Raw genomic sequence first — 115343 nt, 5'->3', positions numbered from 1 at the left:
GTGCAGGAAGTCCAGCTGGAGACCGTACTGGACAAAAAAGTCGCTGATCTGTACGTCGATTGGCGATTTGATCAGGATCACAGCCTTATTGTTTATGTTTTTGAATAATGATAATAAGAGATTGGAATAGTGCGATATCAAATTGAATAGATACGGTAATATACCAGACATTTGATGCGCTGAGATAGGCCGAAGAGAACGGGAGCAATAAGGTTCCTTCTCTTCGGCCTTTTATTTTATTAGATGGAATAGAGAGAGGATGAACTAATTGAATTCAGCTCTGAAAGAAATTTTATATATTGAAGATGATCAGCTGAGTACACTAACCATGCGCCATATTTTCAAGAAAAAATTTCCGGGCTTAAAATTAGTAGAGGCTTCTACAGCACAACAGGGGATTGAACTGGCGATCAGACGAAGACCGTTTCTGATTCTGGTGGATATTTTGCTGCCGGATATGAGTGGATATGAGAGTCTGAATTACCTGCAAACCCATGAAAAGACCCGCCTTACTCCGGTCTGGGCAGTAACTGCCTGCGCCATGGACAGCGATATTCGCAGAGGGATGGAGGCGGGCTTTGAAGGCTATATTACCAAACCGATTGATATGAAGCGATTCATCCAATTAATGAATATCCATGTCATTAATGTAGAAGTCTGAATCAAAGAGTCGTACGCCATGACAGCAGTTGCAGCTGCTGCATAGGCTTATAGTATAACTCTTCCCTTGTTATTCGTATACTATCTAGAGCTGGATCACCTATTTTGTTAATATATAGCAGGAAGTCTGATCAGAGAGCAGACTTCCTGCTATTATTTTAGATAAATACATATCGTCACAAAAACATTTCGTGATACAATACATAAAGTCTATTAACGAACATGTGATACAGGAAGGACATTCATACCCATGATACAACCCCCGTTTATCGCCGTGGAAGGCCCGATCGGCGCTGGCAAGACTACCCTTTCTTCCATGCTGGCAGAAGAGTTGAATCTCCCCATTATCAAGGAAATCGTTGAGGAAAATCCATTTCTCGGCAAGTTTTATGACAATATCGATGAGTGGAGTTTCCAGCTGGAAATGTTCTTTCTCTGCAATCGGTACAAGCAGCTCGAAGACACCGGTGTGCAGTACATTTCTCGCAATCAGCCGGTTATCTCGGATTATCATATTTACAAGAACATGATCTTTGCCGAGCGTACGCTCAAAGGGGTCAAGCGGGACAAATACCGCCAGATCTACCATGTGCTGACCGATGATCTGCCCAAGCCCGATATTATCATCTATATTCGTGCAAGCCTGGATACCCTGCTGGCCCGGATTGAGAAGCGTGGCCGCGTTTTCGAGGAAGCGATGGATACGGCATATCTGGAGCAGCTGATGGCGGATTATGATGAAGCGATGGCTTCGATCGCCGTGCGCGAGCCGGACACGAAGATTATTACCATTGACGGAGACAGCATTGATTTCGTGGAAAACCGGGAGCAATTTGATCATATTGCCTCTCAATTAAAGGAGCTTATACATGAACGAATACAACATACCTGATAATGCACTGATTACCATTGCCGGAACGGTAGGTGTCGGCAAATCCACGCTGACCGCAGTGCTGGCTGAACGCCTGAACTTCAAGACTTCCCTCGAGAAGGTCGATCATAACCCTTATCTGGAGAAGTTCTATCATGACTTCGAACGCTGGAGCTTCCATCTGCAGATCTATTTCCTGGCTGAACGCTTCAAGGAGCAAAAGCATATTTTCGAAGCCGGCGGCGGTTATGTACAGGATCGCTCGATCTATGAGGATACCGGCATTTTCGCCAAAATGCATGCCGACAAAGGTACCATGTCCGCAACCGATTATGAGACGTACACCAGCCTGTTCGAGGCGATGGTGATGACTCCGTATTTCCCGCATCCGGATGTGCTGATCTATCTGGAAGGCAGCCTGCCGTCCATTCTGGCCCGTATCCAGCTGCGCGGACGTCAGATGGAGATCGAGACGGATGTATCCTATTGGGAGCAGATGCATGAACGGTATGTATCCTGGATCAGCGAGTTCAATGCTTGTCCGGTGCTGCGCTTGAATATTGACGAGTACGATGTGAATGATCCGGCGTCCATGGACAGCATTCTGTCCCAGGTCAGCCGCATTATTGCCGAATCCCGTCAGAGCAAGCTGAACGGTACACTGGCATAACGCAGCATGGCAGCCTACGCTGTCCAGATACAGATACAGATACAGATACAGATATAGATATAGATAAGTCTGCGCTGCCAGTCCAAGCTAAAATCATACCCATACAGTAAGCTGATCATATTGAAGATGATATTCACGGCCTGTTCCTACAAGGAGCAGGCTTTTTTGTTATCCAATAATGTCTTCGGCTGAATAACAGGGTTACTTGCTAACTTTTGCGACTATAGACCTAAATAATATGGTCATAAACGCCGAATAATTAAATAGCTAAGTTTTTTGAACATGAGTCTCAGTCGACATATTCAACCAAAGGAGTCCATTATGCGTAAAGCTTTCAAGGAGGAGCAAGGATTCACACTGATCGAAGTGATGGCTGCAATCGTAATTCTGTCGATTGTCTCCCTGGGCCTGATGGCTTACTTCAGTAATTCGCTCTCTTTTTCCAAAAGTAATGAGAACAAGACCGTCATGGTGAACCTGGCCCGCAGTGCGCTGGTCTATGCGGAGAAGCAGGATTTTGACAAATGGAAAGCCTATCTGGAAGACAATAAAGCGATACAGGCAGAAGGGTGCAAAACGGCGGACAGCTGCAGTAAATACGCCCTGCTGACAGACGACACCGCTGCGCTTTCTTTTATATTGAATCCGGTGATCAATGGCATAACCTATAAAGTGTCCATCAACTCCCAGCTTCAAAGCCAAAATACCGGCTCATCGAAAGAGGCTTCTCCCTATCTCATGCCGATCCAGGTAAAAGTAAAGGGGCCCGATATCGAGAGCCGTCAGGAAGATACAGTAGTGGAGGGATATATTACGGATGAGAAGATTCGTTAAGCGGCTGCGCAGCCAGCAAGGATTCACACTGATCGAGATGCTGCCGACTTTGCTGCTGTTGACAATGATCATGACAGCTGTATATGCAGTCGCTACTTTTGGGATGCGCAGTTACAGTCAGATCAATACAGAGAACCGGCTGCGGGAGGAAGGGGATATCATGATGTCCTCGATTATTACGCAGCTGTATACTTTTACCCCGGATCGTGTCAGACAGCTGACTGATAACAGCGGTCAGCCTGCAGGTATCCGGCTGGAGAAGAATGGTGACAAGCCGGAGAGCAAAGACATCTACATTTGCGGTGGGAAACTCTATCTGGGGGCAAAAGTTGAAGGCATTCCGCTGCAGCTCAACATACCTTCGTGTACAGACAGCGAGGCAGCGGCTCCGGTATCGGGCGGCAATACGGCACAGCTGTCACAGCCAGCCAGCACACCGGAGTCATCGGCCGTAGTGAATACGGCGCAATCGCCGGGTATAGATGCCAATCAGCCCCAATGGGTGGAAGCACAATCCCGCCTGGAGGAAGGCTCCATCATCGAGATTGATAACAGAGAGGGAAAAAGCGTATACGAGAGCGGCATTATCAAAATCAATCTAAATCTATCCCATTCGATCATGGGTGGAGATACGGCACAGACATCGCTGGAAAGCAAATTCGGATTCTAGAAAGAAGGAAGCATAATGTTCCGTAACGAACACGATCAACCGCTGGATAAAAGGCCTTTCTGGCGGCAGGAGCAGGGATCGGCACTCGTCATGGTGATGTTCATCGTGCTGCTGCTCACCGTACTGGGAGTCGCTGTGCTCAGTGCGACAATCGGCGGGGCCCAGCGTACCGAGTTGCGCGAGAATGATGTGCAGAGCCTGCATCTGGCCCAAAAGTCGCTGGATGAAGCGATAGCCTATATTAGCCAGGAGCTGGATCGCCATCAGGATATCGACCCTGTGAAATTAAATGGTGTGCTAAAGGGAATTCGGGATGACCTGCAGGCACAGATCAATCAGAAGAAGAGTACCGTGCATACGGAGCTGAATCAGACAGGTTCAGCGTCAGCCCGCCTAACGAATATTCAATATGTGGATAAGGATCTGATGGGATCGACAGAATCTCCAACCCTGTACCATATTACATTAACTGCTCAAGCACAGGTGAACGGTGTCACCCGTACACTGCAGCAGCAGGTAACGATAGATACTTTCCCTGAATTTCTGAATTATGCACTCGGTTCGGAGAGTAATCTGACCCTGAATGGTGCTCCAGCGATTACCGGCAATATCTATTCCGGCAAACTGCTGAAGCTGAGCCGCAATGCGGAATATCGGTATAACGGCAGCGGAGAGCTCAAGCAGGCGACCATTTATCCGTATCTGTTCCCGGATGGAGAAGCGTATGTACAGTCGATCGATTCCATTCTCAAAGAAGGCATACCCGTCAACGCCGATACCCGCAGCACCGCGAACACGCTGAATGAAGCGCTGGGTATCCCGCTGGAAAATGTCATGATCAAAAACAATAAAAAGTTCGTTCAGATCAATCTGGAAGAGACTACGCTGGATAAGGTGACGGAAGCGCTGAATGGCACTTCCAGAACAGATGTACAGCAGTGGTACGAAGAGGAAAATCATAGCTTTGCCGGTCTGGTCGGTACCATCGCAGAAAAGGCGAAACAGCAATCGGCAGCTGATCCGACGGGGCAACCCGGCATGATCCGGGTGGCTGTCAGACCTGTGCCACCTGCCAATCCTGCCAAGGATGCCACAGAAGCGGAATTGCAGGATTTTGAGACCCGCAGCCGGTTATATGAGAAGCAGATGACCGAACTGGATGATACATTCAAAAATATGCAGGATTCCATGCTGTTTGACGGTAACCTGGAGCTGGATGGAGTGACCTTCGAGCAGATTAACTACCCGGATAAAAATCCGAAGGACTCTGCGGAGAATTCCGTAAATAAAGAATTCAAAAAGTGGCTCATCGTACATGGCGATCTTATCATTAACAATACGCTGGATACGCCTGTACAGATTAGAGCCAATATTATCGTCACCGGCAAAATGATTGTTAAGGGCAAAGCCGATATGGATGCGACCATCTATGTGATGAGTCCTGCTGCCACTGCTGCAGCTTCAGGCGATTCGACAGGTACCGGCAATCAGCCGTCTTCATCAGCGGTCTATACCACCATCCTGCAGGATGCAACAATTCGTGATCTGGACGACAAGGAACTGGTACTGATGTCCAAAGGCGGCATTTTATTAAACCGGTTTGATGCTTTTAATAACACGATGATTGGCAATGATTCCAGTATGAAAAAGATTAGAGGTTTCTTTTATACCGAATCTTCAGCCTGGTTGTATGGAGTAGGCTCGATCTTTTCACTGGAGGGTGGATTTTTTGCCCGCGGTAATCTGACGGTCAATGCAGTAGCCGGAACAGCATCGGCAGGCGGATCGTCGATTCAGTTTAACCTGTCCAGCAATCATCAGGACAGCCGCTTCCAAGTAAAATATGACGATAAAATCTTCACCAAACAGCAGCCTTCGGGACTGCCAAGGGTCAAGCAGGTCAATATTCGAGTAGGCAAGCTGGAATTGATCAAGAACGAATCCGATTCGAACAAGAAAGAGGACAGCAGTTCATAACAAGAGTGGACCCTTGGATCAGGATAGCATAATTTATTTGATACAGAATACAGAATACAGAATACAGAACGTCAAAAAGAGCAGGAGTACTCATCCGGTGATACGGATTAGCGCTTCTGCTCTTTTTGGTATTTATGCTTTTGACGTGGTTTGTAATGATCAGGACTGCTGTAACTGCAGCAGTCCATGATGATCGCTGAAGCCGATCAGTATCGGTCTCCATTGATATTCGGATCATTATTATCTGTAGGGTTGTCCGGATTCGTCGTGCCGGACAGCACGATAATGCCAATCGTAACAGGCTTTACATCCGGTTTGCCGGTGTAGGAGAGGGTGACGGTTGTATAACCCGGACGGATCGCCTGGATTACGCTGCCGCCCCTGATGATCGGTTCCTGCCCGGTAGAGCCGGAGTGTTCGAATCGAATACTTGTCTGATCGGCAGGCATGCTCCAGGCCAGATGATCCAGCAGGGTAGAGATATCCACACTTCGCGGACGATAATCAAATCCGGAGATGCTGTTATCCATCAGATCAACGGTATTTCCGACATTCATCCGTATCGGTCCCTGCAGAATAAGTTCACGCAGTACCGGGTGGATGATAACCTCGATAGCCGCCTGCATCCCTCCGGAAGATACAATAACGTTGACTTTGCCCGGTTCCTTGCCGGTCAGTGTAACGCTGGAGCCGGTACTCGAACTCAGCTCAGCACTGCCTGGATGGGCTGCGCTGTCCGCACCGCCGGAACTTCCTGGACTGCCCGCATTATTCGAACTGTCGGTACTCGCCGGGCCGAGAGACCAGGTGAATGCCGGAGCCGGGGTAACGCCGGCAGGATCGGTGACAGCGGTTAGTGTAATCTTTTCGCCGTCATTCATGGCGGATGGACCATCGATGCGGATATTAAAAATCCATAATGTGTGCTCTGCCGTATACGTGCGTCCGTTGGCAGTCGTTACGGTGGCAACCACCGTATATTTGCCCGGCTGCTGGCCGGTGATGGATGCCTGCCATGGATTGGCCGTGTTGACGGTAAGGACAGGTTTGGCAGATGTACCACTGCTGCTGTCTTTGACAGACCAGGTGACACGGGCTTTTTCATCGGATGGATTCAGGATAGCCTGAAGCGTACCGACCTGTGCAACGCCGATAGCGGCAGGCCCCTGAATGGACAACCCCGGCTGTATAACGGTCACAGCAGCTCTGTACGTAATATTGCTGCCGTCGGTTGAACGGATTTCGATGAATGTCTTGCCCGGTGCAAGTGCCTGAATGGTTCCATTTTCTCCGCTCGGAGTGACTGTGACCATCTTGGGATTGGCAGAGGACCAGTTTAACACTTTGTTATTGGCGTCTACAGGGGAGACGGTCGGAATAAGCGTTTTCTGATCGCCGACCAGCATCGATATATCTTCCAGATACAGTGTTTTTACTTTGACAACCGAGTTGAAAATAATATCCGGGAAAACAATAGTCACTCTGTCTTTCTCATCTGGTGCCGGTGCAAGGCCTTCCACATCAACATCGTAGAACGGAATGGACGACGATCCATAGCCGGTCCCTGTCATGGAGGCTCCGATCAGGGAGCCTTTGATACTTCCTCCAAAGTTCAATGCCGCATTGGGTGCCAGCACGGAACCGAGTACTCCGATATTGTTCAGCTGCAGGCTGGAGGCCTGATTAAAGTTATACAGGATATGCTGGTAGGTCGGGCCGTTAACGGTTAACCCGCCGCTTATTTTGACATGTGAGCCGCTGACATTGACCAGTACATGGGAACTGGCTGGCGCATCAATGACTATCGAATTGGTGCCATCTCCCAGCTGGGAATCGGCGACCTGGAATATATTGAGTTCGGGGTCTGTACCGGTTAGCGTCAGCGTAGAGTAAGATTTGGTCACCGAGCCTTTGGCGGGAAGGGCTGCGAGATCGTTGGACATGCTGCGCAGCTTGGTACCCATGGCGTCAAAGTCAATCGGTGTTCCCTGTACGGCCGTATAGTCCGTATACTCCGGCTTGCTGATCGTATCTCCATAGACGGCTTTGCCTTTGTAGACAGAACCGCTGCTGACGGTCAGGTTCTTGCCAGCGATAAGGACCGGTGTGCCTTTGGCATTATCGCCCAGCTCTGTACCGATACTGAAGCCGCCGGGCAGATTGACATTGCCTGCACCGGCTACTCTTCCTGCTGTCGAGAAGCCCGAACGATCCATTGTGATATCGCCAAGGATCAGCACGCTGTAATCTTTTAGATTGCCGAGCGCTGCAATATTACGGGTAGCGCTGTGGATATCCGCATAATTCAGCTGGGCATTCACGAGATTGTAGGCTCCTTTGCCGACAGGTGTCAGGGTAAGTCGGAACTTCACCGCAGGCTGGTCTTCCGGCATTACGGGAACATAGGACTGTACGCCGCTTTGGCCGGATAGTCTGTATTGAATATCAGGCAGCGGCATGGTGAGCACATATCCTGTGGCTGCCGTGCCTTCTTTGGTCATGCCTTCCGGGAGAGTGCCTGTAATCTCCAGCTGAGGAGGCAGCTGCTCCTTGTATTGAATATTGGAGATGACCAGTTTGCTGGATGCCTGTTCCTCCGGATTCACAGACTGGTAGCTGACCGGCTTCGGTGTAACCGAGTATTCGATGGTCAGCGGTGTATTCTGTTCGGCTTCTCCGTTTTGTACACCGGAGATAATCTCACGATTGGTCAGCAGATTGGCTTCGGCTCGCTCGATCGTAAAGTTGACCGTTTTGGTCGCCAGCGCGCCCTGCTTGTCTTTGACCGTAATCTCAATCTGCAGTGTACCGCCTTCCGGCAGCGGATTCTCGAATGTTTCGTTGATAGCCTGACCGGACAAGACGGTCTTTTCCGGAATGGACAGGTCGGTCAGCACTTTGCCGTTATGCTTGAATTTCACGCTGGCTGTCAGATTACGGTCTTTGAGATCCCAGTCATTGGCAGTATAGCTGAGTACAAAGTTCTTCAGGTACGAAGGCTTGGTGCTGCCGTCCGCAGGTGCGGTGACGGTAATCTCCGGTGCATGATTGGAGCCGATAAAGGCGCGGTACATCGTATTGACGAATAGTTTTTGCTCCCATTCCGGGAATCCGGTATTGGTATGACCGGTACCGGAATACGTAACATTGCCTTTGGAGTACGTATAGTAGTGATTCCAGCTGTCCTGTACATCCCGATTGCTGCCGGTAATGTTATACCAGGACACCACTTCAGGATCTTCCAGATCCAGGGTGAAATATTGGTCATGCGTCTGATTGATCTGTCCTATATAGCCATTGCTGTTGGACGGAGGCTGACTGAGATCAAACGGATACTCTGTCAGCAGGCCTTTATTCACTACAGCCGTGGTTCTGGATTTGTTGGGTGCATTGAGACCGATATTTGTCTTTGGCGCAATCTGGCCGGAGTCGGTCTGGAAATACTTGAGCCATATTTGCGAAGCGGCGTTATTTTTGTCAAACACCGTATCATGGGTAAACATCACTCCCTGTCCGGAAGCGATAAACTTGCGTATAGCTGCCGCCGATGCGTCATTGAGCGGAGCAAATTGATTATATTGGTCGCGGAACCCCAGCACGATCATGTCATAGGTTCCGTTCAGATTCCGATACACAGTTGAATTGAACTCTTCAAACGTCTTGACGGTAATATCCAGCTGGTAATCTGTTCCTGCCAGATAGGATGGCTTCATATTGGCACTGTTCAGCAGACTGCTGTTACCGCTGGACTTGCCGTCCGATGGCAGCACCTGAAGTACGCGGACAACGGTCTTCTCATCCTGATACCGGATTACACCCGTCGTATAATTTTTGAGCGCGGTGCCTGATTGACGGTTGACGATCTCCAGTTTCCAGTAGAGTAATCCCGAATAGGCCTTGGGCAGTTTGTAGCTCAGTGTTCCCTGGGTGCTATTGAGCTGCTCGGTTGCTACCAGCTGGTCGCTGCCCATTTTCAGAACCTTATCAATTCCGAGGTACAGATTGGCCTCCACATTACCCTCCGCCAACCCCGATACATTGCCGACATTAAAATCAAACCTTAGTTCCTGGCCTTGCCTGTAGACAACGGATTGGCCTGCAGCAGTCTCATAGTCTGCCGGCTTATTACTGACACTGAGCTGCGGGCGCTGGGTCATTATTTTATAAAGACTGGAATTGGTATCTTCCATCTGGACGGCCAGCGGCGCCAATTCCTCATCAGCGATGAAGAATACATTAAAAGGACGCGCCGTCGTATCCTGATAGGGAGAGAAATAATCATATAACAGATGGGCATTCTTGCTGGTAGCCGGCTGATTGAGCAGTGCCTTATTCAGGATGACCGGCAGTCCTTTCTCGATGTAGTTATCGATAATATCCCTGGCTTTGAGCTCGGTAATATCGTTCATGATGCCGGTCGTATTATGATCCTGACCCTGTACACCAGTCGTATTGTACGTACCGCCGCCGATATAGATAGCATCATATTTGCCATCCAGCTCTTCACGCATCGCTACAAACTGCTTCATGCGCATGGTGGTGACGGTGAAGTTGGAGCTGTTCTGAAGCTTCTCCTGCAGCGGGAACTTGCCATTATCATTAATCTCCAGAATGTGAATCTGATAACGGGTAGATGCCCCGGCGATCATTTGTACAAGCGGGATCGCAAGCAAGCTCAACAGGATGATGGAAAGGAATATTATTGCACTTTTGGACCTCAAAGACAAAAACCTCCAATTTTTTTAAATTTCAGCTAAATTATTGAGTCTAAAGTCCGATAAAAGTAAATAGGTAATTTACTTAATATATCGGTTGCTAAATATTATTTATAATATTAGAATAAATAGGACTTAAATAATAGGACTATTTTATCAATATTATAAAAAAGTGGTTCTTTAGATGTTGAGTGAACAAATTCGATATCCGGAGCTGAAAATACAAAAGCTTATCTGGGAGAAGTGCGGACACAATGGTAAGCGGCTGAAGGTCCCAAGTGAATACTGTGCAACATGCAGCCTCTGACTATGCCTGATGGAGTTGAGACAACAGATGAAGATAATGAAGAAAAAGCTGGGCGATCTTCTTTTTGAAAATGGACTTATTACCGAAGAGCAGCTCAATCAGGCGCTGGAGGAACAGCGCAAATCCAAACGCAAGCTCGGTGATGTACTGCTGGCACAGGGATATATTACAGAGCAGCAGCTGATCGAAGTGCTGGAGTTCCAGCTGGGGATTCCACATGTCAATTTGTTCAAATACCAGATTGATGCGGCTGTCACCCAGATTATCCCGGAGAGTATGGCCAAGCGTTATCAGGTGCTCCCATTTATGAAGGATGGCAGCAAGCTTATGGTAGCGATGGCAGATCCGCTGGATTATTTTGCGATTGAAGATCTGCGTATGAGTACGGGCTTCCGTATTGAGCCGGCCATCTCCAGCCGGGATGAATTGCAGCGGGCTATTGCTCATTACTACGGCCTGCGTGATTCGATGAGCCAGATGATGGGAGAGCTGCCGACGACCGAAGAGATTGAGGAAACCGAGATTACGGATGAATCCTCCCCGGTTGTGCGGCTGGTCAACCAGATGATCCAGCAGGCGGTTCATCTGAGAGCCTCGGACATTCATATTGATCCGAGTGAAAATGATGTCGCGATCCGCTACCGGATCGATGGTCTGCTGCAGACCGAACGTCATGTACCGAAGCAGATGCAGGGCTTTATCACGGCTCGTCTGAAAATTATGTCCCGGCTGAATATTGCCGAACGGCGTCTTCCCCAGGATGGCAGAATCAAGATGCAATTCGATCTGAAAATGGTCGATATTCGTGTATCGACGCTGCCTACCATGCACGGCGAGAAGATTGTAATGCGTCTGCTGGATATCAGCACCGGCGTCAAGCCGCTCGAACAGCTGGGCTTTAACGAATATAACTCCAGGCTTTTCAAGGAAATGATCGATAATCCCTATGGCATTCTGCTCATTACCGGCCCGACGGGAAGCGGCAAGACGACTACGCTCTACTCGGCACTGAATGTACTGAATGTGGAGAGCACCAATACGATTACGGTGGAAGATCCGGTGGAATATCAGCTGGAAGGGATCAATCAGGTACAGGTGAATCCGGCGATCGGGCTGACCTTTGCCTCGGGACTGCGCTCGATTCTGCGTCAGGACCCCAACATTATCATGGTCGGAGAGATCCGGGATAATGAGACTGCCGAGATCGCCGTGCGTGCTTCCCTGACCGGTCACCTGGTACTGTCAACGCTGCATACGAATGATGCGGTAAGTACGGTAATGCGTCTGCGTGACATGGGAGTGGAGCCATATCTGATCGCTTCGTCCCTGATCGGTGTGGTCGCCCAGCGGCTGGTACGCCGCATCTGCCCGGACTGCAGAATTGCCTATACGCCGTCAGAGCAGGAACGAATTCTGCTGCACAGTCACGGTATACAGACCGAGCAGCTGTACAAAGGCCGCGGCTGTGGCAACTGCAATCATACCGGTTACCGCGGACGGGTAGCGATTCATGAAGTACTCAAGGTGGATAAGCGGATACGCCAGAGTATTACGGACAATGCCTCTGTGGAAGAAATACGGGAAGCAGCGCAGGAACAGCAGATGATTACGCTTGTAGAAGATGGCCTGCACAAAGTAGAAGAAGGCATTACAACGATTCAGGAAGTCATGCGTGAGACCGTCTCTTATTAACAGGCTTAGATTCAGCGTAAAGGAGGGAAGATGCACGAATGGCCTCAACCACTCATAATATCCACGAATTACTCGACAGCATGCAGCAGCTGGGGGCATCGGATCTCCATCTTTCGGTTGGCTCTGTGCCCATCATGCGGATACATGGCCAATTGACCGCACAGTCCGAAGAACTGCTGACCGCGGAAGATACCCTGGCAGCAGCCGAGATGCTGCTTACTGAAGAACAGCAAAATCATTTCCGGGCAAAAGGAGAATTCGATTTCTCATATTCTCTGGGCAATACGGCCCGTTACCGGATCAATATATACCGGCAAAAAGGGTCTGTCAGTATTGCGATCCGCCTCATCACGAGTCAGATTCCGACGGTGGAGCAGCTGGGGCTGCCGCCTCTGCTCAAGACGCTGACCGAGAAGCCGCAGGGGCTGGTCCTCGTAACGGGTCCAACCGGAAGTGGCAAGTCATCCACACTGGCAGCGATGATTGGACATATCAATCGCCACCAGTCCCGGCATATCGTAACGCTGGAAGATCCGATTGAGTATGTGCATACCCATGGCAAGTCGCTGATTAACCAGCGCGAAGTCGGCAGTGATACGGCCAGCTTTGCCAGCGGGATTCGGGCAGCGCTTCGGCAGGACCCGGATGTACTGCTCGTCGGGGAGATGCGCGATCTGGAGACGATCTCCGCTGCAGTGACTGCGGCAGAGACCGGCCATCTGGTGTTCGCGACTCTCCATACGACAGATGCTCCGCAGACGATCGACCGTATTATTGACGTTTTCCCTGCGCATCAGCAGGGACAGATCCGGATTCAGCTGGCGGCTGTACTCAGTGCAGTCATTTCCCAACGGCTGCTGCCAACTCTATCCGGACGCAGCCGGGTATGTGCAACCGAGATTCTGATCAATACGACAGCTATCGCCAATCTGATCCGTACGGAGAAGACGCATCAGATTCGCAGTATGATGCAGACCGGACGTTCATCCGGGATGCATACGCTCGAAATGAGTATTCGTGAACTGATGCAGCAGGGGCAGATTAACCCTGCTATCGGTAAATTGTATCTGCCCGAGGTGAGTGTCTGATGCCGCAATTTGAATATCAGGTACGCACCATTAACGGCAAACAGCTCAAAGGCACATTGACCGCAGCGGATAAAACAACCGCCATGGACGAACTGCGCCGGCGTGGCCTTACCGTGTTCTCGCTGAATGAACAGCGCAAGACACTCATGACGACCGAGATCTACATCGGCAATCCGGTCAAGACGATCGACTTCATCGTGTACTGCCGGCAGTTCGCCACGTTAATCCGTGCAGGAGTGACGATTCTGGATGCGACACGCATCCTGGCCGAACAGACCGAGAGCAAAGTGCTTCGCAAAACGCTTCACGAGGTTCATTCCAAGCTGATGCGAGGGGTCGCCCTGTCGCAGGCGGTGCAGGAATCACCCAAAATCTTCCCGAGATTGTTCATCAGCATGATTCGTGCGGGTGAGGAGTCCGGTGATCTGGAGGGTACGCTGGAGCGGCTCGCCGTTTACTTTGAGAAGCGGCATGTTACCCGCGAGAAGATCAAGTCTGCGCTGACCTATCCGATTACCGTCGGTATTCTGGCTATTGCCGTCACCGTCTATCTGCTGGTGGCGATCATTCCACAGTTTGTCGATATGTTCGAATCGATGGATGCCAAGCTGCCGACGATCACCGTCGTCATTCTGGCACTGAGCAAAAGTATCCAGCAGCAGTGGTATTTCTGGGTACTCGGGCTGGTCATTATCATTGCAGCTTTTGTTATACTCAAGCGCTCTGAGCGCGGTGCCTACTGGATCGACTATGCCAAGCTGAAGATTCCGGTGTTCGGAAGACTCAATCAAAAAGGCTCCATTGCCCAGTTTGCACGTACACTGTCATCGCTGTATGCCAGTTCGGTCCCGGTGCTGCAGGCACTGTCGATCGTAACGGAAGTTGCTGGCAACAAGGTAATTGAGCGGTATCTCAATCAGGCGAGCGAATCGCTGCGCCGGGGGAATGCATTATCCGATCCGCTCAAGAAATCCTGGGTCTTCCCGCCGATGGTCACCCAGATGATCGCTATCGGCGAAGAGACCGGATCGCTTGACCAGATGCTCGGCAAAGTGGCGGATTTCTACGAAATGGATGTAGAAAACACCGTCGACCGACTCAAGTCGCTGCTCGAACCGCTGCTGATCGCTTTCCTAGCAGCTGTCGTCGGCATTATTGTGGCAGCCATCATGCTGCCAATGTTCACACTGTATGATTCAGTAGGTTAAACGCGGTGAAGTACGTATCCGCGAATGGACCTGCTTTGATATCAATAATTAAGCAAAAGGGGAAAAGAACAATGTTAAGCAAAGTAATGAAAAAGATGGGCAAAGAAGAAAAAGGATTCACCCTGATCGAGCTGTTGGCTGTTATCGTTATCCTGGCAATTATCGCGGTTATTGCTGTTCCTTTGATCGGTAATATCCTTAGTAAGTCTAGAGATAATGCAGATCTGAATACAGCTTCTCAAATTTATAACGCAGCACGTATGTACGTTATAGGCGAGAAGAATGGAGATTTTAAAACCGCTAGTACAATAACGCTGAAAGATCTTAAACCTAGTACTGGAAAAAATGGATATATTGACAGTGATCTTTATCTGCCGAGTACTAAATTAGCACTCAACGAGACATCTACTAAGGTAGAATTCAATACTGATGGTAGTTTGAAAGAAGTTGTTCTCAAGGGCGGCGATGCTGCTGAAATTACATTTACAGCAACCGAGGTTCTTAGCGCAGTGAAGAAAAAGTAACATTTACAACAACCAAGTTTTTGAACTTATACAAATAATATAGTTGTCCAGTAATGGTTGAGAATTTCGGGATGATTAAGATAATAAGTGCACGAAGCGGAGAAAAGAGAATTCTGCCAATGACCGACATTTAAGAAGGAAGATACACTGCTGCAAACGGTCATTCCGTATCTTCCTTCTTAACCGGAGGGAATGGCAGAATCTCTTTTCGCAGCGGACAAGCTGCAGCGGACAAGCTATAAACGCAGCGAACAAGCTATAACGAGCAAGTAAACCAGGGAACCGGACAACGACTCCGGTTCCTCTTTAAATAGAACACAAAATCCATCAGAAAGTGAACACACCCACCATGACTGCAATCATTGCAATTTACCTGTTGCTCCTCGGACTGGCACTAGGCTCTTTTTATAATGTAGTCGCCCTGCGCGTACCGGCAGGCGAATCCGTCGTACATCCGCCATCCCGCTGTTCGCGCTGCGGAACCCGGCTGGGCGCTAGGGATATGATCCCGGTCCTGAGCTACCTGTTCAGCCGCGGACGCTGTCGCCACTGCGGTGTATCGGTATCATCGCTGTATCCGCTCGGCGAAGCGGCAACCGGGCTGCTATTTGTCTGGGTCTATCTGCAGACCGGCATTAGTGGTCAGCTGCCGATCGGATTGGTACTGGTCAGTCTGTCGGTTATCATCACGGTAGCCGATATACATTATATGAAGATTCCCAACAAAGTACTGCTGTTCTTTCTGCCGATTCTGACCGTATTGGTCATCCTGACGCCTGCTGGTTCACTGTGGAGCCATCTGGGCGGAGCGTTTGCCGGCGGAGGCATTCTGCTGCTGATCGTTATTCTCAGCAGAGGCGGTATGGGAATGGGGGATGTCAAATTATTCGCATTGTTTGGCTGGGTGATCGGGTTTCCGAATGTGCTGCTGGCACTGTTCGCTGCCTGTCTGCTGGGTCTGCTGTATGGCATGATTTTGCGGATAGCCGGACGCAATGGACGTGGGCAGCCGATTCCATTTGGTCCTTTTCTGGCAGCAGGTACACTGATTGCCTATGGATACGGTTCATATATTATAAGCGGGTATCTCTCGCTCATGGGGTAGGAGGATACAATTGAAGAAGCTTCAACGTCATTCATCACATGCAGGTCTCTCGATTGAGCAAACCGGGGTCCGCTATGTCTCATTAAAAAAGAAAAGATCATGGGAAATGGATCAAAAGCGCTACCTGGCGCTGCCATCCGGCGTTATCGTGGAGAATCAGATTGAGGATGAAGGAGCCCTTCAGCAGCTTCTCCAGGAATGGGCGATCCGTGAGAATCTGAAAGGCAAATCGGTAACATTGTCCATCCCACCTTCACGGATTCTGATTCGTACGATGAGCGTTCCGAATGCAAGTGTCAAACAGATTGCCCAGCTGGTCGAACTGGAAGTGGAGACTGGCATGCATTTGCCATTTGAGAATCCGGTCTACGATTATATGATCACATCGGCGGATGAGGAGCAGACACAGCTGCTCGTATTCGCAGCACCGAGCCAGCTGGTCAAGGACTATATCGCGCCATTGCAGGAAGCCGGTATCCGAATCGCCGCCGTTGAATTCTCGGCGACCTCGTTATCGAGAGCGGTTGTGCAGGTACAGGATGCACAGTTCGGCAATGCGATGCTGCTGCAGCTCAACGCCGGACTGCTGGACATTTATATGTTCCGCAATGGGTATCCGGTATTCATGAGAACGATTAATTTTGCTATGCCGGATGAATCTTCCGGCAGTGCTGGCAGCAGTATTCATCTGTCCGCACAGGAAGTCGCAGATATTACTCCCGAAATTTCGAGAATGCTGAACTTTTACCAGTATAGTCTGCATGATGGATCAGTGAGAATCGAAGAGATTGTCGTTACCGGCTCCTATGAGGAAAGAGCCCTGCTGGTGCATGAATTGCAGCAGTCCATGGGAGAACTGGAGATCCGGGAAGTGGATTTCCGGCAAAAGGAAAATGCTGCCGAACAGGACGCGGAAATGAATGATTACCGGATGGCTGTCGGAGCAGCGTTGGCCGGTGAAGATCGCCAATCGATTAATCTGCTTCCACGCCGCGAGTCCCAGCAGACGCAGAAGTTCTCTTATCTGGTCATCGGTGCTGCGGCAGTATGGGTACTGCTGATGGCGCTGGCCCTCTTTAGCTGGATCAGTTATAAAGGAACGATCGCCGAGCAGGAAGTACAGATTCAGCAGCTTCGCGACAATAATACACTGGCGCAGCTGGAACTGAACAAGCTCAGTGGCGGAGGAGGGGGAGCCGGGCCGCAGGCAGTCCTGGATGCGGTAATGAATTATCGGCTGGATGCAGTGAATATACTGGATCAGCTGTCTTTGGCCAAGCCTCGTCCTTCTGCCATAGAGAAGATCAGTTATACCCGAAGTGACACCATTCAGCTGACTCTGGTCACCCCTACGATGGCTGCTGCATCCGCTTATCTGGTGAAGCTGCAGGAGATGCCATTTACCGATCAGGTCACTGTGGATAAAGTCGTCCGCAATACAGCTGTCACTGCTGGAGTGAAATCTGGCGGCAGTCTTCAGTCGTATTCGGCATCCTACACGATTACTCTCAAAGGCAGTGCAGCAGCCAGTGCCGCTGCAGAGCAGAAGGAGGAGACCAATGGAACAACTGAATAAATATCGTTCCTCCATCATGCTGGGACTGGCGCTGCTGTTCATCATATTGCTGGCTGTCTATATGCTGGCTGTCCGTCCACTTGGTGAACAGACGGAGACGTACGAGCAGAATATTACGGAGCTGCAGCAGGAAGGGCAGCTGCTGCAGACACGGATTGCAGAACTGCAGAGCCATCAGGGAGATAATGCTGCCGTTATGGCAGCTGTGCCGGCTGAGGCTGCCAGCGAGCAGCTGCTGACCGCTCTGGAACAGGTAGGAGAGAAAAGCCGGGCACGACTGACGAATATCGAATTTCAGTCCATTGTGCCGGGAGCAAACAGCAGCGGTGAAGGCGTTCCGATTGGAACCCAGGCAGGACAGATTCAGATGAATGCGGAGATTCAGGGCGGTTATGCACAGATCCATGAATGGATGAACCAGCTGCAGCAGATGCCCCGGTTGGTGACCATTGATTCCTTCAGCTTTGAGCAGCCCTATCAGCCGATTCTGACCGCCAAAGTAACTTTTACCGCTTATTATACGATTCAATAACAAGAAAAGGCCGTTACGACAACGCTCCTATCCAGGAACAGCGTTACTGTAACGGCCTTTTGTTATGTCGTCATAAAAGAGGATATGCTACTGGCTGTGCAGAACCGTTATAGATTCCGGTAATGATGCCGTCTATTTCTTGGCTGCAGCAGAGTACATTTCTCATCGACCCGTCATCCTAACAAATTGGAGGTATTCCATGATATCCTATGACCCGTTATCCCATCCGTACCCTTCTCAGCGGCATTCTGTCTATGCACGCAATGGAATGGTCGCGACTTCCCAGCCGCTGGCTGCCCAGGCTGGCCTCGATATTCTCCGCAAAGGCGGCAATGCCATTGATGCCGCGATTGCTACCGCCGCCTGCCTTACCGTCGTAGAGCCTACTTCCAACGGAATCGGTGGAGATGCGTTTGCGATCGTCTGGACCAAGGATCGGCTGCATGGATTGAATGCCAATGGTCCGGCACCAGCGTCTATTTCCATGGAAGCGGTACAGGCTGCCAGGTATGAGAAGATGCCGACTTACGGCTGGACACCGGTCACCGTTCCGGGTGTACCGGCTGCCTGGAAGTCGCTGTCAGAACGATTTGGCAAGCTGGCGCTGACCGAAGTGCTGCAGCCGGCGATCGATTATGCGGAGCAGGGATTTCCGATCTCCCCGACGCTTGGCTATTATTGGCAGCTGGCGTACAAGCGGTTCTCGGAGATGCTGACCGGAGAGGAATACCGCGGCTGGTTTGACACCTTTGCCCCGAATGGCCGTGCACCCCGGATCGGCGAAATGTGGCGGTCACCCGGACATGCGGCGACTTTGCGCAGTATCGCCGAGACCGGCGCGGAATCCTTTTACCGTGGAGAATTGGCGGAGCAGATCGATGCGCATTCCCGTGCATACGGCGGCTTCCTGCGCAAGGAAGATCTGGCAGCCTTTGCCCCGGAGTGGGTGGACCCGATTTCGGTCAACTACCGCGGCTATGACGTATGGGAGATCCCGCCAGCCGGTCAGGGACTGGTTGCGCTGATGGCACTGAATATTCTCAAAGGCTACACATTCACCGGCCGTGATACCGTCGAGACGCATCATCGGCAGTTCGAAGCGATGAAGCTTGCCTTTAGCGATGGACTCAAATACATTACACAGGAAGACAAAATGACTACCCGCGCCGAACATCTGCTGTCCGAAGCCTATGCTGCCGAGCGGCGTGCACTGATCGGTGCAGAAGCGCTGCAGCCCTTACCAGGACAGCCGCAGGCAGGCGGTACGGTCTATCTGGCAACAGCGGACAGCGAAGGTAATATGGTGTCGTATATTCAGAGCAACTATATGGGTTTTGGCTCGGGCATCGTCATTCCGGGGACAGGCATCGCCATGCAGAACCGCGGTCATTCCTTTTCCCTTGATCCATCCCATGACAACCGGCTGGAACCGGGGAAGAAGACCTATCATACGATTATCCCCGGCTTCCTGACCAGAGACGGCCGACCAATCGGACCGTTTGGCGTGATGGGCGGATTCATGCAGCCGCAGGGACATGTGCAGGTCGTGATGAATATGATCGACTTTGGTCTGAATCCGCAGGCTGCACTTGATGCACCGAGATGGCAGTGGATTGAGGACAAGATCATCGAGGTCGAGCCGAACTTCCCGGACCACCTCGCCCAGAGCCTGATGCGCATGGGCCACCACATCCGCCGTGCCAACAGCGCCGGTGCCTTTGGCCGCGGCCAGATCATCCTCCGCGATGAGCAGACTGGCGTCCTGACAGGCGGTACCGAAATGCGCACAGACGGAGCCATTGCTTCGTGGTAGGTCGCTATTTCCCATTTTCCATTGTGCCTATTACCAGCAGTGCTGCATAAATAAAAACAAGGATAGACGACGGCCATCCACTGCCATCATCTATCCTTGTTTGCTGTACCCATCCCTTGCCGCAGCGGCTGCTGCCATCCCGTCATAACGATTGCCTCCATCCAGTAACCCCGCTTAATTGTTAATCACAATCGACAGCTTGTAATTCACATGCCGATTCAGATCCACGAGAAACTGATCCAGCACCGCATTGGACGGAAACTGGCACTCCAGCAGATAACAGCTGTCCCCGCTGATTTTATAATTATGGATCACATACGCTTCCTGCGTTGTCAGAAAAGACAGATACGGCTGATGATACGTACTCTGGGTGAAAATGCTGATAAACGCATGTACCGCATAACCGATCTTTTCCTGATTGACCTTGACCGTGTATCCTTCAATAACGCCTTGATCCTCCAGCCGCGCTACTCTTGACGAAGCGGCCTGCCCGGTGAGATGGACTTTTTCGCCCAGCTGCTTCATGGTGATCCGGCTGTTGCGGGACAGCTCTTCGATGATCTGTTTGTCTACGTGATCCATGATGGTCCCAATCCTTTCAGAAATCAAGTCAAACAGCTTAAAGACTTGATTTTATCCATGTAACACATAATTGTTCTCAGTATAAAATAAAGACAAAGCAAAACACAAACCCATTTCTGAATATAAAGGAGCATCACTCATGAATATACAACTAATCCGCAATGCCACTCTGGTCATCGAATATGCAGGCCGAAAATTACTGGTCGATCCATTTCTCGCGGAGCAGGGCGTTTACCCGCCATTTCCCAACTCGCTGCGTCAGGACCAGATGAATCCGCTGGTCGGTCTGCCGGTTGCTGCCGAGGATATTATCGATGTGGATGCCGTGATCGTCACCCATCTGCATCTGGATCACTACGACGAGGCCGCCAAGCAGCTGCTGCCCAAAGATATCAAGATGTTCGTACAGAATGAAGAAGATGCCGCTGTGGTCGGGCAGGACGGATTCACCAATGTGGAAGTGCTGCAGGAAGATACAGTGTTCGAAGATATTCAATTGATCAAGACCAAAGGCGAACACGGGCGCGGCGAGATTCTGAAAATGGCGGGTAATGTGTGCGGCGTCGTATTCAAGCATCCGTCCGAGAAAACGTTGTATGTAGCCGGTGATACGGTCTGGTATGCAGCCGTTCAGGAAGTGATCGACACCCATCAGCCGGAAGTGATCGTCGTCAACGGCGGCGATAACCAGTTCTTGCAGGGCGGATCGCTCGTTATGAGTAAGGAAGACATCTACGAAGTATATCAGGCAGCACCGCAAGCGCAGATCATCTCTGTCCATATGGAAGCGGTGAACCACTGGACATTATCACGTGCAGAGCTGAAGCGCTATGCGGGGGAAAAAGGAATGTCCGATCATCTGCATATACCACAAGACGGCGAATCCTATACATTCTGAGGAATCGATGATCCTGTTGATTCCCGAACGATCTCACAGATCGAGGGACAACATACAAGAACCACGGTATAAGATGCAAAAAGAGACCTTTGTAAGGTCTCTTTTTCATCGTTACAGCGCCTATTTGCTGTTCTGATATGCGGTACCGATATACAGTCCTGATTGAATATTCTGATTAACAGTCTTGATGTACCACTTTTATTGTGGTTGCTGATACAGCTGTTCCCAATAAACGTTCCATTTACAGCCCCGATTTACACCCTGTTGGTTCCTGCTCCAATTCCAATTCCAATTCCAGTTCCAGATTGCCAACTGTTGACGGCTTGTCATCGCCTCGTCCGAACCAGCTTTCCATTTTGCGGGCGATCAGGAAGCCGAGCGCAATGAACAGTACAACCGGTACGAGCTGCCATGGATTCTCCATATAGCTGGACAGATCGGAACCGATATAGGATACGGTAAATATCATGATGGCCCGGCCCAGCGCAGTCGCCACCAGGAAAGTGCGGAAGCGGATACCGCTCAACCCGGCAGCCATATGCATCATGGTGAAGGGGCCAAATGGCAGCAGACTGAACATAAACAGGTAAATAAATCCGTTCTTCTCAATCCATTCGAGACTTTTACTGATACTTTTGCGATTGGCAAAACGCTGTACATATTCATAATGGGACAGCTGGCGGACCAGACCGAACACGGTCAGAATACCGGCCATTACCCCGATCCACGAAAATACGAAACCGGCCCACAATCCGTTGGAAGCTCCGTTCAGTCCGATAACGACCATCGTGGGCAGGGGCGGCACAAATGAAATCAGAAAAGCCAGCAAAATGCTGACCAGCGGTCCGAACGACTGGTACTGCTCCATAACTTCCGTGACTCCCTGCTCGTTCAGGGCGGACAGCAGCTGTGTTGTCATTTCCATAAAGTCAAATCCTCTCTCCATCGTTCGCTGGGTGACATGGTTATACAGTTATTACCCATCTGCATCCCCGGCGACATGGATAGAAAATAATCTTTTTTACATATTGTGCTGATCCTTGCGGCTGAAATAGGCTTCGATTCGGCGGCTGATCACCAGGCAGACGACGATGAAGATCACCACCCATACCAGATACCACGGCTGCTCCCAGTACAGGGCAAAGTCCGCCCCGATAAAGGACACTGCAAATACCATGACTCCCCGGCCAAACAGGATCGCGATCAGAAAGGAACGGAAGCGGATACCGCTCAGCCCGGCAGCCAGATTCAGCAGCGTAAATGGTCCGACCGGGAACAGGCTCAGCAGAAACACATAATTAAACCCGTTATCCCGTACCCAGCGCCGTGTGCGCTCTACCCGCGGCCGCTGTACGATCCGGGCCAGATAGCGATGCTGTGACAGCTTGCGAATCAGCGCAAAGGCGGTGAGCGATCCGCCGATAATGCCGATATACGAATACACAAATCCCATCCACAATCCGTATACAGCTGCATTGACACCCAGTACGACAATCGTGGGCATCGGCGGGATAAATGATTTGAGAAAAGGAATCAGAATACTGATCAGCGGACCGAGCGACCGGTAGTCGTTCATCCAGCGTCTCAGATTCTCCTCGTTGATGGCAGACAGAAGTTCCGATATATCCATGGCACGTATATCCTTTCAGGTCATAAGATCATTTCTATTCATTATAGCAATATGTGTAGCCGCAGAATGGCCTGCTGTGATATTTTTGTAAAAGTATCTGCTGACGCTGCCGGATGATTCTATAGCCGGGGAATGAATCGTTTGCCGAAATTCAACGTATAATTGTTAGCTGCTGACAACAAAGGGGTTATCAGCAAGAAAAATGAAGACGTTTGCATGAAAGGAGAGAAAAGACCATGCATATCATTATCAGGGTATCCCGCAAGCTGCTGCGAATGCGCAAATCGGTTTTGACAGTGACGACGATTCTATTCGTGCTGTTCAGCTCCATGATTGCCTATTTGCTGGAGCCGGATACCTTTACCCACTGGTTCAATGCGCTGTACTGGGTACTGACCACGATGGCGACGGTAGGGTACGGAGATTATTTTATGGAATCGATCCCCGGCAAGATTTTCACTATCTTCCTGTACATCTTTGGCATCGGGCTGCTCAGTCTGATCATCGGCAAAATTATTGACTCCCTTGGAGAATACAATCGCAGAAAGGATGCGGGCAAATTGGCGTATACCGGCAAAAATCATGTCATTATTATCAACTGGAGCAAAAAGGCGCAGTATGCGATCGACGAACTGTTCTCCAGCAACCCGGAGCTGGATATTATCATTATCGACGAGCTGGAAAAGCATCCGTACGACCATCCGCAGGTGCATTATGTCAATGGAGATCCGACCCGGGATGAGACGCTCAATCAGGCAAATGTTCAGCAGGCGCAGTCAGCCATCATTTTTGCCGATTCACGGATTGACGATGCCTCACTCGTGGATGGCAAATCGCTGCTCGTCGCTTCCAGTATTGAACGCCTGTCTGACCATGTACATACGACTGTAGAGATTATGCTGGAGAACCATATCAAGAATTTCCATCATATTCATATCAATGAATTCGTATTGTCCCATGATGCGATCTCCCGTCTGGCGGTACGTTCTGCCCTGAATGAAGGCAATAACGATATTATCAACCAGCTGCTCAACCGCCGGTATGGAGAGGATCTGTTCCCCATTTCTTTGCGTCCCGAATGGAAAACGTACGGTGATGCTTTCCAGGCGCTATTGACCATGGGTGCGACGCTCATCAGCGACCGCAACGATATGACCATTAACCGCAAACTGTCCGAGCCGATTCCGGCAGATGCCAGACTATTCGTGCTCTGCGATGATGAGACATACCGCCACATTAAGGACTGAGCCTCCATACCGGTATGCAGCAGGAAGGCAAACAATGTATAGGACTTTTGGGAAAACAATAGTTTACGAAATGGTTCTAAGGTTGTATACTGGACAAAACGAATCGAACGTGAGGAAGCACCTCGCAATAAGGAATTTTTCCTTTTTGCGGGGTGCTTTTTTTGTGTTCTTACGGGAATCGGCTTCTGTCTGGCGGAACAGCGGATGCCGATCCGAAACGTTCCAAAGGAGGATCAGGATTGAAGCTTAAACTGAGAAAAATAGGCGCTGTCGCTGTAAGTACATCGCTTCTGGTCGGCATGCTGCCTTATCAGCATGTACTTGCCGCATCCGCGCCGGAATTCACTTCGGCCGTGCAGGTAGGTGATCATGCCAGACTGGAATGGTCAGTCAGTATGGCTGATTCGGATGTAATAACCCAGTCGGGCTTTGAGTCGACAAGCGAATTCAATACTTATGCAGGTGGTGACAATTCTGCTGGGGGGCAGAGCCAGACTGCGGAGGATAAATATACCGGCAGCTATTCCCTCAAAGTTATGGACACGGCCGGCAAAGGTAATGCCTACTGGTATCCGAATACATCATCCGACAGCTCCAGACTGTCTCTCGGACGCAAATACGGTATTCCCCGAGGCACCCCGTTATCGATTACGTTCAAGGCCAGAGCGATCGGGCAAAATGGCTGGATTCAGCCTTATATGGCAGGTGGACCAGGCAAAAGCACATATCCGCTGAATCATTTCCCGCAATATTACCCGGCGATCAAGTCACCGGTGCATTTTACTTCCAGTGTTCGGGCCGGAGACACTTCATTTACTGTGGATAATATCGATGAATTCTATGCTGAATTCTCGCGCCGCAAAGCACAAAACAGTCTGATGCATATCGCAGCCAATGCTTCCAGCAATTATGGAATCGGTATTGTATACATTCAGAGTGTGGATGTGGCGAACAAGCGGGTGTATCTCTATCCGGATTCCGCTTTTCAGGGCAGCTTCGCGGCGGGAAGTGATGTACAGTCGGCTTACTGGGAGGACAATGCTTTTACCGGTCGAACGATCAATGCCGATACAGGCTGGAAAACGTACAGCACAAATGTCATCGTCGCTACCAATACGGATATGGAATATGACAAACAGGGGATGGATGCGATCTTTGACACGATAGCACCCGGTATCGTTTATCTGGATGATTTCAAATTTGGCTATGCGACCGAGGCAGAGCTGTATCGTGATGGTCAGCCGATCTACAGAGGTTATCTGTCCGATTACGAGGATACACAGGCGATCGACCGGACAGCACCGGATCAGCCGCAGAATGTTCATACGGCTGCCAACCGGCAGACCCGGCAGCTGGATATTTCGTGGAATGCTCCGGTTGACCGCGGGACCACTTATACGTACAAGCTGAAAGGCTATCCGCGCAAAGAAGCAGCAACTGGCTACTCAACGGATCAGCTGGTGACGGTAACTTCCGGCATCAAAGGATACTCCATACTGATCGACAATCAGCCGGACACGCAGCCTTCCGGTGCAATTACAACTACTTCCAGCAGCTGGTCGGCAGCGATGCCTACCCGAGCTTCGTATGTGCATGTCGCGGCAGTGGATCAGAAAGGCAATGTGTCACCAGCTGTACATATACGTGTAGATGATCAGGACCAGCCGGTGCTGCAGCTTCATCCATCCGTCACCGACTGGACCTCTGCTCCCGTACGAATTGAGGCGACTGCCAGTGATACAGGAACATGGATTCATCATATAACTACGCCGCAGCAGACTGTGAATGGGGCATCTGCTGTCTATGAAGCGGTACGCAACGGAACGTATCCTTTTACGGCTGTAGATCATTTTGGCAATATGACCACAGGCTCTTATACGGTAAGCAATATCGATACTGCCGGACCGGATATATCTTTTACCCCTTCCCGTCAGGATTGGCAAGAGGATGATCTGGCGGTGCATGTAAATGTGACCGATGAGCAATCCGGTGTTGAAGCTGCTGGCATATCCTATGCATTGACGCATAACTCTACGCCCCCAGCCGCAGATCAGGGAGCATGGATTCACCCGGATCATCCGGCATTTGATGTGCCGGTAAATGGAGAAGGGGAATGGTATCTGCACGTTCAGGCGACCGATCGTACAGGCAATACTACCCGTTCCAGTACAGACTACTTGCGCATCCAGCGGCTGCCGGATATACCTGTGCTTCATGCCGAGGCAATAGACGCCGGCGAAATCGCATTGACCTGGGATTACCCCGGTCAGGGGATGAAGGATGGACTGACCTACACGCTGATCAATGAGACCAATAACAGGGAGTATCAGCTGAGCGACCCGACCACACGTTATGTAGAGACCGGGCTGCCTGCGGGAACCGCGCAGATCTATCGGATCAGGGCTGTCAATCATTCGGGAAGCAGCAGCTATTCCGAACCGCTGACTCTGTCTACGCTGCCGGCTGTGCCGGAGCGGGTGGAGATTTCCTTTGAAGGCAGGGATTATGGCCGGGCCTCCGTACAGATTGCGCCAGTTGCTTCTGCCGAAGCCTATCATATGAGCTGGACCAACACGGTCACTGGCATTCGTGACTATGAAGCAACCGTAACAGGCACCACCTATGCCGAAGCGCATAATCTCATGCCGAATACGCTGTATGATGTGTCGGTATCGGCGATCAACAGCAGTGGCAGCGGGCAGGCAATTCATGTCGGTTATTTGTCTTTGCCTGCTTCGCCTTTTGGATTTCAGGCGGTATCGGCATATGAAGATCGGATCGATCTGCACTGGCAGACGGTTACCGGCGCTGTCTATGCAGATTTGCGTCGCAATGGTGAATCGGTCACTGGAGATACTTATTTGCCGGGAGCGATGATGACATTCAACGATACACAGCTGGCTTCCGGTTCATTATTTAATTATGATCTGGCGCTGTCCAATGGAACCGGGTTTGGCTACTTTGCCAGTCTGCCGGGCATATGGACACTTCCGGCGAGTGTACAGGAGCTGCATTCCACCGATACTGCACAGCACAGCAAGACGATACAATGGCAGCGCTCCAGAGGAGCGACCGGTTACCGGCTGTATCTGGATCAGGAATATGTCGGAATGACGACGGATACCCGTTACACATACAGTGATCTGGCAGCCGGACGAACGTATAATTTTACAGTACAGGCGTTCAACAGCAGCGGCTTCGGAGCATCCCAGCAGATCACGGAAGCAGTGCTGCCGGATCAGCCGACCAACGTATCCGTAACCGGTCAGGATGAGCATGGTTTCAGGGCTGCAGTAGAGCCTGTATATGGGGCAGACCGTTATCGGCTGACGCTGAATGGACAGGTGTATGATCGTCCGGATGGACATTTTGTACTGGAGCAGCTGGAGCCGGGACAGACGTATTCCTTTACCATACAAGCGGGCAATGAATCCGGTTATTCCTCAGCTTTGACCGGTCATACGATGACACTTCCCTCATCTGTCACCGGCATGACGGTAGTGCATAACGAACCGGGCGAGATTATTCTCACCTGGAATCCACAGCCCGGGGTGGATCATTATGCAATTATGGATTCATCCGGTACGGAGCTGGCGCAGATTCGTCAGCCGGAGTATAGGGAAGCCGGCAATCGTCTCGCCCCTGGCGAATGGGGACGTATAGCGGTGATTCCGGTTAATGCCAGCGGTCAGGGAGCAGCAGTCTCGCTGGACTATCAGGCGGTACCGGATGCCGGGAAGAATCAGCCGGAACGTGTAACCGGGATAGCAGAGCGTAGCACCCATCATGCGGTGATTCGCTGGAATCCGGTACAGGGGGCGAGCCAGTATCATATTTATGATCCGGCCGGACAGCGTCTGGCAACAGTGAGCGGGGATACCTATTATAATCTGACTGCGCTGGATAGCGCGAAGCGTTATGCTGGTTACTCCATCACTGCCAGCAACAGCGGTGGAGAGAGCAGACATTATCCGGTCGCCAGTTTTGTAACTCTGCCGGACAATGATTTTACCGTAGCGACAATTGCCCACAGACACGGGGCAGAACTGGCGATTCGTACAGGTCTGCAGCGTGAGCAGTTTGTTTTTGCATCCGGCAAAAATAAAATTCTGTCCAGAGGCTACAAGACAGGGCTTACGCTGACTTCCCTGCGCGCAGAGACAAATTATTCCTTTCTCGTATGGACAGAAAATGAACTGGGCGAAGCCTCTGTTCCTGTGCCGGTTCGTCTGCGGACGACTCATGAAGCACAGGCTCCTGTAACGATGGAAATGAACGGCAGCAATGCCGGTGACGAAGCAGGCATGATACCATCTACTGCTGCTACAGTGACAGAAATGACGGCTGTTGATAAAAAGGATGACCATACGGCTGGATCAGCTGCTATACAGGTCCCGACTGGAACGGGAGTGGCTGCCGAGTTTGACGATATTCATAACCATTTTGCAGAACAGGCGATCCGCTATTTGTCTGCACTGGGCATGATCCGGGGCAAAAGCAGTACCCGATTTGCGCCGGATGAAGGAGTCAGCCGGGCAGAATTTACAGCAATGCTCGTGCGTATGCTGCATACCGATGAAGAAGTTCATGCGGCCGATCAAAGCAGGCTTTCTTTCCGGGATGTGCAGCCTGATGCCTGGTATGTGCCTCAGCTGCGAATTGCTTATAACAGCGGCATCGTAGACGGATTCAGCACCACCCGCTTCCGTCCCGATCAGATCATTACCCGGGAACAGGCAGCCAAGATTCTCGCAGGCTTGATCGATTCCCGTCTTGGCCGTAGGGATATGTCGATGCTGTATGACGATCAGCAGACTATAGCATCGTGGTCGGCTGCAGCGGTAAGCAGACTCAGTTCCGAGGGACTGCTGCAGGGTTATCCTGACAGCACGTTCCGGCCTCGTACAGAGCTGACGCGTGCGGAAGCATCCCTGATGATGTGCCGCGGCATACAGGCAGGACTGCTGCAATAGTATCTGGTGTGAGAATATGGAACCTGAGAGCAGGTTACTTGGCGGTCTGCCATTATTTCGTCACTTCATCGGCTGCGTGTTCGGGTATATGATCAGTAGTGGAACAGGTGAAGATACACGGTAATCAGGGTGAAGATCGATAGGTCATTCACTCAGGCGATGCAATTGTGCTGAATTCAATTTCCGTATATACTTCATTCAACTGGTATAGACTAGACAAAGGAGTAATGAAAATGGCTCAGACAATCAAACCCGTAATTGCCAAGCATGTGAGCATCGGTGAAGGCATGCCCAAAATCTGTGTATCTCTGATCGGCAGAAATCTGGAAGAGATCCGGCAGGAAGCGTTGGCGATGCAGGCCGCAGATGTGGATGTAGTAGAATGGCGCGTGGATTTTTATGAAAATGTAGATGATATCGAAAAAGTAAAATCCGCACTGGGCAGTATCCGGTCGATTCTTCCTTCGCGCCCGCTGATCTTTACATTCCGTACAAGCCGTGAAGGTGGAGAGCGGGAGATCGACGAGGAGAGCTATTTCCGTCTGAATGAGGAGGTCGCTCTCACCGGTCAGGTGGATCTGGTGGATATTGAATTGTTTATGAATGAAGAGCGTATTCGTCCGTTTATCGATATTGCTCATCAGAACGATGTGCATGTCATTGTGTCCAATCATGATTTTCAGCAGACACCGCCCAAGGAAGAGCTGCTGTCCCGTATGCACCGGGCACTGGAACTTGGAGCCGATATTCCCAAAATATCAATGATGCCGCAAAAAATCAGCGATGTGCTGACTCTGCTCGATGCAACCTGCAGTATGCACGAACAGACGGATCATCCGATCATTACCATCTCCATGTCCGGTCAGGGTATGGTTACCCGCATTGCCGGCGAGCTATTCGGTTCTGCGCTGACATTTGGCTCCCTGCGCAATGAATCCGCACCGGGTCAGGTGCCTGTAGAGGATTTGCGGCAGACGCTGAAGCTGTTTCACGCAACGCTGTAAGTGGAAATGAGATCGCAGCGGGATAACGGGCTGCCTTCAGGGTGGATGAATGGGTTAAGTCGATGTAATCCGATAAATTGAAGCAAATGTACAAAATGGTATGCACATGACTGATGTGTATGCCATTTTTGCATGTATCCCTGATTGCATGATTAGATAATTGGAGAAGATGTGAAGCAGGAAGATCTGAAGAGATACTGCAGAATCCATTTATTTTGACAAAAAAGCACAGCGAACAGAAAAACGTACCCATTTATAATCAGGAGGTCATACATAGTATGTATACCGTGTCCGAACATTTGCAGACCGCAGGAGCGGAACAACTGCAGCAGCTGGAGCATAAATGGAGTATCAGCCTGCCTCAGGCATATGTGCAATTTATGGGGCAATATGGTCAGGGGACCTACTGCGGCATCATGAACGTGGAATACCCGAACCGGGAACAATTGCGGGAATTTGTCGATTATGAGATATGGGAGCATGATGAGCATAGCCCAATCACCCGTGAACAGCTGGGAGAATGTGTAGTAATCGCCACGACGATCGATGGGGATTTTGTAGCGGTGCATCCAGCGGTGGAGTCTTTGATCTGGCTGCCACGGCATTCAGAAAAGGTCGCTCGGCTCAACTGTAATGGTACATCATGGATCGAGTGTATGAACGAGTGGATCAAGGAAGCTTATGGCCCGCTGGATCTTGCCGAAGACAGCCACTACTTTGAGCCATGGAATGAGCGGAAGCAGCACCTGTTCCTGATGCTTGGCGCTCAGGAGCAGATTGATGCAGCGTCCGATACAGCAGCTGAGGCGTCAGGAGTAGTCAATATGAATCTGACAGCCATTTGCCATGAATGTGCAGAGACAATGCCTCCGGATCTGATCATTACAGATGAATATGCCGGGCTGCTTTTCTACCGGCGGCTGAACGGATACGTACGGTTCAATTATGCCTATGGCCGAGAGGTGGCTGTCTTTTACGAAGAAGAGCAGCAGGGAGAAGAATCCGGTTTCCTGGATCGCCTGCTCGGGTTTATGCATGAACACGGTATACGTTAACCATTAAAAGATGCACAGCCGCTATAAATGCAGCTGTGCATCTTTGTTGTGCGGGTATCGCAAGGAGTGGATCAATCTTTGGAAAAAGCCTGCAGCTCGTCCATCTGCTTTATACCGCCTTTCCATGCATTTCCCGATTCAAGACAACCAGCCTTTCATTTATCATGAAAAGCGATCGCATACCGTTTTGATAATGACAGTTAAATACGCTGCAGCTGTTTATTCGTCCGCATTTAAGTGTAACGATTCTTTGTATACTGCTAACGTATCCCGCATTCATATGAACGGATAACAGCTGGCAGTGAGACAGACGGTTATAGGGGAAATAATGAACGTAACAGAACGATCACACATAGAGGAGGCACTATTATGTATCCGGATTTGGAAGGCAAAACAGTCATTGTTACCGGCGCAGCCACAGGTATCGGGCAGGCCATCGCCCTGCGTTTTGGACAGGAAAAAGCGAATGTGGTGATCAACTATCACAGCAATCATGACGGCGTGGAAGAGACGATCCAGAAAATCAAGGAAGCCGGCGGTCAGGCGATTGATATGCAGGGAGATATGTCCAAGGAAGAGGACGTGGAGAAAATTATCCAGGCGGCTCATGATCAGTTCGGCAGCATGGATATCATGATCAACAATGCCGGTATGGAGAATGAAGTGCCTTCGCATGAGCTGACACTGGACGACTGGAACAAAGTCATTAATGTCAATCTGACCGGCGCCTTCCTCGGCAGCCGCGAAGCGATCAAATACATGCTGAAGCACAATATCAAAGGTAGTGTCATCAATATGTCGAGCGTGCATGAGATTATTCCATGGCCGCATTTTGTACATTACACGGCCAGTAAGGGCGGCGTGAAGATGATGACCCAGACGCTGGCGATGGAATACGCGCCGAACGGCATCCGAGTTAACTCGATCGGACCGGGTGCGATCAATACGCCGATCAATGCCGAGAAATTCTCTGACCCCAAGGAAAAGGAAAAAGTCGAGAAGCTGATCCCCATGGGATATATCGGCAAGCCTGAAGAGATCGCAGCAGTAGCAGCCTGGCTGGCTTCGTCGGAAGCGAGCTATGTGACCGGTATTACGATCTTTGCGGACGGCGGTATGACCAAGTACCCTTCATTCCAGGGCGGTAACGGCTAACCGTACATGCCTGCAGCTGACAAGGAGTGGATGACGATGATTTCCCTGAATCAACCAAGCGCGAATCCAACGGTACGACTGTATCCCGAACCGGCCGAGGTATTGGAGAATCCGGCGTTATCCTGTTATTTTCTGCCGCTGATGTCATTCACGCATGAGCATATACAGGATCAGCAGGAATATACGATTCATCTGCTGGGCACCGATGGGTTATCCTGTACGTCACCCCGCCCATGTGCGGAGAATATTATTCATGGATTCCAATATAATGAAGGACGTTACCGGTACATGGGCGATCCGGCGGCTTTTGGCGAATACAATAATATTTCTGAAGTGTATGGCTGGCTGCTCGAGGACTTCAACCGCAACAGCGAGTATTATCTGCACGAGAAAATCAGCGCCGCCGATTACGGGGCCAACGTGCAGGTCGCGCTGAACAGTATTGCTACCTTTGACTCCCGCCGTTATGCGGAAGGCATCTACAGCTATCTGTATACCAAGACCCATTATCAGCGAACCGGAGAGTTTCATCAGATGACCGAGCTGACAGATAATCAGCTGCCTGTCGCTGACGATCTGCTGCTGGATCATCTCACCGCGCAGGAACTGGGACAGACACTGCTGGCCGAGCTGCCACAGCACACCCAGCACTCTTACAATTTGCGCCCGGAAATGATCGTCGGCGGTACCGAACGCAGCCGCTTCATGTCACCATCCGGCCATGGAGCCATACTCGCAGCTCTCGATCCGAAGCACAAGGAGATATACCTGCTGAATCCGTCAGCGATGTAAGTGGAAGCGAAAAATTGTTGCTATCAATGATCAGAACGTTAACCGCCAATTGGTTTATACGCTATCCATATACCATTCATACAGCCCATAGACAAAAGTCGCTGTAGAGTTGCCGCGGTCTGTGTGTTATCATCTAGCTGAGGTGAGTACATTGACTACAGAACAACCATCCCAGCCATCCGGTGAGCAATCATCCGTTGAGGCGAAGAAATTAAGCCAGGCCGAAGCAGCCAAACGACTGCTGGCTCAGAAGAAACAAAACAACCAGGGCAAAGGCCCGGGCGGTCAGACTGCAACCGGCGGTCAGAAGATGAAAAGCCAGATGACCAAAAAGGTAAATAACCAGCGCAAAAAAATGGGAACCTAATATTCTGCCACAGCAGTCTTTCCCTGAGAACCAGTTCGGATACACGAACTGGTTCTTTATTTTGCCGAAAATCCATATTTCCAGTTCGCCGTCCAGTATTACCAACGAACTGCACATTACCACCCATCCCTGTATGCCTAACTGCCGATGCGTATCTGCCTGTGGTATGATAATACAGAAGAATGACGGAAGCGGAGGAATACAGCATATGAAGAATCTACTGGTCACCGGCTATCGTGCGCATGAGCTGAATATTTTCGGACAAAAGCATGAAGGCATTGTCTACATTCAGCAGGCCCTCCGCAGCAAGCTGATCCCGCTGATCGAGGAAGGACTGGAGTGGGTGATCACGCCCGGCCAGTACGGAGTGGACCTGTGGGCATGTGAAGTCGCGATCGAATTGAAGCAGCAGTACCCACAGCTGAGAGTGTCCATCCTGTCGGCCTTTGCCAATTCGGAGGAACGGTGGAGTGACGACAAGAAGGAATATTATAACGAGATTATGAAAGGCATTGATTTTCACGGTATTGTCAGCAACCAGCCGTATCAGGGCATCTGGCAGTTCAAGGCACGAGATGAACTGCTGTTTCGCAAAACGGACGGTATTCTGCTCGTCTATGATGAGGATGCCGGTGAAGGCAGCCCGCGCTTTTTCAAAGAGGAAGCGTTGAAGCGGCAGCAGGCCGACGGCTACCGTTATATGAGCATCAGCTCGGAGGATATTCAGACCATCGCGGACGAACAGCGCATGGAAGAGCAGTTTGAAGAGAATTTCGAGGAGCGGGTTACCGATTCTTTTGAAGAAATCTAGCAATATGCGAGCAAATACTCAAGCCGGACAAAGATCCAACCCAACCTAATTGGCGATGTAGAGGGGAAAGCAATGATTAGAATCAGCCTGCAGGGAATCAATCAGGGTGGTTTTTCTGTTCAGAATAAAGCATCTTCTTAAAAGCATCTCCCATTTAAAGCAGCTTCCATATCCATAAGGAGCTGCTTTTTTTGTTGGGTATTCCTCGTATGTGCTGGCTCCTCTAAGCGGTCTCATCCTCCAGCTTTCTGCACATCCGTTATTCTTTTATCCTCTTTTCCAAGTGATTTTCCCGGCAAACGGGTAATACTCTAAAGAGTGCATCTGCTGCTGTGATCCAGGCGGCGGATGATGAATCTGGAAGACGAGAGGGGATTATAATGAGTACATTGACCAAAACCGGAACAACGCTGGGAAACTATTTGCTGGATTGTCTGCAGCAGGAGGGGATTACCGAGATTTTCGGAGTGCCCGGAGATTATAACTTTACCCTGCTCGATACGCTGGAAAAGTATGAAGGCATCGGATTTATCCCTGCGCGCAATGAGCTGAATGCCGGGTATGCTGCAGACGGGTATGCACGGATCAAAGGTATATCTGCGCTGATCACCACATTTGGCGTTGGCGAGATGAGCGCATGTAACGCTATCGCCGGCGCATACAGCGAGAATATACCGATTATCCATATTGTCGGAACGCCGAAGACCCAGGCACAGCAGGGCAAAAAGCTGATGCACCATACATTGCTTGACGGAGATTACGACGTATTCCGCCGCGTATATGAGCCGATCACCGCCTATACTACCGTACTGACACCGGAAAATGCCATGTTCGAGATTCCACAGGCGATCCATATTGCCAAAACGACCGGCAAACCGGTCTATCTCATGGTCGCTATCGACCTGGTTACCGAGCAGGTATTCCAGCATACGCCACAGCAGCAACCGTTGGAGACCAGCCAGTCCTCGCTTCAGGCTGCGATCAGCCATGCTCGCCAGCTGCTGGAAGCTTCGGAAAATGCAGTTCTGCTGTCCGACAGCACCGTTCTGCGCCAGCGCTGGCAGGAGCCGGCACGCCATCTCGCCGAAGCGCTCAATATCCCGGCCGCATCCACGATGATGGGCAAAAGCGGATTCGATGAGAGTCATGCCCGCTATATCGGAGTATACAGCGGAGCCTTTGGCAATCAGGAAGTGACACAGATTGTGGAAAATGCCGACACCGTGATCGCACTGGGGCTGATCTGGTCGGATACGAATACAGCCAACTTTACGGCCAAGCTGGATATGAACAAGGTTATCAATATTCAGCCCCAATCGGTCATGATTGGTGAAGCGGCCTACCAGAATATCCGCGGCGAAGATATGATCAATGCGCTGATCGAGCTGGGCTGGATGAGTATGTCGTCTGTACCGGAGACGTCTTTCCCTTATGCAGAGCAGCAGGGACAGCCGGATGAGCCGCTGCATACGGGCTACTATTATCCACGCTTCCAGCAGCTGCTGCAAAGTGGTGATATTGTCGTCACCGAGACGGGAACGTTGTTCTACGGCATGTCCCAGATCCGTCTGCCGCAGAATGCCATGCTGATCGGTCAGGGCGGCTGGCAAAGTATCGGATATGCGACGCCTTCGACATTTGGCGCGTGTATCGCTGCTCCGGATCGCCGGGTGATTTTATTTACAGGCGAGGGATCGATGCAGCTGACCGTGCAGGAATTGAGTTCCATGCTGGAATACGGCTGCAAGCCGATCATTTTCGTATTGAATAACGGCGGGTATACGATCGAGAAATACCTGAACGTCAAGGAAGAGGTAGCCAAGCAGACGTATAACGAGATTCCAGGCTGGAATTATACCCAGCTGATCCAGACCTTTGGCCGGGAAGCTTATACTGCCCGGGTAACCACCAACGGAGAGCTGGACGAAGCGATCCGTCAGGCTGAACAGCAGCAGCAACACCGTCTGTGTCTGATCGAGATGATCGCCGGTAATCCGATGGATGCACCCGATTATATGAAGAAAATCCGCGAATTTATGCAGGAGCAGGAGAAGCAGCAGTAACCCGCTTTTCCGTTATGGGATAAGCGCCGGGAACCCGCTGCAATTCAGGCTTCCCGGCTAGAGCATATACCGACAGCAAGAAGCACAAAAAGGAACATTTCCCAGTATGAAAGGGGATGTTCCTTTTTATTTTTTTCATGAAAACAATCAAATTTTACATAAATTGTGATCTCAATCACGTGATAATGTGCAGATGTACAGTATATTGGGGAAGGCAATAACTATCACAATTTTAGTTAGGTGGATTTGAACCACTTTCTTGGTAATAGGATTCAATTCGAGATACAGCAGTGGATATTACACGATTCCCAGTCATGCAGATAGAGCGCAAGCTCTGCCGTTTATGGATTGGAAGGGGGAAAAAAGTACACGAATACAGCAGAGTTGAATATAGAAAGGATGATGATCCTTTACCGCTCCATCATGCACCATCACAACGTCGAAGACTAAAATCGTGAGCCGACAACCAAGACGGGAGAGGTGTTTCGATGAAATGGGTAAAGAAAAAGCTGGATGAGGTTATTCAGGCACTGCATACGAACCCGGAACAGGGGCTGACCAGTCAGCAGGTTATGGAGCGACAAAGCACCAAGGGCCTGAATCAGTACGAGGAAGAGAAGAAGGAAAGTCTACTGCACAAAATCGGGCATCAGCTGTCCGAAGTGACAACGATCATTTTGCTGATTGCTTCAGCGATATCACTCTACCTGGCGTTTACCGCAGAGCATGGATTCGCCGAACCCGCCGTGATTATCGCTATTGTTATTCTCAACACCGTGCTGGGAATCCGTCAGGAAAATAATGCAGAACGTGCACTGGAAGCACTCAAAAACATGAATACTCAAATGACTACGGTCATCCGTGATCACAACAAACAGCTGATTGATGCCAGAGAACTGGTGCCTGGTGACATTATTCTGCTGGAGACCGGAGATATGATTCCGGCGGATGCCCGTATCATTACAAGCAGCGGATTAAAGGCAGAAGAGTCTGCGCTTACCGGCGAGAGTGTACCGGTCGAAAAGGATGAACACGCTCAGGTGGATGGCGATACGCCGCTGGGTGATCGGCTGAATATGCTGTATTCCGGCTGCCTGATTACCAGTGGGCGCGCTACCGCAGTGGTAGTGAAGACAGGTATGGATACGGAGATGGGAAAAATCGCCGGTCTGCTGAATAATACATCCAAGCAGCAGACTCCGATGCAGATACGTCTGGCAGGGCTTGGCAGACAATTGAGCCTCATAGCTGTCGCAGCCGGTATGCTCGTATTCCTGATCGGTCTATATCAGGGAGAATCGGCGCTGAATATGCTGATGACTGCCGTCTCGTTGGCTGTCGCAGCCGTACCGGAGACATTGCCGGTTATTGTCACCATTACACTGGCTTTTGGTGTGCAGAATATGGTCGGCCGCCATGCTCTCATCCGGCGGATTCCAGCCGTGGAGACACTGGGAAGCGCTTCGGTCATCTGTTCGGACAAAACGGGCACACTGACCGAGAACCGGATGACGGTCCAGCAGGTATGGTCGGCCGGTCACGCGCCCAAGTCCGCCGAGGAAGACTGGGCTCAACCGGAGGAAGAGCTGCTGTTCATGCTGAGCCTGGTCAATAACGCCTCCATGGAACAGGTAGGCGATGAAGAGAAGGTGGTCGGTGATCCGACCGAATCCGCCATCATTCAGCTGCTGCATGATAAAGGAAGCAGCAAGGCCGCACTGGATATCAAGTATCCGCGCATCTTTGAGATTCCTTTCGACTCCGACCGCAAGCAGATGACGACTGTACACCAGCTGGAGCAGGGCTATCTGTCCGTGACCAAGGGGGCTTTTGACCGTATTCCTGTTCGCTACGAAGAAGGAATGCAGGAGCATGCGCAGATTATTCATGACTGCTTTGCCTCCAAAGCACTGCGTGTACTGGCGGCCGGATACAAATATTACGAAAAGATGCCGGTGAGCATGGATATAGCCGAGCTGGAGCGTGATCTGACATTTGCCGGCCTGGTCGGCATGATCGATCCGCTGCGGCCCGAGAGCAGAATGGCTGTCCATGAAGCCAAGCAGGCCGGCATCCGTACCGTGATGATTACGGGTGATCATATTGTCACCGCTTCGGCAATTGCCAGAGAGCTCGGTATTCTGTCCAGTGGGCAAAAGGCGATTACCGGCGCTGAGCTGGCAGAACTGTCCGAAGAAGAATTGATTCATCAGGTGCACCGTTACAGTGTGTATGCACGCGTAAGTCCCGAAGACAAGATCCGTATTGTCAAAGCATGGCAGGCCAGAGGTGAAGTGGTTGCCATGACCGGCGATGGTGTAAATGATGCCCCGGCGCTGAAAGCTGCCGATGTGGGAGCGGCAATGGGCATTACCGGTACAGATGTGTCCCGGAACGCAGCAGACATGGTGCTGACCGACGATAATTTTGCAACTATTGTCGAGGCGGTCAGTGAGGGACGGAGGGTATACGATAATATTCGCAAAGCGATCTACTTTTTGCTGAGCTGCAATATTTCAGAAATCATGATCATGCTGATTGCCCTTCTGCTCGGCTGGGGAGCACCGGTCATTGCGATTCAGCTGCTGCTGATCAATGTGGTTGCCGACGGGATTCCCGGATTCTGCCTCAGCCGTGAAGCAGCCGAGCGGGATCATATGAGCAGACCGCCGATAGCCAGAAATGCCAATATTTTTGCAGAGGGTCTTGCTGCCAGAATCATGTCTCAGGCACTGATCTTCACAATTATTACGCTGGTCGGCTTTTATGTCGGCAGCTTTGTGGAACTGGGTACACCGGTTAATGCCTCGCCGATGCTGGGGCAGACGATGGCTTTTGTGATCCTGGGCTTGTCGTCGGTTATTCATGTTTTCAATGTACGAAGCAATCACGAATCTATTTTCAAAATGGGATTCACCTCGAATCGGCCGCTATTCTGGTGCGCTCTGCTGTCAATGACGATTATTGTGCTGGTAGCAGTTATGCCGCCGCTTGCAGCCATTTTCCAACTGGTACCGATGAGCCTGCCGCACTGGGGACTGGCTGTTGTATTGTCAGTCATACCATTGATTGCCGTGGAGCTGAGAAAAGGGCTGACTGCGCATCGTCGGGATACTGTTTCACATCGCTCGGAGCAGTATTGATGTATTGGAACCCGGTATAGCCAACAAACAACCATGCAGGGGAAAGCCGAATAAGCTTCTCCCTGCGGATCTTTTGACAGGGAATAGAGCGAGGGTAGATAAGAAGAAAAAAAGTAGATGAAATTTTAAATAATGTGATCTATGTCACATCTGGAACCTGACATCCTAGGTATACTGGGAACATAAGAAAACATCTAATTTTAAATACTAAAGATTGTGAAATTGGTAACATGATATGGTAACTATAACCAGTTAAGCCGGAAAGCCAAATAGAGAAAGAGACAACAGAGAATACAGGAGGAATCCATATGAACACAACACGCGAACGCTTGGTACTGATTGGGAACGGGATGGCAGGGGTAGCAACACTGGAGCAGATTATCAAGTTGGGCGGAGCTTATGACATCACCGTCATCGGCAGTGAGCCGCATCCCAACTACAACCGGATCATGCTCTCTTATGTACTGGAAGGCAGCCAGACGATCGATGATATCGTACTGAACAGCCACGAATGGTACGAAGAGAATCATATTACACTGCACACCGGTGTAACGGTAACAGCGATCGATCCGGAGACACAGATGATCCTGACGGATAGCGGCCTGCAGGTGCCTTATGACAAAGTCATTATCGCTACCGGTTCCAAATCGCTCATTCTGCCGATCCCCGGTCATGAAAAGCAGGGTGTTGTCGGATTCCGTGATATTGCCGATTGTCACCAGATGATGGAGGCAGCCAAGAATTATCGTACAGCTGCTGTCATCGGCGGCGGTCTGCTCGGCCTCGAAGCAGCCAAAGGTCTGGTCAGTCTCGGTATGGATGTAACCGTCGTCCATCTGATGGATGATCTGATGGAACGCCAGCTGGATTCCGTAGCTGCAGCGATGCTCAAAAAGGAACTGGAAAGCCAGGGCATCAAATTCCGCATGGGCGCACAAACCGCTGAGCTGCAGGGCGGCGAGCGCGTGGAGCGCCTGCTGTTCAAGGATGGTACGACGCTGCAGGCAGATTTTGTGGTTATGGCAGCAGGCATTCGTCCGAATATCGAAGTGGCACAGAACAGCGGCATTGAGACAACACGCGGTATTCTGGTGGATGATTATCTGCAGACTTCCATGCCAAATGTGTATGCTGTTGGCGAATGCGTACAGCACCGGGAGACCTGCTATGGTCTGGTCGCTCCGCTGTTCGAACAGGGTATGGTACTGGCCAAGCACATCTGCGGCCTCGAAGCCCAGCCGTATGAAGGATCGACCGTATCGACCAAACTGAAAATCTCCGGTGTCGATGTATTCTCGGCCGGCGTATTTATTGAAAATGAACATCAATCCGTCATTACAGCACGTGATGACTGGAAGAGAACCTATAAAAAGATCATTTTGCAGGATAACATCATCGTCGGCGCTGTATTGTTCGGCGACATCAACGACTCCGCTCAGCTGCAAAAGCTGATTCGCGAAGCCGCACCGATGACCGATGAGCTATATGCCGAACTGATGGGTACCGGCGGATGCAGCCATAGCAAGAAAAAAGCTTCGGTCGAAACAATGGCCAATGACGAAATCGTCTGCGGCTGTAACGGTGTCACCAAGCTGGATATCGTCAGTGCCATTCAGGACAAAGGGCTTACCAGTGTCGACGAGATCAAGGCTTGTACAGGCGCAACCCGTTCGTGCGGCGGCTGTAAACCGGTTGTTGAACAGATTCTGCAGTATGTACTCGGTGATGGTGCCGCTGTAGCTTCGAGCCAGGGCATGTGCGGATGTACTACCCACAGCCGTGATGAAGTAGTCGCTGCGATTCGTGAAAAAGGACTCCGTACCGTCAAGGAAGTCATGAACGTGATGGAATGGCAAAAGCCGGAAGGCTGCTCGAAGTGCCGCCCTGCGATCAACTACTATCTCGGCATGATCTATCCGGTAGACTATCAGGATGAGAAATCGTCGCGCTTCGTCAACGAACGCATGAACGCCAATATCCAGAAAGACGGCACCTATACTGTCGTACCGCGTATGTACGGCGGTGTCACCACTCCGGAAGACCTCAAGAAAATCGCTGATGTGTCGGTCAAATACAATGTCAAAGCCGTCAAAATGACCGGCGGACAGCGGATCGACCTGATCGGTGTCGAGAAGGAAGATCTGCCAAAAGTATGGGAAGAGCTTGATATGCCATCGGGTTATGCCTACGCCAAATCGCTGCGTACGGTCAAAACCTGTGTCGGTTCGCAGTTCTGCCGCTTCGGTACCCAGGATTCGATGGGAATGGGCGCATCGCTGGAACAACGATTCGAACGCCTCGACTTCCCGGCCAAGTTCAAAATGGCGGTCAATGGCTGCCCTCGTAACTGTGCGGAGTCGTGCACCAAGGATATCGGTATCGTCGGCAATGATGGCGGCTGGGAGATCTTTATCGGTGGTAACGGCGGGATCAAAGCCCGTCTGGCCGATTCGTTCTGCAAAGTCAAAACCGACCAGGAACTGATCGATCTGTGCGGCGCGATCATCCAGTACTACCGCGAGACAGGCAAATACCTGGAGCGTACATCGGAATGGGTAGAGCGCATGGGACTGGATACGATCAAGGCAGCTATTCTGGAAGACGAGAACAACCGCCAACAGCTGGTAGAACGCGTCAATATCGCACTCGCCCAGGTTGAAGATCCTTGGCAAAAAGTACTGAATGACGAAGAGACCCGTACCGCGCTGTTCGGTAAAAAAGTCGAAGTGTAAGCAAAGTATACGTCGAGGAAACGATAAATAAATGCTCAAACCATACCGTAAATTCAGGTGTATCCACGCAGAGATATAAAGGAGAGATGAAGCGATGAACAGTGTACAGACATTTTACCCTGTCGGTCAGCTGGAGGAATTCATGAGCCGGATCGGCCGTGTACTGGAACTGAAAGGATTGGAACTCGCCGTATTCCGCACATCGGATGATCAGGTATATGCATTGGAGAACCGCAATCCTCATCCAAAAGGCGGCCCAATAGCCGAAGGGATCGTATCCGGGCATATACTGTACGATCCGCTGTATGACTGGCAGATTGATCTGGAGACCGGACTGGTACAGGCACCAGATGAAGGTCAGGTGCGTACCTTTGATGTGAAGCTGGCAAATGGTCAGGTGTGGATTGCTGTCTGAGTGGCAGATGAAGGTTAGAGGCAAGCAATATTTTATGAGCAATCACTATTTGAATAAGTAAGCATTACTACGAAATAAACAGGCACCATTCTGACGGTTACCTTACGGTGATTATCAGAATGGTGCCTGTTTGCTTTGCAGTCTTATTTGCTTTGATAATGTTTATTTATTCACAATAAGAACATCGATCAATTTACCGTTGTTAGCACCAAAGTACATTGTAACTTTGCCATAAGTATACATCATCACCTGATCGTAACTGTCCAATATATCGTTGCCCTCACTATTTGGCTTGCCGAGCGCTTTACGAATATCTGCAAAAGTGTGGCCTTTAAACCCTGGGGGGACAATCAGGATACTGGAGAGAGTACGATTTGGGCCTTCAAAGTAAAAGACTGCATTGGGCATTTTACTTAGCTTGAAGTATTCTCCGCCAAGATAATAATCGGAGCGTACCGGCTGGCCATAGACTTTTTGGACCTGCTGCATGGTCATGCCGAAGCGAATTTTGTAGCCGGGGATATAGCCTTTTTTCAACATGGGACCTGTTTTGCTGTTCATGGGCATCACGGGATAAGCTGCTGCCAGAGGAGTGAGGACAGGCAGAGAGTGAATAGATGCTGCCGAGTTTGTATACAGCTGCGGAGCCTGAGAACCTGCGAGTTCTCCGTTAAGTGCAGCGGCTTTACTTTCGGCCGGGCTGAAAAGGCTGACAGTCATGAGGATAGTCAGCAGACTGGCAGCTGTGTGTTTTTGGATCATTGGATAAATTGCCCCTTTATCGTTAAAATAGTGAACGCTTTCTTTCTCATTATACCCTTTCCCTGGAAAGGTTTCATGTTAGATAATAAAATTAGTGACACAGCATAGACATTTGCTTATAATGTAGCAGAAGTGCCGGGTATAACAGTAAGGTAAGAATAGTAATACAAAGTATTCCTCAACAGGCCGGCTATGAGGCGGAGGAGGTCAGAGTGATGATCGCGCTGCAAGGCGTAAGCAAATATTTCAGTAGAATAGACGGTGGGCAGGCTGCGGTGGATGAAGTGACTCTGCATATCCAGGCAGGCGATATACACGGCATTGTCGGCAGCAGTGGTGCAGGTAAGTCGACCCTGCTGCGCATGATCAATATGCTGGAGCGGCCGGATCAGGGCTCGGTGACAGTAAATGGAGAGCGGCTGACCGGACTGCCCGAGCGGCGTCTTCGTCCGGCACGTCAGCAGATCGGCATGATCTTCCAGCAGTTCAATCTGGTGCACAACCGGACAGTGGGCGGCAATGTCGCCGTACCACTGGAATTGGCGGGTATACCCAAGGACCGCCGGCAGGCGCGGGTAAGGGAGTGTCTGGAACAGGTAGGGCTGCTGGACAAGCTGGATGAATATCCGGCACAGCTCAGCGGCGGACAGAAGCAGCGGGTAGCGATTGCGAGAGCGATTGCCAATCATCCGCGGGTACTGCTGTGCGATGAACCGACATCCGCGCTGGACCCTAAGTCCACGTCAGGCATTCTGGAACTGCTTCAGCAGATTAATGAGCAGCTGGGCGTAACGATTGTGATCGTGACGCATGAGATGGATGTGGTCAAGCGGCTGTGCAATACAGTGTCGGTTATGGAGCGCGGACGGATTACGGAGAGTTATTCACGGGAGCAGGATCATTTCGCTCCGGCACCGGATTATACGCTGTCCTACCGGGAGCAGCTGCTGGGTCGTTCGGATGATGCGGTTTCACCAGGTACGGAGACAGCGGCTGACCCACAGGATGGGGTGAATGGAAATGGATAATACACGTACATTTGCCGAGATGATGGACCGCTATCAGTCGGAGATCTGGCAGGCGATTGGTGATACCTTTACCATGGTCGGGATCTCGCTGGCAGCGGCTGTACTGATCGGGCTGCCGCTCGGTACACTGCTCTATCTGACCAAAAAAGGGCAGCTGTATGAGAATCTGTATCTGGCAGGACTGCTGAACAGCCTCGTAAACATTATCCGTTCCTTTCCTTTTCTGCTGCTGGTTGTCTTCCTGATCCCGTTCACCCGCATGGTCGTTGGAACTTCGATCGGTACGGAGGCAGCTTCGGTGCCGCTGTCGATTATCGCGATCGCTTATTATGCGCGGCTCGTCGAGCAGGCACTACTGGACGTTCCCCGGGGCGTCGTGGAATCAGCGCGTTCGATGGGCGCTTCCGGACTGCAGATTGTGTTCAAATTTCTGTATGTGGAGGCACGTTCCGGGATGGTGCTCGGATTGACCACGTCGGCGATCAGTTTTATTTCCTATTCCACGGTCGTTGGTATCGTAGGCGGTGGAGGGATCGGGGACTTTGCGATCCGTTACGGGTATCAGCGGTTCGAGACGGATGTAATGGTCTATATGATCATCCTGATGATTATTCTCGTCCAGGCAGTCCAGTTTACAGGCAGTCTAATCTCACGACTGATCGACAAAAGGTAATTCCAATTCGCTGGTAGCAGCTGCGCTTAACACGCATAGGCGCTCTGGCACAAATGAAATTCACACATTATACTACACACGGGGGTACCCTATTCATGATGAACAAGAAAGCACTACTCATTTTACTATTTGCAATGACCCTGCTGCTCGCAGCCTGCGGTCAAAAGGCAGACAATACGGCAGCAACAGGCAGCAAGCCCGACCAAGCTGCTACCGAAACAGGTACAAATGGTGAACAGACACTCAAAGTCGCTACCCTGATCCCACCAATGACCGACATTCTGGATATTGTGAAGCCACTGCTTCAAAAAGACGGCATCAATCTGGAAGTCGTTGTACTGTCCGACAATGTACAGCCCAATGATGCACTGGCGAACAAGGAAGTCGATGCGAACTTTTTCCAGCACGTTCCTTATATGACGCAGTATAACGAAAGCAAAGGCTCCAACCTGGTCGCGATCCAGCCGATCTATGATGCGATCTACGGCGCTTATTCCAAAAAGTACAAGAGCATCGAAGAGCTGCCGGAAGGCGCAGTAATCGCGATTGCCAATGATCCGTCCAATATCGGACGCTCGCTGCAGATGCTTGCGGCAGCAGGCATGATTACACTCAAGGACGGTGTAGGCATGAACGCTACACAGGCAGACATTACCGACAATCCGAAAAAATTTGCATTCAAGGAAGTGGACCTGCTGATGCTGGCCCGTATGTATGATGAAGCGGATCTGGTCGCAATGACTCCAGCTTATGCCAAGCCGCTGAACCTGACGCCGGTCAAAGATGCACTGGTTACGGAAAAGGCGGATTCCACCTTTGCCATTACACTGGTAGCACGTGAGGACAACAAGGATTCCGCCCCGATCCAGAAGCTCAAAGAGCATATGGCCGGTCCGGAAGTGAAGAAATTCCTCGAAGACAATTATTCCGATATCGCTGTACCTGCATTTAAATAATATAATTGGATACAGGATACAGGATACAGGATACAGGATATTAAGAAGCAGAACTCAAAACTCGAATTCTGGTATATGATGCAGAATAGAGATACATGCTTCTGCATCATAGGATTATAACCATAAAGGCTGTTCCCGCGACCCGGTAATACAGAGGTCGGCAGGAACAGCCTTTATATGTAAATCTCCCTGGATAATACAGCAGTACCTCATAACAGATACATGCCGTTCAAGCTGCAGATTGGCTAAAATTCAATGTACTGCAGTTCAATGTACCGCACAGCCCGGAATCAAACTCAGGCTGTGCTTTTTTGTTTGCGCGGCCACAGCGTATAGCTGAAGCTGATCACAAAGTCGATCGCCAGTACAATCGCCCACACCCGGATAACCGAGTTCAGTACAATCGTCCGCGACGGATCACCTACATACCAGATCATGAACAGCAGCAGAGCATTACCGACGATCCATGAGATCAGATGCATCATCCAGCCGGTGCGCTCATGACGGGCATGCTCACGTCCATATAGTTTCTTCGGTCTCTGTCCATCAGCGAACCGGTAGGCGAACCGTTCATCCGCCCAGCGGATCATCCGGTGTCCATAAGCGAGCGACACCCCGATATACACTGCGGCAATACCATGCGCCATCGTGGCCGTGGCTCCGCTGCGCAGATCCATAAAGGCTGCAATGAGCAGTACCAGATCAATTAACGGCGTACAGATCAGCAGAAATGTACTCAGACGCTTGGCTCCGAGGATATAACGCGCAGCCAGACCGCCGATAACGAATACCCAGAATAACACTTCACACGCTACAATCAGGTAAGCAATCATTCCCTATCTTCCTTTCCCTAAACAATGAATTGGGTGCTGCCTTCTGCAATAATTGTAACGCAGTCATGGCAGGGAACCCCATACACCGACAGGATGATTTTGGAAATGGAAAGGGTAAACCTGCTGATGGAGTACAGACGGTTTCCTGTCCAGGATGAGGAGAAGAGAGGGGATAAGAGCGGAATACGCCATATTAAATGACCACTGGATGAAAATCCCATTTGCCCCGGTTTCTTTGTGATCAAACTGTGCTATAATAAGTCCGAACTTTATTGTAAGCGTTCTCTTTTATTTGCATGCTTTCTTAACATAATCTATGACTATTGAACAGGAGGATTCCCCCATGGCTCTCGGAACAAGTATGATCATACGTTTACAGATGGATAAGAAACAGGTGACTTTTGGAGAAGTAGCCGGTGCGATCGGGGAAGCGGGCGGCGATGTGGTCGCAATTGACGTTATTCATGCCAGCCCGGAGAGTACGACACGTGACCTGACGGTCAATCTGCCGGAGAGTGTGCGTGAGATGATCTTGCAATCGGTGGGTGCCCTGACCGGTGTCAAAGTCGTCAACGTCTCAGACCGTACCTTCCTGGCGCATCTCGGCGGCAAAATCGAAATTCAGCCCAAGACCCCGGTCAAAAACCGTGAAGACCTGTCCCATGTCTATACACCGGGCGTAGCCAAGGTCTGTATGGCTATTCATGAAGACAAGCAAAAAGCCTTTTCATTGACCGTCAAACGCAATATGGTCGCTGTCGTCTCGGATGGCACCGCCGTACTCGGCCTGGGCGATATCGGTCCCGAGGCAGCCATGCCCGTTATGGAAGGTAAAGCGATGCTGTTCAAGCAGTTTGCGGATGTGGATGCATTCCCGATCTGTCTGAATACTACGGATACGGAAGAGATTATTAATGCGGTCAAATGGATGGCACCTACATTCGGTGGAATCAATCTGGAAGACATCAGCTCGCCGCGCTGCTTTGAAATTGAGCGCCGCTTGACCGAAGAGCTGGATATTCCCGTTTTCCATGATGATCAGCATGGTACCGCTGTCGTCGTACTCGCAGGTCTGCTTAATGCACTGCGCATCGTCGGCAAATCGCTGGAGACCGCCAAGATTGTCGTACTCGGCGTTGGAGCGGCCGGAGCAGCATGTGTGAAAATGCTGCTGTCTGCAGGTGCACGCAATCTGATCGCCGTTGATCGCTGCGGCGCGCTGGTGTCGGATGAAGAGTATCCGCATGAGATGTGGAACTGGATTGCGGCTAACAGCAACCCTGACAAGCTGCGCGGCGATCTGACCGAAGTCATTCAGGGAGCGGATGTATTCGTCGGCGTCTCCCGTCCGGGACTGCTGAGTATTAACCATATTCAGACGATGGCCGAAGATCGCATCGTGTTCGCGATGGCGAATCCCGATCCGGAGATTGACCCGGAAGTGGCCGAGCCGTATGTGCGTGTACTGGCTACCGGACGCAGTGATTATCCGAATCAGATCAATAACGTGCTGTGCTTCCCGGGCATTTTCCGTGGCGCACTGGACTGCCGGGCGAGCGTGATCAACGAAGCGATGAAGGTCGCTGCTGCCAAAGCGATCGCTTCGGTAGTGAAGGAAGACGAGCTGAATGAGCTGTACATTATTCCGGGGGTATTTAACGATCAGGTCGTTAAGCTGGTGCGTGATGGCGTGATCCGGGCAGCGATTGAGAGCGGTGTAGCCCGCCGGGTACCGCAGGAGTATCGTTAAATGGTCTATATCCTGCAGGATAGTAGATATATAGTTTTTGGGCGTGAATGAAAAAGCCGGGGAACAGGTAATATGCCTGTTCCCCGGCTTTTGTTTTGTACATAACGTTCTAGACACGCATATGCAGCAGCAGCCATGCAACCGTTACAGAGCAGCCAATTTGCTGAGGTTGTATGTCACTGTTTTTTTGGTGAGACCTTGAGCTTCGACGGTGAAATAGAGCGTATTTCCTTTTCGTTTGACAAAAGTCAGACCGTCGCGTGCTCCCATCGGTCCCGAGTCGATTTTGACAAATTCCTGTTGCTCCGGTGTAAGCAGCTGGTCGAACAGAATGACACTTTTGCCGGTTTTGCGGCTGATCAGCTGCAGCTGGTAATCCGCCGTATTACGGATCAGCATCATATCATCGTCGATCGCTTCAATACTGTACATTTGGTTTTTGCCTTTACCGCCGAGATCGAGCAGATCTATTGTCTCCAGCACTTTGCCGGTGCCGTCTTCGATAATACGCAGCTTTTTGCCGTCATTTAGGACAACATTATTGTTATAGCTGTCGACGAGGTCGGTACTTCCCCAGTTAAAGTCTACTCCGGTCCTGCGAATGATCTGTCCTTTCTTGAGCAGCAGCTGAAATAGCTGGCTGTTGATATGAGGTTCGCCGTAGGAATCATTTACCGTAATCAGCAGCAGCCCTTTGGGGGTGGAACGAATGGTGATATCGCTCAGATCCAGACTGGTATTTAGGGATGTTAATTTTATCGGCTTGTTTTTGCCGACAGCAGTGAACAGATCACCGTTTGCTTTGGTAACCGTATAGGTTACACCTTTGTAGGCTTTGCTAATAAAAGAATAATTATGAATATTGGATGCTTTGACCATATGAGTGGCAGGATCATATCCATCGTATTTGCCATCGAGCGCCTGTACGGCAAATTTGAAAGGTACATACACTTCCATCTGTTCGGATTGCGGATTTTTTTTCAGAAAAGCAGCTCCTTGCATGGTGACTTTTTTGCCATCCAACATGGCAATTTTGCTGCCGTCGCGAACCGCGATTTTCTTGATCCAAGCGTTGAACCCGGCACGTTTACCCGTCGTGTCCAAGGTATAGTCGAGATTTGCCAACGAGGCTAAAGAAGTGAATTCGATATAGGTTACGCGATTACGTATAATCGTCGTATCCTCGAAGGAATTGTTATAGCCCTCACCCTGATAGCTCCATTGGTATTTCATTTCTGTGGCAGCAGCTTGTACCGATGGCGTATAAACAGTGGGAAGCAGAAGAGCAGATGATAGCAATAAGGAAGTTAGTATTTTTTTATTCATAATGATCATTCCTTTCCCAAATATACATCCAGCTGGCTGATCCGATTAATTCAGCTTATCCAGATTGTACGTATATTTCTTATTTTCTCCGTTAAAGTCGGCGTACGTAAAGTACAGCGTACTGCCCGAGCGCTTGGTAAATTTGAGACGGTCGCCGCCGCCGAATGGACCGGTATCTTCTTCAACCGCCTGCTGCTGTTCCGGGGTCAGGAACTGCTGATACAGCAGTACACTGTTGCCGTTTTTGCGATTGATCAGCTGCAGCTGATGATCAATGGAATTGCGGATCAGCACCATGTCCTGGTCGATTGCTTCCACATTGTATTTCTGATCTTTGCCTTTGCCGGCCATCTCCACGAGGTTCAGGGTCTGGAGCACGTTGCCGGTTCTGTCTTCAATGATGCGAAGATTCGTGCCATCGTTCATAACGATTTTATCATCGTAGCCATTGACCGTATTGATACCGCCCCAGTGAAAATCGGCCCCGGTCTGACGGATTAGCTGTCCATTTTTGAACAGCAGCTGGAACTGCTGGCTGTTGATATGGGGTTCACCGTAAGAGTCATTGACCGTAATCAGCAGCAGGCCGCCCGGTGTGGAGCGGAATTCCATGCCGGTAGAATCGAAGCCGGTTTGGAGGGAAGCCAGCTTGACCGGATCTTTTTTGCCCCGGGTGGCATACAGATCGCCGTTTAGCTTGGTCAGCGTATAGGTGGTTCCCTGGTATACATCGGTTACAACCGCGTAGGTATGGATATTGTTAAGCTGGTAATTGCCTTTACCGGCAGCAGGGTTAATCAGCTTGCCATCCAGCGCTTGGGCTGCGAACCGCAGGGGAACATAGACAGACGGAGTGTCGGTTTGCTTGCTTTTGCGGATTATCGCCGGTGACTGCATGGTTACACTTTTGCCATCCAGCATGGCGATTTTGCTGCCGTCACGTACAGCGAATTTCTTGTTCCAGCCGTTAAAGGAAGCACGTTTGCCGGCAGTATCCGTTTTGAACTCCAAACCCAGGTCGCCCGCCAAATAGCTGATATCCATATAATTGATTCCGTTGCGGACTAAAAGCGTTGCCGAAGTTTCACTGGTATAACTGCCGCTATCAAAATGAAGAATGAGCTGCGGGGAGCTGGCTGCCTGTACAGAAGCCGGAGATACCGGCAGCAGCAGCGCCGAGGAGAGTGCCAACGTAATCCATGTTTTTTTGTTCATCGGAAGATTCCTTTCTGTTAAAAGGTAAAGTATTCTAATATTTACAATAATATGGACGAGGATAGAAGAATAAAGTTGCAATAATGGCAGTCAGGATGGCAGAGTATAGATACATATTTCAATGGCATAAAAAGCGCAGCGTCAGCCGTTCAATAGACAATGAATGCTGCTGTGTAATGCGGGAAAGAGAGTGAAGGCAGATCAGCCAACATGCCGGTTAGTAAGGGAGAGAATGCGATGAGCAGAGCAGAAGACGATTATCCCGACATTCATCTTCTACCAAGGTACAGGGAAGATTATGCGGTTCAGGCGATAACGAAGCCGCATGAACGATCGGATGTAACAGAGCGAAATAAACGTTCTATTTCTATTGTCTCCGGGATGCCGGAAATTGGCGGAGGCCATGTGCAGCCCAAGTCTTCACTATGGAGCGATAAAGCTGTAGATGATGCAGATGTGCGTCACATACACATTACTGAGTCTATCGGCACACTGTATCGCAGCGATATTCTTGGCGGCAGGCATCGTCCGCATTTTTAGGCGTATTATTACAAGCAGTGGACCGACTACGAGATGGCCTATCATCAGCATCCATCTACGGAAATTATGTATATGATCTCGGGAAGCTGCCGGATTGAACTTCAGGTTAACCGGCAGGCAGGCATCGCCAGAGCATTGCATTCGGAGGAGGGATCATTGTCTGGCGCAGCAGATATAAAAAAGGAATATCCTCTGGCAAATGGCCGCACATATTCCGAAGCGGTGCAGCTGCATAAAGGCCAATTTATCGTCATTGATGCGAATGTACCGCATCGGCTGATCGTGGCGCCGGATTCCACCTGCCGGATGCTGAATATCGAGTTTGGCATTGTACGTTCGGGGAACGGTTCTTCGGTACTGAGCGATATGATACGGGAGGAACAGGAGCTGTCTGCTTTGCTCCACGATCCGCAGGATTATTACGTGCTGTCCGATCCCGAGGAAGTGTATTACACGCTCAAATCGCTCGTACTGGAACTGAATCAGCAGCGGACTTCCCCGATGCTGGGTGAACTATTGTTCGCCCAGCTGCTGACACGAATTGCCCGCCTGTATCAGGAAGCGCGGATCAGTCACCTGCCACAGAGCGAGTGGTATGTCCGGCGCAGCATCCAGTTTATGCACCAAAACTATGACCGCTTGATTCGCATGGAGCAGATCGCCGCAGCAGTGAATGTGCACCCCGGTTATTTGCACCGCATTTTCAAAAAGCATATGCATATCACACCAACCGCCTATCTGAATGACCTGCGTATGGATAAAGCGATGATGCTGCTCAGTCAGACGGATATCCCGATTCCCGAGATCGCCGATTATGTAGGAGTGGCGAGCCGGCAGTATTTCCACCTGCTGTTCAAAAAGCATACCGGTACGACCCCCGCCGAATACCGCAGCCAGTCCGAGCGGTTCGTCAGAGGCTACTCCGATCCGAATGATTGATAAAAAGCAAACCGGCTATGCGACCCGGAAGGTTAGGATTTTTGACAGCTTTCGCGGTAAACGGTCATGATATTGATAACGCTTACTTCCATATTAAAAGTAGAATAAACGAGTAAACACCGTGCTTACTCGAAATGGATTCGAACAGAAAAATGGAGGTTAGATCATGTCATTCAAAGTTGCCTTTGTCGGCGCAGGCAGTATTGGCTTCACCCGGGGACTGCTGAGGGATCTGCTCAGTGTACCGGAGTTCCGCGATATCGAGATCGCTTTTACCGATATCAGTCAGCACAATCTGGAGATGGTGACCGAGCTGTGCCAGCGGGATATCCGGGAAAATGGGCTGCCCATCACGATCCAGTCGACGACCGACCGGCGTGAAGCGCTCCAGGATGCCAGATATGTCATCTGTACGATTCGTGTCGGCGGACTGGAAGCTTTTGCGACTGATGTGGATATTCCGCTCAAATACGGAGTCGACCAGTGCGTCGGTGATACGCTTTGTGCAGGCGGTATCATGTACGGCCAGCGCGGCATTGCCGAGATGCTCCATATCTGCCGGGATATCCGTGAAGTGTCGGCGGCAGATGTGCTGCTGCTCAACTACTCCAATCCGATGGCAATGCTGACCTGGGCATGCAATGTGTATGGTGGTGTGAACACGGTCGGTCTCTGTCATGGCGTCCAGCATGGTCACCACCAGATTGCCGAAGTATACGGATTGGATAAAAAGGACGTGGACATCATCTGCGCCGGGATCAATCACCAGACATGGTATATCCAGGCGACGCATGAGGGCAAGGATCTGACAGCCGGATTGCTGGAAGCTTTTGAAAAGCATCCGGAATACAGCCGTACGGAAAAGGTGCGGATCGACATGCTGCGCCGATTCGGCTATTACAGCACCGAATCGAACGGACACCTGAGCGAATATGTACCCTGGTACCGCAAGCGCCCGCAGGAAATCGGGGACTGGATCGATCTGAACAACTGGATCAACGGCGAGACCGGCGGATATCTGCGGGTATGTACCGAGGGACGGAACTGGTTTGAGACCGATTTCCCCAACTGGATGAAAGAAGAGCCCAAACGCTTCGCAGCAGAAGAACGCAGTGAGGAGCATGGTTCGTATATTATTGAAGGGCTGGAGACCGGACGCGTGTATCGCGGACATTTCAACGTGATCAATAACGGCATTATCGCCAATCTGCCGGATGATGCCGTAATCGAGGCACCGGGCTATGTGGATCGAAGCGGCATCTCCATGCCGCATGTCGGCAAGCTGCCGCTCGGACCTGCAGCCGTCTGCAATGTGAGCATTTCCATACAGCGTCTTGCGGTAGAAGCGGCAGTTCACGGAGATGACCAGCTGCTGCGACAGGCCTTTCTAATGGACCCACTCGTCGGCGCCGTCTGCAACCCGCCGGAGATCTGGCAAATGGTCGACGAGATGCTCGTCGCCGGCGAAGCCTGGCTGCCGCAGTATACCGAAGCAATCGCTGCCGCCAAAGAACGTCTCTCCAATGGTCCGCTCATCCCGACACAGCAATATGAAGGAGCTGCCCGCCTCAAAGTGAAGACCGTCGAAGAGATGCAGCAGGACCGCGATGCCGCAACCCGTAACGCCGGTGAAGCGGACAAAGGCAAGGATCGTGAAAAGGTGCAGTAGCAAAAGGAACTAATAGCGTTAGCACAGAATAATACAAGCAATAGCAAGAGGAAATAAGATTGCAGCTTACAAGCTATCTAATGCTACAATTTTCGTCTACGACCTTCTAGCGTTGGACGTTATTAGAATACTATGATTTTTAAGGTGAAGTTTCTAACTGTAGTATCTCATTGCTATAGAAATAGTATAATTTTTATTCGCCTTTTCAAAATATCATCCCGTCGACAGGGCAGCGAGCATAATAGCTGTCCTGTATTGTTGTATCCAGAGGTGCCCCGTTAACCTATTGGCTGATGACAATACCCGGCTTCATTAAACGGCCAAAAGTGGCAGCGAATATACCCATCCCTTACTCCATTACTGCTGCAATCAGGAAGAACATCTACCATCCATTCACTTCATCAGAGCCTTTGACATCGTAAAATGATGCCCGTATAATCATGGTTTAGCCAACTGGTAATATCTTGTAGTTCACCTCACCCGCTAAACAAAGGAGATCAGCAACGTGAAGAAATGGTTTATTATGGCTTGCACCATCACAGTACTCATCGGCATCGCCTTCTTGGTACAGATCAAGATGTCTTCTAAGAATCATATGGCAGAATCAGCAAATGTCCAGTATCCGGCCAGCCAGACCCGGGCCGAACCACCAGCCCGATCAGCAGCGGAAATACCATCTTTCGATCACGCCCAATCCGCTCCATATAATCTGCTGCTCATATCCGATACCATCCATTCAGGAAAAGGAAGCTACACAGGCGCATTCGCCTGCACCGCCCAAAACGGTAATTATATCGATGTGAACGTCGTCAATAACAGCGAATCCCCGGTACTGTTCAAAGTATCCCAAAACACAAACGATTTCGGTTATATCAAATTAGCCAGCAAAGCCGCCTTAACGAGAACATTCCAGTCCGCCAAAACCGGAGACCTGTCCGGAGATTGGAGAGTATACATCACCAACGATTCCGGAACCCTTATGAATCTAAAAATATCTGCCGGCCAGTTCACCACTCACTAACTACATAGCTGCAACAAGAAAAGCAAGCCCTAGTTGTATCCCAAGCTGCCAATGAGGATTCATCCACCCACATGGAAATAAGTGACAACCCAATAACAAATATTTAATACAAATTATCAGAATATTGATATACGTACACCAGCAAAAACTTTACGCTTAACATAGCAAGGGTTTGGTGAAATACAATCTAGCAGGTGACCAAGCCTGCGGCACATACAGCCAGGTGCTGAGGTCAAGCGGCATTTCGGCTCCAAGGAGGAGAATATTCAGATGTCCCAATCAACCGAAGGCAAGATCAAATGGGGAATTATCGGCACAGGCGGTATCTCCAATAAATTTGTGGCAGATCTGCCGCACAGCAGCAATGGGGTCGCTTACGCGGTCAGCTCCCGCAGCCAGGAAAGCGCAGATGCGTTCGCCGGCAAATATAATATTCCCAAGGCGTATGACAACTATGATAAAATGCTGCAGGACCCGGAAGTGGATGTTGTCTACGTGGGAACGCCGCATCCGTTACATAAACAGAACGTGCTGGATGCCCTGAATGCGGGCAAACATGTACTGTGCGAGAAACCTTTTACCATCAATGCGGGTGAACTGGAAGAAGTCGTCGCGCTGGCAAGAGAGAAAAAGCTGTTCCTGATGGAAGGCATGTGGACTCGTTTCCTGCCGCCGATCCGCCGTGCACGCGAATGGATCAGAGACGGCAAGATCGGCGAAGTGCGCCTGGTCAAAGCAGACTTTGGCTTCCGTATTGGCTGGGACCCGGAGAGCCGTCTGCTTAATCCCGAACTGGGCGGCGGCGCGCTGCTGGACGCAGGGATCTATCCGGTATCCTTTGCCTCGATGGTGCTGGGTGCCAAGCCTGCGGAAGTATTCAGTACCGCCCATATCGGCGAGACCGGTGTGGATGAGCAGTTCTCGATCCTTCTCGGTTACGAAGGCGGCCGCGCGGCAACCCTGAACGGTGCGGTCCGTCTGGGCTTCCCGAACGAAGCATACGTGCATGGTACGGAAGGATATATCTATCTGCCGCAGTTCCTGTTTGGCGCATCGGCATCTCTGTTCGTGAATGGGGAAAAGGTAGAGACATTCCAAGACGACCGTAATTCCGAAGGATATGCCCTGGAAGCCGAAGAAGTCGGCAATCTGATCCGTGCAGGCAAACTGGAAAGTGATATCATTCCGCTGGAAGAATCACTGGACATTATGCGCCTGCTGGACAAAGTCCGCAGCCAATGGGGACTCAAGTATCCGGGAGAGCAGTAAGCCGAGGATTTGATGGATAAATACAATTAAACAATGTAAACATATAAAACGTATACAGCAGCTGTTGAAATTGTTGTATATCGTCTCGTAATAAAACAGCCTACTGATTGCATGAACATCAGCAGGCTGTTTTGTTATAAACGATATGAACAGCTCATAGAGAGCTTTCTGCCTTACAATCAGCAGAAATATTTTTTACAAGGTTTTATATCATACTGAGAAAAGCTAACGTGGGTGCAGCAATAAGCAAAGAAAAGACAAGCACAATTTTCAATAAAACAATGTTCTCATTCAATGTTTGATTTGGCCAGTATAGCTTGAATAGCCGTCAGTTTTAATAGGTATCCTGGAATACTGACTATTGAGATAAAGGAGTAGCTACATATGGAATCTATAAAGATTAAAAATTACCATCCCGACCAATTGACCGAAATGGTATCTTTTCTTCACAGGACTGACCATATGCACAGACAGCCTATGCTGCAGAATCCATCCCGGCGAAAGGATGCATTCTATACCCTTTTCGATCATCAGATTAGCGGGTTGCTGATCAGCTGGCATAATTCTTTTCATCCGTATGCCGATTATATTACGCTGATACTCGATCCTGATCAGCAGCATCGCAGAGCAGGAGATATACTCCTTTATGAAGCTGTACAACGATCATCCAAACCCTATCTACAGCTATCGATAGGGGAGAACGCGTACCCTGAGTCCGGATTTTATGAAAGCCGGCAGTTTAAAGAAGTCAGACGTACTTATGTGCCTAAGCTTAGCGTACAGCAGGGGCTGCAGTATCTGCTTACAGTTGAATCATTTGACGAGCCGCCAACATCCTTTTCCATTCTGCACTTAAAAGAATGGCAGCAGCATGATCAAGATTACTCCCGGCTGGCGAAGAGAGTCTATACTGATTATGAGCGAGTACATGCTATCAATCCTCCAGCACCAATGGATATGCAGAAATGGACAGCTTTGCTGCAGGAGGATGATCTGATGCCGGAGGGCAGCTACATTGCCTATAATCCGCATAATAATCAGATACTGGGTTATGCCCTGATGCATAAGTCAGTGGAAGCAGATACGGTGGAGCTGGGCTGGTCTGATCAAGGATCATATCCCGAATTAAGACTGCTTCTGATCCAGGAACAGCTGAAATATGCCCGGCAGCATGGTTATACATCCATTGAGATGGAGATCGACAGTACCGATCCGATGAGAATGGAGCTGTTATCCCGGCTGCCTTTTCAACCGGCCCCCGCATTGATTACTTACCAGTATCGAAAATAACTGCTCCTGGATTATCCGATAATCTGCTAGACTAGCGTCCCTTATTCTGGCGGAAAAATAGTCCGCAGCAAATGTATGCTGCGGACTTGATCTATGCTCGTTATATTATTGAAGACTCTCCGCCATTCGAATCATATCCTGCTTTGATATCGAGGTATCATCTGTCGTCAGGGTAAATGTTGTAAGAACCCTACCCTGATCATCCGGCTTGGCCGCCCAGTTTAAAGATCGGAGAAGTCCCAGTTCCTGCTTAGCAGAGAACTCCAAATATCCGTTTGGCGCTGTACTGTAGAACATTTTTCCCTTTTTGGAATTCACAATCGAAACACTGGTATTATTGGCATCTTCAATCTCCAGTTTATTATTTGCAGAGCCACGCATGGTCAAGTAGGAGAGCTGTATACTTTTACCTGTCGACGAAGTATAGATAAGCATCGGTACCTGTAAAAAGCGATTCGTCTCATCTTCCGGCGGTACAAGTGTCCAGGCGTATCCTTGCAGTGGATGAGCGGCCTTGTCCTCCAGCAAATTCATGATCATTTGCACCTGCTTTTTCTTCTCGTTGACATGAGCGTCACTCATATAATATTCATCCAGTCCATAAGCGAACTGGTATCCATCCGGTACATACTGAGGTGTGGGAACCGGGCCTGTCGTTGGCTGTATCGCTGGATACCAGCTGTCGACTGTCGAGAACTTGTGCGGCTGATTAACGACAATTGTGGATCCCATATGAGGCAAGGCTTCAAATTTGCTGCTGTATACATAGGCTGATTGCCCGGCAGACAGCTGGGAGCGCACTTCGCTAATGATCTGCTGAATCTCGGCGCTCTGTTCCGGGGTGACCGGCTTTATATCACTGACTGTATAGGATAGAATCGACTTCCCGGTAGTGATGGAATAAGCCATATTCGCCGCATAGGTGCCGCTGCCTAGAACAGTAATGCCGATGACCAGCAGCGCAGCCATCTGCCATTGATAATACCGTCCACGTGGTTTGCGTATTCTTGCGGCATAGGTCCGCTTGCGGTCCCTTGTCTGCTTTTGCCGTCTGATCGCATACTGGTCAAAAAGCCGCTCGATCCCGGCGTCCATCTCCGGTGGGGAAGCAATAGTCTGCACACTACCGGACAGTGCCGTCTGCAGATGCCGTTCCAGCTGTGCAGTTTGCTGCTCTTTCTTCATAGGGATTCCCCTTTCTCCGTGTAATATCGTGTCAGCTGTCTCAGTTTCTCGGGGTCTTTGCGCAGTCGATTCATAGCCTGATGATGTCTTGATTTGGCCGTACCCAGCGGAATATCCAGCACATCCGCCACTTCCTGAAAAGAATACTCCTGGTAATACCGCATAATCACGACGCTCCGCAGCTTGGACGGAAGCTGCTGCACCATACGCAGCAGTTCGCGTTCGCTCTCCTGCCGAACAACGGTCGTATCCGCGCCGCTTTGGGTCAGCTGGTCATCTTCACGGTAGGCGCTGGTGCGCAGATGCAACCGCAGACGACGCCACAATTTGCGATTCCAGTTGGATGTCTGCGCGACGATCAGGCCATTTAGCCATTTCTGAAAAGGCTTGGTGGGATCGTAGTTATGCAGCGACCGGAACAGAGCCATGTATACCTCGCTCACCACATCCGCTGTATCTTCCCGCTGATTAACCAGCAGCAGCACCGTACGGTAGATATAGTCCTTGTATGACGCATAGAACGTCCGAAAGGCGTCGCGGTCGCCCTGCTCCATCTGATGCAGGCAATCCTGCAGTTCCTGTTCACTCATCGTTGTGCTCACCTCCTGATATGTATACTCTATATTGGTCCGCAGATTGGAAAAGGTTCGCTTTTTGACAAAAATAATTCCAGCAGGCAGATAAGCAAAGCGCAGCAGCGATTCCAAAGGTGGGATCGCTTTTATTTTTTTGCTGATTATGTCTATGGTTTGATAGAAAACGGCGATTTTGGTTGAAATACATAATAGAAACGTCCTCGCTTTACATTGCGCTAATATCCCTTTACACAATGCTGCAACTTCATCGGCTTATTGTAGAATATCTGATTCCTTTCTGCTTTCGGTGCGACACTCCGCGAACGGACAGTGGACTGCCTTGCTCCTAATCCTTCTGACTTGAGGTGTAACCGTATGAACACAAGGAACACAACTGTTAACAAATGGATAGGCTCATTGCTTATCCTGGCTGCTCTGGCGATCTATATCATTTTCCAGACCCGGATGGCTGTAATGGCCGGTATCGTGCTGCTGGCAGCAGGGATTGTGATCAGCCTGCTGACCATTCCGCGCGGACAGCGTATCCAGCGGGCGACTTTTTATGTAGTGGCGATCCCGGTGTTTTATTTTATTCGTGCTTTTATGTAGGGGACAAAGAGGGACGGATATCGTAATGCGTCCTTTTTGGTGCAAGCAGAAAGCCTGACCGGCACAACGAGCCGATCAGGCTTCTTTTGCATATCTGCGCTATACGTATAACTCCATGTCATTTTCAGATCTATTTGTAAAAGCAGCTCCCTGTGACAGCAAGCAGAACAGCGAATAGATACGGAGTGGGAGACGACGAACAGAGCAGCAGGCCATAAGTTCAGAACATCCGCCATAATCCTGCAGCCTTTCAAATTACTGTCCATGAATAAAGAATATTCCGATACCCATCGTTGGTTCCTACCCTAACGCTTCGCCTGGTTCTATACAGGCAGATGTCTTATAAAATTCCCATGCGCGAACCCTTGCACCTGTTCTTCCGTATAATGTTTGAGCAGTTCTTCGATCAAGCGCTGTGTCTGACCGGCATGCTCCAATCCCTGAATATGCATGGATATCCCGTCAAAGTCCGAGCCAAGTCCAATATGCTGCTCTCCGCCCAGTGCGCAGAAATGATCGATATGCGCGACCAGCTGCGGGATGGTGACAATGTCTGTATTTTGTACAAAATAAGGGCAGTACACCACATGCACCATCGCCTGCCGCGCAAACATCGCCCTGGCCTGCTCATCCGTCAAATTGCGCGGATGATCCAGCAGAGCACGTGCATTGGAATGACTGGCAATCGGATAATCGGCAATCTCGATCACATCCCAGAAGGCCCGCTCACACAGATGGCTCATATCCGTCAGCATCTTGTATTTGTTATACATGGCGACCAGTTCCCGGCCAAAGGTCGTCAGTCCCGCTCCACGCGGCTCCAGCGCGCCATCTGCAGCCAGATTGGCAAAGTTCCAGGTGAGTCCGACAGAGCGCACACCGAGCCGGTAGAGCAGGTGCATTTTGTGCAGATCGTTACCGATCGGATCGACGCCTTCCAGTGTCAGCAGCGCGCCGATCTGGCCTTGCTGCAGGCTGGTGATCTGACTCCAGTCGGTAATATGGACGATTTCCGGATGCTTTTCCAGCACTTCCGCGTAGAAATAATGAATCTGATCCAGACAGGACTGGAACTTTACCGGATCAGGCAGATCGGGATCGACGAACACCGCGTATCCTTGCAGACGGATCTGTCCTTTCAGCAGTCTGTTCCGGTTCGTCTCCAGCTCCGGGGCATCCGTATAGCGAAGCTTGCCGCCAGATTCCCATATCTTATATAATGCATCACAATGAAGATCGATAATATGCATACAATTCAGCCTCCCTGGCTACCATTTGGAATATATTGTTTCTAAATTACAACATATAAGAACGAGATGGTAAAGGGAACAGCCCAATCGGGTATAAGAAAAGAAGATCATCAACAGAAAACCATGAATCTGTGCAATGTGAGAAACGTGGCTGTCTGTTTCCAGCCAAAAGTCATTATGTATTATACATTCGAGGTGCAGCATGAAAAAATGGTATCAACCTATACAATCCCTGGGACGCCGGTTATTTGACAAGAATCATGATAACCGGATTCAGTGGGCCGAAATCTATCTGGCCGTCGGTGGTGTACTGCACCGCGCACTGGTCGAAGCACCGCGCCGCCGTGCCGCCGTTCGCCGTCAGCAGCAGGACCTGCCGGTATCCCGCATTCGTGAGACTCCGCTACTGCCGGGCGATATTATTTATACCCCCAGCTCCGAGTCGACCTATTATGCCGGACATATGGGCATTCTCGGAATGGACGGACGGGTGTATCATGTGCATCCATTCGGTCCGGTCTTCTCGGATACGGTGGAATGGTATATCAAGCGATTCTACGTAGGCGACCGGTTCGTCGTGTTCCGGTCCAGACAGCCGCAAGCGGGAGAGCAGGCTGCCCGCTGGGCACAGGAACACTACAAGCAGGTCACTGCCTACCGACTGCATACCGGCCTGGATAATGTCCAGCGCAACTATTGTTCCAAGTTCATTTACCAGGCGTACCTGTTCACCAGCGGCATCGATATCTGGGCCAAAGGCAGGACCCGGACGCGGCAGGGCTACATTTATCCGTTCCGTATCGTCAAATCCAAAGAGCTGGACATGATCGCCAGCTACTACAGGGAAGCACCTGCCGGTCAATAAACTTATTTGGAAACGAAAATTTGATCTACTGAACGTCAAAACACAATTTGCTGCCGGGTTTCTTTTATTCAGAGAGCAAAGAGAACAAAGGCGAGCAACAGGCAGACTTTCTGCTAATATACAGCCTGTTGCCAATACGAACCACCAAAAATAAGCTGCAGCGTCCATAAACAGACGCTGCAGCTTATTTTAACTATGATTCCAGCCAGCTTACTCCGGCTTGTTCTCGGTTTTGCCCGCTTTCCAGCTCTGTACACTGTCGTCTTCGACAATGCTCAGCGCTGCATCTGCGATATCCGGGTTCATCAGTAGTGCCTGCTGTACCCGCAGTTTGATATCGTCCGCATCGGCCAGCGTTAGCCCTTTGGTCAGTTCGATGACACCATCGACATGGTAATAGCGCCCTTCCTGGATAATGCGCAGCGACTGGATATCGGCTACATGACTGTCTGCAAAGATGGTCGCTGTTACTTTATCCGCCACATCCTGCGGAGCCGCGACGCCGATCAGACCGATCATATTGTCATAACCGACCCGGAAAGCGACCGCGATCATCAGACAGCCGATCAGCAGGGTCACCACACCATCCATGAGTGCAAAGTTGGTCAAGGAGATCACGATAACCGAGATCAACGCCAGCAGAGCGCCAAGCACGGCAACGATATCTTCATAGAACACCAGACGCGTCGGTGGTGCCGCCCGGCCTACATTGCGAAATGCACTGCTGACGATTCCAAAGCCATGCGCCTCGGGAGCACGGGATTCGTGAATGATCTCCTTCATTGCTTTGACCAGAATCATACCATCGACGAGAATATTAATGATCAGCACGACGATATTCAGCCAGGCACCGCCTGATGAAGCCGATGGATGCTGAAGCAGGTGGATGCCTTCATGAATGGTCTCGTACGCCATAATGGTCACCACGATGACCGCGATCATGCAGAAAATATTGATTACCCGTCCAAAGCCGGTCGGGAAGCGTGGAGTCGGTTTCTTTTCCGATAAAATACTGCCGACAAATACAAATCCCTGGTTTACCGCATCCGCCAGCGAGTGCATCGCCGAAGCGAACATCGCCCCGCTGCCGCTGAACAGAAAAGCGCCGCCTTTACACAGAGCAATAATCGCATTGCCGATCATGGCAATCGCGGATGATTTGTTGCCTTTTTTGATAAGTGAGCCGAATGTTTCCTTTGCTGGTTCCTGAGCCACAATAGCCCTCCTTGCGTGAATGAATTATGTATGAGTATAGGACGAATCTAACCGATTATATCCAAAGTTAAACGTTCTTCCAAATGAGATGCGGTGCTAATGAGAGGGTTCATGTTACACAAGAGACATATTTATTGAGGCAGTACTGTCATACATTTGGCTATGTCGGTTGTAATGATTGTGCTGCTAACAACTGGTATTTGTGAATGTGGGTGGAATGGATAAAAAATATTGCGGAGTAGGTATTGGGAGGGCGGAATTTGTTGTGGGTGCTGCATCCAGTACATTCGCTGTATCCGCTGCGGAAAGAGATTCTACCACTCCGTGCTGCAAGTTTACTTGGGCAGATTTTAGATGCAGCAATGATACCTTAGGACGTGTCCTTATTCCTTTCCGGAGTGAATGACATAAGTCCCCTAGCTGCTTTTCGCTGTACACAACCATTTAAAAACAAAAACACCCTCTGCTCACAAACGAACAGAGGGTGCATATTTAGCTCCCAGCACAATAGCTGCCAAGCGCAAGTACCACGTACAATCTAAAGGAACGCCACCTGACTTTTGCCTAGATTTTTCGCCTGCATGAGGGCCTCTTCAGCACGCAGGATCAGATCGGTCGGGTGCATCAGCGGGTCAGGATTCAGGACGATACCGCCTACGCTGACAGTGATGTATTCGCCCGAGTTGGACATGTCGGTCGGGATTTGCAGAGCGAGTACATTGTTGCGAATTTCGTCGGCGAGCTCGTGGACTTTTTCCTCCGCATTGCCCTGAATCTTCATCATAAAGGTACCACCGCTGAAGCGGGCGATGTCGGCGCCGTATTTGGCACTGACGACATTCAGTACATCGCCGACCCATTGGACGCAGAGATCGCCGCCGTTGAGGCCATGGATCGCATTGTACTCGCGCAGATCATCAATGTCGATCAGCAGCAGGGACACCTGGTGTTTCTGCTGAATAGCGGTATACCAGTCATCCAGCATTTTCTTTTCAAAGGAAACACGGTTCGGCATATCGGTCAGCGGATCGGTCGCCATGTAGCTCTGCAGCTGGTCCGTCATGACCGTATAGGCTTCGGTAAGCCCGGATTCCTGCTGGGCTTTACGCGCGATGATCATGACCGACGGCTTGCCGCTATAGCTGATCGAGGCGAGCGTCAATTCCAGCTTGATCGATTCGCCCTCGGCATTCTGGAAGCAGGAATTGTTGGAGATCATATGGATCAGATTCTGCTCCAGCTGGTCGAGGTAGCTGATCATATCGGATTTGAAATTATTCTGAACAAACTGCAGGAAGTCCCGGCCGACCAGTTCGCTGGAGTGCTCTACGCCGAGCAGCTCGGCCGCCTGACTATTGGAATAGATAATATGCCGATTCGTCAGGGTAAAGAAAGCGACCGGTGACATTTCCATCAGCTGCATATATCGCTGCTCATTGCGCCGCAGGGTACGAGCATCCTGCAATGCCTGATCTTCGATCTGGCGTAGCTGGTTCTCGGTCTGCTGATGCACGATAGATTTGAGTTCTGGCAGGATGTTCAGTTCCTTGCTCTGCCATGGCAGGGAAGTGGAATCTACAACCTGTCTCCATTTCTCAAAGGATTTGCGTGGTGACAGACGGACACCGTCGTCTTCTTGAATGACCGCTTTGGCTGGATCTCCCGCCCAATCGACGACCTGTACCACTTCCGGGCGGAACCAGATAATGTAGTTCTGCTGTCCCGGCGAGATGGCCAGATAGAGGGCGCCGGATGCTTTATCCTTGTACGCCCGGGCCGATTCGTATTCGAGACTCAGCCGGGAGGTGGCATAGGTATAGTCCCGGGACCGGCTGCCCAGCCACCCAGCCAATTCGCGTATCTGGCCGGGATTGGGCGTATTCCCATAGAGCAGCAGCTTGTCCTGGTAGCTGACGGCCGCACCGGATGCACTCATCAGGCCGAGCAGTGTGTCTTCCTCATCCTGCAGCTGCTCGGCGACCCGTACCGCACTGGTCGCACCCGTGAAAATGCTGGAGACACGCAGCGCCTGTTTGCGCAGCAGCAGTTCGCCTTCATAGCTGTCCAGCTGCTGACGCTGGTAGAGCTCGCTGGAGAAGAACGAACCGAGGAAGTTGCACAGATTGCGCAGACGATGGGAAATGTATTTTGGTGAATAATGGTGGCAGGTGATCAACCCCCATAACTGGTTGTCATGGATCAGGGAAATGGTCAGTGTCGCACCAACGCCCATATTGTGCAGATATTCAATATGCAGCGGTGATACGCTGCGCAGTACGGACAGGCTGAGATTCAGCGGTTTGCCGGTCAGCGGCTGAACCGCAGGCAGCACATCCACCGGCTCGTAGTTCACATCGACAATGACCCGCAGCCAGTTGCGCAAATAGAGCGCACGTGCCTGCTTGGGAATATCGGATGCCGGATAATGATGGCCGAGAAAAGGCTCCAGCTCATCGGATTTGGCTTCCGCGATGACTTTACCATTCCACTGGGGATCGAATTCATAGATCATAACCCGGTCATAACCGAGCATATCCTGGATCTGTTTGGCAGCGGCCTGACTTGCCTCGGCGCGGCTGCTGGTCTGCTTGACCAGATTGAAGAAACTTCGAATCCATTCGAATTCATTGAAGACGCGGTCGTCTTCCTTGGAGGAAATCTCCAGCTCCAGGATAATCAGTCCTTCACTCTCATGCAGAACCACAAAGAAATCCACGATCTCATCACGAACTTCAAGCGCAACCTCGGTATACTGCAGATCGGATGTCGCTTCGGCGGTCAGATCGCCGCTGAGCAGGGTGAACAGCTGCTCTTCCCCGATAATCGCTTCCAGCGGCTGACCGAGCAGTTCATCCACCGATCTTCCCAGCAGTTCATCGGAATTGGCGCTGCATTGTACAATCTGGTGTTCGCTGTCTTTGGTTACGGCGAGCAGTACCCCGTGGGGCTGAATGCGTCCGGGGATATGGATCGGTTCTCTGTCACAGTTGGTCAGATCGATCGGTTCCTGGGTAACGTAGTTGCCGTCCGTTAGCAGGGAACGGTTCAGCGGCTGATTTTCTTTTTTATTGATATCAGACATAATGGACAGGCCTCCGTTCTGGTGATGTAGTCAAATTACGCGCCCAGCCATTGATCCAGCAGACGGAAAGTCTCTCTGGCCGAATGAACAATCTCAAGGCTCTCTTCTTCGGATGCACTATTATCCAGTATCATCTGGCGGAAGGCCAGCCATTGCTCACGGGTGTCCTGGCCATATCCGTTAAAATACGAAATACCTGCGCCGGGCTCAACCGGCAGGAACTTCATCAGCTGTTTGGTAATAATCTGTCCGCCCAGCGTGGAGCCCTCAATGACATAAAAGCAGCCGATCATGCGCGCCGGTGTGGAGAGATCCGGCAGCTGTGTGCACATAGGCAGCTGTTCCAGCTGCTCATGGGTAACGCCCAGATGCAGCAGATCCTGTTCCAGCAGAACGGATTTGCCACGGATGGTCATGTCAAAACCAAGCTGCTGCGGCAGTCCGGTCTGTACAGCCTGCTGTTCCAGCGGCTTCAAGAATCCATAAAATAATTTCAAATAGGACACATATTCAGGCAGTGTCATACTTTTGTCCATCATGGACTTGGCATAGGCGTTATTCTCGATCTGCTGATGAGCTTCCGCCGTATCCTGCCGCAATCGTTCCAATACATTTGTAGTCATATTCATCGCACCTTATCTGAATTAAAATAGTTTGCATACTGTATAACAAAAAAAATCCATGTTACCACCAATACCTCGGCACAGTCCGTAACATCGGGTGTGTGAGGCCAGAGCCGGGGACGAATGTGAGGATACAGAGCAGACTGTATCTTCTCGATGTGTCATCAGGCCGGAGAGCGGTTTACCATGGATTTCGATTTGAAGCGGGTAAAAGACAGACAGGCGCAGATTAAGTCATTCACTTCAGTACTTGCTAATAACTTAATGGGTTAGCCAGCAGCTCACTTGGAGTCCTAAATGGCAAAGAACATCCTGGATGCAGCATAAAGGCATAAATTGTTCCTGACTATTTTACCATGACACATTAGACAAGAATAGTTACTAATTTAAATATAGTCTGTACAAGTAAATAGCGTTCTGCTATCGTCTGGCATGAGGCATCACCTTACTCTTCTGTTATCCTGATTCTGTCGTATAATAGAGGAACAGCCAGCAGCATAAAAGTGGGTACGGGATAGACAGAATTAACCATAAACATGACTTGTGAATAACTTGCTGCCAGAGTAAAGGGCTATATCAACCGTCATAATGGCATAGTTTATCCATTGTTTACTGAAGTATAAATGCTCCATATAGATGTATTCAATTCCAGTCTCATTCGGGTAATATATAAGTGAATCGCTGCAGGATAAAAGGTCATTGAATGAACAGGTAACATCGACTGCCACCATAGTTCAATCATGAGGAGGAATTACATATGAAAGCGTTTAAATTCGCAATACTGCCTGTTACTCTTACCCTGCTTTTATCCGGTTGTTCGGGTACAGGAACAGACCAGCCTCTATCCGGTGATACTCCCGCCAGCACAGCAGCAAGTATTTCTGGTAATGAGGGAACAGGGGGAGGGGCTGCCAATACAGTCAGCATTCAGACGATGGAAGCGGCCCAGGCAGTGGAAGAAAGCTCAGGGGTGCATTATGACGAGAATGCTCGTATGGCGCTCAAAGATACGATTAATCTGACCTTTAACCTGATCAGTGCGATGAATAAAAATGATGCGATCTACATAACTTCTGTCGCTGCGCCGGATGTAAAGGTAGACCCCGAGCAGCGTAGTGTCACGGTAGACGAATACGAACGTCCTTTCCTCAAAGGCATCAGTCTGGATAATCTGCAGTACCGCTATTATTTCCCACGGGACCCGCAGCATATCGAGCTGGCCTTTACCGTAGTCAGTCACAATGAGACTCCATCGTATGAATTGGTATTCAATTATGTCAAAGGAGAAAATGGGCATTGGCTGTATCACGGTCATTTGACCCGCTGATATCAGTCCACATCGCTAAAATTAGCCTACATTGTAAGTCAGAACATAAATAAAACCAAAAGCGCTGTCCGTATAACAACAGGATCAGCGCTTTTGGTATGAATTGCCCAAGCAGCATTATGCACGAGTGGTATCGGCTTTCTTTTTCACCCAGCGCATCATATAGAGGTACCCCGCCATCAGGCCGACCACAACAATGATAATCCAGATATACTGCAGCACGACAGACATCTCCATCGCAGCGATCCAGCGCAGACCATATATGATCAGCGATGTCGCGACAGCGACCATGACCACGAATCCGATTAATCCGGCTGTCTTTTCCTGAGTGGAAGAGAATTGCAGATAACTGCGAATTTCTTTACGTTTGTGTACAGCGGTCAGCAGCACGTATACCAGGATGAGTCCCAGATTTGAGCCTACATTTAGCACAATAAAATTAAGCAGCATCAGCAGCACGAGAAATCCGGTCAGTTTCATATAATGACGATCCAGCCATTGCAGCATAGTATCCACCTCATTTTCTATAAATTTAGACGACATCCTTATGTTCAATATTACCGATTGCCATATATGCAAATCCCACACCAATCGCAGCAAAAATGACAGATACAATAGCAAATCCCCAGTTTGTGTTCCAATACATAGGCGGCGCGGCTGATCTCGGAAGTGACCCGTTCGATATATTCCGCCTGCTGATTGCGAGATCTTCTTTGATTACAAGTAAACGTTGATTCATGAGAACCTCCTGAATAGTGGTTATAAGGAATAGACGGAATAAAAGTCTGTAACCTAGCCGTAAAGCCGCCATATGTCATAGCTGCAAGAAATTATATGCTGTACTTTGATGTGCCGCGAGTCTTTCTTTACATTTGCCGCTGACCTACTGCTACTATATTAGACCAAAATAATGGAGGAAGGAACATTAGCGCCATCAACAGACATCCAGCAGTGAAGCCGCTGGTACATAAGGTCTACAACTTTTGCGGTGCTCCATCAACAGAATATTGTCGAATCCGGTACGAACTAAGCAGGAGAATAGAGCTGGACAGAAAATAGTCTCGAGAAATTCGCAGAGGAACATCCAGAATCCCGGGTTCTATCCAAAAGCATCTGCCGTATCCCCTGCGGTTGTCCCATTCCTGCATTTCTATTCTGTATACATCCTCATCGTGCATCCTGCTGAATAACAGACAGGGATATGTAAGCACATACAGAGACATATGTTGCGATTTCTCCATATCCGTAGCTATTGGTTTACAGGTATAGTAGCGTAGTACCTGTATTTTCCAAATAAACCTAACAGATGAAGGTGGTACACCGAAAATCAACAGCCGCGATAGCAGCGGACTAAACGGCACAACCAGCAGCGGCGCAGCCGAAGGCGCCAACGGCTACAAATTCGAATGTGTGAAATAACATGCTCCACAATGTTTTGGCAATGGAAAGGAAAGTGAACTCCATGGGATTAACGATGCTCATGTACAGTCTGGCATTTCTCGTCGTCGGCGTCATTGTGCTCGCCTTTTATACGACCGTCCAGACGTACAAAGTCCGCAATCGCGAACTGGAACTGCAGCGATTGGAACTCCAGCTGGGCCACCAGCCTGATCAGCCGGCAGCCGGCTCGCATTCCTAATTGGATACACGGTAAATGAACTGGATACACTCCAATCGGATATAACTGCAAGTGGAAATTCCCTAACAGCAACCTGTCCATGCCGATTCGGCTGGGCAGGTTTTTGTGTAGAGCATATATTGGCTGTAACGCACATATTGGTATGGGGACAGGCTCCATAGCCAGGCTGCACAGCGCGTATTGGTATGAATTTCCGGAGCCATGCTGTACGGCACGCATTGTTATGAGCTCCACAGCCATGCTGCAAAGCACGTATTGGTATAAGCTCCAAATCAGGCGGCAAAGCTGTCTATTCGCGGCCGCAGCTGCACAACGAAGCTGGCTGGAAGCTTATTGGTAATTCGTAGTGAAATATAGTAGGGTAAAGGGAGGAACTATACATTACTGGCCAAAGGATGTGATGACCGTGAGTATAGACACGCTGTATTACGTACTGGCCCTGCTCGTTGTCGGAGTGGTCGTGCTGGCCTTTTACAATACCATCCAGAGCTTCCGGATCAAGAAGCGTGAGCTGGATATCCGGGAAATGAAGCTGCGGCAGCGAATGAAATAGCATGAATCGTATGGACATTATAGACTCCTGACATATGTTGGGGGTCTATTTGAATAGCAGTTGTAACCAAAATGAGGTTTTATCGGACTGCTGCACAGTCATATAATGAAGAGAGTCGCGCATGACATGCCGAAGACGAATAACAGGGGACAGCCCGCATGGACGATCAGGAGGAATTGAAGTGAATCACAGAGAGACGATCCAACATCATATTCAGCAGTTCCTCACCGATCACCAGATCAACCTGGGCGAGCTGTCCACAGCGACGGGAATCAACCGCGGCTCACTGAGCGCAGCCATCAACGGCAATCCACCCAAGATGCTGTCTGTACATATGCTTGATGCGATTACGAATTATATGGGACTGCCGGAAGGTTATTATTATCCGTTATATATAGAAGAATCTTTTCAGGAAGGTGGCCACTGGCGCCGAATCAAGGCACTGCTGATCCGGTGTGCGGAGATTGGACGGCTGGATTATATTGAGAAGATTTTGCAGTATGTAGCAGACGATCTCAAGCAGATTCCGCTCATTTTCGAGACGGCAGAGGAGCTGTACCAGCATGAACAGAAGGAAGCTGCTGTGCTGCTGTATGAATGTGTCATCGAATGCGAACGTTCCAACCAGTCGGAGCGGCTGGCGCTCAGCTACTACAGGCTGCTCCAGATGCACCGTTCCAATCCGGGGAAAAATGTGGAGGCAGCGATGCAGTTTCTGCCGCATCGGAATAAGCTGCCCGATCATTTATTGCTGGATGGACTGATTCTTCTCTGTCATTTTTTTGGGGCAAGGGAAGATATGGAGTCATTTATCAAATACGTGGATGAACTGCTTGAGTTAACCCACAGGATCTATGAGAGTAAAAGCTGGCAGCAGGAAGGATTCGCTACAGATCGTCATTTTGTATACTACTATGGTCAGGCTTACCTGCTCAAATCGCATTATTACGAATTCAAGGAAGATTATGATGAATTCCGCCTGTATACGCAGGGTTACGAAGACCTGAGCTGGTTTGAAGATTTGGATGCAGCAGGGGAAAAAGAAGTAGAACATTTCAAATTTATCGCCAAAGCGAATTTCCTGTCCCTGGAAGTGAGACTCGGTAATCGTGGATTTATCCCGGAGTACGTAGAGCTGCTCAAAGAGAATGAAGACGAGATACTGGATGGATTAATTACACTGGTGACCTCAGCTAATGCCCATCACTATCTGATCGATGAATATCTGGCAGAATTCGATCAATATCTGGAACCTTCCACCGAACACTCCTTCCAGATCGGAACGTACAAAGAAGAATTCAAAGTGCTGAGATACTATACCCTTAACCGGGAATATGCCCATTATTGTTTCCGCAAAAAGGAATATCGCAAAGGGCTGGATTGCCTGATGCAGTGCTTTCACAGTGCCCTGCGCCTGGATAACAAAGAAGGCATCCAGGAATCGATGAAGCTGCTGGAAAAGTACCGCCAGGAAGCCATGGATCAATAAGCCATCTGCTGCTTTGGTAAATACTCGTTTAAATTTCTGGAAAAGGAGATAGATCAAAATGGAAGATCTGCAAAGTAAAGTGGATCGTCTGGAGTTCTACGTCGGTCTATTAAGAAATATTGCCCAGAACCCGGATGAATTCTCTCTGTTGGATTGGGTCATTGCTGAGAAGTTGAACGAGAACCAGTATGATCAATTGATGGAAGTCTTGAAGAAAGCGAATCATTCCCTAATGAAGCAAAAAGAAACCGGCAGTGGAGATATTCTAAGTTTACAGGAATTATCCACGCACATAGCAGAAGTTCTGGCAATCGAGAATGCTCAATTAAATGAGAAAAAGGTAGAGCATGTTATCCGAAATGCTGCCAAGCTTCCGGGATTCCACCTGTTCCATCATTATGTGGAGCAGCTCTAATAGGAGGTGCTGGAAGTATCAATATCCATCATTTCCGTATAAGTAAAGAAAGACGATCTACCTTGAGTGAGCATGATATTATCTCCTCAACGTAGACCGTCTTTTTTATTTACCATCCTATAAAGTGAACAAACGATACTCACCATATCTCCTGTTAAATCATACCTCATAACAAGCGTACATCAACCAATGAATACAGCAGACAAATTGCAATGAGTAAATTAGCTTCCTAACCCACTTCGTTCCCCGCCAGCTTGCCACTATGGGCAGCCCGCGTCGTCCGCACCCTGTCAAAGCTCCCATACTTCTCCTGCACCAGCAGAAACGCTATGCCCCCGATCAGACACGGTACCGCAAAGAACATAAATGCATTTTGCGGCGCCATGTTCGTCGCCAGCAGCAGCCCGATCAGCACCGGTGCCAGAATCGCCCCAATTCGTCCGACGCCCACGCTCACCCCAACTCCCGTCGCGCGGATCTCTCTTGGATAATATTCGGAAATATAAGGGTTCACCAGATTTTGCGTACCGACCGTACATGCCCCGCCAAGCGCGATCAGCACATACAGCAGCGCCGTGCTTGACGTCATGCTCAGCAGGACAAAGCATACCGCCCCGGTCAGGAACAGCGAGACGAGTACTTTGCGGTGACCGACGCGCTCCACCAGATACCCGCCGAGCAGCGACCCACCAATCTGCCCGATCGCCAGCACCAAGCTGAACGACAGACTGGACGTGATGCCGTAACCCGACCCCTGCATAATTTTGGGCAGCCACGTATTCAGCCCGTAGATCATCAGCAGACAGCTGAACACCGCCATCCAAAAGGCAAATGTACTCACCGCCCGGTTCTGGACAAACAGCTTCTTCACCGGCATGCCCTGCGCACGCTGCTGCACGGCCGCATATTCAAAGTCATCACTCGCCAGATAATTACCCTGCGGATTCACCCTGTTCAGGATCGCCGCGACCGGTGCCCCCTGCTTGCGCACGATGTAGTACGACAGCGATTCCGGGAACTGCTTCCAGAACAGCGGCAGGGCGAACAGCGGAATGATGCCGAGCCAGTACAGGAACCGCCAGCCCAGATTCTCCATCAGATACATCCCGACCAGCGAAGCCGCGATGCTGCCGATCGAGTAGCCGCAGTACATGACTGCCACCGTCAGCGCCCGGTTCTTTTTGGGCGAATATTCCGTCATCAGGGAAATGACCGCCGGCATCAGCCCGCCCATCCCGATCCCCGCGATAAACCGCATAATCGTAAACACCGCCGCATTCGGCGCCAGCCCCGCGAGCAGCGAGAAGACGCTGAACAGCAGCATACAGATCGCGAGCACCTTTTTCCGCCCGATCACATCCGACAGGGCACTCAGGACAAAAGCCCCCAGCATCATACCGACGAGCGTATAACTCCCGATCGCCCCCGCTTCCACCGGCGACAGCCCGTAATCCTCCATCATGAGCGGCAGCCCAATCCCATATGTAGCAATATCAAACCCGTCAAACCCGATCGCAAAAAAGCACCACAGGAAGACGAGCAAATGAAATTTGTTAAATCGGCTATCTGCGATAACCTGATGCGGCTGAACCGTACGCATAATGCTCCCCCTCCGATATCTCTATTGTGCATGTATCATAGCATGGCGGGAGTGGGAGGGTGTAACTGTTAATGCTGATAATGGGTTATAGGAAAAGGCTATGTCAGCTCGGTCGCCACTTTATATGGGGACTGACTGCATCCCTTGGAGCTCAATCAGCGTTATAGATATAGAAATAATATACCAAAAATGTAATATCAGGGAGGTAATTATGAACAAAGCCGCAAAAGTACTGACCAGCATCCTATTAGCGATTGGTATCCTGTCCGTATCCTGGAATCATCCAGCCACTGCTGCAAGTCCGATCCATTTGTCCAAAAAGCCAAATCCGTCTACGCAGGTCCGTTGACCCGTTCCAGTCTTCTCATTACCGGCCCTTCTGCCAAGGAAAAGGTATACAGCACAATCTACATTTCGGTCAAAGACATTTCCAAAGGACATGCCGACCAGATTACCTGGGATAGCAAGCGCAAGGTCGCTATAGTGAAAAAGGACGATTCCGAGATGATTCTGAACTTTTCCGATCAATCCATCTCTTCCGGCGATCATCAGATCGTTCTACCGGAATCCTGGGTAAAGATGCAGAATGGCTCGGCTTCTATCAATGCACTCGTATTTTCGTATGTCTTTGATCGATATGGCGAGAGTTACCACGATCTTCAGAGAGAACAGTGGAAGGAGAAGCTGGACTTTCTGGATATTCAGTATGTAGATCCTTTTCCCGGTGGTAAGGATGGTATTATGCATGTGAATTTGACGTATAACCAGTAGAATTAACAAAAGAGCAGCCCTTTAAGCGGGTCTGCTCTTCTAGGCTTACTATAAGGATAGCTGGATATATTCAGAAAGTATAATGGTCTCACCATAGAAAATTCCTAGACACGAGTATAACTTCAATCATACCAGTCGTAGAAAAGAGAGCATATCATTCAATATTATAGATGATCTTCCAGCGAAGGAGCCGGAGTCTGCTTATACACTTCCTCTGTACCTACAAAAAATTCCTCGGCTACGGTTTCAGAGTCTTGTTCAGTACCGTCTGTTCCACTGCTGCGGACGCTCTTGCCGTGTATCAATTTCTGCGTATCGATTGGCGTTCGTTCTCCCTGCGCATCTACCCAGTAGTACTGATCCTCTGCGATCCCTTCGGATACTTCTGGTGTTGAAGTCCGAAGAACACCGTATGATCCGATAGAGAAGGTAGCTTTGGTGAGACTGGTATCGATCGGTGGATAGCTCTGCTGGTTGTAAATGATCTGTACCCAGCCGCGGTAGTTCTCCGGGATCAGGTAGACGCTGGCACGGCGTGAGTTGGTGAAAATCATGGTTAGAATGATGATTGTGATGAGGGATAGAGCAGCGAGCAGGATGAAGCCGGTTCGTTGTCTGGTGGAGTCTCGCATAAGATGACCTGCTTTCCAGATAATATTAGTGTGTTTACCAGTACCTAATCTAACGTAGCTAAATGATACAAAATATATTTAATTTTGGAATTAAAAGTAATGATTTAAAATTAATTACATTTAAAGGAGGTTTATCAATGAAGTTTATAACTAGTATAGTATTAGGATTGGCAAGTAGCGCGTTTGCAAGTCCATCTATTGTAGTTGCATCCGCTGAAAATAATTATGCAGCTACATATCATGCTCTTTCTCCAACTCAGAATACAAAGAAAATATTGGATTCTGTTCAAGTGAAGAAGAATGAAGATGGTGATTATCATCTTAGGGTAGAAGATACAAAGATAGCTGGACAGATAGAATCATATGAAGTAAAAGTAGATTACGAAAAGCTTACTTATGAAGTGGTAGAAATTCCTACATTGATTGAAAATATATCAGAAACCGCTAAACAGTATAATTCGGTTATAAATTCGACTTATAATAATCAAGAAGGAATAACAGCAAATGCTTTAAAAACATATTCTTGTTACGTTAAAGCGACTACATATAATCCAGTCAATATACAACTTAACTATACAAGATTAGGTTGGGCTTGGGGTAAAGATTCATCTTTAAGTTATCCATCTACCTTTAGATGGAGATTGTTAGACTGGTGGGATGCTCAGCCATCCAGTGCAGGTACGAATTGGTATTACGTAAGATCTCAATACAATAATGATCCAGTTGGTTCAGGGCAGTCTGCTCAGGCAACACATGTTAATCATGATTTTGTTGGAGGATTAGCTGGTACTACGTATGCAACGCATTATATAAGTATTACTCCTAAACCGAATGGTCAATATGGTTATTATGTTGATCTGTCTACAAGTGGTACAGCTGGACACTTACTTCATATTAAGATTGATGCAACCTGATAAATAATTAAACAGTAGTGGGTTAAGAAAATAACCCACTACTATTTTTTTTGTTCTGTATTAGCAGATATAAAATAATTAAACTAAGAGGTATAAACAAATTCCAGATACTAAAAAAGCTGACTACGCCTAAATAAAGAGAAACCGGTGTTTGTATAATAAAAAATAAAAAAGCTAGCCTATAATGATGAGTAAGAAATGAAAAAAGTAGCAATAAAGACGGAATAATGATTAGGCCAGTTACTATCCCGATGCTTTCAGAGTTCGGATTCTGATAAGGATTAAAAAATAAAAAAATCACTCCAAGGCAACAGTGTAGTATGCAAATGATTGATAAGATATATTTCTTCATTTAGACAACTCCTCACTTCATTTTATTACAAATAAAGTAAAATAAAAGGAATATTTAGGGATGAAGGTCGGATAGAAAGATTTTGCTAAAGGAGAAATCATATATTAGACTTCATCACTATTTATCTGCTTTACTTGTAGCTTAGACGATTCTATAGTTAAGTAGGATTAGTAATAAAGACTGTACTAAAATCAACTTGAAAAGAGGCGTTATGATGACTAAATATATCTATCAAGGGAAAATAAGAGGTGTATGGAAATTTTCAAATATGGCAGTAAACGTAATCGCATTAACAAAGAACTTGATGGAGTAGCTTTTTTGAAGAAATAAAGAAATTTCCTGAGCCTGTACCTATTACACAATCTATCCGCAATACATATCTAAAAATATATTTGAATATCCTTAATAAAAGTGTAAAGTCAACCAAGGGATGCGGATTTTTTGAGATTTCATTTGATGAGCTTCATGACTCATCTGCCCTAGAATCTACTGAACTGGATGTGGCAGCGGTACGTCATTTTTACGTTGCTTTTCAAGATCAATCTTTACCGGTTGATCCTGAACAAATTATAGTGGCGATCAATAACTTACAAGAAACTCGCACTATACATATTAAAAAGCATAGTCTTCATCAGACTACAGATTATCAACCATTATGGAATTTATACACAAGCAAAAATCCGGATGGCGAGCGCTATACATTACGCGAATTGTTGAAGTTTGCTAGGACCTGTATGCAAACTTCAAGAACGCCCTCAAGTCTGTTGAATTAAAGCCATGAGACGACGATAAGATTTAACCAATAAAGAATGGAATGCTATCGAATCTTTTCTGCCACCTGCCCGAAAAACACAAGAAGGACGACCTCCGAAAGATCAGAAACATCGACTAAATGCGGTATTTTGAGTCGCACGTACTGGAACGGCTTGGCGTGATCTGCTCGACTATTATGGACCTTGGTCTTCCGCTTACCGCTTTTTCTGGCGGCTACAAAAGTCAGGAACCTGGAAGAAAATATCGGAGCAAGTTGCTATTGGACCCAACTTCGAACAGATGATGCTGGATACGACGATTGTCCGTGTTCATCAACGTTGAACGGGCGCAAAAAAGAGGGCAAGACAAGCAATCGATCGGACGTTTATGAGGCGGATTGACAACCAAAATCCATGCAATTGTGGATGCGCTAGGCAATCCGCTTAAATTCGAATTAACGTCTGGACCAGCTCCCAACTATCGACGCCTAGCAACTCTTTATGACAAGACAGCGAGCATGTTCAGGGTCTTTTTGGCTTTAATTTCAATTCGAATTTGGTTTAAGTAGTTTTGCGTACAGGCCCTAGTGAATAAATAAATGCTATTAATCTAAACTAGAAGATTGCCGCTTTGTTCCATAACGAAATTGTCGCGTATGAAATCGGCGAAAAACCGGACAAGGAGCTGGTCCAGCGCACCTTTCAGAAAGCGTTTCGCAAACGAAAAGACGTGACGGGCGTGGTCGTTCATAGCAACCGCGGAGCCCCATACATGTCTCCTCTGTACCACGACATGCTGCCAAAGGTTGGCGCCCGAATCAGCATGTTTCGCGGGGGCAATTGTTATGACAATGCCTCCATAGAGAGTTTCTTCTCGCATCTCAAAACGGAAGGACTCTACCCGTATTCTATCCGAACTTTAGCTGAAGCGCAAAAACGGATGGAACGATATATTCGTTTTTACAACAACAAACGTCCATAGCGAAAACTAAACAAACTGACGCCGGTGGAGTACCGACGTCAGTCCATTTCTCAGGGTGTTTTTTAAGTGTCCATAAATAGGGGCTTGACCACGATAGATCGATGCGTAGGGACTTTTTACATCCAGATAATAAATCATCTAGATCTGTAGCGATAACTCAATTATTGAATCGTAACAAAAGTATCCATAAATGCTTGGCGTTTATCCTTATCATACACATACACATCACCAAATTGGCTGGTCCATGAGCCGTCTTCTACTTGTAAAGATTCAATCGGGAATCCAATATACTGATTGAGTTCTGTACGCTTCAGATCTATCGTATAAACTTTTCCATCATAAGGAATTGTCATAGAAGAAGAGGTCAGGATTGGGAATTTCCGCAATAGTCGAGCATTCTCGCCGATCAGTAGTTTAGCGATTTTATCACCAGTACTAAAGTAATCTTTATACATCTCCTCGGTCACTTTACTGGTTGGATGTGCTTGTTTATATTCTTGGAAAGATTTGTAAAATTTAATATGCCCTTGGTTGTTCTGTAGCTGAGCAGATTTTACAAATGTTCCCCCAGTCATGATGTCTACATTGGCTTGAAATTCAGCTGGGTCGACTGTGACAGTTGGCGTCGGTGTTTCTTTTCGCTTCGAAATAGGCGCTTCTGCGTTAGGAGCAGCGGCTTCTTTGGAATTAGATCCGCTTGTAACTGGCGCTGAGGAATCTGGCGTAGAAGCTTTGTTAATATTTCCAATTCCACCAATTACAAATAGGATGATCAACCATACCCACCATTTCTTGTACCACGGCTTCTTGTTTCTCTCTGGACGCTGTTCCATTACCTAAACCCCTTTATCGATATAATAATTTCAAAGTATAAATATACCATATGAAGGAATATTAAGTATGAATTAATTTGTTTTAGTGACTATCAGATGGATCCACTATTAAATCTTTATTCTTAACGAGAATGATTAGCGATAATAGGTTTAGGTCGTACCTGTTACGGTATATATTTTCCTATAAAAAAGAACCTCAATGAGGTTCTTTTACATTTATTGACCTAAAGATCTACCCAGCATTTCTTCTAATTCGGCTTGTTTCTCTTCTTGGGTCATACTTTCCACAGGTTTATATTCACCTTCATAATTATAATCGGCTGGATCAATTGAATACCCGCCTGCTGGAGCGTACTCTCCGTACGAATTATAATCATCTGGATTGGTTGAAGGTGCCAATGGATCACTTTCTAGTTCATCACGGGTATAGGAAGAATCTGAAGATAGAGTAGATGAGCTATTAGAAGAATTTTCACTTGAAGTGGAAGCAGTAGCTGCGCTTTGTTTAGCTTCAAACTCTTTTGCCTGCATTACCAACTCGTTGATTAATTTATCTCTTCCACCAGTTGCAGCCGTTGCAGCCTTAGTAGCAGACTCCTGAGAGATCGAATAAGTTTCTAAATACATAAGATACTTCCCTCGTAGAGTAGAAAGAGACTCTGAGATATTGTACTCTTCTCCTGCTTGTTTATATTTCTCATAGGTTGTTAATCCGTCAATTAGGCTATGTATTTCCCATGTTGTACGATCTTGCCAAGAGTTATAATCAGAATAAGAATAGGAAGGTAAGTGACGCTGTACTTCATATAAGATGTTGACTCGTTCGATTAATTTACGGCTATACGATTGTGGAAATAGTTCAGCTGTCTCTTCATGAGCGGAATTATAATCTTGCTGATCCATATAATAACCGATCTTTGCGATGTGCTCATTATAATTGTTTATATATCCAATAATGGCACAAAGCATTATCAAACAAGCGGCTCCCACTCCTACAATAATCCAGTTTCTCTTCTTTTTCTTTTTTTGTGCTGAAAGCTCATCTTTTAGTTCTTGTACTCCTGTATTCACAGTATCCCTCCGTTAATTAAATTGCCTTTATTATATTACTCTGAAATAAGGTAATGCGCTACAATCTATCTGATTTGGTAAATATTAAAGATAGTGATACTCCATAAAAAAGTATTTTACTTTTATTTTATTATTCAGTGGCAGGCTCTAAAAGTGATAGTCTGGCTGATGTATGAACTTTTGATAGGAATTGGAATGAACATGTCTAGCAATATATCGATCTAAATTGGCATCTACAGATGTTTGGTAGTCTATCTCATGGATTAGGGTAATGATCTTTACTTGAAGTCTACCAAGGATTCCTTCTGTCTATTAAATAGATCGAAGACAACAGGAAAGCACAATAGTGTTTACTCACGAAGAAGTGGAACAGAGCAAAATCGAGATGGGATAAGAAAACAGGAGGAAACAGCGAAATATAAAGTTAATCTGGTCGGCTAACTTATACATCGTTACGAGCGCATTTGCCTTAGGAGTAGTGTAGCAAGTTAATGCGCGAACTAAAGCCTTTCCGTACTGCGGCGTATGTATCGACGATAACCAGACGCCAATACAAGTGGGGAGAGGGTAAAAATTTAAGATCTTTCTGCTGCATTATTCTGTTTGCTTTATGTTTTGAACAAAACTCATAAGCAGCGTTCGATCTTGGTCACTATCCTAGTGAGCCTAACAAAACCAACTTGGTGACCAATGATTTAACGAGTCATTTACAGTATCTTAAAAAGTTATGAAGTTAAAACTCTTTATTCATTGGTCTAAGAAGTGATTTATAATTATCAAGTTCAAAAACTTCCAAAGTTAAAAGTATAGGAAATTCTAAAGTTAATTAATAAGATCAGGCAATAATTCATTCAAGATTTAGAATTCAAATAAAAAGCAGTCATATGCTTATAGAGCATATGACTGCTTTTTATTTATTTTTTATTTTGCTCAATAGTTACGTTGCTGCTTATAGTATCTGGATCGTCTAATTGGAAATAAGTATTAGGTTCACTACGTGTAAGCACAAAACCACCGCCACTAAATAAGGAGTCTATAACTAAGCGGCTTGCTCCAATAGCTACAAAATCAGTTCCAAAAAAGTTTACTGGCATGATAGTGGTAGAAAAATTTGGAGCATGTTCGCCTTTTCCACCTTTTTCAGTGATTAAATATTCATAATCTGCACTATTACCAGTACCATCGAGTACAAGATCTAAAGAATACTTTCCTAAATCGACTTTTTTGCAAATTCTTGTGAATGTTTAACTATATCTTCATCTGTCATTTTAGCTGCATCTTCAATTTTAAGAGATTCAGCGACTTCACTATAATCGTAATAAGTTACTTCATCATTGTCAAAAACATATACTTTTCCAATGCTAGTATCTCTAGTTAAATCTGATTCATCAATTACTGTTGTAGCAAGCCAAACAGAATGCTTTTTTAATGCTTCGCTTAATGGAGTGAATCCACCAGGAGGCCCATCTTGTGGCCCATCATCAGAAAATAAAGAATCTTCGTTAGAATAAGTAACTTCATCTTGTGACCCACTATCGGCAGATGAAGAACTTACCTTAGAATTAGAGACATTCTTATTTCCATTATCTCCACATGCTACTAAGAGTATAAGTACAGTAAGTATAATGAAGAACGAGATTCCTTTTTTAGTAATCAACATATTTTCCTCCAAATAATAGTATGAGATAGTTAAATATATACTAATCAGTTATCTTAATATAGTCTTATTGTATCGCAATAATGATTCTTTAGTCACATATTTAATTAATGATAATAAATATGGAATTTTAGTTTGAAGAAAATTTAATTTGTTAAAGGTTAGTGTGTCTTCTTAGATCATATTAATTGTAGCAGTTATGCTCATTGGTTGTTCAATCGAGAGGAAACTGTAGTTATATTATTATTACGACGGGGTTGATCGCTGGCTGCTGAAGTAATATGGCAGAGTGCAGATAATACTTTCTGTGCTGATTTAGATACCTAAATTGATCTATAAATGATGAATAATCAGCAAGAACTGTTCGTTCGGTATCCGGTCTCTAATCTTGTGTGACTACAGAATAATATAATATGCTACGATCTATCTTATTTTAGTAAATATTATAAGTAAAGGTGATCCATTCGAAGTACATTTTACCTTTTTATTTTAAGATAGGCTTCTTTTTTTCGGCCTAGTTCGCAGCATGAATTCAATCAATGCTCACGGTTAATCAGCTTTACTTTAGTTAACTTGGCTAGCTTATAGGCAGCAGATTGGTACGATGAATACAGCAGATCGGTCAATTGCTGGGTCAGATACTGCATTACGAAGAAGATTTGTATTTATGGAATTGGGGCCTGATTATGAAGTGTTTAGAGATGCTAACTCAATTACACCTAGTCAGGTAAATGATACGGTGAATTTGGAAGAGCTACTTAGATCGATAAATAGCAAAATTGTTAAATAATTGGATCGTGATCATCAGATTGGTCATGCGTATTTTATGGATATTCTTTCACTAAGCGATTTATACAAGACTTGGTATTACAGATTGATCCCACTTCTAAGTGAATATTTCTATAATGATCTGGAAACTATCCAAAGTATTATTGGTAAAGAGTTTATAGACCAGAGAGGCCAAGTTAAGCTCATAGATTACAAGACGACAGATGGAAACGCATCCCCATTTGAACAAGCGTTTATGCGTATCTCTAAAGGTAATGTAGACGTATGAGTATTGAAAATTTACTTTTAAAGTATAAGGATGCTTATGAGAACAATATAATGAGGCCATTTCAGACAGATTTGTATCAGATGCTAGTGTATGCTATGCGATTTCGATGTGACACAGTGTTACTGTTCTATCCAAAGTTTCAGAGAAGGAACGAGTGGAGTGAAAATGAGGAGACCGTTAGTTATAAAATAGCTAATGGTAACGACACAGTAAGATTAACTTTGATGGAGATCGATATAGCACAAAGAAATATTATAAAATAATAGAAGGTATAACCTATGAAATTAATAATACATATGGAACTGTCTAAACAATATATCAATCTAAATACTCATTCTTTATTCATAAGGACCGAGTTTCTTTATATTTAAAATATATATTTTGTTATAGTTCTTTATAAATAGATTTTATTGAAAAATAATCCTTTATATCCAGGACTAAAGTATTTATACTAAATAAGTATCATATTTAATTACTAAATTCGGAAATTCTACTACACATATGATGGTAGGGAAAATTTCGAATTATAAATTGAGTACTGAATATAAAATGAATACAGGAGTTGGAATTATGAAGTTTGATATTATTACTTGGTTGATCGGAATTGATATTGCAATTATGTTTTTTATTTTTGTTTTTCAATTCAAAAAAATATTTTCATCATATGATAGCTCACAAAAAGCGGCTACTTTAATCAATGAAAAATTAGAAGAATTGAAAAAAGAAGTTGATGTAAATCAGAGATTTTTAGAATTTGATAAATGGTTGGAAAATCAAAAAAATTCGTACATAAAGCAAAGTGTATTGCCTTCTTGGAAGCAATATTACGAGAAGTTTCAGTTTTATCAAAAAGAAGGAATTGTTTTTACTCCAGATATATATGATTTCTTTTTTGAAGAACCCTTAGTACAAGAATTCGGAAAACGTAAATTTGCTGAGATTATACCTGGTATATTCTTATCGTTAGGTATTCTTGGGACCTTCTTTAGTATTGCTATTGGTGTATCTGGCTTATCTATCAGTGGTGAAACAGATACTATGCAAGCAGGGATCGAAAAATTACTACAAGGGATGCAAATGAAATTTTCATCTTCTATTGCAGGTATTCTTTTCTCATTAATCTGGCAATGGCTAGATAAAAGCAAATATTATCCTAAACTAATCAATAGCTTTAACCAGATCCGTCAAAGCTTAGATGAAGCATTTCCTACACAAGATTCGAGTACAGTCATCTATACAATGAATAAAAACCAAGAACAGCAAATGAAAGATTTTCAGACATTCCTCTCTGATGTCCTTATTCCAAATATGGTACATGGCGTGGCTGAATCTATTCAAAAATCGATTACTCCGCATTTAGAACAGACCCAACAGATTATGGGTGACTTGATTCAATCTAGCAGTGTAAATCAAGCTCAAGGCATGCAACAAATGGTAGATCAATTTGTAACGCAGTTAAATGAATTAACTGGTGACCATATGAAAAATCTAGGGGAAGCATTGCATTCCACTATTGAATGGCAGCAAAAAGTTCATGAGGAAATGGGAGCACTCGTTCAATCTATGCAAGATTCAGCAAAAGAACAATCAACCATGGTTGAGAAAACTACTCTATTAACAGAACAAATACATGAATATACAGAGCATATTACCTATTATCAATCTGTACTTGAAACAACCGTAGAAGGTTTGAATAAAACAACAGAAAAAAATAGTCAATTGCAATCTGTAACGACTACTTTGTTAGAAAAAATGACTGAAGAAAGACAAGTATTTAACGATTATTTTAACAGTCATATCGGTAAATTAAAAGAAAATGTAGATTCCTTTGTAGCACAGACAACTCTACAAGTTACTTTCCAACAGCGATTAGAAGAAAATTTACAGAGAATTGCGAATATTACACAAAGCCAGCAAACATTGGCTGTAACGTTATCGCATCAAGCAGATCTAAGTCAACGTTCTAACCAAGAACTAGAAGATATTTTTGATAAGTTTAAAGGTAACAATAATCAATTTGTAAATTTGCAAGAAGATTTGCATAACTTGATCGTCGATATTCAAGAAGAAAGAAGAGAACTTGATCAAATTGCATCAAGAACACAAAGTATGCTAAGTGACCAACTCGAAAATATGGATGAGCGAGTAGAACAATTGACTACCGTTTGGGAATCCACAAGTGAAACGATGTCTAGAACTAACAAGCATCTAGAAGTTGCTATGAATCAGTTTACTGAGGATATGCATAGAGGATTAGAGCATACACTTAATCAGTTTGATCAAGAGCTAAGTAAGTCGGTTCAATATTTGGCAAATGGCGTCGATTCTATTCGAGAAGGTGTAGAGGACATGCCAGAAACACTGGATTCATTAAAGCAAGTTGTTAATGAGATGAAACGACAAGCAGTCAGACTACCTGATCCAGTATAAATAACGTTATAAGGTGATGATTTATTTTGGCTAGAGGATTTCGTAATCAGCGACATATGGCTCGCGGACATGAAGGCGATAAAGAGAGTTCTTGGGTTTCTTATACAGACCTAATGTCCACATTACTTGTTATTTTTGCACTTGTGCTGATGGTAACGATCTATAATACGCAGTCTGCATATGAAGAAAAAGAAGCTGCTATCAATGAAAAAAACGAAATGATTGAACAAGTAGTTGGAGTGAAATCAGAAATTATCCAAGAACTTATCAAAGCATTCAAAGACTCAGATTTGGCAATGGAAGTCGATCCACAAACAGGAGCGATTCGTTTCTCTGGAGGCGTGTTTTTTGACTCTAATAGCAGTAATGTATCTGCAACAGGAGAAAAATATTTAAAGCAGTTTATTCCTCAATATATAAATATTCTTTTATCGGATCGCTTCCGCGGGGAAATATCACAAATTATTGTTGAAGGTCACACCGATACCAAAGGTGGATATCTATATAACTTACAACTGTCACAAGATCGAGCATTGTCTGTAACCCAAGAAATATTTCAGCCAGGGTTTCCAAATTTTAAGCATAAAGAAGAGTTGAAGTCAGTAATTACGGCTAACGGACGTTCTTATAGTATTCCTGTATTAAAAATAAATGGAGCTATTGATGCTAATAAATCTAGACGAGTTGAATTTAAATTCCGTTTGAAAGACGATCAGCTGCTAGATCAACTGCATGGATTGGGTGAGCCAGATGGAAATTAATCAATATTTTCGCCATTTTGCTTTTACTCCTAAGCTTATTGTTGAAGAGCGTAAAAAGGTTGAACAAAAATTCCAAAAGTTAGATCAAGAAATACTCAAGCAAAGAGGCAAATATATGTTGCCTCGCTTGCTTGAGATCATTAGATCTACTCCTATCGAAAAAATTCAGGAATTCGCGCTACAATTAAAAAGAATTGAAATTAAGCTTTTAATCTCCGAAGAATATCCTTTTCCTCAAGAAAATCCAGAAACTATACGTAAAATTAATTGGATATTAACTAATCGCTATACTTCTACAGTAGGGCGTGCTGCTTGGTCGCTCTTTCAACACAATCACAATAATGAGTATTTACAAGAATTGTTAAAACAAACGTATCACATAGATCAGTTTAGTTTTTTGGTATTGAATGAAACCTTACAGCATCAGCTAAAGGAAGCTATGAATTACCCATCAGGTTTGGTTAAAGGGTTAGTTCATTTATTTGTAAAATCCGATCACGGAATAGAAATGATCTGTTCACGATTAAAAATTAAAAAAGACGCTCAGCTTCAATCAGAATTAATTTATAACATTTTAAAGGATGGACTAGTAGACGATCAAATGATCCAGCGTAATGAAGCAGAGTATATTACTAGTTTATTAGAACGTTACCCAATGAATGAGTATAAACAGCTCATTAAAAATTACTTTGAATCTAGAGAGTACAAACAATTCCATACTTCAATTCTAAACCAAGCGATCGTCAGATTGCGTGATCCGCGCGAGAGAAAAGTAGACTGGGAGTTTTTAAGCGACAAGGCTATGGAACAAGTAATGCGTTGGTTATTACAAAGTAAACTCCAGCAATTCTTCAATCAAGATACGAATAGTGAACGATTTGATTACTGGAAGCGATTTATCGATTACATGTATGATGTAGAACTTATCGATGATCCAATGATTGCTTTTATCTATTTTGATAACTTTGTCGTAGTTGAATATGGAGATTTAGGTGCGGCTTATTTTTATTACCGAGAAGGTTTTGAACAATACGTACTCCCTAAATTATATTCTGATGAATTCAGAAGAACTAGAAGTAAAGCACGAAAAGAAAGCATGTTTAAAATCACAGATCAAACACGCGGAGGTGTTCAATTATACATTAACAAACTCTCTCATATGGGTGCTTGGCAATATAAATTTGATCGATTCATGAGCCAATATCTTAATCATATTAATTAAAGGAGAACATTATGGCAGGTCTATTCGGCTTTATGAATAAACGAAAAAAGGAAAGTACTCCCTCAATTTCTCCTAAAATTCAAATCCAGCGAGAACTAACTTCCAATGGACTTAAATATACTATTTCGCGGGATAATCAATCGCTGCAGTTTCCATTGGGACTACGAATTTCAGAACTACGTCAATTGGATAATGCAGAGCTGCTTGAGCTATTAGAAGAGCTCTGGTATGAAGAAGCACTTAACAAAGAAGGCGATAGCTATAGTATTACTTATGATCATTTCAAATTGTTACCTGCTGAGTATCAAACAGGATTAGAGATTCCATCTAGTACAAAACTCAACCTCAAATTGGCACATGAAAGTGCGGTAGGCTCTCCTCATTTCAAGTTTGTTTTAGAGAAAAATTACGAGTCTTGGAAAAATATTGAGCGTACAGCTAGAAGTATCGGACCGTGGATTGTACTACCGGATCAGCAAGTATTATTAATGGATGAAGAACAATACCATTTTCAGCAAATGATCGAACAAGCACCTAATCCATTGGATAAAGAACAAATATTTAATTATGTAGCGGAAGTGCGCAGCTGGGCAGTTTCACATGGTTATGCCATGGACGATTACTTACAGCATCAAGAGTATCAGTTTGTTGATCAAATTGACATTGATCTAAATTATGATCAGCAGTCCATATCATTTGAACCTCAGTATCGTTCTTCTGATTCTGTCGAACCACAATTGCTAAGAGAAATGAGTGAGCAATCCAGTCGTTATGCAGTAGATGGTCAACGTCGCAAAGTATTTGTGAAGCCATCCATTGTGGAAGAAGCAGATCATATTAAAAGTATACCTGCTATTGAAGGAGCAGATATAGCTCGTTTTGCAGAAAATCCGGAAGCTTATCTTCCAGAAATAGAAGGCTTGGATCTTAAGTTATTTGGAGAGCGTGTAAAGTCTCTAGGTATCCGGGTATACCGAGCGCAACCTTTTGTGAATGCAGCAGAGAAAGATCGTGGTTGGTTTGAACTGGATTATGGATTTACTGCACAAGACGAAAATGGAGAAGTAAAAGAAACATGGCAGGGATTAGAAATCTTAGATCTGATTACTCAAGCTCAAGCAGCTGGTGAGCAATACATTGAATGGAATGGGGACTGGCTAAAACTCCCTCAGGATGCTCAAGAATTTGTTGAATCTACAGAGAAGGTTAAAGAGCATTTCGATAATAATGGTCTATTAGATGTTACTAAGCTACCTTATGTGCTAGAAATCTATGAGAATATTAACCAATTAGAATTCAATCAGCCGATTTTGCAAGCCCAGCAAGAAATGCAAGACTTAGAAGTGTTTCAGCAACTTCCGCCTCAGTCCTTTACAGCTTCACTTAAACCTTTCCAAGTAGATGGGTTCATCTGGATGAAGGCTTTACATTATCGTAAGCTGGGTGGATTACTAGCAGATGATATGGGACTAGGTAAAACCATACAAGTAATTTCTTTTTTGACCTATTTACAAGAGGTCGGCAAGCTTACTCCTACATTAATTGTTGTACCAAAAACACTTATAGATAACTGGGAAAAAGAGGTAAGTAAATTTGCTCCAGAACTGCTGAGTTCACTGTACATTCATCGTGGTAGTCAAAGACAGAAAGATCCTGAAGTCTTAAAACGAGTCGGAATAACAATTACGACGTATCATACCCTCACCAAGGACCAGCTTATCTTTGGTCAAGTCGATTGGCAAGCTATCATCTGTGACGAAGCGCAAGCGATTAAAAATCCTTCTACAGCATCTTCACGCGTATTAAAAGCAATGAAAGCCAAATTCCGTTTAGCGATGACGGGAACACCTGTAGAAAATGGACTTAGTGAATTATGGTCCATTATGGATTATGTACAGCCTGGAATGCTGGGGAGTCTAAGTCAATTCAAAGAAAAATTTGTACAGCGAATTGATGGAGAAGAAAGAGATTATGAAGCAGAGCAACAACTTCTTGCTCGGATCTCTATGGTATATAAACGCAGAACCAAGTCAGAGGAATTGGGCGATCAGTTACCACCCAAACAATCTATTATCCGTAATGTAGGCTTAGGACAAGAGCAAAGTCAGCTTTATTCTGAAGTCATCAGACTTGTACAAAACAAAATTATGGATGGCCTCCAAGCTATTCAAAAACTTAAAGCACTTAGTTCACATCCAGCATTAGTCAACGATCAATATATCAATCTACCTTATACTGCAGTGCCTAAGCTGCAAGAAACGGTTGAGATTATTCGTAAAGTGCGTGAGCAAGGTGAAAAAGTGCTTATCTTCACAGAGTATATTAAGATGCAAGATATTTTGCGTAAAACGATACGAGAATGCTTTGATCTGAATCCTATGATTATTAACGGGATGACGAATCGCCGGCAAGAACAAGTCGATCTGTTTAATAGTCAGCCAGGATTCGATGTATTAATCCTATCTCCCAAAGCAGCAGGTACAGGGTTAACTATTACTTCCGCGAATCATGTAGTTCACTACACACGTTGGTGGAATCCAGCTGTAGAAAATCAAGCCACAGATCGTGCTTACCGCATTGGACAGGATAAGCCAGTATCGGTGTATTATCCTATTGTAGCTGATATAGACGGGCTTACGAAGAATGGAACTGTAGAAGAGATTGTGCATCGGATTCTTACGGATAAGCAAGAAGTAGCGTCTTCTGTGATTGTATCGAGTAGAAAGCTGAATATTGAGGATGAAGTATTGAGAGGATTGGATGTTTAATACAATGCTCACAAATAAAATAAAGAACCTATTCGAATTGGACGAATATTATAAAACAAAGAATTATTTATTCATTTATACGATAATTAGTTTTTATATTTTAATGTTTTTGAAGATTTTGTTAATTAAACAATCTATTTATGTTTTTTGGCCTGTATATACTATTTTTAGTGTATTTGCAGTTAAATTATTAGTTAATTATGCAACCTCTTTAAAAAAACAGCATTTGAAAATTAAAAACTTTGAAGGATTCTATATAAATTATGGAGGATTCTATTTAAAGCTAAAACGAGATTACATTAAAAGTTGTTTTGTATTTGCAATAAGTCTATTCCTTCAAATTTATATTTTCTTGTTTAGTATAGAAGTAACAACTTTTAGATATGAAATTATCAATTGGTTATTTGGGATTAGTGTTACATTGTTGTTATTAATAATCTGTGTATTTAAGTTTCAAGGTTCGTTTTTCATGACCTTAATTATTACATTTTCCAATATAGCTATTTTTGTGATTTTAATGCTCGCTGTAGTATTTTTAATTATTCATATAGGCGGAGAAGATGGGAAGGGATTTATAATAGGATCCTTATTATTTATCTTGTCATGGGGAAATGCAACTGAAGTGCTAATTTTAGTTGCGGTAGTAGCTCTTTCCTTTCAAATTTTTATTATTTCCAATCGCCCTCCAAGTACTTTAGAGAGCACTAAATCAGCATTGAAAATTATAAATATTATCTCAACTATAACGCTAGCGTTTATTCTTTTGTACTTAAATACTGTATCTGATCTATTGTATTCTTATACTTTAGATTCTAATATAGATAGTATCGAACAGTTATTAAAAGACTTGAAAATAAATAATATAGAGGAGTTTAAAGATTGTATTAGAAAAATAATCACTTTAGTTTTATTGCCATTCACTTCAGGAAATGCGATAGCCACATTAGCAGTGGACTATATTGATCAAAAATACAAGAAAAGATCAAAAAAAGATTATTTAAAAGGATTTGAGTATTTTATTGAAGATCAAAATTTAGATCGTGCAGAAATTTATTTTAAAAAAAGTGTTTATTATGGTGGTAGTACCTATGAAATCCAACTTAGAACCAATCCCTTGCTCTTACCCCTTGTTGAAGGATTGATGACAAAAGAGAAATTAGATACAAGACTGAAAAAACTTTTTAGATGGATAAAAGAAAAACTAATTGCTTTTAAAGATTATATAATTTCTATTATTTTTGATCTATATGAAGATTTAAAACCGAGTATGTCTCAGACAAATGAAGCATTTAAATATTTAAGTAGTGAATGGAAGCAAGGTAATAAGAAAAGAGTTATCTTAGCAGTTCTTAAGATCATTATTTTATTTGGAATAATAGTAACATTAGTACTACTATCAGTAAGGTATAATTTTCTACAAAAATATGTAGATACTATATTTAATAATACAAATATTTTTATAGAGAAAAGATTTGATGTTTTAAGCGATAGACTGAAGGGAATACTTACTTTTACAGTAGTATTGCTAATAGCTATTATTAATATATTGCATGCTTTGATACAGCTCAAGAATCGTAAGTTATGGAATAAGATTTTCTTTTTGATTATGCGTTTTTCAATAAGTTTATTGTTTTTAAGTATTGGGCTGTCTATTCTGTTTCCAGCACATGAATATACTATTGTACAAAACTTATCAGAAATATCTTCTTTTAGTTTTCCAATTTCAATCTTAATCTTTGTTTTATTCAAAAATCGTTAGTTATAATTATTTATAATTTCCAAATATAAAATAGCAATTCTAATACGTCGCTATTTTATATTTGGAATAACAAAAAATCAAGGTTATACTTATACACAAGCTTATTTGTATAAGGAGAGATAAAATGTGCCCATCTTTTACTTCGGCAATTCATCTATTGAATACAGCATTGAATATAAACCTAATAAAAAGGATGTTACTATATCTGTTGATTGGCACAATGGTGTGAATGTTATTGCTCCTTTAGATATTACAGAAAATCGCTTATATAACATTCTTCATAAAAAAGCACCATGGATTCTCCAAAAACAATATGAATTCAGTGAAATCGAGCAGCCAGCAAGTTCTCTAGAATTCTTGAGTGGAGAAAAGCTACCTTATTTGGGACGCAAATATCGTCTAAAACTTATCAAAGAAGATATTCCTAAGCCAAGCTTACAATTTGTTAAAAATAAATTTATTGCTACAATTCCAACGACGTTATTACCAGAACAGAAAAGCATTGAACTTAAACAACTATGCATTGATTGGTACAAGCAACGTGGCATGGACAAGATTCAGCAACGTATTCAACTTTATAGCCGTTTAATGGAAATTTCTCCACAGAAACTGATCCTTAAAGATCAAGAGATGAGATGGGGAAGCTGCGGTAAGAACGGTGTGATTATGATTAACTGGCGTATCGTCATGTCGCCCATGCGTATTATCGATTATGTCGTCGTACATGAAATGGCACACTTGCGCTATTCTGATCATTCTGAAGATTTTTGGCGCTATGTACGTTCTATTCTACCTGATTATGAAGCCCGTAAAGAATGGCTCCGCATAAATGGACCAACGCTAACTCTATGAGGATTCTTTACCTCTAGAATTAGCGTTGGTTTTTATTTATAAATTAATAGTAGGTAATTTGTGTATAAAACAATTATTTCTTGTAATGAGTGCTTGCAAGATCAACCAGTTGGATGGCTAGACTCTCCAACTTATCTTTTGGACATTTGCTTACGCGCAATTTGCGTTTAATCTGCTGACGCATCTCACGTTGTACGTCATCTTTCTTCGTCCATTCGACTACAGCATATTCCTGAATCACATCAGTCACCATATGAGTGAGCTCCTGAAGCGCCTCCGTATCATCTTCATCGGTAATCTGCTGTTCGAGTAATTGGAAGAAAGGGTATTGTTCACGAGTAAAACCATAATTCTCCCCTTGATTGTTTACTTCACGCGTATCGTTCACCAAATTATGGATCTGCTCAATCATTTCGAAAATATCCATTTGACGATGTTTACGCGCCTCGATCAGTTTCTCCAAACGTTCTTTAAGAGAGGAATAGAATACTGGATTCTCATGCATTTTCACACGAATCTCATGACGTAGAGCATGTTCCATTTCTGAAGCTTTGGCTTCGCCTTGAAATTGGGATAAATGCTTATCAAACTGATTAGATAGAATATCTACAGGTTCGTGGATCGTGACGACTTGAGAAGCACGAATATGGTCGATAATGAGCTGCTTCACTTTTTCTCCGCAATCACTGATATCTAACTCTTCTACACGATAGCGTGACTTGGCTGCTTGGCGTACTTTACCGAGGAATCCTAGATTATTAACATAAGGCTGCGCCATAGGGTGTGGCATCACCATATCCATACTCTTAGCAAATTGCTTAAAGGCATAATCGAATTCGCTGCGTACGTCTTCAGGTTCGAGTACCTTGATACAGCTCTCTAAATCATCCTGACGAATATAATCAAAATACCGCATGGCTGCACGATGTCTCGATTGCAGTCTAGGAAGTTCGCTTTCTATTGGCATAAGTGCGCCTTGAATATCTTGCTTCGCGAAGATTGATAGGGCTTTTTCCAGAAAACTAGATACACCGAAATAATCAACGATCAACCCATATGTCTTGCCTTCATACGTACGATTAGTACGAGCGATAGCTTGAAGCAAATTGTGTTCACGAAGAGGTTTATCAAGATACATTACTTGCTCAATCGGAGCGTCAAAGCCAGTCAGCAGCTTATCACAGACGATCAGGAAGGAGAGCTTGTCTTCACCCATTGGTTTCTTGAAGCGCTCAATCAAGTTCTTCTCCTGGTCTTTACTAATAGCATATCGTTTTTTACGATCGTCATCGTCATGGTTGGATGAATAGATCACTGCAGATTCAAAATCGCTCAATTCATCTAGCTTTTCTTTATACGTAATAGCTGCATCGCGTGACACTGCAACGATCTGAGCTTTGAATCCATTAGGCTGAATATACCTCTCATAATGTTCGATAATATCTAATACTACTTGTTCAATACGTTTAGGTGAGGCGATAATCGCTTCTTCGTTGGCATATTTCTTTTGGATACGATCTCTTGTCTCTTCATCGTATTCACGAAACTTACGGTCAAACAGTTGATCAAGTGTCTCACCTTCAATATGCAAGTTAGACAGGCGAGCCTCATAAAAAATAGGAACGGTCGCTCCATCATCGACAGATTGCTCAATTGTATATTTATCGATATAAGGACCAAAAGTGCGGGTCGTACTCTTATCTTCCTTATCAATAGGTGTACCTGTAAAACCAAGATAACAAGCATTAGGCAGAGCTGTCCGCATATTCATTGCTAAGCCTTTGTACTGGGAACGATGAGATTCATCGACCATTACGATGATATTTTCAGAAGTTGATAGCTCTGGGAACTGATCTTCCGTTTTGCTTGTCTGAAACTTCTGTACGAGCGTCATGATGGTTGTACCGTACTTTTGACTGAGTAGCATACGGAGATCTTGCACACTCTCTGCTTGCTGAGGATTAGGAAAGCCACAGCGCCGGAATGTACTAGTAATCTGGTTATCCAGATCTTTACGATCTGTTACGATAATAATTGTTGGGTTCTCTAACTGTTGTATGCGTCTTAGCTTAACGGCCAGATAGAGCATAGTCAGCGACTTGCCACTACCTTGAGTATGCCAGACAACACCACCGCGCTCTCTTGAGTGGTTAGCTTGTAAAATACGATCTACCGCTTTATGTACGGCACGGAATTGCTGATAACGAGCTAGCTTCTTAACAGTACGTCCACCTTCAGGTTCAAAGACGATAAAGTTTTGAATAAGATCAAGCAAATTAGCAGGCGTAAGCATACCAGCTGCTAGGATATCCTGAGGCGTAGCATGTGCGCTTACTTGAGGAATAGTAAGTGGATAGGGATCTTTCCATTCGCCAAAATGCCGTAACTGAGCTCCAATAGTACCTGCTTTAGCACGGTCATTACTGGTTGCGATAAGAATTTGATTGTAATAGAAAAGTTGTTCGTAGCTTTGCTGATAACGTTGCATCTGCTTTACAGCTTTGCCGATCTGTTCATCTATCGAGATCATTGGGCTTTTGCATTCGATGACGACAAGAGGTAATCCGTTAACGAACAAAATAAGGTCTGGACGAATAGACTGATCTCCACCTGTAATAGTGAATTGATCAACAACGAGGAACTCATTATTCTCAGGATGATCGAAGTCGATGAGTTTAACCGTCTGGCCTTTTTTGCCTTTGCCGATATCTTGCTGGATAGAAGTGTAGCTGGTCAGTATAGCATGGAATTTCTCATTTGCTTCCATGAGACTGGTTGCTTCGATATGGGTAATGGAGCGAACAATCTTATTTAAGTTATTATCTGTAATCCAAGGATTGAAGCGCTGAATGGCTTGAATAAGGCGATCGGTTAATATGACATCGCGACTAGTGGCTCGTTCTGAATCTAAAGAAGGGCCATGCAAATGCACATAGCCCATTTCTTGTAATTGATGGATCAGTCGATTCTCGACTAGCTGTTTTTCGTTCCATTCGTTGATTGCTGTCATACCGGAAGCACCTCTGATTCATCGACATTAACTCTCACTTTGCCAGTGAGGAGAGACTGCATAAGGCCTTTTTTTAGGAGCCTAAGTTTACTCAATTGATTATTTTCAATATTAATTTTTTTGTAAAATTCTTCGATAATAGAGCTGATATTGTATTGTTCGTCTAATGAAGGAATGGGTATTTTAAACTCTTTTAAGGAATTGAAATCTATTGATTCTACAGTTGTCCCAATCTTAACACAACTTTTACGAATTTTTTCATTAAAAGATTGAAGAAGATAGAAGATGAATTTATTATTTATATTTTCATAAAGAGTGAGAGATTTTAAGTCTTGATTTATAGTTAGTTTTTTTCCAGCCATACTTATAGGAACGCGATTCCTTAAAATACCACTTCTTGTTACAAATAAAATAGTTCCAGGAGCTAAAATTTTTAATCCTTTATCTTTAGAAGCTTCTTCGGTTATATAATCTTCTGAGTCAGTAATTATATCTGAATACATATCTTTTGGAGAAACCCAAAGAAGTCCAGGTTTCTGTACCCAATACGCAAGATTCTGTTTAGAAGGAGTTCCACCGCCTGACCACGAACCAATGTTTCTTAAAGATTGAATTTCCCATTCCTCAGGAATCTCGCCGATCTCGGTCTGCTTGAACTTGGTATGTCCAATCCCTTTGGTCAAAAGCTGTTGCATTAAGGCTTTTTTTACCGATTCCGTTTGCTTAATAATAGCTTCTGTTTTTTCAATGGCTTCATCGACAGAAGTGAGGATATCGGCAATTTTTTTTTGTTCTTTTAGAGGAGGAATATTAAGTTTAATATCAAAAAAATCATTAATTCCAATATTTAACAATCCATGGCTTCTACCACCTTCTTTTGCCACCTGGCTTATTTCTCTATGCCAGACAGTACTTTCAAAAAGATATTTGAGAAAATTAGCATTTATAATATTCTCATTTGGTCGGAAACATATATATAAAGTAGATAATATTCCTGAGTCATATCTTTCCAGTCTTTTGATTGCACCTAATGGATAACCATCAGAATAACTTTTGTTGTAAGCAAAGTCACCTTTTTCTATATACAAGTAGCTATTTAAATTTTTACTCGCTACGCTCTTATTAAAAAAATCTGTTTGGCTAACTAATCCATGCTGTGCAGATATAGTTAATACATTTTCTGAACGACCATTATTTTTATCTTTAACACGTCGAGCTACTTCTTTTAATGTCATTGTCTTCCAAGGGTGAGGATTAGAATTCATCTTAAACACTATATCCCAACTCCTTCAAAAATTTATACATTTTACTTTCTATATCTTTACGTTCTAACTCAATTTGATTTAATGTTAATATTGTTTCTTCAACTATAATAGTCTCTTCTTCTTCGGCAGAATCAAGGTAACGAGAAATATTAAGGTTATAGTCATTTTCCTTGATTTCATTAATGCTAACTATACGTGCATACTTCTCAATGTCTTCCCATTCATCATATGCAGTAATAATTTTTTCGATATCTTGATCTCTCAATGTATTCTGATTTTTATCAGTTTGATAACCATTAGCCCCGTTAATAAAAAATACATTGCCTCGTTTATGCGCTTCTTTATTACGATTCATAATGACAATACATGCTGGAATACCCGTTCCATAGAACAGTTTAGAAGGAAGTCCAATTACTGCTTCGATCAATTCTTGCTCTCCATTTAATCCTTCTAACAATCCTTTACGGATCGTGCCCTCTGCTCCACCGCGGAATAAAATACCGTGTGGCATGACAACACCGGCTTTACCGTTATGATTAAGTGTCGATACCATATGCTGTACAAAAGCCAGATCTCCTTTATCCTTTGGAGGAATACCAAAAGGGAAGCGACCATATGAATCGGACTCGGCATCTTCACGTCCCCAGTTACTAAGAGAGAACGGAGGATTAGCAATGACTCGATCGTACAGAATTAATTCGCCATCTTCGATAAGCTTAGGATCACGAATCGTATCGCCTTTTTCAATGCGATGATCACTTAGTCCATGCAGCAGCAAGTTCATTTTACAGATTGCCCAGGTATTCAGGTTACGTTCTTGTCCATGAATAGTTAGATTACGAGGATTACCACCATGAGATTTAATATAGTCTACCGATTGAATGAGCATACCACCTGATCCAGCAGTTGGATCGCAGATACGCATGCCTTCTTCCGGTTTGATCAGTTTGACGATCAGTTCAACGACTTTGCTTGGCGTGTAGAATTCGCCGCCCTTTTTGCCTGCGTCATCTGCGAATTGCTTAATAAGGTATTCGTAAGCACGTCCAAGCATATCCGGTTCCGATAGATTGTCATTACGTAGATTCAGCTTGCTAAAATGCTGAATGAGCTGAAGAATCAGCTTATCAGGCAACTTCTCTTTATCATTAAAGTCAATACTGGCGAGAACACCTTGTAGTTTGGGATTTTCTTCTTCTAAGGATTCAAAGGCAATATTAATTGCTTGACCTACATCGCTCGTTACTTTGCCGATAGTAGACCAACGAGCACGTTCAGGCACGAAGAATTGGTGTTCGTCTCGATCTGTCCAACCATAGTCTTGACCTTCTTCACGTTGGATTTTTTCGGCTGTTTCTACGAATACGTCATTTAGACGTTTGAGAAAAAGCATACCGAAGATATAGTTTTTATAGTCTGAGGAATCAATACTACCTCGTAGTATGTTGGCAGATTCCCACAAGTGGGATTCTAATTGTTGTAGGGTTAATGTGCTCATGTGTGCCTCCAGAATTTACATTGATATGAAAATCAGGAATTACATTAAATAGTATAATTGTAATTGCCGATAGTATTCATTATACGGGATGTTATGTAAATCACAATAAGTAGGACAAAAGAATGATACATCATAAGTTGTGATTCAGTATCTATTACTATTAACGGTTAGAATTTGAATGTGATGAAGTCAAAGCTGAAATTATATCTGAAAGGATAGATTACATAATGGGAGATATAAAATTATTTCGATTAACTAATAATGGAGTTGAAGAGTTACATGGCTATACAGTTGCAGTAGAAAAGTCATTACAGACCCTAATGGAACGTAACTTGGAAGTTTTGATCGGTATACGTTTTTTGGCGTCGGAATATTCTACAGGTAAGCGGCATGGGGGACGTATTGATACACTTGGCATTGATGAAAACAATTCCCCTGTCATTATTGAATATAAGCGAGCGACCAATGAGAATGTGATCAACCAAGGTCTGTACTATTTGGATTGGCTGATGAATCATCAGGCAGAATTCAAATTGCTCGTTATGGACCGGTTAGGTGTAGAAGTATCCAAAGATATCGATTGGAGTGCGCCGCGTTTACTGTGTGTAGCAGGTGGATTTACTAAATACGATGAACATGCGGTACAGCAAATTAATCGTAATATTGAGCTCTATACATATAAACGGTATGGGGAAGAATTGTTGCTGCTAGATCTGGTAAATGCAACAACAGCAAGTTTTTCTATGGAGAATCCTATAGATATAGAATCGAGATCGATATATAAAACTGTATCTGAGTATCTCTCTCAGGCAAGTCCTGAACTGGTGAATTGGTTTGAAGAATTAAAAGCTTATATGGTTGCGCTTGGTGATGATGTACAGGTTAATACGTTAAAGTATTACGTGGCTTTTAAAAGAATTAAGAATTTTGCCTGTGTTGAAATTCATCCGCAAACAAAAAAGATTAGCCTATATTTAAAAGTTGATCCAGATTCAATTGAATTAGAAACCGGGTTTACTAGAGATGTTCGTAAGATTGGACATTATGGCACTGGAGATCTGGAAGTTACGATCGGAAGTTTAGAACAACTGGAAAGAGCTAAAGAATTGATACAACGGAGCTATGAATTGAATTAATAATATCATTCATATAGAAAGGTGAACTAATAAATGCTTAGACATCAGGCACGTGAATTTTTAGATAATGTAGAATTTTTAGTTGAATACCTAGATAAAAACTTGGCTGATTATAAAATAATGCCTGATCGTAAAGCTAGAGGTTGTCTTATTTTAATAGCATTCGTAGCTTTGATTTTCCTTATTGTTACAAGTATGCGAGACATCTTCAAAGTAAATATACTGTTTTACGATTTATCTATGTTTGGAATAACTGTAGCTGTAGTTATATTGATGGGCTTACATTACTTTTTTAGCTATACTTACGCTAAAAAAGTATATCGATCCTATAGATCGCACATAACATGTTTTAATTTTTTGGATGATTTTCTTATTCCTTTTAGAGCAGATTATATTAATAAAAAATTCATTGAATTAGGATTTACTAAAGATAATATAGATGATCTTATTAATTACTGTGAAAGCAAATCCAACCGAAAAAGCGAGCTTTTATGGAATCCTATTCTTATTATTTCAACTATATTGTTATCCGTATGGGGAGAATTTATTGGGAAAAATATTAGTGAGGGCACTACAAATGTTCTTGCTTTTATCATTTTAGGTTTAGGTATATGGGTGTTCGTCATCTATTTTAATTACGTTTATAAATCATTGTTTTTATTCAAGGCTAGAAAATATAGAAAGCTAATTCAAATGCTTAAAATTATTAAGATGTTACCATGAGTGAATAAAGGAGAATTTACTGTGAATGCTAACTTCGGTGAGGAATTAACTTATTGGTATTTAAGATTAAATGGATTCTTTATTGTTAATAACTTTGTATTACATCGCAATAGTGAAAGGCAAACTTCTGATTCTGATTTATTAGCAGTTAGATTTCCACATGTACAAGAGGATATTGGTGGGCAGGCCAGTGATTGGGACGAAAATTTCTTCAACTTAATGGATCGTCGAACAAATATTAAATTAGATCGAAAGAAAATTATTGGTGTTATTTGTGAAGTGAAAACAGGAAATGGATTTAGAAGTGATTCTATATTTGAACCTCACAATCTAAGAAAATCGTTTGGTAGATTTGGATTTACTGATGAATTAGATAAGTATAACGATCTTGAACACAATCCAATTATTGAATTTGATAATTATCAAGTTGCTAAATTCTTGATATCTCGGCAACGGAAAAATCCTCGTGAAGATTGTTTTCATATTAAAATGATATATATGCGTAAATTTATCCAGCAACGCATGGAAAAGTATCAGCAGCGAAAAATGGGGGATCGTATGTTTTTTGATTCTTCATTGTTGCAGTATATAATCTGGGAAGAACATCTTCGAAAAGAAAGGTTATTTTAAAGCTGTAGCATACAGATCTAGTAATTTTGAATGCTAAACTTCTTGAGCTAACAACCCAAATATGCTATCATATAACCACAAAAAAGAAGCAGGCAGCCACCTGCTTCCCGTACAACATTTATGGTGGTCATTCCTCCATCATATTGCTATGATTCACATAAGAGAAAGTGACCCGCCAGGCTGTGCAACCTGTGGCGGGTCACTTTCTTTTTCTTTCGATATACGTTAGCAGTGCAACAATGAATGTTGCAAACATGATAATATCGGAGAAGGAGAAGTTCATAGGCAGTCACCTCCCTCTGGAGGATAGCCTATGCCCACCACAAATTGAGTTGTACGTTAGCATTATATCAGATAGACACGTAATTGCGAATAAGCATGTAATTACGTGCTTTGTATATAGGTCGTAAATTAAATATAGGAGAAAAAATATGCCACTACCCTCAGAGCTTATCAATATATTCACATACAGACAGAAATCATACAAAATGGTCCTTATTCTCTCGATCTTAGACGTGATGAAAGAAACAGATCAGCAGCAGGTATCCATGATACGTGTTCGCGAACGGTTCCTCCAATGCTTCCAGGAACGAGAATCCAAGAGTCTCAAGGTAGATGGTCCGCCTTCCCAAGTCAAGGCCTCTCGTTGGGCAGATGTACAGTTGAATCGAGTACAGTATGTGATGAATACGCCGATCAAAGCACTCTCTGCTATTCTGGAAGTGCCGAATGACCAGTATACAATCGGATTTAAGCAGGAACTATACGACCAGTGGGATCAGCAGACATTAGATGAATTATACCATTTTACTACAGACGAACTTGAACTATACTATGCACAGCCACCCGCTAGCTTTTCTTTGAGAGATGATTTAATTCATGTTATGACTAATTATGTACAGGCAAAAACGCAACCTTTAAAAGATAATTTGCTAGGAAAATATGTGCGAAAAACGATTCCAGATCATATTCGTTCATTGCAATTTATATACAATTATTTCAATGTCCAAGGATCAGTGGGACAAGGGAACTGGGCTTATGTTCCATGGATAGCAATATTACATCGCCAAGTAACAGATACGACTCAAAAAGGATTTTATGTTGCATACTTATTTGCAGAGGATATGAAGTCGGTATATCTTGCACTAGCTCATGGTGTTACAGATTTGAAAAATCGATTAGGAACTAAAAAAGCATATACGCATTTTAAACAGAGAGCAGAAGAGATGCGAGCGACTATGCCTAGTACACGTATGAATCTTGATGATGCTATTTATTTAGGAGAAAGTAGCTATGCTAAAGACTATGCTGCATCAACTATTGCATATTTTCACTACCAACTTGATGATATGCCTAATAATGAGCAAATGGTAGACGATCTATGGGATGCAGTAGAAATATATCTCTCCTACGTACAACGTATGGGGGCAGCTCCAAGCAGTGAGTGGGCGAATCAATTTGAAGAAGTGGTAACTGAATCGCCAGATGTGGAAGAAGCGGAATCGGTGGTGTTTATCCGAGATATCGAGGTCAAGGAGACGCTGCATAACATCCAAGAATACATTTCGCAGCGAGGATTTTATTTCCCAGAAAAGTTAACGCATAACTTCTATCTTTCTCTCAAAAGTCGTCCATTCGTCATCTTGGCAGGAATATCAGGTACAGGGAAGACACGTCTTGTGCGGTTATTTGCTGAGGCGGTAGGGGCGACGGTAAGTAACAAGCAATTTCATCTTATTCCGGTACGTCCAGATTGGAGTGATCCGGCGGACCTGATCGGCTATAGGGACTTGTCCGGTAGCTTTAAGCCGGGGCCTCTAATGAATGTATTTGTGGAAGCGTCTAAGCCGGAGAATCGGAGAAAGCCTTATTTTGTCTGTCTGGATGAGATGAATCTGGCGCGAGTAGAACATTATTTTAGCGATATGATGAGCCTTCTGGAGACGCAAGTATGGGAGGATGCTGTAGATACCGTGCAGCAAGAGGATACTGCACATACTGGACGAAAGCGGATCGTCACTGCACCTGTATTTCCGGATGAACTGCTCGACAACGAAGAAGACCAGTCCCGCTACGGCCATCTTGGCATCCCGGAGAATGTCTACATCGTCGGGACGGTCAATATGGACGAGACGACCTACCCATTCAGCAAGCGGGTGCTGGATCGGGCGAATACGATTGAATTCAACGCGATCGATCTCATGCAGCTGCCGAGTCTCACCGGGGACAGTCAGCAGTTGGTGGATGTGGTGCCGGTGGAGCAGTCTTTCCTGCGCAGTGACTATTTGCAGCTGATCGATGCGCTGCAGGATCACCAGGAGCTGATCATTCGCACGACCGAGCGGCTGGTGGCGGTCAATGAGATTCTGGAGGATATTCATGCGCATGTGGGCTTCCGGATTCGGGATGCGGTGTGCTTTTACCTTGTGTACAACGAGCGCTTTGACCTGATGACCGAAGACGCTGCCTTCGATCTGCAGCTGCTGCAGAAGATACTGCCGCGCATTCAGGGCAGTCAGTCCGGCGTGCGGCGTGCGCTGGTGAATCTGCTGAAGCTCTGCCTGAAGGGGAGTGTACGCATTCCTTCGCCACTGGAGGACGACGATGATTTCTGGAGTCGGTGGAGCCGGGGTGGGACACCGCCGGAGGCACGGTATCCGGAGAGTGCGCGCAAGCTGGTGTATATGATTCGGCGGCTGGATGAGGATGGGTTCACATCCTACTGGGTGTCCTGATGATCTCTGCAGGAGGTGCGTATGAATCTGAATAACAGTGTGAATCTGCTGGAGATCCAGACGAGCATCGGGAGCATCTATATGCAGGGGAGGCCGTACCATCCGGCGGTCGAGACGCTGCAGCTGCACCGGGAAGACGGAGAGTGGGTAGATGCGCATCTGAAATGTATAGCGCTGTCGCCGGAGATTGAGGTGCAGTCGGTGCAGGTCTTTTCGCCGGTGGACGGGCAGCTGGTGCCGTGGACGGCAGGTGCGGCGGTGCTGCCGTGCTTTTACGAGCAGCAGGAGTATGAGTTTGTGTTCGAGCGGGCAGATGGCGTGGAGTGGCCGGTGACCTTTTACCATGATAACCGGCAGCTGCGGGAAGCGGTCACGCCCAAGGGCAAGCGGCTGCTGTCCGGGATGCTGAACTTTCGCAATGAAGTGGGCTTTACGGAACTGGAGCTGCGGGCGAATGGACAGCGGCTGCTGTCGATCGAGCTGGAGGTTTTCCCGTCCAAGCTGGATTACAAGCAGGACTATGTCGCTCTGCTGCGCGAGGTGAATGAGCAGGTGTACAATCTGTCCTTTGACTTTCTCAAGCGTACGTACCAGTCGGTCTCGCTGCGGGAGAGTGAGCACCAGAGTCTGAGTGAATTTTTCTCGATTATCTCGCATCTGTTCGGACAGATGGAGCGGGCGATGGAGCGGATCGCGGCCCAGCCGCATCACCAGATGAACCGGGAGCTGGAGCTGCGTAATGCCGCCCTCGTCAAACGGGCGAGCCGGCGTAACAGCAGCTATCTGGCACGTCATCCGCAGCATCTGGAGAAGCTGCAGCGCCGTTCGTGGATGGAGCGTGGTTCTCTATCCAGTGGAGATGGTGTTGCTGGCTCCAGGGAAGATGGTCATGCCGGGCGAAATCTGCCGGGGGATCTGCATATTGCAAATGATTCTGTAGCAAGTGGACAGACTGGCCGTTCCATGCGCGGTGAGGATGGAACGGCCAGCGCAGAACGGAGCGAACGAATGAGCCATGAGCAGGATGGACGCGGTACAATGCCGGACCCCATGCGGGAGATGAGGGATGGAGCAGGTGATGACCTTTTCCAGCAGGACCCATCCCGTCGGGGAGCGCTGCATATTCGCGGCGAAGACTACCGGCCGACCCGTCTGCTCGATACGGTCAAGCATATCTCGTACGATACCGCCGAGAACCGGATGCTGCGCTGGATGCTGGAGCGTATTCTGGGCAAGCTGCATCGTCTGCGTGACCAGTACGAACAGCTGAATCGGCCGCAGAATTACCGCAGCCGCAGCTATGATGAGCAGTTTGTCCGCCGGGTGGATGGCATGATCTCGCGCATGGAGCGGATGCTGTCTGCCGGCTGGTTGCAGCAGCTGTCCCCGATGCGCAGCATGAATCTCAGCCTGGTCATGCAGATGGCGCCGGGTTACCGGGAGATGTACCGTTATTATCTGACCCTGCTCAAAGGACTGTCGATCCAGAGCGATCTGCTGCGCCTGTCCATGAAAGAAATCTCGCAGCTGTATGAATACTGGTGCTTCCTCAAGCTGAACGAACTGCTCGGCCGCAAGTACCAGCTGGTTCGCCAGAATGTCATTCGGATGAACCATTCCGGTCTGTTCGTGACACTGGACCGGGGGCAGCGTTCGCGGATGGAATATGTGAATCCGCGTAATGGCGAGACCTTTGTGCTGTATTATAACAGTGCACCGGATCGCAAAGGATCGCCGACTCTGCCGCAGCGGCCGGATAATGTGCTGTCCCTGCGGAAGATCGATGCCGGGAAGACACAGGAATACAGTTTTATTTTCGATGCCAAATACCGGCTCAATGTTGCCGAGCCGGGCAGCGCCTACCAGGCGAGCTATAGATTGCCGGGACCGCAGGAGGAAGATATTAATACGATGCACCGTTACCGGGATGCGATTGTGCATGGAGTAGAGGAGCATGGAGATGCGGATACGGATTGGAGCGCAGGGCAGGTTGCGGACGCGGGTGCAGAGGTGAATTCAAATATAGATGCCGATATAAATGCAGATACAGATGCTGAAGCCCTTACCACTAGAGATGTGCCCGATGGTAATCCGCCAGGGACCGGTGCGACTGTCGGCCAAGCTGTCCATTCCGCACGCATTCGTTACGAACGCAGCATGTATGGCGCATATGTGCTCTTCCCGTATGGCAATGAGGAGCAGTACCGCCAGCACCACTTTTATAAAAGTGTCCGGCGAATTAATGTAGGAGCGCTGCCTTTCCTGCCGAATGCGACGTCGCTGGTGGAAGAGTTCCTGCATGAACTGATCCAGGACAGCCCGGAAAAGGCGTACGAACGATCTACAACGCCGCGCGGTACGGAAGAGTATTACGTCAACAAGCTGCAGACCCACAACATGATCGTCGGATCGGTACGCGGCCCGGAGCAGGTAAAGCTGGCGCTGGAGCATGGATTCTACCATGTACCTCTGAAGAACTTTGCCAATGCCCAGGTCATTACCCAATTGGAATACGTCGCCATGTACCAGTCCAGACGCAAGTTCGGTGCGCTGGGCATGGCGGGAATCCATTACTACGGCCGCATTACCGGCTGGCAGATTGTACAGCGGCGGGAGATTACCGAGATTCCGGCAGATGAGCGGCGTGGGGACCAGCTGTATGTGAAGTTTACCGTAGAGCGCTGGCAGAAACGCGAAGAGCCAATTGCACTCGGGGGACAGGGCATCTATACGCTGCTGTATACGAGCAATTATATTTTCGACCGTGCCCATGAGCTGGCCGAACTGCGGCTGGAATCCGGGGAAGACCTGCGACAGTGGCGCGAGAAGCGCAGACAGGGCCGGGTCAAAGTATCGCTGGATAACGAATACGTCGATCTGGCCCAGCGTGTGGTGGATGTATCGGTGGAGGAGCCAGAATAGATGGGATAGCAAGAATAGCAGTAGTAGCTCAAATAGTCCCAATAGCTCATACTGCTGAAACCATAATAACTGACCCGATAGAATAGACTATTCACAGAAAAAGCCGTAATGCATTCAGACGCATTACGGCTTTTATTCCTACTATTCATCTTATTATTCCGGTGCCGAAGCTGCTCGGAAATCGCTTCTGCTATAGATAAACATATATTCAAAGCTACTGTTACTCTAAAGTGCTGTACTGATAAAGTACAACACTTATAGAATATAGTACTGATATAAAATGTATCATCCAGGGGTATAGATTTGCCAAGGTATACTGCCACTTGCAGCAAGCGATACTTTTAAATAAACCATCTGCTCTGTACCAGCATATCCAGCTTTGAACTACATTACCCACGATATACGATTACTCCCTAAAATGCTGCAAATCAGCAGCATTATCTATCTAAAAACCTCAACAATAACTCCGTCCGCAAAGCGAAGAAAAGAAAAGAGAATAGAGGCAAAGGGCAAAGGACGACATTTAAGCCTGGAGATCCTCCTTCTCTCCCAACCATTCAGGATCTCCAGGCTTAACCGGAGGACGTGCCTCTATCCCTTTTCGAAGCGGATAGTGCAATTACCGAATTCGATGCTCCTCCATCGCGTTCCAACATGCTCTATAAGCATATCCACCAGCAATACATTCCCACCTTATGTATAACGCGACACCTCTCCTACCACTTCCAGATCACCCAAAACAACAACCCAAGCACAACAAACGCCATCACCGGATTCATGAACTTGGTCAGCCAGATCGCCATGGTGAAAGTAGCAATAGTCAGATAGCCAAGCCACTCTTCATGCTTGATATTTCTACGGTGATACAGTAGATGCGCATAGCCGATTGGTGGAGTAATCAGGCAAAGTATAGTAAGAAAACCCGGGCGTAGATACCATTTCTTTTTTGTCATGTTCTCACCTCCAGAAGCCATGAATACGCAGTAATTCATATAAGCATGTCCTTCGCTATGATCACTCCATCATAATATGGAAATAACATCCATATCAAGTTTGCCTGATACATAGTTTTATACGAGGCAGCCGATTATTTTCGCTGGCTTGGTATAGCGTAATGAGGAAACATCCAACATGGTTAACATCCTGTGATAGCCTCTACCCCGCACGATCCCGGCATACGCTTTAGTCTGTGAAAGTATCCGCAGATAGATGGACTTCTGGTCTTTGTCTGTCCGACTGCTTCCATTCGTCAAAATTCCTGTTTATTTCCGCTCCATTCACAGCAGCAGAGGATAGTGAGATGCCTCGAATTAAATATAAAAATACAGGCGATTTCCAGCAAATAAACACTCAATATCTAAATTAAACTCCATATTTTACAATATACTCCATTCATCGATTGGCCTATAATCGACGCTGAGGAGGTGATTCGAGAGGGGAAAGGATGGTCAGCCGACAAATAGAAAGCGTTTACTAACATGGCGAGGTCTTACTTCAACACAAATTTCACGGAAAGAAAGGTGAATGGATTGAAGTCTAAAAAAGGATTCTGGCAAGGTTTTAAGTATACGATGGCTGCGTCACTACTGGCAGGAAGTCTATTGCCCGCAATGTATGGAACACCCGCTTATGCGGAAGCCCATGTAGATAATCCGTTTGTCGGTGCGACCGGCTATGTAAACCCGGATTATGCCAAAGAAGTTGACGGTTCGATTGCCAGAGTCAGTGATCCTGCGCTTAAGGGAAAAATGCAGACGGTCAAGTCCTATCCGACCGCCGTATGGCTGGACCGGATCGACGCCATTAAAGGTGGATCGGCCAATGCCGGACGGCTCAGTCTGGAAGAGCACCTGGATGCCGCACTGGCTCAAAAGCAGGGCAACACCCCGATTACAGCAAGCTTTGTCATCTATGATCTGCCAGGACGGGATTGTCATGCGCTGGCATCCAACGGTGAGCTTCCTTTGACCCAGGAAGCATTGCAGCGCTACAAAACAGAATATATTGATGTGATCGCCGAGACATTTGCGAATCCCAAGTACAAGGATATCCGTATCGTCAACGTGATTGAGCCGGACAGCCTGCCGAATCTGGTCACCAATCTGAGTGATGCCCGCTGTGCAGCTGCCAATTCCAGCGGTATCTATGTCGAAGGCGTACAATATGCGCTGAATAAGCTTCATGCCATTCCCAATACCTACAATTACCTCGATATCGGCCACTCCGGCTGGCTCGGTTGGGATAACAACCGGTCAGCGACAATTACACTGTTCACCAATGTCGTGAGAAATACGACTGCGGGACTATCCAGCATCGACGGCTTTATTACCAATACGGCGAACACGACGCCACTGCATGAGCCGAATCTGCCGAACCCGGATCTGAATATCGGGGGACAGCCGATCAAGTCGTCCAAGTACTATGAGTGGAATCCATACTTTGACGAGTCGGACTTCACGGTAGCATTGTACAACGACTTTGTCCGTGCCGGCTTCCCGAGCAGTATCGGTATGCTGATCGATACTGGACGCAACGGATGGGGCGGACCGAACCGTCCGACTATGGCATCCGGTAGTGATATCAATACCTATGTTAATTCCGGACGCGTCGACCGCCGTGCTCACCGGGGCAACTGGTGTAACAATAGCGGTGCCGGTATCGGTACCCCGCCGACCGCCGCACCGGCTGCCCATCTGGACGCCTATGTATGGGTGAAGCCTCCAGGTGAATCCGATGGCTCCAGCTCCCTGATTCCGAACAACGAAGGCAAAGGATTCGACCGCATGTGTGATCCAACCTTTACGACCCCAGATGGCGTACTGACCGGCGCACTGCCAAATGCTCCGATCTCCGGCGCATGGTTCCATGACCAGTTCGTGATGCTGATCAACAATGCCTATCCTGTACTCGGTACGTCTACGACTCCACCGGTAACTCCTCCGGTTGGAACTGTACCGACGGCTCCAACCGGTCTGAAAGCAGCAGCCGGAGATGCTCAGGTGAAGCTGAACTGGTCATCCACGACAGGAGCGGATCACTATGTGGTCAAGAGAGCGACCAGCGAAAATGGTCCTTTTACCACACTGGACAGCAAAGTGACGACCACTCTCTACACCGACAAAGCCGTCACCAACGGCACTACCTATTATTATAAAGTCAGTGCCGTGAACAGCGTCGGCACCGGCTCCGATTCTGCAGCCGTCAATGCCAAACCGGCAGCTGTCGTCGTGGTACCGCCTGTAGATCCGGAACCCAATCCTAACCCTAACCCCAATCCGACACCAGCAGGCAACCTGAGCGTGCAGTATCGCGCAGCGGATACCAATGTATCGGATATGCAGATGAAGCCATTTTTCAACATCAAGAATAACGGCACCACTCCTGTCAATCTGAGCGATCTGACATTGCGCTACTACTTTACACCGGAAGGTTCCCAGAGCATGAGCTCCTGGATCGACTGGGCAAAGGTAGGCCAGGATAACATCACGCGTACGTTTGGCAATGGCTATGTCGAGCTGAGCTTTAGCAGCGCAGCAGGCTCACTGCAGCCGGGCGGCGAGAGCGGAGAGATTCAGCTGCGCATGGCCAAATCCGACTGGTCTGTGATGGATGAGAGCAATGATTATTCCTTTGACGCATCCAAGAGCAGCTATACGGATTGGAACAAAGTGACTCTGTACCAGGGCGGTAAGCTGGTCTGGGGCATGGAGCCTTAAAAAGTTGAAGTTAGCATGACGACCTGCTGATTGTTCTGCAGAAGAGATGGCAGAACAGCAGCAGAAACGGATAGAAAAAGAGAGACTTGAGACGATGTTGGTCTCAGGTCTCTTTTTGATGTGAAAATAATCGGCTGCATGTGCCGGAAGAGGTTACACTTGGACAGCATGGAGCATGGAGCATGGAGCATGGAGCATGGAGCATGGAGCATGGAGCATGGAGCATGGATAGCGAGCCGGCTTGCTTTAATGAAACGCTTGTTACATTGAAGAGCAGGAGTTCATGAATGCTGTTCATGTGCTGCAGGAAAATGAAGTTCGCATCGTCAGAGGACCTGTACAGCGAGGACAGGGATGGTCCATTAATTTCCTCGACCCGGATGGTACACAGCTGGAGCTGCACACTTCCACCCTGGAAGAACGAATGAAGGTATGGAAATGAATATGCAGCCGCTTCCGGGATCGGACAGATTCATTGCTGAACGATAGAGCCAGATGCTGATCCGCTGTGTTAAAATAGTAACCGTATCGCTATCTTCCAAGGTGTCTATTATGACCGCTGGCCACACGCGGATACGTTCATTTTAATACACATGGAAAGGAGCATATATCGATGGAATTTGTATATGCTGTCCTCCAGGGACTCGGGATGATCTTTATCGTGCTCGCCGTATTCGTGCTGATCACGCTGTTCCGCCTCTGGAAAAAGAAAAATAGATCCTGATCTGCGATCCGAGCTGTCCAGCGTTGGATTTTACTAGACCGGATATCGCTATAATCCAAAACTACAGAGCAATTAAATCTTGCATACATTATAATAGAAGAAAAGCATCCGAATTCTCATAAATCAACCTCAATCCGAACACAGAAACTCGCCGCCCAGAGCGCAGGAGAGAGACTTCCACCAACGACCAACGTTTAAGCATGGAGATCGACCGATGGATCGGTCATTTCAATTCTCCATACTTAACCGGAGGGAGTGACAGAATCTCTTTTCAGAGCGGATCAAACACTAATATACCTGACTGGTACACCTAACTGCTGCAATTAAACGCTAAAGCTAATCGTCACATCTAATGAATGCACCTGAATAATGCAGCCTGCCGATGCAGCTCACCAAGCAGTAAGGGACTTTTTTACCTGACCTTATGCCGTATCCGTAACCATCTGCCCGATTCCACGCCTGCCTCTGCATATTTTAGTGAAAATAACCCCATCCCATATGCCCAAGTTACCGACGAATAGGATCAAAAAAATAAGCGATTATGCATAAAGCACAAATTTGAATTATTTCACTTAGGACCATCCATCTCATAAGCCTCTGAGTTAAACGTTTTTATGCAAATGTTCCATTCCCCAGCCCCTTGTTATTTGTCATTTATGACCAAAAACTACCATTCGCTTCCTGCTTCACATTCCCTATGCTTCTAGATCTTTATATTCATTTATTGGCAGAAATATATTATTTTGGTTTTAGGCTGTATATACTGACGTAGGCAACCAGGTTCGACATCTTAGTTCAAAATCAGTGTGCTTCCCATACTGAAATCCAAAGAGTACGAACAAAAGGAGATTGGGAATATGTGGATGAAAACAGTTAAGAAATTCTCTTCCGGTATACTGGCGGCAACGCTGACAGTAACCCTCGCCGTATCTGCAGGCGGTACTTCTGCCGAAGCAGCGACGACACCGGTACAGCAGCACGGTCAGCTGTCTATCAAGAATGGACGTCTGGTCGATACGAAAGGAACACCGGTACAGCTGAAAGGGATCAGCTCGCACGGTATCCAGTGGTTTGGTAACTATGTAAATAAAGATACGATGAAATGGCTGCGCGATGACTGGGGCATCTCGGTGTTCCGGGTAGCGATGTACACGAACGAAGGCGGTTACATTTCCAATCCGTCCGTAGCCAATAAAGTAAAAGAAGCAGTAGCCGCAGCCAAGGATCTTGGTGTATATGTAATCATAGACTGGCATATCCTGTCCGATGGCGATCCGAATACGTACAAGACGCAGGCCAAAAGCTTCTTCAACGAAATGTCTGCCCAATACGGCAATCTGCCGAACGTAATCTATGAGATCGCCAATGAGCCAAACGGCGGCGTTACCTGGAACGGTCAGATTCGTCCATATGCTGTGGATGTGACCAAATCCATCCGTGCCAACGATCCGGATAACATCATCATCGTCGGTACAGGCACATGGAGCCAGGACGTGCAGGATGCAGCGGACAACCAGCTGCCGGATGCGAATACGATGTACGCCGTCCATTTCTATGCCGGTACACATGGTCAGTTCCTGCGTGACCGCATCGACTATGCTCTGAGCAAAAAGGCACCGGTATTTGTCACCGAGTGGGGCACCAGTGATGCTTCCGGTAACGGCGGTCCTTTCCTGAGTGAATCCAAGACATGGATCGACTTCCTCAACAGCCGCGGCGTGAGCTGGGTCAACTGGTCCCTGTCGGACAAGAGTGAAGCTTCTGCAGCACTGGCACCGGGCGCAAGCTCGACTGGCGGATGGACACAGGCCAACCTGTCCACATCCGGCAAATTTGTCAGAGAACAGACCCGTGCAGGATCGACAACAGTAGGTGGAGGTACGACGACTCCAACGCCAACTACCCCAACGACACCACCGACTACACCGGGAACAGGCGGCGGTAATACAGGCGGAACAACGCCTACCCCAACTCCGGGTAACGGCGGCGGAACCACCAATCCGGGTACCCCTGCACCAGTTAATGGTGTGATCTCCCTGCAATTCCGCAGCGGTGATAACAACCCTTCGGATAACGCAATCCGTCCGGTCTTTAACATCAAGAACAACGGCAGCACAGCCGTGAAGCTGAGCGATTTGAAAGTACGCTACTATTTTAACAACGACGGCAAATCCGGCGACCAGACTTTCATCGACTGGGCGCAGGTAGGAGCAGGCAATGTAACGACAACATCCAAAGCCCTCTCCAGCAGTAAACCGACTGCGAACCGTTATGTTGAGTTCTCTTTCACGAGTGCAGCAGGTTCGATCCCGGCCGGTGGCCAGAGCGGCGAAGTACAAGCCCGCATCCACCCGTCCGACTGGAGCAACTTTGACGAGACCAACGACTACTCCTACAACAACGGCAGCACTTCCTTTGCCACCTACAACAAAGTAACTGTCTATAACCAGGACAAACTGGTATGGGGCGTTACTCCGTAAAGCTGAACGGAGGCAGGCGCAGCAGAGATAATTAGCAGTAAGCAATCTAGCGATGGATAAGTATGAAAAAGGACATGAGCGAATTAACGCGCATGTCCTTTTTTTATGTTGTTGGTTGATGGCTCTTATCTATGTATAACGTGCTGGCGACGGAATAGCCCTAGACTAATATCGGAAAATAAGCAAGAAATCCGAAGAGATGTTACAGCGGGGTGATACAACAGCCTACAGATTTTGCTTTAGCTACTTCAGAAAGGAATAAGAGGCTTAAGCCTGAGGGTCTTTAAACAGGTTTAGACGCAGATCTCCGGGCTGGACTTGAAGGGAGGTGCTTCAGTAGAAGAGGTCTTCTCTATTTATTACCAGTAATCATCTTTAATAGTATGCGGATAGGATCACGATTAGAAAAAACGAATAAACATACTTTTTATGATAAAGTACGTTATATAACCGCTTGTATATTGAGAAGGAGAGACGAAATGGTATCCATATCATATGAATTTTACAAAGCCGCTATCGAAGCCTTGAATATTTGTGAACGAATGATAAATGATCAAGAATTCAGATATATAAAGAAGGAGCGAGAGATTTTTAATGATTTTGCTGCTTTAGCAACCATAGAAAAAGAGCAAGAGATGAAGTTGAAAGTTATAGATGTTCATGTAGAGTTCTCATTGAAAATAACGAAGTTGCAGCAAAGAGGAGGACCGTACGAGCCTATACAAGCATATTTCCATGAAAAAATTAAACAAGTACGCAATGAGCTAGATCAATTATACTTTTGAAAACGAGAAAAACCGCCGGTCATAGTTGGTCAAGCCCCTATTTTGTAGACAGTTAAAAAAGCCCCATCAAGCAAACTGGCGTCGGTACTCTACCGGCGT

At 46.8% G+C, this 115343-nt stretch carries 88 protein-coding genes and 4 pseudogenes (1 of these 92 running past the window's edge); 66 read left to right on the top strand and 26 right to left on the bottom strand.

The window, feature by feature from the left end:
* From WH45_RS18880 to WH45_RS18850, 7 genes are all read left to right on the top strand, one after another.
* Positions 1–108, top strand: partial view of a Na-translocating system protein MpsC family protein gene (locus WH45_RS18880; protein WP_046215971.1) — the end only. The gene continues 567 nt to the left of window position 1, outside the view; 108 of the gene's 675 nt are visible here — the last part of the coding sequence; its start codon lies off the left edge, out of view; the stop codon is at positions 106–108.
* 160 nt (positions 109–268) lie between these two features.
* Positions 269–661 carry a response regulator gene (locus tag WH45_RS18875; protein WP_046215970.1) on the top strand — a complete coding sequence of 131 codons (393 nt, stop codon included), beginning with the start codon at positions 269–271 and terminating at the stop codon, positions 659–661.
* A 249-nt stretch (positions 662–910) separates the two neighbouring features.
* On the top strand, positions 911–1552 hold the full coding sequence (locus WH45_RS18870; protein ID WP_046215969.1) for a deoxynucleoside kinase: 642 nt from the start codon (positions 911–913) through the stop codon (positions 1550–1552).
* The gene (locus WH45_RS18865) at positions 1530–2201 is read left to right on the top strand and encodes a deoxynucleoside kinase (RefSeq protein WP_046215968.1); all 672 of its coding nucleotides are present in this window, start codon (positions 1530–1532) and stop codon (positions 2199–2201) included. Before WH45_RS18870 ends, WH45_RS18865 begins: the two co-directional genes overlap by 23 nt.
* Before the next feature lie 321 nt (positions 2202–2522).
* The gene (locus tag WH45_RS18860) at positions 2523–3035 is read left to right on the top strand and encodes a type IV pilus modification PilV family protein (protein ID WP_046215967.1); all 513 of its coding nucleotides are present in this window, start codon (positions 2523–2525) and stop codon (positions 3033–3035) included.
* Complete coding sequence (locus tag WH45_RS18855) at positions 3019–3705, top strand: prepilin-type N-terminal cleavage/methylation domain-containing protein (protein WP_046215966.1); 687 nt, start codon at positions 3019–3021, stop codon at positions 3703–3705. The genes WH45_RS18860 and WH45_RS18855 overlap by 17 nt, the downstream gene beginning before the upstream one ends.
* A 15-nt stretch (positions 3706–3720) precedes the next feature.
* Positions 3721–5682: a hypothetical protein gene (locus WH45_RS18850; protein ID WP_046215965.1), complete on the top strand. Its 1962-nt coding sequence runs from the start codon at positions 3721–3723 to the stop codon at positions 5680–5682.
* A gap of 206 nt (positions 5683–5888) precedes the next feature.
* On the opposite strand, the gene WH45_RS22980 is transcribed toward WH45_RS18850, so the two are convergent.
* Positions 5889–10403: a DUF5057 domain-containing protein gene (locus tag WH45_RS22980; protein ID WP_052723857.1), complete on the bottom strand. Its 4515-nt coding sequence runs from the start codon at positions 10401–10403 to the stop codon at positions 5889–5891.
* Positions 10404–10731: 328 nt separating this feature from the next.
* On the opposite strand from WH45_RS22980, the gene WH45_RS18840 reads away from it, so the two are divergent.
* The 8 genes from WH45_RS18840 (at position 10732) to WH45_RS18805 (ending at position 20242) form a co-directional block, all read left to right on the top strand.
* Positions 10732–12396, top strand: coding sequence for a GspE/PulE family protein (locus WH45_RS18840; protein ID WP_046215964.1), 1665 nt, complete (start codon positions 10732–10734; stop codon positions 12394–12396).
* A gap of 38 nt (positions 12397–12434) precedes the next feature.
* Entirely contained in the window at positions 12435–13484 is a 1050-nt protein-coding gene (locus WH45_RS18835) for a type IV pilus twitching motility protein PilT (RefSeq protein WP_046215963.1), read from the top strand.
* Positions 13484–14692 (top strand): type II secretion system F family protein, encoded by a 1209-nt coding sequence (locus WH45_RS18830; protein ID WP_046215962.1) that lies wholly within the window; start codon positions 13484–13486, stop codon positions 14690–14692. The genes WH45_RS18835 and WH45_RS18830 overlap by 1 nt, the downstream gene beginning before the upstream one ends.
* A 71-nt stretch (positions 14693–14763) precedes the next feature.
* Positions 14764–15216, top strand: coding sequence for a prepilin-type N-terminal cleavage/methylation domain-containing protein (locus WH45_RS22975; RefSeq protein ID WP_052723856.1), 453 nt, complete (start codon positions 14764–14766; stop codon positions 15214–15216).
* Between the two features lie 349 nt (positions 15217–15565).
* Positions 15566–16321 (top strand): prepilin peptidase, encoded by a 756-nt coding sequence (locus WH45_RS18820; protein ID WP_046215961.1) that lies wholly within the window; start codon positions 15566–15568, stop codon positions 16319–16321.
* A gap of 10 nt (positions 16322–16331) precedes the next feature.
* Entirely contained in the window at positions 16332–17897 is a 1566-nt protein-coding gene (pilM, locus tag WH45_RS18815; protein WP_046215960.1) for a pilus assembly protein PilM, read from the top strand.
* The gene (pilO, locus tag WH45_RS18810) at positions 17881–18429 is read left to right on the top strand and encodes a type 4a pilus biogenesis protein PilO (protein WP_046215959.1); all 549 of its coding nucleotides are present in this window, start codon (positions 17881–17883) and stop codon (positions 18427–18429) included. The genes pilM and pilO overlap by 17 nt, the downstream gene beginning before the upstream one ends.
* 199 nt (positions 18430–18628) lie before the next feature.
* Entirely contained in the window at positions 18629–20242 is a 1614-nt protein-coding gene (locus WH45_RS18805; RefSeq protein WP_046215958.1) for a gamma-glutamyltransferase family protein, read from the top strand.
* Positions 20243–20416: 174 nt separating this feature from the next.
* Here the strand turns inward: WH45_RS18805 and WH45_RS18800 are convergent, their stop codons facing one another.
* Entirely contained in the window at positions 20417–20827 is a 411-nt protein-coding gene (locus tag WH45_RS18800; protein WP_046216061.1) for an Lrp/AsnC family transcriptional regulator, read from the bottom strand.
* 136 nt (positions 20828–20963) lie between these two features.
* Between WH45_RS18800 and WH45_RS18795 the strand changes: the two genes are divergently transcribed.
* The gene (locus WH45_RS18795; protein WP_046215957.1) at positions 20964–21722 is read left to right on the top strand and encodes an MBL fold metallo-hydrolase; all 759 of its coding nucleotides are present in this window, start codon (positions 20964–20966) and stop codon (positions 21720–21722) included.
* A gap of 241 nt (positions 21723–21963) precedes the next feature.
* Here WH45_RS18795 and WH45_RS18790 read toward each other — a convergent pair whose 3' ends face one another.
* Together WH45_RS18790 and WH45_RS18785 are read right to left on the bottom strand one after the other, a co-directional pair.
* Entirely contained in the window at positions 21964–22647 is a 684-nt protein-coding gene (locus WH45_RS18790; RefSeq protein WP_046215956.1) for a TVP38/TMEM64 family protein, read from the bottom strand.
* A gap of 96 nt (positions 22648–22743) precedes the next feature.
* On the bottom strand, positions 22744–23352 hold the full coding sequence (locus WH45_RS18785) for a TVP38/TMEM64 family protein (protein ID WP_046215955.1): 609 nt from the start codon (positions 23350–23352) through the stop codon (positions 22744–22746).
* A 236-nt stretch (positions 23353–23588) separates the two neighbouring features.
* On the opposite strand from WH45_RS18785, the gene WH45_RS18780 reads away from it, so the two are divergent.
* The 12 genes from WH45_RS18780 to nirD all read left to right on the top strand — a co-directional run bounded on the left by WH45_RS18780 (position 23589) and on the right by nirD (position 43109).
* Complete coding sequence (locus tag WH45_RS18780) at positions 23589–24599, top strand: potassium channel family protein (protein ID WP_046215954.1); 1011 nt, start codon at positions 23589–23591, stop codon at positions 24597–24599.
* A gap of 239 nt (positions 24600–24838) precedes the next feature.
* A complete protein-coding gene (locus tag WH45_RS18770) occupies positions 24839–29572 on the top strand; it encodes a fibronectin type III domain-containing protein (protein WP_046215952.1) in 4734 nt (1577 codons plus the stop codon).
* Positions 29573–29805: 233 nt separating this feature from the next.
* Positions 29806–30576, top strand: a complete 771-nt coding sequence (gene aroD / locus WH45_RS18765; protein WP_046215951.1) for a type I 3-dehydroquinate dehydratase — start codon at positions 29806–29808, stop codon at positions 30574–30576.
* 278 nt (positions 30577–30854) lie between these two features.
* Positions 30855–31631 (top strand): SMI1/KNR4 family protein, encoded by a 777-nt coding sequence (locus WH45_RS18760; RefSeq protein WP_052723855.1) that lies wholly within the window; start codon positions 30855–30857, stop codon positions 31629–31631.
* Positions 31632–32000: 369 nt separating this feature from the next.
* On the top strand, positions 32001–32786 hold the full coding sequence (locus tag WH45_RS18755) for an SDR family oxidoreductase (RefSeq protein ID WP_046215950.1): 786 nt from the start codon (positions 32001–32003) through the stop codon (positions 32784–32786).
* 30 nt (positions 32787–32816) lie between these two features.
* Entirely contained in the window at positions 32817–33578 is a 762-nt protein-coding gene (locus WH45_RS18750; protein ID WP_152663601.1) for a hypothetical protein, read from the top strand.
* 151 nt (positions 33579–33729) lie between these two features.
* Complete coding sequence (locus WH45_RS18745) at positions 33730–33945, top strand: hypothetical protein (protein ID WP_046215948.1); 216 nt, start codon at positions 33730–33732, stop codon at positions 33943–33945.
* A gap of 208 nt (positions 33946–34153) precedes the next feature.
* Complete coding sequence (locus WH45_RS18740; protein WP_046215947.1) at positions 34154–34756, top strand: SLOG family protein; 603 nt, start codon at positions 34154–34156, stop codon at positions 34754–34756.
* Between the two features lie 380 nt (positions 34757–35136).
* Positions 35137–36819, top strand: coding sequence for an alpha-keto acid decarboxylase family protein (locus tag WH45_RS18735; protein ID WP_046215946.1), 1683 nt, complete (start codon positions 35137–35139; stop codon positions 36817–36819).
* Between the two features lie 488 nt (positions 36820–37307).
* Complete coding sequence (locus tag WH45_RS18730) at positions 37308–39962, top strand: cation-translocating P-type ATPase (RefSeq protein ID WP_046215945.1); 2655 nt, start codon at positions 37308–37310, stop codon at positions 39960–39962.
* Positions 39963–40270: 308 nt separating this feature from the next.
* Complete coding sequence (gene nirB, locus WH45_RS18725; RefSeq protein ID WP_046215944.1) at positions 40271–42694, top strand: nitrite reductase large subunit NirB; 2424 nt, start codon at positions 40271–40273, stop codon at positions 42692–42694.
* Between the two features lie 94 nt (positions 42695–42788).
* Positions 42789–43109: a nitrite reductase small subunit NirD gene (nirD, locus tag WH45_RS18720; RefSeq protein ID WP_046215943.1), complete on the top strand. Its 321-nt coding sequence runs from the start codon at positions 42789–42791 to the stop codon at positions 43107–43109.
* Positions 43110–43271: 162 nt separating this feature from the next.
* Here nirD and WH45_RS18715 read toward each other — a convergent pair whose 3' ends face one another.
* On the bottom strand, positions 43272–43871 hold the full coding sequence (locus WH45_RS18715) for a hypothetical protein (RefSeq protein ID WP_046215942.1): 600 nt from the start codon (positions 43869–43871) through the stop codon (positions 43272–43274).
* A 215-nt stretch (positions 43872–44086) separates the two neighbouring features.
* Between WH45_RS18715 and WH45_RS18710 the strand changes: the two genes are divergently transcribed.
* The 3 genes from WH45_RS18710 (at position 44087) to WH45_RS18700 (ending at position 46528) form a co-directional block, all read left to right on the top strand.
* Complete coding sequence (locus tag WH45_RS18710) at positions 44087–44899, top strand: methionine ABC transporter ATP-binding protein (RefSeq protein ID WP_052723854.1); 813 nt, start codon at positions 44087–44089, stop codon at positions 44897–44899.
* A complete protein-coding gene (locus WH45_RS18705) occupies positions 44892–45572 on the top strand; it encodes a methionine ABC transporter permease (RefSeq protein WP_046216058.1) in 681 nt (226 codons plus the stop codon). Before WH45_RS18710 ends, WH45_RS18705 begins: the two co-directional genes overlap by 8 nt.
* Before the next feature lie 98 nt (positions 45573–45670).
* Entirely contained in the window at positions 45671–46528 is an 858-nt protein-coding gene (locus tag WH45_RS18700; protein ID WP_046216057.1) for a MetQ/NlpA family ABC transporter substrate-binding protein, read from the top strand.
* A 296-nt stretch (positions 46529–46824) separates the two neighbouring features.
* Here the strand turns inward: WH45_RS18700 and WH45_RS18695 are convergent, their stop codons facing one another.
* The gene (locus WH45_RS18695; RefSeq protein ID WP_046215941.1) at positions 46825–47361 is read right to left on the bottom strand and encodes a hypothetical protein; all 537 of its coding nucleotides are present in this window, start codon (positions 47359–47361) and stop codon (positions 46825–46827) included.
* 343 nt (positions 47362–47704) lie between these two features.
* On the opposite strand from WH45_RS18695, the gene WH45_RS18690 reads away from it, so the two are divergent.
* Positions 47705–49111, top strand: a complete 1407-nt coding sequence (locus WH45_RS18690; protein ID WP_046215940.1) for an NAD-dependent malic enzyme — start codon at positions 47705–47707, stop codon at positions 49109–49111.
* Positions 49112–49255: 144 nt separating this feature from the next.
* Here WH45_RS18690 and WH45_RS18685 read toward each other — a convergent pair whose 3' ends face one another.
* Both WH45_RS18685 and WH45_RS18680 read right to left on the bottom strand, forming a co-directional pair.
* Positions 49256–50344, bottom strand: a complete 1089-nt coding sequence (locus WH45_RS18685; protein WP_046215939.1) for a hypothetical protein — start codon at positions 50342–50344, stop codon at positions 49256–49258.
* Between the two features lie 138 nt (positions 50345–50482).
* Entirely contained in the window at positions 50483–51652 is a 1170-nt protein-coding gene (locus WH45_RS18680) for a stalk domain-containing protein (protein WP_046215938.1), read from the bottom strand.
* Between the two features lie 471 nt (positions 51653–52123).
* Here WH45_RS18680 and WH45_RS18675 point away from each other — a divergent pair.
* From WH45_RS18675 to WH45_RS18655, 5 genes and pseudogenes are all read left to right on the top strand, one after another.
* Positions 52124–53131: pseudogene (locus WH45_RS18675) on the top strand (AraC family transcriptional regulator).
* 166 nt (positions 53132–53297) lie between these two features.
* Positions 53298–54800, top strand: a complete 1503-nt coding sequence (melA, locus tag WH45_RS18670; RefSeq protein ID WP_046215937.1) for an alpha-glucosidase/alpha-galactosidase — start codon at positions 53298–53300, stop codon at positions 54798–54800.
* A 505-nt stretch (positions 54801–55305) separates the two neighbouring features.
* Positions 55306–55821: a hypothetical protein gene (locus WH45_RS22970; protein ID WP_052723853.1), complete on the top strand. Its 516-nt coding sequence runs from the start codon at positions 55306–55308 to the stop codon at positions 55819–55821.
* Between the two features lie 270 nt (positions 55822–56091).
* Positions 56092–57090, top strand: a complete 999-nt coding sequence (locus tag WH45_RS18660; protein ID WP_046215936.1) for a Gfo/Idh/MocA family protein — start codon at positions 56092–56094, stop codon at positions 57088–57090.
* 384 nt (positions 57091–57474) lie between these two features.
* Complete coding sequence (locus WH45_RS18655) at positions 57475–58380, top strand: hypothetical protein (RefSeq protein WP_046215935.1); 906 nt, start codon at positions 57475–57477, stop codon at positions 58378–58380.
* A 105-nt stretch (positions 58381–58485) separates the two neighbouring features.
* Here the strand turns inward: WH45_RS18655 and WH45_RS18650 are convergent, their stop codons facing one another.
* Both WH45_RS18650 and WH45_RS18645 read right to left on the bottom strand, forming a co-directional pair.
* Positions 58486–59565 (bottom strand): hypothetical protein, encoded by a 1080-nt coding sequence (locus tag WH45_RS18650; protein ID WP_046215934.1) that lies wholly within the window; start codon positions 59563–59565, stop codon positions 58486–58488.
* Complete coding sequence (locus WH45_RS18645) at positions 59562–60155, bottom strand: sigma-70 family RNA polymerase sigma factor (RefSeq protein WP_046216055.1); 594 nt, start codon at positions 60153–60155, stop codon at positions 59562–59564. Before WH45_RS18645 ends, WH45_RS18650 begins: the two co-directional genes overlap by 4 nt.
* A 360-nt stretch (positions 60156–60515) precedes the next feature.
* Here WH45_RS18645 and WH45_RS18640 point away from each other — a divergent pair, with 360 nt between their 5' ends.
* Positions 60516–60749 carry a hypothetical protein gene (locus tag WH45_RS18640; protein ID WP_152663600.1) on the top strand — a complete coding sequence of 78 codons (234 nt, stop codon included), beginning with the start codon at positions 60516–60518 and terminating at the stop codon, positions 60747–60749.
* 323 nt (positions 60750–61072) lie between these two features.
* Here WH45_RS18640 and WH45_RS18635 read toward each other — a convergent pair whose 3' ends face one another.
* Positions 61073–61999 (bottom strand): dipeptidase, encoded by a 927-nt coding sequence (locus WH45_RS18635; protein ID WP_046215932.1) that lies wholly within the window; start codon positions 61997–61999, stop codon positions 61073–61075.
* A gap of 202 nt (positions 62000–62201) precedes the next feature.
* Between WH45_RS18635 and WH45_RS18630 the strand changes: the two genes are divergently transcribed.
* Positions 62202–62864 carry a C40 family peptidase gene (locus tag WH45_RS18630; RefSeq protein ID WP_046215931.1) on the top strand — a complete coding sequence of 221 codons (663 nt, stop codon included), beginning with the start codon at positions 62202–62204 and terminating at the stop codon, positions 62862–62864.
* 210 nt (positions 62865–63074) lie between these two features.
* On the opposite strand, the gene WH45_RS18625 is transcribed toward WH45_RS18630, so the two are convergent.
* The 3 genes from WH45_RS18625 to WH45_RS18615 form a co-directional block, all read right to left on the bottom strand.
* Positions 63075–64079, bottom strand: a complete 1005-nt coding sequence (locus tag WH45_RS18625) for a cation diffusion facilitator family transporter (RefSeq protein ID WP_046215930.1) — start codon at positions 64077–64079, stop codon at positions 63075–63077.
* 538 nt (positions 64080–64617) lie between these two features.
* Positions 64618–67161 carry a sensor domain-containing diguanylate cyclase gene (locus WH45_RS18620; protein WP_046215929.1) on the bottom strand — a complete coding sequence of 848 codons (2544 nt, stop codon included), beginning with the start codon at positions 67159–67161 and terminating at the stop codon, positions 64618–64620.
* A gap of 35 nt (positions 67162–67196) precedes the next feature.
* Complete coding sequence (locus tag WH45_RS18615) at positions 67197–67784, bottom strand: biliverdin-producing heme oxygenase (protein WP_046215928.1); 588 nt, start codon at positions 67782–67784, stop codon at positions 67197–67199.
* A 757-nt stretch (positions 67785–68541) separates the two neighbouring features.
* Here WH45_RS18615 and WH45_RS18610 point away from each other — a divergent pair.
* Entirely contained in the window at positions 68542–69111 is a 570-nt protein-coding gene (locus tag WH45_RS18610; protein ID WP_046215927.1) for a hypothetical protein, read from the top strand.
* 117 nt (positions 69112–69228) lie between these two features.
* Here WH45_RS18610 and WH45_RS18605 read toward each other — a convergent pair whose 3' ends face one another.
* Positions 69229–69618 carry a hypothetical protein gene (locus WH45_RS18605; RefSeq protein WP_046215926.1) on the bottom strand — a complete coding sequence of 130 codons (390 nt, stop codon included), beginning with the start codon at positions 69616–69618 and terminating at the stop codon, positions 69229–69231.
* 25 nt (positions 69619–69643) lie between these two features.
* Positions 69644–69850 carry a hypothetical protein gene (locus tag WH45_RS18600; protein ID WP_046215925.1) on the bottom strand — a complete coding sequence of 69 codons (207 nt, stop codon included), beginning with the start codon at positions 69848–69850 and terminating at the stop codon, positions 69644–69646.
* 723 nt (positions 69851–70573) lie between these two features.
* Between WH45_RS18600 and WH45_RS23795 the strand changes: the two genes are divergently transcribed.
* The 4 genes from WH45_RS23795 (at position 70574) to WH45_RS18590 (ending at position 73207) form a co-directional block, all read left to right on the top strand.
* Entirely contained in the window at positions 70574–70750 is a 177-nt protein-coding gene (locus tag WH45_RS23795; RefSeq protein WP_200897752.1) for a hypothetical protein, read from the top strand.
* 406 nt (positions 70751–71156) lie between these two features.
* Positions 71157–71303 (top strand): hypothetical protein, encoded by a 147-nt coding sequence (locus WH45_RS23790; protein ID WP_200897751.1) that lies wholly within the window; start codon positions 71157–71159, stop codon positions 71301–71303.
* 181 nt (positions 71304–71484) lie between these two features.
* Complete coding sequence (locus tag WH45_RS18595) at positions 71485–72792, top strand: helix-turn-helix domain-containing protein (RefSeq protein WP_052723852.1); 1308 nt, start codon at positions 71485–71487, stop codon at positions 72790–72792.
* Positions 72793–72850: 58 nt separating this feature from the next.
* The gene (locus WH45_RS18590; RefSeq protein ID WP_046215924.1) at positions 72851–73207 is read left to right on the top strand and encodes a DUF1878 family protein; all 357 of its coding nucleotides are present in this window, start codon (positions 72851–72853) and stop codon (positions 73205–73207) included.
* Positions 73208–73436: 229 nt separating this feature from the next.
* Here WH45_RS18590 and WH45_RS18585 read toward each other — a convergent pair whose 3' ends face one another.
* Positions 73437–74807, bottom strand: a complete 1371-nt coding sequence (locus WH45_RS18585) for an MFS transporter (protein WP_046215923.1) — start codon at positions 74805–74807, stop codon at positions 73437–73439.
* Between the two features lie 211 nt (positions 74808–75018).
* Here WH45_RS18585 and WH45_RS23675 point away from each other — a divergent pair, with 211 nt between their 5' ends.
* Positions 75019–75156, top strand: coding sequence for a hypothetical protein (locus tag WH45_RS23675; RefSeq protein WP_162198454.1), 138 nt, complete (start codon positions 75019–75021; stop codon positions 75154–75156).
* Positions 75153–75578, top strand: coding sequence for a stalk domain-containing protein (locus WH45_RS18580; protein WP_052723851.1), 426 nt, complete (start codon positions 75153–75155; stop codon positions 75576–75578). Before WH45_RS23675 ends, WH45_RS18580 begins: the two co-directional genes overlap by 4 nt.
* Before the next feature lie 164 nt (positions 75579–75742).
* Here WH45_RS18580 and WH45_RS18575 read toward each other — a convergent pair whose 3' ends face one another.
* Entirely contained in the window at positions 75743–76210 is a 468-nt protein-coding gene (locus WH45_RS18575; protein ID WP_046215922.1) for a DUF6843 domain-containing protein, read from the bottom strand.
* Between the two features lie 137 nt (positions 76211–76347).
* Here WH45_RS18575 and WH45_RS18570 point away from each other — a divergent pair, with 137 nt between their 5' ends.
* The 3 genes and pseudogenes from WH45_RS18570 to WH45_RS18560 all read left to right on the top strand — a co-directional run bounded on the left by WH45_RS18570 (position 76348) and on the right by WH45_RS18560 (position 79210).
* Positions 76348–77124, top strand: coding sequence for a hypothetical protein (locus WH45_RS18570; RefSeq protein ID WP_046215921.1), 777 nt, complete (start codon positions 76348–76350; stop codon positions 77122–77124).
* 1270 nt (positions 77125–78394) lie between these two features.
* Positions 78395–78571, top strand: a pseudogene (locus tag WH45_RS24260) (IS5/IS1182 family transposase); the annotation flags it as partial.
* Between the two features lie 288 nt (positions 78572–78859).
* Complete coding sequence (locus WH45_RS18560) at positions 78860–79210, top strand: integrase core domain-containing protein (protein WP_162198453.1); 351 nt, start codon at positions 78860–78862, stop codon at positions 79208–79210.
* A gap of 161 nt (positions 79211–79371) precedes the next feature.
* Here WH45_RS18560 and WH45_RS23975 read toward each other — a convergent pair whose 3' ends face one another.
* The 3 genes from WH45_RS23975 to WH45_RS18545 form a co-directional block, all read right to left on the bottom strand.
* Positions 79372–80043, bottom strand: coding sequence for a hypothetical protein (locus WH45_RS23975; protein ID WP_052723850.1), 672 nt, complete (start codon positions 80041–80043; stop codon positions 79372–79374).
* A gap of 216 nt (positions 80044–80259) precedes the next feature.
* Positions 80260–81114, bottom strand: a complete 855-nt coding sequence (locus WH45_RS22960; RefSeq protein WP_052723849.1) for a DUF4179 domain-containing protein — start codon at positions 81112–81114, stop codon at positions 80260–80262.
* 1210 nt (positions 81115–82324) lie between these two features.
* Entirely contained in the window at positions 82325–82774 is a 450-nt protein-coding gene (locus WH45_RS18545; RefSeq protein WP_046215918.1) for a hypothetical protein, read from the bottom strand.
* Positions 82775–83375: 601 nt separating this feature from the next.
* Between WH45_RS18545 and WH45_RS23465 the strand changes: the two genes are divergently transcribed.
* The 7 genes from WH45_RS23465 to WH45_RS18505 all read left to right on the top strand — a co-directional run bounded on the left by WH45_RS23465 (position 83376) and on the right by WH45_RS18505 (position 93620).
* Complete coding sequence (locus WH45_RS23465) at positions 83376–83561, top strand: hypothetical protein (RefSeq protein WP_152663597.1); 186 nt, start codon at positions 83376–83378, stop codon at positions 83559–83561.
* An 837-nt stretch (positions 83562–84398) separates the two neighbouring features.
* Positions 84399–86258 (top strand): hypothetical protein, encoded by a 1860-nt coding sequence (locus WH45_RS18530; protein ID WP_046215915.1) that lies wholly within the window; start codon positions 84399–84401, stop codon positions 86256–86258.
* 26 nt (positions 86259–86284) lie between these two features.
* Complete coding sequence (locus WH45_RS18525; protein WP_235338416.1) at positions 86285–87019, top strand: OmpA/MotB family protein; 735 nt, start codon at positions 86285–86287, stop codon at positions 87017–87019.
* The gene (locus tag WH45_RS18520) at positions 87009–88241 is read left to right on the top strand and encodes a hypothetical protein (protein WP_046215914.1); all 1233 of its coding nucleotides are present in this window, start codon (positions 87009–87011) and stop codon (positions 88239–88241) included. The genes WH45_RS18525 and WH45_RS18520 overlap by 11 nt, the downstream gene beginning before the upstream one ends.
* 11 nt (positions 88242–88252) lie before the next feature.
* Positions 88253–91009 carry a DEAD/DEAH box helicase gene (locus WH45_RS18515; protein WP_052723848.1) on the top strand — a complete coding sequence of 919 codons (2757 nt, stop codon included), beginning with the start codon at positions 88253–88255 and terminating at the stop codon, positions 91007–91009.
* Complete coding sequence (locus tag WH45_RS18510) at positions 91002–92768, top strand: hypothetical protein (protein WP_046215913.1); 1767 nt, start codon at positions 91002–91004, stop codon at positions 92766–92768. Before WH45_RS18515 ends, WH45_RS18510 begins: the two co-directional genes overlap by 8 nt.
* Positions 92769–92894: 126 nt before the next feature.
* Positions 92895–93620: a M48 family metallopeptidase gene (locus WH45_RS18505; protein WP_046215912.1), complete on the top strand. Its 726-nt coding sequence runs from the start codon at positions 92895–92897 to the stop codon at positions 93618–93620.
* A gap of 73 nt (positions 93621–93693) precedes the next feature.
* Here WH45_RS18505 and WH45_RS18500 read toward each other — a convergent pair whose 3' ends face one another.
* The 3 genes from WH45_RS18500 to WH45_RS18490 are packed head-to-tail and all read right to left on the bottom strand — an operon-like array spanning position 93694 to position 99393.
* Positions 93694–96630 carry a type I restriction endonuclease subunit R gene (locus WH45_RS18500; protein WP_046215911.1) on the bottom strand — a complete coding sequence of 979 codons (2937 nt, stop codon included), beginning with the start codon at positions 96628–96630 and terminating at the stop codon, positions 93694–93696.
* Positions 96627–97895, bottom strand: a complete 1269-nt coding sequence (locus WH45_RS22955) for a restriction endonuclease subunit S (RefSeq protein ID WP_235338424.1) — start codon at positions 97893–97895, stop codon at positions 96627–96629. Before WH45_RS22955 ends, WH45_RS18500 begins: the two co-directional genes overlap by 4 nt.
* A 1-nt stretch (position 97896) precedes the next feature.
* Positions 97897–99393 carry a type I restriction-modification system subunit M gene (locus WH45_RS18490; RefSeq protein WP_046215910.1) on the bottom strand — a complete coding sequence of 499 codons (1497 nt, stop codon included), beginning with the start codon at positions 99391–99393 and terminating at the stop codon, positions 97897–97899.
* A 227-nt stretch (positions 99394–99620) separates the two neighbouring features.
* On the opposite strand from WH45_RS18490, the gene WH45_RS18485 reads away from it, so the two are divergent.
* Genes WH45_RS18485 through WH45_RS18475 form a run of 3 tightly spaced genes read left to right on the top strand, consistent with a single transcriptional unit; the run spans position 99621 to position 101882 of the window.
* Positions 99621–100529: an endonuclease NucS domain-containing protein gene (locus WH45_RS18485; protein ID WP_046215909.1), complete on the top strand. Its 909-nt coding sequence runs from the start codon at positions 99621–99623 to the stop codon at positions 100527–100529.
* Between the two features lie 33 nt (positions 100530–100562).
* Positions 100563–101252, top strand: a complete 690-nt coding sequence (locus WH45_RS18480) for a hypothetical protein (RefSeq protein WP_046215908.1) — start codon at positions 100563–100565, stop codon at positions 101250–101252.
* Positions 101253–101273: 21 nt separating this feature from the next.
* Positions 101274–101882 carry a hypothetical protein gene (locus tag WH45_RS18475; RefSeq protein ID WP_046215907.1) on the top strand — a complete coding sequence of 203 codons (609 nt, stop codon included), beginning with the start codon at positions 101274–101276 and terminating at the stop codon, positions 101880–101882.
* Positions 101883–102081: 199 nt separating this feature from the next.
* Here the strand turns inward: WH45_RS18475 and WH45_RS24255 are convergent, their stop codons facing one another.
* Entirely contained in the window at positions 102082–102165 is an 84-nt protein-coding gene (locus WH45_RS24255) for a putative holin-like toxin (RefSeq protein WP_227871885.1), read from the bottom strand.
* Between the two features lie 148 nt (positions 102166–102313).
* Between WH45_RS24255 and WH45_RS24250 the strand changes: the two are divergent.
* From WH45_RS24250 to WH45_RS23960, 3 genes and pseudogenes are all read left to right on the top strand, one after another.
* A pseudogene (locus WH45_RS24250) lies at positions 102314–103237 on the top strand (DUF3578 domain-containing protein); the annotation flags it as partial.
* A gap of 12 nt (positions 103238–103249) precedes the next feature.
* The gene (locus tag WH45_RS24245) at positions 103250–104617 is read left to right on the top strand and encodes an McrB family protein (RefSeq protein WP_235338422.1); all 1368 of its coding nucleotides are present in this window, start codon (positions 103250–103252) and stop codon (positions 104615–104617) included.
* Positions 104618–104638: 21 nt separating this feature from the next.
* Entirely contained in the window at positions 104639–107539 is a 2901-nt protein-coding gene (locus tag WH45_RS23960; RefSeq protein WP_082096948.1) for a DUF2357 domain-containing protein, read from the top strand.
* A 716-nt stretch (positions 107540–108255) separates the two neighbouring features.
* Here WH45_RS23960 and WH45_RS18460 read toward each other — a convergent pair.
* Complete coding sequence (locus WH45_RS18460) at positions 108256–108492, bottom strand: hypothetical protein (RefSeq protein WP_046215905.1); 237 nt, start codon at positions 108490–108492, stop codon at positions 108256–108258.
* Between the two features lie 525 nt (positions 108493–109017).
* On the opposite strand from WH45_RS18460, the gene WH45_RS18455 reads away from it, so the two are divergent.
* The 4 genes and pseudogenes from WH45_RS18455 to WH45_RS18440 all read left to right on the top strand — a co-directional run bounded on the left by WH45_RS18455 (position 109018) and on the right by WH45_RS18440 (position 115244).
* Complete coding sequence (locus WH45_RS18455; protein ID WP_046215904.1) at positions 109018–111255, top strand: glycoside hydrolase family 6 protein; 2238 nt, start codon at positions 109018–109020, stop codon at positions 111253–111255.
* 265 nt (positions 111256–111520) lie between these two features.
* A pseudogene (locus WH45_RS18450) lies at positions 111521–111697 on the top strand (glutathione transferase); the annotation flags it as partial.
* A 1139-nt stretch (positions 111698–112836) separates the two neighbouring features.
* Complete coding sequence (locus WH45_RS18445) at positions 112837–114459, top strand: cellulase family glycosylhydrolase (protein ID WP_046215902.1); 1623 nt, start codon at positions 112837–112839, stop codon at positions 114457–114459.
* A 479-nt stretch (positions 114460–114938) separates the two neighbouring features.
* The gene (locus WH45_RS18440; RefSeq protein WP_046215901.1) at positions 114939–115244 is read left to right on the top strand and encodes a hypothetical protein; all 306 of its coding nucleotides are present in this window, start codon (positions 114939–114941) and stop codon (positions 115242–115244) included.
* Positions 115245–115343: the final 99 nt, after the last annotated feature.

This window comes from Paenibacillus wulumuqiensis (assembly GCF_000971965.1).
Classification (GTDB): Bacteria; Bacillota; Bacilli; order Paenibacillales; family Paenibacillaceae; genus Saccharibacillus; species Saccharibacillus wulumuqiensis.
The sequence above is the reverse complement of the archived record's forward strand: the minus strand, read 5'-3'. Positions and strand labels throughout refer to the sequence as shown.

Excerpts from the sequence above, each read along its gene's own strand:
- WH45_RS18870 (WP_046215969.1), top strand. The coding sequence starts at position 911 with ATGATACAACCCCCGTTTATCGCCGTGGAAGGCCCGATCGGCGCTGGC.
- WH45_RS18865 (WP_046215968.1), top strand. The coding sequence starts at position 1,530 with ATGAACGAATACAACATACCTGATAATGCACTGATTACCATTGCCGGA.
- WH45_RS18860 (WP_046215967.1), top strand. The coding sequence starts at position 2,523 with ATGCGTAAAGCTTTCAAGGAGGAGCAAGGATTCACACTGATCGAAGTG.
- WH45_RS18855 (WP_046215966.1), top strand. The coding sequence starts at position 3,019 with ATGAGAAGATTCGTTAAGCGGCTGCGCAGCCAGCAAGGATTCACACTG.
- WH45_RS18850 (WP_046215965.1), top strand. The coding sequence starts at position 3,721 with ATGTTCCGTAACGAACACGATCAACCGCTGGATAAAAGGCCTTTCTGG.
- WH45_RS18840 (WP_046215964.1), top strand. The coding sequence starts at position 10,732 with ATGAAGATAATGAAGAAAAAGCTGGGCGATCTTCTTTTTGAAAATGGA.
- WH45_RS18835 (WP_046215963.1), top strand. The coding sequence starts at position 12,435 with ATGGCCTCAACCACTCATAATATCCACGAATTACTCGACAGCATGCAG.
- WH45_RS18830 (WP_046215962.1), top strand. The coding sequence starts at position 13,484 with ATGCCGCAATTTGAATATCAGGTACGCACCATTAACGGCAAACAGCTC.
- WH45_RS22975 (WP_052723856.1), top strand. The coding sequence starts at position 14,764 with ATGTTAAGCAAAGTAATGAAAAAGATGGGCAAAGAAGAAAAAGGATTC.
- WH45_RS18820 (WP_046215961.1), top strand. The coding sequence starts at position 15,566 with ATGACTGCAATCATTGCAATTTACCTGTTGCTCCTCGGACTGGCACTA.
- pilO (WP_046215959.1), top strand. The coding sequence starts at position 17,881 with ATGGAACAACTGAATAAATATCGTTCCTCCATCATGCTGGGACTGGCG.
- WH45_RS18805 (WP_046215958.1), top strand. The coding sequence starts at position 18,629 with ATGATATCCTATGACCCGTTATCCCATCCGTACCCTTCTCAGCGGCAT.
- WH45_RS18795 (WP_046215957.1), top strand. The coding sequence starts at position 20,964 with ATGAATATACAACTAATCCGCAATGCCACTCTGGTCATCGAATATGCA.
- WH45_RS18790 (WP_046215956.1), bottom strand. The coding sequence starts at position 22,647 with ATGGAAATGACAACACAGCTGCTGTCCGCCCTGAACGAGCAGGGAGTC.
- WH45_RS18785 (WP_046215955.1), bottom strand. The coding sequence starts at position 23,352 with ATGGATATATCGGAACTTCTGTCTGCCATCAACGAGGAGAATCTGAGA.
- WH45_RS18780 (WP_046215954.1), top strand. The coding sequence starts at position 23,589 with ATGCATATCATTATCAGGGTATCCCGCAAGCTGCTGCGAATGCGCAAA.
- aroD (WP_046215951.1), top strand. The coding sequence starts at position 29,806 with ATGGCTCAGACAATCAAACCCGTAATTGCCAAGCATGTGAGCATCGGT.
- WH45_RS18760 (WP_052723855.1), top strand. The coding sequence starts at position 30,855 with ATGTATACCGTGTCCGAACATTTGCAGACCGCAGGAGCGGAACAACTG.
- WH45_RS18755 (WP_046215950.1), top strand. The coding sequence starts at position 32,001 with ATGTATCCGGATTTGGAAGGCAAAACAGTCATTGTTACCGGCGCAGCC.
- WH45_RS18750 (WP_152663601.1), top strand. The coding sequence starts at position 32,817 with ATGACGATGATTTCCCTGAATCAACCAAGCGCGAATCCAACGGTACGA.
- WH45_RS18740 (WP_046215947.1), top strand. The coding sequence starts at position 34,154 with ATGAAGAATCTACTGGTCACCGGCTATCGTGCGCATGAGCTGAATATT.
- WH45_RS18735 (WP_046215946.1), top strand. The coding sequence starts at position 35,137 with ATGAGTACATTGACCAAAACCGGAACAACGCTGGGAAACTATTTGCTG.
- WH45_RS18730 (WP_046215945.1), top strand. The coding sequence starts at position 37,308 with ATGAAATGGGTAAAGAAAAAGCTGGATGAGGTTATTCAGGCACTGCAT.
- nirB (WP_046215944.1), top strand. The coding sequence starts at position 40,271 with ATGAACACAACACGCGAACGCTTGGTACTGATTGGGAACGGGATGGCA.
- nirD (WP_046215943.1), top strand. The coding sequence starts at position 42,789 with ATGAACAGTGTACAGACATTTTACCCTGTCGGTCAGCTGGAGGAATTC.
- WH45_RS18715 (WP_046215942.1), bottom strand. The coding sequence starts at position 43,871 with ATGATCCAAAAACACACAGCTGCCAGTCTGCTGACTATCCTCATGACT.
- WH45_RS18710 (WP_052723854.1), top strand. The coding sequence starts at position 44,087 with ATGATCGCGCTGCAAGGCGTAAGCAAATATTTCAGTAGAATAGACGGT.
- WH45_RS18705 (WP_046216058.1), top strand. The coding sequence starts at position 44,892 with ATGGATAATACACGTACATTTGCCGAGATGATGGACCGCTATCAGTCG.
- WH45_RS18700 (WP_046216057.1), top strand. The coding sequence starts at position 45,671 with ATGAACAAGAAAGCACTACTCATTTTACTATTTGCAATGACCCTGCTG.
- WH45_RS18695 (WP_046215941.1), bottom strand. The coding sequence starts at position 47,361 with ATGATTGCTTACCTGATTGTAGCGTGTGAAGTGTTATTCTGGGTATTC.
- WH45_RS18690 (WP_046215940.1), top strand. The coding sequence starts at position 47,705 with ATGGCTCTCGGAACAAGTATGATCATACGTTTACAGATGGATAAGAAA.
- WH45_RS18685 (WP_046215939.1), bottom strand. The coding sequence starts at position 50,344 with ATGAAATACCAATGGAGCTATCAGGGTGAGGGCTATAACAATTCCTTC.
- WH45_RS18680 (WP_046215938.1), bottom strand. The coding sequence starts at position 51,652 with ATGAACAAAAAAACATGGATTACGTTGGCACTCTCCTCGGCGCTGCTG.
- melA (WP_046215937.1), top strand. The coding sequence starts at position 53,298 with ATGTCATTCAAAGTTGCCTTTGTCGGCGCAGGCAGTATTGGCTTCACC.
- WH45_RS18660 (WP_046215936.1), top strand. The coding sequence starts at position 56,092 with ATGTCCCAATCAACCGAAGGCAAGATCAAATGGGGAATTATCGGCACA.
- WH45_RS18655 (WP_046215935.1), top strand. The coding sequence starts at position 57,475 with ATGGAATCTATAAAGATTAAAAATTACCATCCCGACCAATTGACCGAA.
- WH45_RS18650 (WP_046215934.1), bottom strand. The coding sequence starts at position 59,565 with ATGAAGAAAGAGCAGCAAACTGCACAGCTGGAACGGCATCTGCAGACG.
- WH45_RS18645 (WP_046216055.1), bottom strand. The coding sequence starts at position 60,155 with ATGAGTGAACAGGAACTGCAGGATTGCCTGCATCAGATGGAGCAGGGC.
- WH45_RS18640 (WP_152663600.1), top strand. The coding sequence starts at position 60,516 with ATGAACACAAGGAACACAACTGTTAACAAATGGATAGGCTCATTGCTT.
- WH45_RS18635 (WP_046215932.1), bottom strand. The coding sequence starts at position 61,999 with ATGCATATTATCGATCTTCATTGTGATGCATTATATAAGATATGGGAA.
- WH45_RS18630 (WP_046215931.1), top strand. The coding sequence starts at position 62,202 with ATGAAAAAATGGTATCAACCTATACAATCCCTGGGACGCCGGTTATTT.
- WH45_RS18620 (WP_046215929.1), bottom strand. The coding sequence starts at position 67,161 with ATGTCTGATATCAATAAAAAAGAAAATCAGCCGCTGAACCGTTCCCTG.
- WH45_RS18615 (WP_046215928.1), bottom strand. The coding sequence starts at position 67,784 with ATGACTACAAATGTATTGGAACGATTGCGGCAGGATACGGCGGAAGCT.
- WH45_RS18610 (WP_046215927.1), top strand. The coding sequence starts at position 68,542 with ATGAAAGCGTTTAAATTCGCAATACTGCCTGTTACTCTTACCCTGCTT.
- WH45_RS18605 (WP_046215926.1), bottom strand. The coding sequence starts at position 69,618 with ATGCTGCAATGGCTGGATCGTCATTATATGAAACTGACCGGATTTCTC.
- WH45_RS18600 (WP_046215925.1), bottom strand. The coding sequence starts at position 69,850 with ATGAATCAACGTTTACTTGTAATCAAAGAAGATCTCGCAATCAGCAGG.
- WH45_RS23795 (WP_200897752.1), top strand. The coding sequence starts at position 70,574 with ATGGGATTAACGATGCTCATGTACAGTCTGGCATTTCTCGTCGTCGGC.
- WH45_RS18590 (WP_046215924.1), top strand. The coding sequence starts at position 72,851 with ATGGAAGATCTGCAAAGTAAAGTGGATCGTCTGGAGTTCTACGTCGGT.
- WH45_RS18585 (WP_046215923.1), bottom strand. The coding sequence starts at position 74,807 with ATGCGTACGGTTCAGCCGCATCAGGTTATCGCAGATAGCCGATTTAAC.
- WH45_RS23675 (WP_162198454.1), top strand. The coding sequence starts at position 75,019 with ATGAACAAAGCCGCAAAAGTACTGACCAGCATCCTATTAGCGATTGGT.
- WH45_RS18575 (WP_046215922.1), bottom strand. The coding sequence starts at position 76,210 with ATGCGAGACTCCACCAGACAACGAACCGGCTTCATCCTGCTCGCTGCT.
- WH45_RS18570 (WP_046215921.1), top strand. The coding sequence starts at position 76,348 with ATGAAGTTTATAACTAGTATAGTATTAGGATTGGCAAGTAGCGCGTTT.
- WH45_RS23975 (WP_052723850.1), bottom strand. The coding sequence starts at position 80,043 with ATGGAACAGCGTCCAGAGAGAAACAAGAAGCCGTGGTACAAGAAATGG.
- WH45_RS18545 (WP_046215918.1), bottom strand. The coding sequence starts at position 82,774 with ATGTTGATTACTAAAAAAGGAATCTCGTTCTTCATTATACTTACTGTA.
- WH45_RS23465 (WP_152663597.1), top strand. The coding sequence starts at position 83,376 with ATGAATACAGCAGATCGGTCAATTGCTGGGTCAGATACTGCATTACGA.
- WH45_RS18530 (WP_046215915.1), top strand. The coding sequence starts at position 84,399 with ATGAAGTTTGATATTATTACTTGGTTGATCGGAATTGATATTGCAATT.
- WH45_RS18520 (WP_046215914.1), top strand. The coding sequence starts at position 87,009 with ATGGAAATTAATCAATATTTTCGCCATTTTGCTTTTACTCCTAAGCTT.
- WH45_RS18515 (WP_052723848.1), top strand. The coding sequence starts at position 88,253 with ATGGCAGGTCTATTCGGCTTTATGAATAAACGAAAAAAGGAAAGTACT.
- WH45_RS18510 (WP_046215913.1), top strand. The coding sequence starts at position 91,002 with ATGTTTAATACAATGCTCACAAATAAAATAAAGAACCTATTCGAATTG.
- WH45_RS18500 (WP_046215911.1), bottom strand. The coding sequence starts at position 96,630 with ATGACAGCAATCAACGAATGGAACGAAAAACAGCTAGTCGAGAATCGA.
- WH45_RS22955 (WP_235338424.1), bottom strand. The coding sequence starts at position 97,895 with ATGAATTCTAATCCTCACCCTTGGAAGACAATGACATTAAAAGAAGTA.
- WH45_RS18490 (WP_046215910.1), bottom strand. The coding sequence starts at position 99,393 with ATGAGCACATTAACCCTACAACAATTAGAATCCCACTTGTGGGAATCT.
- WH45_RS18485 (WP_046215909.1), top strand. The coding sequence starts at position 99,621 with ATGGGAGATATAAAATTATTTCGATTAACTAATAATGGAGTTGAAGAG.
- WH45_RS18480 (WP_046215908.1), top strand. The coding sequence starts at position 100,563 with ATGCTTAGACATCAGGCACGTGAATTTTTAGATAATGTAGAATTTTTA.
- WH45_RS24255 (WP_227871885.1), bottom strand. The coding sequence starts at position 102,165 with ATGAACTTCTCCTTCTCCGATATTATCATGTTTGCAACATTCATTGTT.
- WH45_RS24245 (WP_235338422.1), top strand. The coding sequence starts at position 103,250 with ATGGTAGACGATCTATGGGATGCAGTAGAAATATATCTCTCCTACGTA.
- WH45_RS23960 (WP_082096948.1), top strand. The coding sequence starts at position 104,639 with ATGAATCTGAATAACAGTGTGAATCTGCTGGAGATCCAGACGAGCATC.
- WH45_RS18460 (WP_046215905.1), bottom strand. The coding sequence starts at position 108,492 with ATGACAAAAAAGAAATGGTATCTACGCCCGGGTTTTCTTACTATACTT.
- WH45_RS18455 (WP_046215904.1), top strand. The coding sequence starts at position 109,018 with ATGGCGAGGTCTTACTTCAACACAAATTTCACGGAAAGAAAGGTGAAT.
- WH45_RS18445 (WP_046215902.1), top strand. The coding sequence starts at position 112,837 with ATGTGGATGAAAACAGTTAAGAAATTCTCTTCCGGTATACTGGCGGCA.
- WH45_RS18440 (WP_046215901.1), top strand. The coding sequence starts at position 114,939 with ATGGTATCCATATCATATGAATTTTACAAAGCCGCTATCGAAGCCTTG.